The sequence below is a fragment of the Olivibacter domesticus genome (assembly GCF_900109575.1).
GTDB lineage: Bacteria > Bacteroidota > Bacteroidia > Sphingobacteriales > Sphingobacteriaceae > Olivibacter > Olivibacter domesticus.
On record NZ_FOAF01000002.1, the window covers coordinates 807,400 to 922,742 of the forward strand.

The 115,343-nt window shown below is 40.9% G+C and carries 93 protein-coding genes (2 of these 93 only partly in view); 39 read left to right on the forward strand and 54 right to left on the reverse strand.

The features are described from left to right. Both BMY50_RS13850 and BMY50_RS13855 read left to right on the forward strand, forming a co-directional pair. A protein-coding gene (locus BMY50_RS13850; RefSeq protein ID WP_162276593.1) for a heparinase II/III domain-containing protein crosses the window boundary here: on the forward strand, nt 1-1,712 show its 3' portion. 259 nt of this gene lie to the left of the window's left edge; only the last 1,712 of its 1,971 coding nucleotides appear in the window; the start codon falls outside the window, past its left edge; it ends in the stop codon at nt 1,710-1,712. A gap of 29 nt (nt 1,713-1,741) precedes the next feature. After that, a complete protein-coding gene (locus BMY50_RS13855) occupies nt 1,742-2,929 on the forward strand; it encodes a glycoside hydrolase family 88 protein (RefSeq protein WP_093325404.1) in 1,188 nt (395 codons plus the stop codon). Nucleotides 2,930-3,051: 122 nt separating this feature from the next. Here the strand turns inward: BMY50_RS13855 and BMY50_RS13860 are convergent, their stop codons facing one another. The 8 genes from BMY50_RS13860 to BMY50_RS13895 all read right to left on the reverse strand — a co-directional run bounded on the left by BMY50_RS13860 (nt 3,052) and on the right by BMY50_RS13895 (nt 14,338). After that, a complete protein-coding gene (locus BMY50_RS13860; RefSeq protein ID WP_202907842.1) occupies nt 3,052-4,101 on the reverse strand; it encodes a succinylglutamate desuccinylase/aspartoacylase family protein in 1,050 nt (349 codons plus the stop codon). Between the two features lie 100 nt (nt 4,102-4,201). Then, the gene (locus BMY50_RS13865; protein WP_202907843.1) at nt 4,202-4,660 is read right to left on the reverse strand and encodes a DoxX family protein; all 459 of its coding nucleotides are present in this window, start codon (nt 4,658-4,660) and stop codon (nt 4,202-4,204) included. An 87-nt stretch (nt 4,661-4,747) separates the two neighbouring features. Continuing rightward, the gene (locus BMY50_RS13870) at nt 4,748-5,329 is read right to left on the reverse strand and encodes a Crp/Fnr family transcriptional regulator (protein WP_093325410.1); all 582 of its coding nucleotides are present in this window, start codon (nt 5,327-5,329) and stop codon (nt 4,748-4,750) included. A gap of 57 nt (nt 5,330-5,386) precedes the next feature. Beyond that, nucleotides 5,387-7,057, reverse strand: a complete 1,671-nt coding sequence (locus BMY50_RS13875; RefSeq protein ID WP_093325413.1) for a DUF4091 domain-containing protein — start codon at nt 7,055-7,057, stop codon at nt 5,387-5,389. A 55-nt stretch (nt 7,058-7,112) separates the two neighbouring features. Next, nucleotides 7,113-8,888, reverse strand: a complete 1,776-nt coding sequence (locus tag BMY50_RS13880) for a RagB/SusD family nutrient uptake outer membrane protein (RefSeq protein ID WP_093325416.1) — start codon at nt 8,886-8,888, stop codon at nt 7,113-7,115. Between the two features lie 18 nt (nt 8,889-8,906). Then, a complete protein-coding gene (locus BMY50_RS13885; protein ID WP_093325418.1) occupies nt 8,907-12,413 on the reverse strand; it encodes a TonB-dependent receptor in 3,507 nt (1,168 codons plus the stop codon). Nucleotides 12,414-12,521: 108 nt separating this feature from the next. Beyond that, nucleotides 12,522-13,640 carry a FecR family protein gene (locus BMY50_RS13890; RefSeq protein ID WP_093325421.1) on the reverse strand — a complete coding sequence of 373 codons (1,119 nt, stop codon included), beginning with the start codon at nt 13,638-13,640 and terminating at the stop codon, nt 12,522-12,524. 89 nt (nt 13,641-13,729) lie between these two features. Further along, nucleotides 13,730-14,338: an RNA polymerase sigma factor gene (locus BMY50_RS13895; RefSeq protein WP_093325423.1), complete on the reverse strand. Its 609-nt coding sequence runs from the start codon at nt 14,336-14,338 to the stop codon at nt 13,730-13,732. A 435-nt stretch (nt 14,339-14,773) separates the two neighbouring features. On the opposite strand from BMY50_RS13895, the gene BMY50_RS13900 reads away from it, so the two are divergent. After that, a complete protein-coding gene (locus BMY50_RS13900; RefSeq protein WP_093325426.1) occupies nt 14,774-15,226 on the forward strand; it encodes a ferritin-like domain-containing protein in 453 nt (150 codons plus the stop codon). Between the two features lie 58 nt (nt 15,227-15,284). Here the strand turns inward: BMY50_RS13900 and BMY50_RS13905 are convergent, their stop codons facing one another. From BMY50_RS13905 to BMY50_RS13920, 4 genes are all read right to left on the reverse strand, one after another. Next, nucleotides 15,285-15,677, reverse strand: coding sequence for a barstar family protein (locus BMY50_RS13905; protein ID WP_238383766.1), 393 nt, complete (start codon nt 15,675-15,677; stop codon nt 15,285-15,287). A 79-nt stretch (nt 15,678-15,756) separates the two neighbouring features. Continuing rightward, on the reverse strand, nt 15,757-17,751 hold the full coding sequence (locus BMY50_RS13910) for a tetratricopeptide repeat-containing sensor histidine kinase (protein WP_093325429.1): 1,995 nt from the start codon (nt 17,749-17,751) through the stop codon (nt 15,757-15,759). Nucleotides 17,752-18,069: 318 nt separating this feature from the next. Next, nucleotides 18,070-18,294: a hypothetical protein gene (locus BMY50_RS13915; protein WP_093325431.1), complete on the reverse strand. Its 225-nt coding sequence runs from the start codon at nt 18,292-18,294 to the stop codon at nt 18,070-18,072. Between the two features lie 25 nt (nt 18,295-18,319). Further along, nucleotides 18,320-19,348 carry a hypothetical protein gene (locus BMY50_RS13920; RefSeq protein WP_093325434.1) on the reverse strand — a complete coding sequence of 343 codons (1,029 nt, stop codon included), beginning with the start codon at nt 19,346-19,348 and terminating at the stop codon, nt 18,320-18,322. A 272-nt stretch (nt 19,349-19,620) separates the two neighbouring features. Between BMY50_RS13920 and BMY50_RS13925 the strand changes: the two genes are divergently transcribed. The 5 genes from BMY50_RS13925 to BMY50_RS13945 all read left to right on the forward strand — a co-directional run bounded on the left by BMY50_RS13925 (nt 19,621) and on the right by BMY50_RS13945 (nt 25,288). Then, a complete protein-coding gene (locus BMY50_RS13925; RefSeq protein WP_093325436.1) occupies nt 19,621-20,703 on the forward strand; it encodes a sensor histidine kinase in 1,083 nt (360 codons plus the stop codon). Next, a complete protein-coding gene (locus tag BMY50_RS13930; RefSeq protein WP_093325440.1) occupies nt 20,700-21,428 on the forward strand; it encodes a LytR/AlgR family response regulator transcription factor in 729 nt (242 codons plus the stop codon). Before BMY50_RS13925 ends, BMY50_RS13930 begins: the two co-directional genes overlap by 4 nt. A 134-nt stretch (nt 21,429-21,562) precedes the next feature. Beyond that, nucleotides 21,563-21,811, forward strand: a complete 249-nt coding sequence (locus tag BMY50_RS13935; RefSeq protein ID WP_093325443.1) for a hypothetical protein — start codon at nt 21,563-21,565, stop codon at nt 21,809-21,811. Nucleotides 21,812-22,101: 290 nt separating this feature from the next. Next, complete coding sequence (locus BMY50_RS13940) at nt 22,102-22,290, forward strand: hypothetical protein (RefSeq protein WP_093325447.1); 189 nt, start codon at nt 22,102-22,104, stop codon at nt 22,288-22,290. 214 nt (nt 22,291-22,504) lie between these two features. Then, nucleotides 22,505-25,288, forward strand: a complete 2,784-nt coding sequence (locus tag BMY50_RS13945; RefSeq protein ID WP_139202260.1) for a DUF5695 domain-containing protein — start codon at nt 22,505-22,507, stop codon at nt 25,286-25,288. A gap of 161 nt (nt 25,289-25,449) precedes the next feature. On the opposite strand, the gene BMY50_RS13950 is transcribed toward BMY50_RS13945, so the two are convergent. Beyond that, the gene (locus BMY50_RS13950) at nt 25,450-25,872 is read right to left on the reverse strand and encodes a DUF3995 domain-containing protein (RefSeq protein ID WP_093325455.1); all 423 of its coding nucleotides are present in this window, start codon (nt 25,870-25,872) and stop codon (nt 25,450-25,452) included. Between the two features lie 661 nt (nt 25,873-26,533). Between BMY50_RS13950 and BMY50_RS13960 the strand changes: the two genes are divergently transcribed. Together BMY50_RS13960 and BMY50_RS13965 are read left to right on the forward strand one after the other, a co-directional pair. Next, nucleotides 26,534-27,409 carry an alpha/beta fold hydrolase gene (locus BMY50_RS13960; protein WP_093325462.1) on the forward strand — a complete coding sequence of 292 codons (876 nt, stop codon included), beginning with the start codon at nt 26,534-26,536 and terminating at the stop codon, nt 27,407-27,409. Between the two features lie 146 nt (nt 27,410-27,555). After that, the gene (locus BMY50_RS13965; protein WP_093325466.1) at nt 27,556-28,077 is read left to right on the forward strand and encodes a GNAT family N-acetyltransferase; all 522 of its coding nucleotides are present in this window, start codon (nt 27,556-27,558) and stop codon (nt 28,075-28,077) included. Nucleotides 28,078-28,212: 135 nt separating this feature from the next. Here the strand turns inward: BMY50_RS13965 and BMY50_RS13970 are convergent, their stop codons facing one another. Next, nucleotides 28,213-28,644 carry a DUF1801 domain-containing protein gene (locus BMY50_RS13970; protein WP_093325469.1) on the reverse strand — a complete coding sequence of 144 codons (432 nt, stop codon included), beginning with the start codon at nt 28,642-28,644 and terminating at the stop codon, nt 28,213-28,215. 371 nt (nt 28,645-29,015) lie between these two features. Beyond that, nucleotides 29,016-29,462: a DinB family protein gene (locus tag BMY50_RS13975; protein WP_093325474.1), complete on the reverse strand. Its 447-nt coding sequence runs from the start codon at nt 29,460-29,462 to the stop codon at nt 29,016-29,018. A 411-nt stretch (nt 29,463-29,873) separates the two neighbouring features. On the opposite strand from BMY50_RS13975, the gene BMY50_RS13980 reads away from it, so the two are divergent. Beyond that, nucleotides 29,874-30,209, forward strand: a complete 336-nt coding sequence (locus BMY50_RS13980; protein ID WP_139202261.1) for a hypothetical protein — start codon at nt 29,874-29,876, stop codon at nt 30,207-30,209. 197 nt (nt 30,210-30,406) lie between these two features. Here the strand turns inward: BMY50_RS13980 and BMY50_RS13985 are convergent, their stop codons facing one another. Both BMY50_RS13985 and BMY50_RS13990 read right to left on the reverse strand, forming a co-directional pair. Continuing rightward, the gene (locus tag BMY50_RS13985; protein ID WP_238383767.1) at nt 30,407-33,463 is read right to left on the reverse strand and encodes a beta-L-arabinofuranosidase domain-containing protein; all 3,057 of its coding nucleotides are present in this window, start codon (nt 33,461-33,463) and stop codon (nt 30,407-30,409) included. Nucleotides 33,464-33,854: 391 nt separating this feature from the next. Continuing rightward, on the reverse strand, nt 33,855-34,847 hold the full coding sequence (locus BMY50_RS13990) for a right-handed parallel beta-helix repeat-containing protein (RefSeq protein WP_093325483.1): 993 nt from the start codon (nt 34,845-34,847) through the stop codon (nt 33,855-33,857). A 320-nt stretch (nt 34,848-35,167) separates the two neighbouring features. On the opposite strand from BMY50_RS13990, the gene BMY50_RS13995 reads away from it, so the two are divergent. Continuing rightward, a complete protein-coding gene (locus tag BMY50_RS13995; protein WP_093325486.1) occupies nt 35,168-36,115 on the forward strand; it encodes a terpene synthase family protein in 948 nt (315 codons plus the stop codon). A 349-nt stretch (nt 36,116-36,464) separates the two neighbouring features. Then, nucleotides 36,465-38,849: an ABC transporter permease gene (locus BMY50_RS14000; protein WP_093325490.1), complete on the forward strand. Its 2,385-nt coding sequence runs from the start codon at nt 36,465-36,467 to the stop codon at nt 38,847-38,849. 38 nt (nt 38,850-38,887) lie between these two features. Here the strand turns inward: BMY50_RS14000 and BMY50_RS14005 are convergent, their stop codons facing one another. Beyond that, on the reverse strand, nt 38,888-39,394 hold the full coding sequence (locus BMY50_RS14005) for a transposase (protein WP_093325493.1): 507 nt from the start codon (nt 39,392-39,394) through the stop codon (nt 38,888-38,890). Nucleotides 39,395-39,396: 2 nt separating this feature from the next. Further along, nucleotides 39,397-39,867, reverse strand: coding sequence for a MarR family winged helix-turn-helix transcriptional regulator (locus tag BMY50_RS14010; RefSeq protein ID WP_093325496.1), 471 nt, complete (start codon nt 39,865-39,867; stop codon nt 39,397-39,399). A gap of 202 nt (nt 39,868-40,069) precedes the next feature. Between BMY50_RS14010 and BMY50_RS14015 the strand changes: the two genes are divergently transcribed. The 7 genes from BMY50_RS14015 to BMY50_RS14045 all read left to right on the forward strand — a co-directional run bounded on the left by BMY50_RS14015 (nt 40,070) and on the right by BMY50_RS14045 (nt 51,740). Next, complete coding sequence (locus tag BMY50_RS14015; RefSeq protein WP_093325499.1) at nt 40,070-40,642, forward strand: RNA polymerase sigma factor; 573 nt, start codon at nt 40,070-40,072, stop codon at nt 40,640-40,642. Between the two features lie 147 nt (nt 40,643-40,789). Then, nucleotides 40,790-42,004, forward strand: coding sequence for a FecR family protein (locus BMY50_RS14020; RefSeq protein WP_093325502.1), 1,215 nt, complete (start codon nt 40,790-40,792; stop codon nt 42,002-42,004). 278 nt (nt 42,005-42,282) lie between these two features. Then, the gene (locus BMY50_RS14025) at nt 42,283-45,813 is read left to right on the forward strand and encodes a SusC/RagA family TonB-linked outer membrane protein (protein ID WP_202907844.1); all 3,531 of its coding nucleotides are present in this window, start codon (nt 42,283-42,285) and stop codon (nt 45,811-45,813) included. 11 nt (nt 45,814-45,824) lie between these two features. Beyond that, on the forward strand, nt 45,825-47,756 hold the full coding sequence (locus BMY50_RS14030; RefSeq protein ID WP_093325504.1) for a RagB/SusD family nutrient uptake outer membrane protein: 1,932 nt from the start codon (nt 45,825-45,827) through the stop codon (nt 47,754-47,756). Between the two features lie 64 nt (nt 47,757-47,820). Then, nucleotides 47,821-49,308: a sulfatase family protein gene (locus tag BMY50_RS14035; protein WP_093325507.1), complete on the forward strand. Its 1,488-nt coding sequence runs from the start codon at nt 47,821-47,823 to the stop codon at nt 49,306-49,308. Nucleotides 49,309-49,401: 93 nt separating this feature from the next. Further along, nucleotides 49,402-50,511: a glycoside hydrolase family 88/105 protein gene (locus tag BMY50_RS14040; RefSeq protein ID WP_093325510.1), complete on the forward strand. Its 1,110-nt coding sequence runs from the start codon at nt 49,402-49,404 to the stop codon at nt 50,509-50,511. Between the two features lie 113 nt (nt 50,512-50,624). Next, nucleotides 50,625-51,740, forward strand: coding sequence for a glycoside hydrolase family 88/105 protein (locus tag BMY50_RS14045; protein WP_093325513.1), 1,116 nt, complete (start codon nt 50,625-50,627; stop codon nt 51,738-51,740). A 139-nt stretch (nt 51,741-51,879) separates the two neighbouring features. On the opposite strand, the gene BMY50_RS14050 is transcribed toward BMY50_RS14045, so the two are convergent. From BMY50_RS14050 to BMY50_RS14060, 3 genes are all read right to left on the reverse strand, one after another. Next, nucleotides 51,880-52,692, reverse strand: coding sequence for a helix-turn-helix domain-containing protein (locus BMY50_RS14050; protein WP_093325515.1), 813 nt, complete (start codon nt 52,690-52,692; stop codon nt 51,880-51,882). Between the two features lie 37 nt (nt 52,693-52,729). After that, on the reverse strand, nt 52,730-53,701 hold the full coding sequence (locus BMY50_RS14055; RefSeq protein WP_093325517.1) for an aldo/keto reductase: 972 nt from the start codon (nt 53,699-53,701) through the stop codon (nt 52,730-52,732). Between the two features lie 177 nt (nt 53,702-53,878). Then, a complete protein-coding gene (locus tag BMY50_RS14060; protein WP_093325519.1) occupies nt 53,879-54,187 on the reverse strand; it encodes a hypothetical protein in 309 nt (102 codons plus the stop codon). A gap of 96 nt (nt 54,188-54,283) precedes the next feature. Here BMY50_RS14060 and BMY50_RS14065 point away from each other — a divergent pair, with 96 nt between their 5' ends. Then, nucleotides 54,284-54,754, forward strand: a complete 471-nt coding sequence (locus BMY50_RS14065) for a hypothetical protein (protein ID WP_093325521.1) — start codon at nt 54,284-54,286, stop codon at nt 54,752-54,754. 22 nt (nt 54,755-54,776) lie between these two features. Here BMY50_RS14065 and BMY50_RS14070 read toward each other — a convergent pair whose 3' ends face one another. Next, nucleotides 54,777-55,742: a family 43 glycosylhydrolase gene (locus BMY50_RS14070; RefSeq protein WP_093325523.1), complete on the reverse strand. Its 966-nt coding sequence runs from the start codon at nt 55,740-55,742 to the stop codon at nt 54,777-54,779. A gap of 597 nt (nt 55,743-56,339) precedes the next feature. Between BMY50_RS14070 and BMY50_RS14075 the strand changes: the two genes are divergently transcribed. Continuing rightward, nucleotides 56,340-56,789, forward strand: coding sequence for an SRPBCC family protein (locus tag BMY50_RS14075; protein ID WP_093325525.1), 450 nt, complete (start codon nt 56,340-56,342; stop codon nt 56,787-56,789). Between the two features lie 60 nt (nt 56,790-56,849). On the opposite strand, the gene BMY50_RS14080 is transcribed toward BMY50_RS14075, so the two are convergent. From BMY50_RS14080 to BMY50_RS14100, 4 genes are all read right to left on the reverse strand, one after another. Next, entirely contained in the window at nt 56,850-57,302 is a 453-nt protein-coding gene (locus BMY50_RS14080; RefSeq protein WP_162276595.1) for a GNAT family N-acetyltransferase, read from the reverse strand. A 128-nt stretch (nt 57,303-57,430) separates the two neighbouring features. After that, nucleotides 57,431-58,051, reverse strand: a complete 621-nt coding sequence (locus BMY50_RS14085) for an FMN-dependent NADH-azoreductase (protein ID WP_093325529.1) — start codon at nt 58,049-58,051, stop codon at nt 57,431-57,433. 21 nt (nt 58,052-58,072) lie between these two features. Next, nucleotides 58,073-58,513 (reverse strand): carboxymuconolactone decarboxylase family protein, encoded by a 441-nt coding sequence (locus tag BMY50_RS14090; RefSeq protein WP_093325532.1) that lies wholly within the window; start codon nt 58,511-58,513, stop codon nt 58,073-58,075. 274 nt (nt 58,514-58,787) lie between these two features. Next, the gene (locus tag BMY50_RS14100) at nt 58,788-59,264 is read right to left on the reverse strand and encodes a DoxX family protein (protein ID WP_093325535.1); all 477 of its coding nucleotides are present in this window, start codon (nt 59,262-59,264) and stop codon (nt 58,788-58,790) included. 213 nt (nt 59,265-59,477) lie between these two features. On the opposite strand from BMY50_RS14100, the gene BMY50_RS14105 reads away from it, so the two are divergent. The 7 genes from BMY50_RS14105 to BMY50_RS14135 all read left to right on the forward strand — a co-directional run bounded on the left by BMY50_RS14105 (nt 59,478) and on the right by BMY50_RS14135 (nt 65,837). Then, entirely contained in the window at nt 59,478-60,953 is a 1,476-nt protein-coding gene (locus BMY50_RS14105; protein WP_093325537.1) for an aminotransferase-like domain-containing protein, read from the forward strand. A gap of 105 nt (nt 60,954-61,058) precedes the next feature. Then, on the forward strand, nt 61,059-61,907 hold the full coding sequence (locus BMY50_RS14110; protein WP_093325539.1) for an SDR family NAD(P)-dependent oxidoreductase: 849 nt from the start codon (nt 61,059-61,061) through the stop codon (nt 61,905-61,907). Between the two features lie 80 nt (nt 61,908-61,987). Further along, the gene (locus tag BMY50_RS14115) at nt 61,988-62,917 is read left to right on the forward strand and encodes a helix-turn-helix domain-containing protein (RefSeq protein WP_093325541.1); all 930 of its coding nucleotides are present in this window, start codon (nt 61,988-61,990) and stop codon (nt 62,915-62,917) included. Nucleotides 62,918-63,052: 135 nt separating this feature from the next. After that, complete coding sequence (locus tag BMY50_RS14120) at nt 63,053-63,697, forward strand: class I SAM-dependent methyltransferase (protein WP_093325543.1); 645 nt, start codon at nt 63,053-63,055, stop codon at nt 63,695-63,697. A gap of 92 nt (nt 63,698-63,789) precedes the next feature. Then, entirely contained in the window at nt 63,790-64,359 is a 570-nt protein-coding gene (locus tag BMY50_RS14125; protein ID WP_093325545.1) for a Crp/Fnr family transcriptional regulator, read from the forward strand. 228 nt (nt 64,360-64,587) lie between these two features. Next, the gene (locus tag BMY50_RS14130; RefSeq protein ID WP_093325547.1) at nt 64,588-64,944 is read left to right on the forward strand and encodes a DUF1801 domain-containing protein; all 357 of its coding nucleotides are present in this window, start codon (nt 64,588-64,590) and stop codon (nt 64,942-64,944) included. A 170-nt stretch (nt 64,945-65,114) separates the two neighbouring features. Then, nucleotides 65,115-65,837 carry a hypothetical protein gene (locus BMY50_RS14135; RefSeq protein WP_093325549.1) on the forward strand — a complete coding sequence of 241 codons (723 nt, stop codon included), beginning with the start codon at nt 65,115-65,117 and terminating at the stop codon, nt 65,835-65,837. A 107-nt stretch (nt 65,838-65,944) separates the two neighbouring features. Here BMY50_RS14135 and BMY50_RS14140 read toward each other — a convergent pair whose 3' ends face one another. Further along, the gene (locus tag BMY50_RS14140) at nt 65,945-66,697 is read right to left on the reverse strand and encodes a hypothetical protein (RefSeq protein WP_093325550.1); all 753 of its coding nucleotides are present in this window, start codon (nt 66,695-66,697) and stop codon (nt 65,945-65,947) included. Nucleotides 66,698-66,859: 162 nt separating this feature from the next. Here BMY50_RS14140 and BMY50_RS14145 point away from each other — a divergent pair, with 162 nt between their 5' ends. The 6 genes from BMY50_RS14145 to BMY50_RS14170 all read left to right on the forward strand — a co-directional run bounded on the left by BMY50_RS14145 (nt 66,860) and on the right by BMY50_RS14170 (nt 77,165). Beyond that, nucleotides 66,860-67,624 (forward strand): NUDIX hydrolase, encoded by a 765-nt coding sequence (locus tag BMY50_RS14145; protein WP_093325552.1) that lies wholly within the window; start codon nt 66,860-66,862, stop codon nt 67,622-67,624. A gap of 173 nt (nt 67,625-67,797) precedes the next feature. Continuing rightward, nucleotides 67,798-68,820, forward strand: a complete 1,023-nt coding sequence (locus BMY50_RS14150) for a helix-turn-helix transcriptional regulator (RefSeq protein WP_093325554.1) — start codon at nt 67,798-67,800, stop codon at nt 68,818-68,820. A 312-nt stretch (nt 68,821-69,132) separates the two neighbouring features. Next, a complete protein-coding gene (locus BMY50_RS14155; protein ID WP_093325556.1) occupies nt 69,133-70,431 on the forward strand; it encodes a nucleoside hydrolase-like domain-containing protein in 1,299 nt (432 codons plus the stop codon). A 150-nt stretch (nt 70,432-70,581) separates the two neighbouring features. After that, nucleotides 70,582-72,855 carry a catalase/peroxidase HPI gene (gene katG, locus BMY50_RS14160; protein WP_093325558.1) on the forward strand — a complete coding sequence of 758 codons (2,274 nt, stop codon included), beginning with the start codon at nt 70,582-70,584 and terminating at the stop codon, nt 72,853-72,855. Nucleotides 72,856-72,919: 64 nt separating this feature from the next. Continuing rightward, nucleotides 72,920-73,282: a bleomycin resistance protein gene (locus BMY50_RS14165; protein WP_093325559.1), complete on the forward strand. Its 363-nt coding sequence runs from the start codon at nt 72,920-72,922 to the stop codon at nt 73,280-73,282. A gap of 199 nt (nt 73,283-73,481) precedes the next feature. Continuing rightward, the gene (locus BMY50_RS14170) at nt 73,482-77,165 is read left to right on the forward strand and encodes an ABC transporter permease (protein ID WP_139202262.1); all 3,684 of its coding nucleotides are present in this window, start codon (nt 73,482-73,484) and stop codon (nt 77,163-77,165) included. Between the two features lie 195 nt (nt 77,166-77,360). On the opposite strand, the gene BMY50_RS14175 is transcribed toward BMY50_RS14170, so the two are convergent. The 14 genes from BMY50_RS14175 to BMY50_RS14240 all read right to left on the reverse strand — a co-directional run bounded on the left by BMY50_RS14175 (nt 77,361) and on the right by BMY50_RS14240 (nt 92,030). Next, the gene (locus BMY50_RS14175) at nt 77,361-77,732 is read right to left on the reverse strand and encodes a DoxX family membrane protein (RefSeq protein ID WP_093325563.1); all 372 of its coding nucleotides are present in this window, start codon (nt 77,730-77,732) and stop codon (nt 77,361-77,363) included. 230 nt (nt 77,733-77,962) lie between these two features. Then, nucleotides 77,963-78,421, reverse strand: a complete 459-nt coding sequence (locus tag BMY50_RS14180; RefSeq protein WP_093325565.1) for a MaoC family dehydratase — start codon at nt 78,419-78,421, stop codon at nt 77,963-77,965. Between the two features lie 280 nt (nt 78,422-78,701). Beyond that, nucleotides 78,702-80,057, reverse strand: a complete 1,356-nt coding sequence (gene creD, locus BMY50_RS14185) for a cell envelope integrity protein CreD (RefSeq protein WP_093325566.1) — start codon at nt 80,055-80,057, stop codon at nt 78,702-78,704. Nucleotides 80,058-80,108: 51 nt separating this feature from the next. Further along, a complete protein-coding gene (locus BMY50_RS14190) occupies nt 80,109-80,399 on the reverse strand; it encodes a winged helix-turn-helix domain-containing protein (protein ID WP_238383768.1) in 291 nt (96 codons plus the stop codon). Beyond that, nucleotides 80,399-81,025 carry a hypothetical protein gene (locus tag BMY50_RS14195; RefSeq protein ID WP_093325568.1) on the reverse strand — a complete coding sequence of 209 codons (627 nt, stop codon included), beginning with the start codon at nt 81,023-81,025 and terminating at the stop codon, nt 80,399-80,401. The genes BMY50_RS14190 and BMY50_RS14195 overlap by 1 nt, the downstream gene beginning before the upstream one ends. Before the next feature lie 133 nt (nt 81,026-81,158). Next, complete coding sequence (locus BMY50_RS14200; RefSeq protein WP_093325570.1) at nt 81,159-82,436, reverse strand: Gfo/Idh/MocA family protein; 1,278 nt, start codon at nt 82,434-82,436, stop codon at nt 81,159-81,161. Between the two features lie 209 nt (nt 82,437-82,645). Next, nucleotides 82,646-84,643: a M1 family aminopeptidase gene (locus BMY50_RS14205; protein WP_093325573.1), complete on the reverse strand. Its 1,998-nt coding sequence runs from the start codon at nt 84,641-84,643 to the stop codon at nt 82,646-82,648. Nucleotides 84,644-84,692: 49 nt separating this feature from the next. Beyond that, nucleotides 84,693-85,490 carry a helix-turn-helix domain-containing protein gene (locus tag BMY50_RS14210; RefSeq protein ID WP_093325576.1) on the reverse strand — a complete coding sequence of 266 codons (798 nt, stop codon included), beginning with the start codon at nt 85,488-85,490 and terminating at the stop codon, nt 84,693-84,695. A gap of 172 nt (nt 85,491-85,662) precedes the next feature. Next, nucleotides 85,663-87,012 carry an FAD-binding protein gene (locus BMY50_RS14215; protein WP_093325578.1) on the reverse strand — a complete coding sequence of 450 codons (1,350 nt, stop codon included), beginning with the start codon at nt 87,010-87,012 and terminating at the stop codon, nt 85,663-85,665. 86 nt (nt 87,013-87,098) lie between these two features. Then, the gene (locus BMY50_RS14220; protein ID WP_093325580.1) at nt 87,099-87,866 is read right to left on the reverse strand and encodes an SDR family NAD(P)-dependent oxidoreductase; all 768 of its coding nucleotides are present in this window, start codon (nt 87,864-87,866) and stop codon (nt 87,099-87,101) included. A gap of 30 nt (nt 87,867-87,896) precedes the next feature. After that, the gene (locus BMY50_RS14225) at nt 87,897-89,609 is read right to left on the reverse strand and encodes an IlvD/Edd family dehydratase (protein WP_093325582.1); all 1,713 of its coding nucleotides are present in this window, start codon (nt 89,607-89,609) and stop codon (nt 87,897-87,899) included. Between the two features lie 319 nt (nt 89,610-89,928). Further along, nucleotides 89,929-90,684 carry an SDR family oxidoreductase gene (locus BMY50_RS14230; RefSeq protein WP_093325585.1) on the reverse strand — a complete coding sequence of 252 codons (756 nt, stop codon included), beginning with the start codon at nt 90,682-90,684 and terminating at the stop codon, nt 89,929-89,931. 56 nt (nt 90,685-90,740) lie between these two features. After that, a complete protein-coding gene (locus BMY50_RS14235) occupies nt 90,741-91,133 on the reverse strand; it encodes a helix-turn-helix domain-containing protein (RefSeq protein ID WP_093325588.1) in 393 nt (130 codons plus the stop codon). Between the two features lie 3 nt (nt 91,134-91,136). Next, the gene (locus BMY50_RS14240) at nt 91,137-92,030 is read right to left on the reverse strand and encodes a dienelactone hydrolase family protein (protein WP_093325591.1); all 894 of its coding nucleotides are present in this window, start codon (nt 92,028-92,030) and stop codon (nt 91,137-91,139) included. 401 nt (nt 92,031-92,431) lie between these two features. Between BMY50_RS14240 and BMY50_RS14245 the strand changes: the two genes are divergently transcribed. Then, the gene (locus BMY50_RS14245; protein WP_093325593.1) at nt 92,432-94,345 is read left to right on the forward strand and encodes an acyltransferase family protein; all 1,914 of its coding nucleotides are present in this window, start codon (nt 92,432-92,434) and stop codon (nt 94,343-94,345) included. A gap of 37 nt (nt 94,346-94,382) precedes the next feature. On the opposite strand, the gene BMY50_RS14250 is transcribed toward BMY50_RS14245, so the two are convergent. Further along, nucleotides 94,383-94,736: a hypothetical protein gene (locus BMY50_RS14250; RefSeq protein ID WP_139202263.1), complete on the reverse strand. Its 354-nt coding sequence runs from the start codon at nt 94,734-94,736 to the stop codon at nt 94,383-94,385. Between the two features lies 1 nt (nt 94,737). Further along, nucleotides 94,738-95,298, reverse strand: a complete 561-nt coding sequence (locus BMY50_RS14255; RefSeq protein WP_093325597.1) for an RNA polymerase sigma factor — start codon at nt 95,296-95,298, stop codon at nt 94,738-94,740. 152 nt (nt 95,299-95,450) lie between these two features. On the opposite strand from BMY50_RS14255, the gene BMY50_RS14260 reads away from it, so the two are divergent. From BMY50_RS14260 to BMY50_RS14270, 3 genes are all read left to right on the forward strand, one after another. Beyond that, nucleotides 95,451-95,795 (forward strand): hypothetical protein, encoded by a 345-nt coding sequence (locus BMY50_RS14260; protein WP_202907845.1) that lies wholly within the window; start codon nt 95,451-95,453, stop codon nt 95,793-95,795. A gap of 104 nt (nt 95,796-95,899) precedes the next feature. Continuing rightward, nucleotides 95,900-98,293, forward strand: a complete 2,394-nt coding sequence (locus tag BMY50_RS14265) for an outer membrane beta-barrel family protein (protein ID WP_093325600.1) — start codon at nt 95,900-95,902, stop codon at nt 98,291-98,293. An 81-nt stretch (nt 98,294-98,374) separates the two neighbouring features. After that, the gene (locus tag BMY50_RS14270) at nt 98,375-99,877 is read left to right on the forward strand and encodes a glycoside hydrolase family 43 protein (protein ID WP_093325604.1); all 1,503 of its coding nucleotides are present in this window, start codon (nt 98,375-98,377) and stop codon (nt 99,875-99,877) included. Between the two features lie 47 nt (nt 99,878-99,924). Here the strand turns inward: BMY50_RS14270 and BMY50_RS14275 are convergent, their stop codons facing one another. From BMY50_RS14275 to BMY50_RS14320, 10 genes are all read right to left on the reverse strand, one after another. Then, on the reverse strand, nt 99,925-100,449 hold the full coding sequence (locus BMY50_RS14275) for a molybdopterin-dependent oxidoreductase (protein WP_202907846.1): 525 nt from the start codon (nt 100,447-100,449) through the stop codon (nt 99,925-99,927). An 8-nt stretch (nt 100,450-100,457) separates the two neighbouring features. Further along, nucleotides 100,458-101,564 carry a cytochrome-c peroxidase gene (locus BMY50_RS14280; protein ID WP_093325608.1) on the reverse strand — a complete coding sequence of 369 codons (1,107 nt, stop codon included), beginning with the start codon at nt 101,562-101,564 and terminating at the stop codon, nt 100,458-100,460. A gap of 26 nt (nt 101,565-101,590) precedes the next feature. Continuing rightward, complete coding sequence (locus BMY50_RS14285; RefSeq protein ID WP_202907847.1) at nt 101,591-103,615, reverse strand: TonB-dependent receptor plug domain-containing protein; 2,025 nt, start codon at nt 103,613-103,615, stop codon at nt 101,591-101,593. A gap of 40 nt (nt 103,616-103,655) precedes the next feature. After that, nucleotides 103,656-104,000, reverse strand: a complete 345-nt coding sequence (locus BMY50_RS14290) for a winged helix-turn-helix domain-containing protein (RefSeq protein WP_093325612.1) — start codon at nt 103,998-104,000, stop codon at nt 103,656-103,658. Nucleotides 104,001-104,184: 184 nt separating this feature from the next. After that, nucleotides 104,185-105,561 carry a rhamnogalacturonidase gene (locus BMY50_RS14295; RefSeq protein ID WP_093325893.1) on the reverse strand — a complete coding sequence of 459 codons (1,377 nt, stop codon included), beginning with the start codon at nt 105,559-105,561 and terminating at the stop codon, nt 104,185-104,187. Between the two features lie 125 nt (nt 105,562-105,686). Further along, entirely contained in the window at nt 105,687-107,552 is a 1,866-nt protein-coding gene (locus tag BMY50_RS14300) for a RagB/SusD family nutrient uptake outer membrane protein (RefSeq protein WP_162276596.1), read from the reverse strand. Between the two features lie 4 nt (nt 107,553-107,556). Continuing rightward, the gene (locus BMY50_RS14305) at nt 107,557-110,895 is read right to left on the reverse strand and encodes a TonB-dependent receptor (RefSeq protein WP_093325618.1); all 3,339 of its coding nucleotides are present in this window, start codon (nt 110,893-110,895) and stop codon (nt 107,557-107,559) included. A gap of 151 nt (nt 110,896-111,046) precedes the next feature. Beyond that, on the reverse strand, nt 111,047-112,096 hold the full coding sequence (locus BMY50_RS14310; protein WP_093325622.1) for a FecR family protein: 1,050 nt from the start codon (nt 112,094-112,096) through the stop codon (nt 111,047-111,049). A gap of 60 nt (nt 112,097-112,156) precedes the next feature. After that, on the reverse strand, nt 112,157-112,720 hold the full coding sequence (locus BMY50_RS14315) for an RNA polymerase sigma-70 factor (protein WP_093325624.1): 564 nt from the start codon (nt 112,718-112,720) through the stop codon (nt 112,157-112,159). Nucleotides 112,721-112,941: 221 nt separating this feature from the next. Further along, nucleotides 112,942-115,343: the 3' portion of an outer membrane beta-barrel family protein gene (locus BMY50_RS14320; RefSeq protein WP_093325627.1), read on the reverse strand. The gene runs 211 nt beyond the window's last position; the window shows 2,402 of its 2,613 coding nt (coding positions 212-2,613); its start codon lies off the right edge, out of view; its stop codon occupies nt 112,942-112,944.

Sequence of the window (115,343 nt, forward strand, 5' to 3'; positions counted from 1 at the left end):
CAACCGACTACCTGGCCATCAACCGTACCGGCAATCGTGAGCAAATGCAAAAGCCCGACAATGCTCGCAAGGAGGCACTCAAAAACCTTTTACTGGCAGAATTGATGGAAGGTAAAGGGCGTTTTATTGATCAGATCATCAATGGTGTATGGGCCATTTGCGAACAGAGCAACTGGGTTTTATCTGCTCACCTTGCACTTCAAAAGCAATATACAGATCTCCCAGACATCGATAACATGGTAATCGATTTAGGCTCTGGAGAAACCGGTGCCCTCTTGGCGTGGACGCACTACTTCCTGAAAGACCGTCTTGACGAAGCCAGTCCACTCATCGCCAAACGCATCGCTACCGAAATTCGGCGAAATATCTTGGATCCCTACTATAAGCGAAACGACTTGTGGTGGATGGGATTAGGCGGTGAAAGCTCCAACAATCGAAGAGGTTTGGTAAACAATTGGAACCCTTGGATTAACTTCAATGTATTACAGTGTATCCTGCTGATGGAAAGCGACCAGGAAAAAAGAACAACATACACCTATAAAACCATGCATTCGGTAGATCAATTTATCAACTCCTATAATGATGATGGCGCCTGTGATGAAGGCCGCTCCTACTGGTCGCACGCCGGAGGGAAGTTCTTTGAATACCTAGAGCTTCTTCATCAGGCTACTGGTGGAGATGTCAATATCTACTCCCATCCCCTTGTTAAAAACATCGGAACCTATATCTACCAAGTCTATATTGACGACCCCTACTTTGTCAATTTTGCCGATGCCAGTGCAAAAGGTGGCGTAAATGCCGGCCTGGTATACCGTTATGGGGTAGCCATAAACGATGCAACGATGCAGGGCTTCGGCGCTTTTTACGAGCAAAAGAAAGCTAAGGATAAAGCATCGCTTAGCGGTAGTATATACGCCATCTTACAAGATCTACAATGGACACCTCGTATCCTACAGGCCCCAACCATCGAACCGCTCGTGGGCGATTACTGGTTCCCACAGACACAAGTAGCAGGCGGTCGTGAAAAACCATCTTCCAAAGAAGGATTCTATTTTGCAGCAAAAGGGGGGCATAACGATGAATTTCACAACCACAATGATGTAGGCAGCTTTATCTTGTACTACAACGGATTACCACTTTTAGTAGACGCCGGTGTAGGCACCTACACGAAGCAGACCTTCAGCAAAGACCGCTATAAAATCTGGACGATGCAGTCGGCCTTTCATAACCTCCCTGTAATTAACGGCTATGAACAACCTGCGGGCCTCAGCTATGAAGCCGCTAACACCCAATTTACGGCTAAAGGGGATCTTCATTTTACAACCGATATAGCAAAAGCCTATCCCACAGACGCAGCCATCAATACGTGGCGTCGGAGTTATACCCTGCAGCGAAAAAAGCACCGCTTCATCATGAGCGATGAATTTAGCTTAAGCAATTTCAAGAAAGAAAATCAGCTTCATTTGTTGGCAGCCCATAAACCCGAAATCGTAAAACCAGGTGTGATCAAGCTATCTTTGGGTGAAACCAGCGTCGAAATGCATTACCCGGCAGATCTCTTCGGTGAACCCCAAATAGTACCTGTCACCATTGAAGATCCGCGTTTACTCAATAGCTGGCCCCATGGACTTTATCAACTCATCTTTACCGCTACCAAAAAAGACCTTCAAGGAAAATACACGTTAGAGGTTGTAAAGAGCAATGAAAAATAATACACAAACCATTAAGAAAAAATAAACAGATGAAATTAATCCACGCTATCTTATTCTTATTACTCATCGTAGGCTGCCAGCAGGAGCAGCCTGCAAGCGATCCGGATGATGGGTTACATTTTGCAGTAAAGCAAACCCAGCATATGTTAGATACCTTAGGCGTTTTGCAAAAAGATCGCCTGCCAAAATCGGTCGACAAGAGCGGCCGCATGACCCAGTCGGACATTTACGATTGGACCAGCGGCTTCTTTCCCGGAAGCTTATGGTACCTGTATGAGTTCAGTAAAAACGATACATTAAAGCAGCAGGCCATCCATTGGACCGAGCTCCTAAAACCCATCCAGTTTTTTTCCGGGCATCACGATGTGGGCTTTATGATCAATTGCAGCTATGGCAATGCCTTCCGCATTACAGGCGATACCGCCTATCGATCTGTTATGGTACAAACAGCCAAATCACTTATGAAACGTTATAACCCAAAGGTGGGGGCCATCCTTTCGTGGGATGCTGATAAAGGCTGGCAGAAAGAGAAGGGCTGGAAATACCCCGTTATTATCGATAATATGATGAATCTCGAGTTGTTGTTTAAAGCCTCTCAGTATACAGGTGACTCCACTTTTTATAAGGCTGCCGTTTCGCATGCCGATAAAACCATGCAACATCATTTCCGGCCAGATTATAGTTCCTATCATGTGGTAGACTATGACCCAGAAAGCGGAGCCGCACTTCACCACCAAACCGCACAAGGCGATGCAGATTCTTCAGCTTGGGCGCGTGGCCAAGCTTGGGGTTTATATGCGTATACTTTTTGCTACCGCGAAACAGGGTTGAAACGCTACTTAGAACAAGCAGAACATATTGCCAATTTTATCCTGCAGCATCCCCGTTTGCCGGCCGATAAAGTTCCTTATTGGGATTTCGATGCACCGGGCATTCCAGATACCTACCGAGACGCATCTGCAGCGGCAATCATTGCCTCGGCGCTGATCGATCTGGCCAAAGAAACTAAAGGAGACGCATCAGCCACTTACCGGCAGACTGCCGAAACGATTGTTAAAAACCTGAGCAATTCACCTTATCGGGCAGCTTTAGGCACCAATCAAGGGTTTATTTTAAAACACAGCGTGGGTAGCCTTCCACATCAAAACGAAATCGATGTTCCGCTGGCTTATGCCGATTACTACTATATAGAGGCTTTGATGAAACTAAGGAAATAAATTTAAAGGGCTGCAACTTATGTAGCCCTTGCCTTATAAAATAAACGCTGTAATATTCAAATGGAATTGAGGACGGATTAGTGCTATTATCTATTTTGTGATGTTAAGAAGCTATTTCATAGCTATCCACCATTATATCCGATACAAAATAATGTTTCATCTTTATTTACAGGAGGTGTCCCGACTTTATATAAGATGATGCCACTTGTAGGAGCTACTATTTCAGTCAGCTTATTCCCAAATTCATCGGTAATATAACCCAGTATCTGGCCGTTCTTCACTTTGCCACCACTTTTGAATTCACTATAAAAAATGCCTTTTTGGGGAACCTTTACATACGTTTGGTTATTCAAGTAGACAGGTGTTTTATGGGACGAAACTGGCTTAATTTTTCCTTCATACATATTGAGCTGTATTAACATATTATAAACGGCCTTTTTAATGACGGCTACATTTTCAGGTTGGACAGTTCCTAATTTACCTGCTTCAATGCTAAGTGCCGTGATGCCCTTTTGAGTGGCTTGTTTAAAAGCATATTTCGCCGGCTCGGTAGCGCCTATAGTATAGGGATAAGAAACCACGTAATCAAATCCGGATTTTTCAGAAAGCTCCTTGGCCTGTGCTGTTTTTTCAGGAATATCTTTTCGATCGTAATAACATACAAAAGGTAAAAGATCTTCACTTGCATCTCCACCATGAATATCCAAAAAAAAATCGGTTTGATCAATAATTTCGTTGGAGATACAATGTGCCAGCTGCTCCGTTATGGTACCTGAAGCAGCACCAGGGAATGCATTATTCAGGTTTTTCCCATCCAAGGGGTTGACAAAAAGTGTTCTATTATAAAACGCCTCCACATTGGCAATAGGCACCACGATTAATGTACCTTTTAACTGATTGATATCAATCTCTTTTAATAGCTCCTGTAAAGCAACAATGGGAGGATACTCATATCCATGAATACCTGCAATCATACTGAAAACGGGCCCTTCTTTTCGTCCTTTGAGGACAGTAACAGGAAGATACGATTGCTGGCTACCATCCGTTAAACGAAAAATGGTGTCTTTTCTTCCAGGGCCTTCTGATACCACCAATCTTGCCCTTACCTGAGCATAACTGTTCAATGCAAAGAACATCAAAAAGAGCACTATTATTTGTCGAATAATCTTCATCTGGAACTATTTATTACCACCCATACCGGCCTAAACCGGCAGTAAATATAGCCACGCGCTAACAAAATCGCAACTAAATTGCAACAGATCCAATTTCAAGTTATTCAAAATACAATCTATCAACGGAGAACTTACCTCCCCCTTCTATAAAGATGGCCATGCATAATCCAAGCACCAATAGATGATATTCAAATCCTTCCATTCCTGCCGGTAATCTGCCAAACCAATTCATAAAAAAACCATTTGGCCGGTGAATAAACACAATCATGCCAATAAATAGGCCAAATATTCCCACCGCAGCAATGCGAGTACCGGCACCTGTAAGGAGCAAGAACATGCCTCCACATTCTATTACAATGGCTGTGATAGCAGTAAAGGAGGATAATCCAGCAATTTGAGTCATAAAATGCATTTCACCCGATAGCCCGGGCCCGTTGCACCATCCAAATAATTTTTGAACCGCATGCGGAAAAAGCACGCCTCCCAATGTTAATCGCAGCACCAAGCCTGTCCAGCTATCGTTTGTGGCCACCATTTGATTGATAATTTCTCTGTACATAATTAAATTATTTTATGGCACAAAGTTAGGACACCAGTTTCCTTGCAAACTGTGACATTTATCAAAAAAGCTTGTCGTTCAGATTCACTATTTAGCTTTTTTAAATAGTTGGCTTCTCAGTCGACTTAAGGTTTCGCGTGTAACACCAAGGTAGGAAGCAATATATTGTTGCGAAATCCGCTGTTCAATATGACCATACATTTCCCGAAACAGACGATACCTTTCCTCTGCTGGCTTTTGAAGGAATAATATTTTATTTTGCCATATAGCAAAAGTATGCTGCAATACCAGATGAAAATAATGCTCTAATTTTGGACTCAAGGAAAATAGTTTTTCTAAATGCTCTTTCTTTATCTGAAGAACGCTGGTGTCTTCTAGTGCTTCTATGTTATAAATGGAGGGCGTTTCATTCCATAAACTAGCTTTATCACTTATCCACCAATCTTCAAAACCAAAATGAATAATCAACTCTTTGCCATTTTTATCGACTTCGTATTGACGAACACCTCCTTGGATAACAAAATAGTCGTATTTACAAATATCTCCTTCTTTTAATAGATATTGATTTTTACTCAACTTTTTCAAGATGAGTGTGTTAAAAAGCAATTCTTGTTCAGAAAGATCAAGTGTTACATACCGAGCAATATGATCCAGAAGGCGTTCGTTCATTGTACAAATATAAACGAGAACCCTTAAAATGGAATACTCCGTTACAATGTGGCCTAATTATTCTTCTAGAGCTATTAACATTTCCTTTCTCGCTGTCCTAAAATGCCTAATACTCGTATCATACCAATCAAATCTAAACACCATACTGTCGATGATCTTTTTGGCCAGTACCGGATTTTTTGCTTCAAGCATCTGCAAAAGCGTATAATCGTTAATACCATCCCGCATGGTTTCTAACCGGGTTGAACTATATAACTTTTGGTAACCTGGATATACAATCCAGGAATCTCCCGTAGGCAGAATATTTCCCCCTTCACTATTGATCCCTGTCGTCTCTACAAAAGGGGCATCATTCCAGTAATTTAGCCCCCAGTGTAAGTAACCCTCAATTTGGTATTTGTAGTTTATCCAATGGATAAGCCTCGTTTTGATGAGTGGGAGATCTATAAATCGATTCGCATAATTGCCCCGAGGCGACAAGCACGTATAGAACCAGGCTTCATCGCCCGCTTTTTTACGATCTTGGTAAAAGGCAAAATCTTTATTTAGAAAATCCAGTTGTGGCACCCATAAATCAATTGTTTCCGCAAGGTCTTTGCTGTGACAAGCTTCCATGATTTTGATGGACGGCACAATAGATTTAACATAACTTGCAATGTCTATATAAGACTGCTTGTTTTCGCCAATCGGTTCGTCGGCAATGTGCTGATAGTAATCTGTCAACCATCCCTTTTGCTCCAAATGCGCTAATAAGGCTTTAAAAAAATGTGCATAAAACGCTTTGGCTCGGGCATCTTGGATTGGTAAAGACAGGAAAGTTGTAGAATCTGCACCAGGTTCAGGTACGCGTACGATAAAAGGGCTGGTCCAATCGCCGGCACGCTGGCCAATATGGCCACCTTCAATTCTGCCCAGCACACCAGCGTTCTTAAAAATTTCAACCGTCTGGTCGAACCTTGAAAAATCAATCTCAAATTGATCACCCTCTTTCTTATACGTTGCTAAATCCAATGGTGAGATAAGGGCAACGTTCTGCCCATAGCTCGCCATTTTGTCGGCCAATACTTTTATTAATTTCCAATACAACTCTCCGTATGGCTTCACTTTTTCTCCCTTGTTCAGCAACGTTAAACGCTTCGGGTCTAGGCTATACCAATTCGTTACCCATAAGCGCTGTTTTTCTAATTCAACGTTATGAACATGAATAAGAAACGATTTTTGTACCATCTCTTCACCTTCGTGCACGCTTATTTTTACTTCATAGCTTCCAGCTTTTGTTTCTTTGGGGATGGGAATCGTTAAGAAACAAGCTTGCGCTACGCCCGCTTCCAGCTTAATAGGTTGCTTGTCCAATATAGGATCCGGATAAAATCCGGTATTTGATACCAGCCGATCAACAGCAGGATCGGTATAAGATCTTTCTGCACGTACATAACCAACGGGACCATACGAAATTGCCGCATTCGGTAGTTCCGGCACTTCTATGGTCAATTTCACTTCATGCTTGTTTTGCTGACTGCGCAATACAAGCTGGACGCTGGCAACCTCTCCCCTTGCCACATCAATTTCCTTAAAGTTTTCACTGGGGAAAATGGTTTCAGGAAAAACTTTCTCTAGCGGATCTACCAAGATCGCAGATACCTGCGCCCAGGCAGCACATGGAAGAAGCCCGCTCAAGAATAACAAAGTTGCGGCTATGCCTCCTTTAATCGTTTCGTTTAATTTCATAATTAATTAGTATCAAGATGTTAGTATCAAGTATCAAGACATAGTAGTGAAATCATTACCAGCCCGGATTCTGTTTTATTTTTGGGTTCAAACTAATCTGATCAAGCGGAATAGGCGATAAATAGTCTCTTCCAAGATTGAATTGATAGCCAGCTCCTAATGCACCTACGTTTTGATAGTACTCGATGTAATCTTCTGCATCCACAGGAAAACTCTTAATAGCATCCGCTATGTTTTGCGGTACACCTGCCACTTCCCACTGTGCTCTTTTTGCCCCTTTAGGTTTCCAGCCTTTGATTTTCTCGTCTATAGCCGCCCATCTAAACAAATCGTCCGACCGATAGCCCTCACAAGCGAGCTCCACTCGTCTTTCCCGGCGAATTTCATTGAGCAGTGGATTGATACCGGTAAATTCTTGGTTAGGATCGTTTGCAATACTTCCCACGATCAGACCGGGCATCCCTACCCTTTTTCTCAGCAAATTAATGCTCCTATCGGCATCCGACTGGCTAAACTCGCCTAACTCTGCCTTCGCTTCCGCATAAATAAGAGGTGCTTCGGCAAATCGGAAGATGATTTGCCCTGTAGTACCAAGGTCTTGCTGTTGATTATAATCGGGGTTATGCCCTTTATAAATCTGGTATCCCGTGAGTGATTTATTTTCATTGGCAACGTCAAAAGTAGGATATTCAAAGAGTACAGGCTCCTGTCCCCCCGGACGATTGTTCGTTATAACATGCGTTCCGTCTGGTATATAAATCGTCTGTCGTAAGCGCGGATCACGGTTGGTGGCCATCGCCACCAAGGTAGCATCTCCCTGATAAAGATCACTCGATCCGATTGGCTTACCATCTATACATAAATAAGCATCTATCAGATCCTTTGTTGCGCCGCGTCCGGCACCACCAATGGTATAACGGTGCCAGCGATGTCCTAGGCTAAGACCAAGATCGAAGGCTCTCCAGAGCATCACCTCATTATTGGAAGCATAGTTCACTTGATTAAACAGGCTCCAATAACCATTAGCATCCGAAAATTCCGATAAGGTATAGCCCCCACTATTATCCAAAAGCGAAGCACTAACGGTTGCTGCTTTTTCCAGGAATGTACGTCCGTCAGATCCTTCCACACCGAAAACAGTTCCTGCATGGTATTTCTCCCAAGTACCCTCAAAGAGGGCTATCCTTGCCTGAAAAAGCATCGCAATTTCTTTATTGACGCGAGAGACTTCGGCAGAGCCCTTTGTTGGCAAATACGTTATGGCCTTATCTAGATCGCTCATAATCGAATCAACCACCACATTGCGCGGCAAACGTTCGTTGAACACTTCTTCAGATACGGTATTCAACGGTATATTGATCCATGGCAGATCGCCGAATTGCTTGAGTTTTCCAAAGTAAAAGTATGCCCTAAAAAATAGCGCTTCTCCTACATACGACTGTATCACGTCAAAAGGTTCCGTCACTTTCGTATAGTTCGCTAACAGATAATTTACATTTCGTAATGCACTCCAATCAGCATAATCACCGTAGCCACCACCATTACCCGGAACAACTCGCTCGCCATTCAAAGCTGAATTATAAGTCGTAGCAATCATATTGTCACTGCCATCCGCATCTAAACCATAAATACCCGTAGAACCCCAGCCGTTGTAGTTTGGAAGCATATTATTGTAAAAATTATTGGCATAGAGTTTTAGGTCGTTAGCCGTTTTCCAATAATCGGCATCACTAATATTGGTTCCGGGAGTCTGTTCGAGTATATCTTTTTGACAGCTACTTAAACAGCCGTAGCAAAAAAGAACCAAAATTGTTGCATGTAGTAATTTCATATTGTTAGAATAAGCTGTTTAAAAGGATAAATTCACACCAGCGGAATAGGTACGCTGCAAAGGATATATTTTAGCGTCGCTAATAGATAATTCGGGATCCATTGTTTTGATCAGATCAGTAATGGTAAAGACATTATCTACGCTGATATAAAACCGTATCTTGCTGAATCCTATTTTATCCAATAAAGACTTCGGTAGGGAGTAGCCCAATTGTACATTTTTCAATCGCATGTATGCCGCATTCTGTAGATAACGCGTTTGGGTTTGGGTATTTTTTCCATTTTCACCAGTTAGATAAAACTTCGGGAAATAACCGTTCGGATTTTCCGGGCTCCAACGGTCGTTATGCACATCAAAAACAGAGCTTTGCCATTCATCTCCTGTTATGCCCCAGAAATAATTGGAACCAATCCAGGCATCTCGTTTAGCAATACCTTGAATAAAAAATGTGAAATCAACGCTCTTCCAGTTTACATCACCCGTAAAACCATAAGCAAAGCGCGGTGTATTATTGCCGATAACACTTCTATCACCGGGATTGGAAATAGTATTATCTCCGAAATCAATCATGCCGTCTCCATTTACATCCACATAACGAACATCACCGACTTTCCATGTTTGGCCAGAAATACGTTGTTGAGAAGGTGCTCCATCGATTTCACCTTGATTCTGAAAGAGGCCGTAAGTGGTATATCCCCATATATCACCCATTTGCTGCCCTACATACCACGTAGAATTCAAGCCAGTTGGATTAGGATATCTTGTTACCTTACCTTGGTAATCGCTTAGCACAGCTCTTACACCATAAGCGACTTCCCCTATTTTATCGCGCCATTGTAAACTTAATTCGAAACCCCTTGTTTCCATGCCAGCATTATTTGCACTTGGAGGTGTAGCCCCTAATACACCGGGCAAAGCCTCTGCCGGGCCAGCGAAATCATTGGCCTTTCTGATGTACCAGTCGAAAGAAGCACTTAAGCGTTCCCGTAAAAAGCTCATATCTGCACCAATATTTAATGTTGTAGTTGTAACCCATGTTAAATCAGGATTTATTAATCCAGGTGGCGACACAGCCGCTTGCTGATTTCCACCAAACAACCAATTTGTTGTAGGTGGGCTCACTGTGCCTAGGTTAGGATAAAAAGGATACCAATTAGGATTGTTGGGATCAGTGTCAATAAAGGCCTGATCGCCGAGTGAGCCATAAGATCCTCTCAATTTAAAACTATTAACGGTGGTTTTAATGGATTCAAAAAACACCTCTTTATCCAGGTTCCATCCCAATGACACCCCCGGGTAAAACTTCCAGCGAACAGGTCCTAAAAAGCGCGAGGTACCATCATATCTACCGTTAAATTCAAAGAGGTATTTCTGTTGGTAATTATAATTAACCCTTCCAAAAAAACCATCAGACGCGAGCTTACGGGTGAAATCGCTTAATGAAGGAGCAGGACCATACGTACCAGACAAGGCCGGTATATTATCCGAGTAGAGTTGGTTGTTGCTAGCAGCATATCGTTGATAATCGGTATAATCCCGGACAAAACCTCCCATTATACTAAAAAAATGATCGTCCAGCTGTTTTTCGTATTTAGTAAAAGCGTTAATGATATGATGTTGAATACGGTAATTGGATCTACTGAAACCATTGGGGTACGTACCCCCTATTTGATATTGCGTACCATCAGGACGTCCAGAATAAAGTGTTTTCGTATGTGAATTTTCATCTTGGAATGTACCATCGAAGGTATAGTTGGCCGTCGCAGTCCACCCCGGTGCTAGGTTGAATATAAACTCGCCCGTTAGCAAAGCTTTATCCAAGGTCGATTTTGTCCGTCCACCGAGCTCGTGAAGCAACACATCACTGGCATCTGAATAATTTCCATCTGGGTTAAGGAGTGGAACAGTGGGCCATTTACGGGCAATCTGATGCATATAATTACCTCCCGTTTTGCCAGAATACGTATTGGGCGAGTTACTGAGTTCTTTTGAAAAGCTTCCGCGATAGCTGAAATCCAACCATTTTGCAACAGCAGTTGTAAGATTGGTGCGCACATTAAATCGTTGATACTTGTCATTTCCGTAATTGTACATACCCGCACGATCATTATACCCTAAACCAACATAGTAGTTGGTATTTTCAGAACCACCAGAAACCCCTACATTGTGCTGCTGGCTAAAAGCTAGATCTTTAAAATAGACGTCAAACCAATCGTTATTGGCATTTCCCTTATCCCAAGTATAATATTCATTGGTACCTGCTTGTGGATTAACGATGGTTTCGGAATTCAGGGAACCATTTTGATAGGCGATGATCCTATCCATCGTCTCTTGATTAAAAATTTCACTCCTGCCCCCATTTACAGCTGCCTCATTATAAAGATTGGCGAACGCTAACGAATTCAGCATCTTTGGCAAGTTAATGGGCGCTGCCAATCCCAATGTATTGTTATACGTAATTGCTGGTTTGCTCCCCTTTTTTCCCTGTTTTGTGGTGATAAGGATAACGCCATATGGCGCACTAGACCCATAAATAGCTGAAGAAGCAGCATCCTTTAACACGGATATGTTCTCAATATCATCCGGATTAAGCGCATTGATATCTCCACCCTGCACACCATCAATTACCACAAGTGGCCCACCGGTAGTTCCTAATCCGGTGTACCCACGTACATTGATACTCTGTGTAGCATTTGGCGCACCGCCACCACTTCCCGTAACAATGTTCAATCCCGGCATCTGCCCTTGCAAAGCCTGACTGACGCGAGAAATCGGTCTATTCTGTAATACTTCTCCACTAATTTGTGAAACAGCACCTGTTACGAGCGCCTTATTCTGCGTACCATAGCCTACCACCACTACTTCGTCTAGGTTGGCCAAATCTTGCTGTAGCACTACATCAAGGTCGCTGCCAACTGCTGTTATCTCCCGTCGCAAATAACCAATATAACTGAACACGAGCACCGCACCGCTTTTGCTTAAACTTAGGCGATACCGGCCCTCCACATCGGTCATCGTTCCGTTCTTCATGTCCTTCTCCTGTACATTTACACCCGCCAACGGCAATCCCGCTTCGTCCTTCACTAAACCGGTCACTGCCAATTGCTGTACGCTGATTTGTGGCACGTTTGGTGTTTTGGCCAGGTGTTTTCGTATTACAATCGATTGGTCTTCCACACTGTATTCAAGCGTCTGGTCTGTAAAAATTGCTGCTAAGCTTTCCTCCAATGACGCTTTCTGTAAATTAACGGAAACGGGTTTAGCATTTTCCAGTAAACTGCTATTATAAAAAAGACGGTATCCGCTCTGTTTACTGATACTCTTTAAAACGGAAGCTAAGGATGCATTTTTAACAGAAAGATTAATTTCCTGTGAGAACACCTTACCAGAGACCTGCAGTAGTGAAATCAGCAAAATAAATAAAGTTAACTTAGTGATTTTTAATAATTTATATCGAAAATAAAATCGATTGAGATTGCCACTTTTCAGGCAATACCCTCCTTTGCATTGAATGGTTAAATTCATACATTTGTGAAATTAAGTTAGTCGATTAGTTTATTTAATTTAAGCAATTGACATGTTATTACTTTAAACCGGATGCGGGGCATCGCGTCCGGTTTTTTTGTCTTTTTTCTACATAGGCATCTTATTTTTTATGTAAATCTTCTTGTTGTTAATCTCAAATTTTAGCTCGCCAGTCCTTTCCATCATTTCCAAGACCTTTAATAAACTGACGTTTCTAGGTATATATCCATTATATGAATAATTCTTCACCCCATTAAATTCTACTTCAACATTATACCATCTACCTAATTGATTCATAATTTCTCGTATCGACGTTTCATTGAAAACAAAATCACCATTTTTCCAAGCTAGCGTTTCTTCCATATCTGCCTCGGCAATAGCGATATCTGGCTTTGTCCCATTAATGATCGACTGTTGCCCTGGCTCGAGCAATTTCGATTGTTTTGTTTTGGAATTCATTACTTTAACACGACCTGTTACAAGTGTTGACACCTCATTTATTTCTTCCGTATATGCTTTTACATTAAAGCTAGTTCCCAATACCACGATATTTTGTTCTCGTGTGTGAACAATAAATGGGCTGTCGCCCTTTCGTTTATCAACAGGCTGTTTAACTTCAAAGTAAGCTTCGCCAACGAGCTCTACCTCTCGCTGCTTTTCATTAAATTGAACAGGAAATTTAAGTCTTGTATCAGCATTAAGCCATACCATTGTACCGTCAGCTAGTGCAAGCTGATATTTTCCGCCTTTCGGTATAGATATTTCGTGATATAGTTCAGCAGTTTCCCGTTCAGGATTAATGTAGTAACTAATTTTACCATCCTTATCATTTAAGATCTGGATGCCTCCACTTTCAGAAATCCGATTTACAGTAGCATCCAGCTTAACCCTTCGTCCATCCGCTAGCGTTAATATCGCCTGGTTACTTGCTGCGTGAATATCGCCTGCGATCGTTGCCGGTGCTGCATAATGCCCCTGTCTTTGATAGTAAAATACGATATACCCTAAAATACAAAATAGAATAAAAGCAGCGGCGTATGTATATGTCAATCGGAATGTTCTCTTTTTACCTTGACCGCTATAAAGCTGCTGGTCCATTGATTCAGCCAAATGAGCATCGATTTCTCCAGATCGAAGGAGCTGAGCAAAGACTTCCAACTCTTCATCAGTAGCCAAGCCATCCCGGTACCTACGAATCAGGTTCCTATAAAAAGTGTCTTTGTCCATTTGTTCTATGCTATTTGTCCAGCACTTCTAATTAAGACACTTGAGTAAGAATTTAGGGTACCTAAGCGAAACAACTTTTTTTAAAAAAATTAAAAGTTAAGATAAATAGTATAAAATATCCAGAAACAGACACACCAATGCACTTCCAGCGGACCCTCTACTAATGCCTTTAACGTCTTCATCGTTTGTACCATATGTTTTTTTATGGCATTTCTGCTCACACCCATTTCTTTAGCCACTTCATCATACGTTTTCTGTTCCTCTCGACATAATTTGAATACTCTGCGAGCGGTTGGTGTCAAACTATTTAATGTTTCTTGCAAATAACGTTGGTATTCTTTCATTTGCAGATCGTCTTCAGTAGTCTTTTCATTTACAGGATAATGACTGAAGACCTCTTCTATTACCGCACGTGAATTGGCCACCTTTCTGAGGTTATTTAAGGTATGATTGCGGGCAATAGTAAAAAGATAGGCCTTAAAGCACCTTACTTCCAGCATGTTTGTTCGATCATTCCAAATTTTAATAAAGATTTCCTGGCAAAGGTCTTGCGCCAAATCGGGAGATTTAACATAATCTAATACAAATGAATAGATCTGTTTAAAATATTTACTATATAGGCTGTAAAATGCTTTTTCATTACCAATTGCCAATTTCTTGATTAAGATAGATTCATCCGGATTAAAATAGGCCTTCATCGTTCAAAAATTTTACCCAAATAAATACATAAACTGCCCCATATAACAACAGACAATGACTGTTTCAAAATACACAGCTTAAAACAGGTATGATTAGTTAGCTCTTTTACAATGCTAGAGAAAAAAAAACAGTATAACAAACCAGTTACAAACGCAACCGTTTGCGTAATTTAACGAGTAATTTTTCTTATTCTTTTGCTGTATCAAATTGCACTGCCATTTCAATTTCCCTCCCCGCAAGGAATAATCAATAACACGAATAATTTCTTACTACTTGATACTCATGTCTTGGTACTAATAACAACAACGAGTAGCTACCATGTAACGTTTATATATACATCAACTCCTTTAGTACAATTGAGTCAAACCAAATTGACATCATGTTGTTATTAAATTAATAGAAAAAAATTAAAACTAATAATTAAATACACATCTATGTTAACATCAGAAAATTCGATTTCAACTTTAAATGATCTGATTGAAATCAATAATGACCGCATAGCCGGTTTCGAAAAAGCAATAGCAGACATTAATGAAGAAAATGTTGATCTGAAAACGCTCTTTCAGGAATATACAGGCCAAAGCCGGAAATTCAGCCAAGAACTTACAGCAATTGTAAGTAAGCATGCGGCCGAAGCAGAAACAGGCACCAGCGTAGCCAGCAATTTGCATCGTGCTTGGATCGATGTAAAAGCATTGTTCGGAGGGCGCGACCGTAAAAGCATATTAGAAGAAGCAGAGCGCGGTGAGGATGCCATTAAGGAAGCATACCGTAATGCGTTGAAATCCGGCTCCATAACAGGCGAAGCCTTACAATTGGTCACAAAACAGTCAGAAGAAATAAGAAGCGCTCATGATAAAATCAAAGCGCTGCGAGATGCAAACTAGTACAATGCTCAAAGAAAAGCTGCCTTTTGTGCAGCTTCTCTTACTCCACGCTGAAACATTACACAACCAGCTCGATATTCGGATGTTCGGCAATAATAGCCATTAAGATATCAAAGTACGTTTCGCCCCGACCATCTTCCAAAGTCGTTAATTTCTCCCGAAAGTATTCTCTGTTAAAAGTTGAGCCAGCTTTCAGCTTCTCCTCGTAATAAGCTTTAGTTATTTCATAGCCCAATACTTCTTTACTTTTATCCATATTATTCCAGATCAATTGTACTTTCTCGTCGCTTTTTATTGCTCCGAACCCACCATATAGAAGATCATTAAAAGCATCTAAGCTATTGCCTATCTGCCATTGTTCTTCTGCCATAAATACCCGATTGATTTCGGCATAGAAGGACGCTATGTTGTGAATGTTATTACCGTTGATAGTGATTTGTTTCATCATCATGGGCAATTTAGTCTTTTTTAAACCATGTCAAGCAATGGTTCGACACTTTCCATCGCTATTCCATTACTGCAAGATCATTTCAATAGTCACATAATTCGATGTGTACAGTGGTTCCTTCACCTTTCGCGGTGATCAATTCCATCGTACCTTTGTAGTAAGAAACCCTGCTCTTAATATTCATCAATCCCATACCTTCCTTTTCTTGCAGTATCGTCTGGTCGAAGCCTATCCCATTATCTTCCACCGTGATCAAAAAGGTTTTATGCTGTTGGATACATTGAAGCACAATTCTCGTTGCGCGCCCATGTCGAACCGCATTAGCGATCAATTCCTGCACAATGCGATAAATAGTGACCTGTACCTGTTGTGAGTTATTTTTCTGCAGCTCAAAAGGTTGAAAATAAACCTGAACGCTATTGTCTGTATAAAACACACTGAGATCATTTAGAGCAGCCTCAAACCCGAATTTCAACAGTGCTTCCGGCATCATGTTACGCGCAATTCGTCTTAGCTCACTTACCGAGCCATCCAGCTGCTCTACCACTTGATGAAATTCCTGTTCTTCCGGAATTTCCACCAGTTTAGCAGCCCATCCCGAAAGATGAATTTTTACGCTTGCAAGCATTCCCCCCAATCCGTCGTGCAAATCACGCGCCATGCGTCTTCGCTCCCCCTCTTCTCCTTCAAGTACTGCCTTCGTAACTGCCAGCTCACGCTGTTGTTCCAGTTCTTTAAGCTGCTGCTTATGATGGAGAGCTTCCTGTATTCCTGAACGTTTTTGTTCTCGGTAATATACAACCGAAAACGCAGCTATCAAAAGCAACATAAGACAGCCCAGCCCTAATACCCAGTTAAATAGCCTGTTATTTTTGGCTTCCAATTGCGCTGCTGATTTCTGTGATTTCAACGAAGCAATTTCCAGTTTCGACTCAGCAGTCCTGAATTTAGTTTCCCATTGAAATATTTTCTCCTTGAGTTTCGCTTTATTCAGACTATCGCTGATATCGCTATAAACTTGGTTCCACCGGTAAGCCTCCTTAAAATCACCCAATTTTACATACTGTTTTGCCAGATCTTGATAGTACATCATCCTTGTCGTAGCAAAGGGCGTAGTAGGCTGTTGCGCAATTGCCAGCAGTACCTCCTTTGCTTCGCGGTGCCTTCCCTGCAGGGCAAATATTTCTGCCTGCCTATTACGAAAGCGCTCCACGTCATACGGGCCAGCGATACGTTGGGCCAGCACCAACCCGCTGTCAATGCAACGGAGCGCTTCATTATACTGCTTTCGTTTGCTGTAATAATCCGTCTCATTGAGCAAATATTCCATATAATATACCGATTCGGGGAAATCGTGCAGCAAGACCTTTACACGATCTTGATAATGCTTAGCCTCATTAAGTTTATTACGTGCGAGGTAGTTGCTCGATACCAACGAAAGGATATAAGCCTGCTGTGCATTATCTATCGATACCGTATCTAACATGGCGATCGCCTGATCGAAATAAGTGGCCGCTTTATCATATTCCAGCTCGTTGTCCAAAAGCATGCCTACGGAAGCGTACAGATCAGGAAGCTGCTCGTACCGCTCCGCCTTGCGCGTATATACGATCACTTTATCCCGTAGAGCATTGAGCACGGCTTCCGTATCATCCTTCATCTGTTGCAGTACGCAATAGTTATGCCATGCAGCTGCTAGTAGCGCATAAGCACTTTTAAAACGCAGGCCTTCGGCTACAGCAATAGAATCCACCCTTAAATAGGCCTGCTCACTTCTATCGGGCCGTGTTTTAAAATAGAGTTGCCCAATATAATGTTGATAAAGCGCCCTGGCATAGGGAGAGTTACCTGCAAGCTTTTTCCCATTAGCTAAGTATACTTTCGCCTTAGAAGTATCCTCCTTTCCCCAATACTCACTTAAGAGGTAGGCTGCACGGGCTTTCAAGCTATCCGAAGGATCTGTACGCATCGCATGCTCTAAGCTGTCGGCATGTCGTTTTCTATCCAAAGGAATGAATTGCGCTGTCACCTCTTGCAAGCAAGAAAAAAAAGTCAGCAAAAGCCATAGGTGTTTCATATACTCTAATTATTCGTCAATGCTATTTCACTATTGGCATTTATGAACCGCATAGCGGTTTTTATCCATCGGTCAGATGGAGCTTACCATGTTTAATCCGCCAGCTGGCGGACCATCTGTGTAGTGAAAATGAAATTTTCAACATAGACTGTTCATATTACAATAATACGAAAACAACGTAATGGTTCAACGTATTAACTGTCGTGTCAATAGCGCAAAAAAACTTGGAGCTAACCATAACAACTTGCAACGAGAATTTCTCGTATATCTTGGCAGTCGAAATTAGAAAGGGAAAGAAGTTCTTTAGCAACAGGGGTCTTACAACTCTAAATCAAAGGGGAGTTCAACGCAGCGATGGCCATGTTTTTTGAGAAGTGCTATTATATCTTCCACTTTAAAGGCAGCTCCCTCAATCCGCATAATTCTATCTTCATCCTCGAGATCAAAATTAATTCTCATACACGGATAGTCTCGCAAGAGGCCATCAACAATATTTGATACCTCCCGAGCATATGCTACATCTGTTCTGAAAACTTTTATCATGATTACAACAGCAATTAATTGTACTCTATTTTTTCTTCGCTAAAAATGAGGATGGATTGAACGATACACCTACGTTCACGTAAAATGTAGGGTCTGGACTTATTTGGAACACAGGATCCCCGAACGAATCTTCTTTTCTGAATAGCCTACCGGATGTGGTCAGTTTCATTCCAGTCTTTGCTGTAAGAATGAAATGTTTTGCCACAATATGCTCGTACATCAATCCCGAATGGATATCCAACTGCCGGTATTCAAATCTTTGTGCGGTGCCGTCTATATCATACACATAAAAGGAAGTACCATTTAGCTCCGTTCCCAATGATATCCTTCCGTTGGTAAGCACATATTTCCGGAGATACGCACTTTTTGGCAGTACAATATCTGCAATTAAGCCGTTGTTGAATTTATGTTCGTAGGAGAACGTTGGTATAAAAGGAGTTTGGGCACTCGGATCGATATTAGCAACCACTCCCACCATCAATTTAGTGCGTTCATTAGCCTTCAGCACCATTGTTCCTGTTAATAAGCCCTTCACCCTTTCAAAATGCTGGTCGCTGCCATCCACCAGCAAGCTAGAGGTATAGATCATCCGTTTATTGAACAGCTTGGAGAAATAAGTAAAGTTAACTGCCGAAAAGAGGTAATGATAATCCTCGTTTACGGTCTTGACACCTGCCGACGCCGGCAGTGTCAAATCGGTTTCCAGTGATACATATCTATAACCAGCTGCGGCACCGAGGAGCCAGTTTTTCCTTTTTAAGAAGTTAAAGTTGGCACTAATATTTGCCTGCGCAAACTTATTCACTTTACTTTCAGGGATTGAGTTAGGCCCTTTGTCTGACGTAAATTTATAGGGAGCATTATGGGCGAATTCAATGTTCAAAGGGCGAACAATGGCGAATTTGTCGGCCGCATAAGCCACTGCCTTTTTTGAAATGTTAACGGAATCTTTTTTTTCTTTCGGTATACCGTCTTTGCTTTGTGAAAAAGAAGGTACTGCGCAGATAGTCAGCATACCGAACACAAGGAGGCTTGCTTTTTTCGTATTATTCATCTAGTTTATTGATTTAATCTTTAAAGTATGTATCCATCCATATGTGCTGTGTAACGATGTATTGCCGTTGTTTTTTTATTAATTTGATAGCCATTCGAACTAGTAAACGGAACAAAGAAAGGAATAACGTTCTAGCCATTTTTTCTTTTTATACCAAACCTGTTACATTTTATACTAAAATCATTAGAAACAGCATTTAGTATAACAGAAAAGGGTTTTGGTATAATTTCCCGTGCAGGTCGGATATATTCCTTTTATCTTTGTTGAAATCCATGAAATACGACCACTGTCTAGAAAAGGAAACAAAGATTATACAGCTGATTGTTGCTAATCGGTACCGGTATTTACGCCATGCCATACTTTTACTTGGCACGGTTGTGACCATTGCATTCTCGACTGCAGTCACAGATTACTCCGGCGCATACAGCTATTTCAGACTGCTATGTATATCCACTGCCCTAATAACGATGTCTTACGTCAATATGAATGTCTTGGTACCCATCTTTTTCTTCAGGGGCCGGTACATCGTTTATTTGGCACTCTTGATTTTATTAGTGCTAATCGGGAAGATACTGATGTCCAGCGCGTTGGATTCGACATTCATTGCAGCGCAACTGGGAACATATATGCATGAAAGAAATGATTATAAAATGGGATCCTATGAGGGCACCATCATATTGGTGTCTGTCATCCTGATAACCACAACGATCAAATTGTTTCAGCGGTGGATGAGAGATAAAGAAAGAATTACCGAACTGCGAAACCTCACTTTAAGCATGGAGCTCAGCGAATTGCGAAACCAGATCAATCCTCATTTTCTCTTTAATATGCTTAATGGGATCAAAGCGCTAGTACGTGGCAATCCAGAGAAAGCCACTACGGTCATCATGAAACTATCCGAATTCCTTCGCTACCAGCTTTATGAGAACAACGAAGAGAAGACTTTACTGATGTCGGAGATCAATTTTTTATCCAACTTTCTTGACCTGGAAAAACTCAGAAGAGATAACCTTTCGGTTGACATCATCAATAGCACAGATCCTCCGATGTTAAATCACATCTTTTTGCCTCCTAACCTATTTACCACTTTTGTAGAAAACGCCGTAAAGCATAGCGTAAATATCAGCGGAGCAGCGTCCTATGTTAAGATCAACCTTGAAGTTAAAAATAATGAAGTTCATTTCCACTGCGTGAATTCGATAGATCCCCTCTATATACCCATCGATGAAAAACACAGCGGATTGGGATTAGCGAATATCAAAAGACGGCTTGACCTCTTATATGGCAACAAACACGTTCTTAAGATCACTCCCACAGAAAACGAATATGATGTTAAATTAACCATACCTATATGAATTGTATTATTGTAGACGACGAACCATTGGCAAGGGAAGAAATGCAGGCACTGATCAAAGAAGTGTCGGAAATAGAAATATTGGGAAAGTTTCCCAATGCCCCTGCTGCGTTAAGCTTCTTAAAAGTAAATGAAATAGACCTTATTTTTCTTGATATTGAAATGCCGATGGTAACTGGGCTGGAATTTGCTGCACAATTACCCAAACAGGCCCTTACTATTTTTACAACAGCCTACCCACAGTATGCCTTAAAAAGTTACGAGCTGGATGCAATTGATTACCTGCTCAAACCTATCGAAAAAAACCGACTTCAAAAGGCAATAAAAAAAGCAGAAGTATACAAACAGCTGCTTTCGGATAATACGGAGAAGAACACCATAGAAACCAATACGGCTGACTTTTTGCTAATTAAATCTGACCGCAAGTTCCATCGCATAAACTTCAGCGATATCAAATTTATTGAGGGCCTGAAAGATTATGTAGTGATATATGTGGGTAACCAGAAACTCATTACCGCCATGAACTTGAAGACCATTCACCAAAAGATCCCCCAGCATCTTTTTCTACGGGTTAGCAAATCCTATGTAGTAAATATAGGTTATATTGATTCATTTGATCACCGAAGCATCTATTTAGGTGAATTTGAGGTTCCATTGGGCGATGTTTATAAAAAGGATTTTTTTACGATCTATGCCGGTGGCGCGCTCGATCCTGAAAATGAATAATACCTGCTAAGCTAGAAGATATAATTATTGACCAATTTATTGATGATAAGCTATCGTGTGTGAATTTTGTTTTTAAAAATCAAATTAAATGGTTAAACTTGTATTAAGTTAATAACAATATTTTGTTAAATAACATGAAGAAAATAACTGACATACAGATACCTATTTTTGTTATTCATGAACTGATAATCCGCCTGCAGGAGATCGACTCTTTAGTAGGTGATTACAAGCATCATTATTTCTCATCAAACGAGGCCATAGTAGAGACCACTCATTTGCAGTTAAGATTTCCTATGTATTTGCTTCGTAAACAGTTCCAAGACCCTGAATTGATCGATCAAAACGAACTACGGCAACAATTACCATTTTATTTAGGCGCCTAATAATATTCAACTATATTCCTTTCTAGCTTCCCTTCCAAAATTGACGTCGATATGTCCAATTTCACCAACTCGATTGTCATCTTTGTAAACACTAAAAAAATGGAAGATTTAAATAATAACAACATCATCATGTGGCTCATTTGCCAACAGATATCAATGGCTTCCTATAGTATTACACAGCAAAAAAAGAACGCTGATTTCTGCCAAAGACGCTAGTATCTCGCTCGACCGGGTAGGTATAGATCAATAGGAGCCATGCACTTTAAGAAGCACCGATTGCCTGGTGGGGAATGGATAAGTACCTACAAGATTTTTCTTATCGCATTCCTATCGATTGGGAAATATTTATAAGTGCAGTCGGTATAACTTTTGTAATTGCAGCATGTACTGTAGGCTACCGTTCTATTAGGGTTGCAACTGTAAAACCCGATAAAAAGCTTACGAATGGAGTGATCGATTATATAGGATTACCAGATTGATGAGCTAGTTCATCATCGTATCAGTTGATTATTTTGTCATTTTAACTTAACCCAATCAAAAAATAGAGAAGACGTGCAGAAAAAATCAAAACCGAACAATAAATGATATTCATTGGTTAATTTCTGCACAGACTATGCCCTGAGGTATGTCTTATCTTTGGGAATGATCTGATCCCTTCAGATTTTCATGTATTATGATGAAGATATTCTTTCCATGAGCAATAATATACATAAAGGATTTTTTTGCCTGCTTTTTTTGTACGGCACCCTCTTCTACATACCCAATTCAAGCATGGCTCAGGAGCAGCATGCCGAATTTAATGGAGAGCAATTATTGGCCAGGTTTTCGTCCGCAGGCATGACACAGCTGAGCGATCCGCAGGATCCTTATCAATCCAATATCATAGGTAGAGGACGGGTATGGGGGCGGGTGAAGGCACTTTATCAAATGCATCCGGATGGTGATTGGATAGAACATTATGACTGGGTGGACAGCATGCGGGTGGAATCGCCCAATCAAATTGTGTATACCGATTACAAGGCAGGTATGCCCATTCAAGTGGAACGGATTTTTACCAAAAGTGGCAAAGGGCTGGATTTAGACATCAAGGTTCAGACAAAGATGCACTATCCCCTTACACTGGGCGACTTATCTATATTGCTCCCATGGTCGAAACCCAGCGGAGAGGATCCGAAACAAATTTTTGAGCAAGGATTTTTAAAGCATCAGTTCTTAACGGGCAATGGATCCTATATTTATTTCACCCGTGCAAATGGAAAGGGCCCCTACCTACTATTTTCAGCTAAACCAGGCACCCGTCTGGAATATTTTGAAAGCGAAGGTGGCCAATATCGGGTGTTTGTCCATTCGGCCGTTGCGGCCGCTAAGGTAAAGGAAGGTAGCTGGCGATTGGAAAATACCTCTGCCCATCTGAACGGAGTACAGCAGGAAGGCCACAGCCGCGAATATGGCTTTCATATGGAGTGGGTAAACAGTTACGAAGAACTCCGCAACATATTAGTAGAACAAGGACTGATCGATATCCGCGTAAGCCCAGGTATGACCTTGCCCACCGGATGGAACGGTCGCTTTGCCCTGCGTACCAAAGCGGTCATCGATTCCATCGTTCCCGAGTTTAAGGAACACACGCAGCTGCGTTCACGCTCTACAGCCATTCCTCAACAACATCTCTATGAAGTGAACTTTGCGCGGCTAGGCGAAAATAAACTTACGATCTATTATAACCATGGTGAGCAGCAGATCATGGAATTTTTTGTAACCGAAGCGCTGAAAACCTTGATCGAAAAAAGGACTGCTTTTATCACACAGCAGCAACAACATCGCGATCCTTCAAAATGGTATAATGGTCTGTATTCCATCTGGGACATGAAAAACAAAGTACTCCGTGGCCCTGATAATACAGACGGATTTGATTTCTGGTGGGGTTATGTACTCGCCAGTGACGACCCAGCTTTGTGCAAAGCACCCTTTGTCGCTGCGAAAAATGTTTATGATCCGGTAGACCAAGAAATTGCTTCGCTGGAATATTACGTCGAACATTTCCTGTGGGGAGGATTGCAGCGCACAGATAAAGAAACCTATCCTTATGGCATACATGGCGTACCGAACTGGCATGAGGCACGCGATAGCGCTCTTCGTCTTCGCTCTAGGGATTACAATCTCGATAAAGTAAAAGTATGGCGGGCCTATGATTATCCCCATATTTTCATGCTGTATTACCATCTTTTCCAAATTGCGGAATACTATCCAGACAAAGTAAAGTATTTAGATGCTGCGGCCTATCTAGAAAGAGCTTATCAAACCGCCAGAGCCTATTTTACATATCCTTATGAAATCAATTCCTGGTACGACACCTATAAATGGGGTTGTTATAATGAGCTGGTGCTGGTTCCGCTGATGGCCGATCTTGAGCGATATGGAAGAACAGCAGCAGCCCAATGGCTCCGGAACGAATGGGAGAAAAAAGTGAAGTACTTTGTTTACGATGACCCATACCCCTACCGTTCCGAATATAGTATAGATCGTACCGCTTTCGAATCAAGCTATGCCTTTGCAAAATATGGTGTAGTTACGCAGATGAAGCCCGATCAAAAACTCTGGTATGATCGCAATCTGCATAAATGGTATTCCCATCCCGAAGTATCTCCAAAAGATAGCCGTAAATTTATGGACGAACAATTATGGGCTGGGCTTGCCGTAAGGGGCTGGCTTACCCCCTCTTACTATGCCCTAGGATCGGACGACTCTGAAGGCGGGGGATTGAGCTATATGGCACGAATGGGCGGTTGGAGCATTCTGGACTATGGCATTCATTTCGCTGAAAAACCCTGGGATTGGCTACAATTGGGCTACGCATCTTATTTAAGCTCCTATGCCCTGATCAATTCAGGCACACCCGAAAGCAACTACGGCTATTGGTATCCAGGCAAGGAAAATGATGGTGCTACAGGATGGGCCTTCAACACGAAGAAGTATGGCCGCATCTGGCTCAAAGATCGCAGCGTACCGAGAGGTCCCTGGAACTACGATGGTGAAATCGATCTCGGAAATGGAGCCATCATGCGGATGGCCGCAACCTTGATTGCCAACGATCCATTGTTCGGCTGGATAGGCTATGGAGGAAACCTGGAAGAGCATAAGCAACAGCTGCATATCGTTCCCCAGGATGGCTTAAATATTCGCTTTGGCATTTTCACCGGGCAGCAGAGACTGATGGTAGAATTGAGTAGGGACCGCTTCGCCGAAGCGCCCATTATCACAGATAAAAATGTTAAGCAGATAAAATTACAGGTCGATAATATCAGCGGAACGCTTCATACCTTCGACCTGAAGCTGACTGGCACCGCTGGCTCTTCCTATCAAGTAAACGTGAACGGTAAAAAGTTAACTTCCCTTAAACTCGACGAAGGGAGAGAAAGCATTGTACCCATTCAACTTTCAGAAAAAGGAGCATCCATTGAATTGCTAAAAAACTAAATGTCGAGATATCGCAAAATGGACCTTTCGACTACGTTCAAGACAACGACCCATAACTGAAACAATAAACTTGTTAATCTCACAATTTTATATGAAATTTATATCCTGTTCCAGTGCCTACTGTCACGATACATGAAAAAGAACCATTTACCTTAAAATCGTCACATCATTACAATTACTAAGCACAGCAGGCTCAAAAGTAAACATAGCGGGGAATAAAGTGAAGTATCCCTTTTACCGAATTCCGTATCGTTAATTCTTTTGAAAAAGCCGATATATTTAAAGTCTCCTATAGCCCGTAATCCAAAGATGAAGGCCGTCCCCCAGAGGCCCCAAGTAACGATTGTTTGAGATACAAAAAGCCTGAGCATACCTATACCCATGAATGTATTGGCCGTACACAACAAAAGAAATAATCCTACCAATAGGCAGTCCACTGGCCCCGGCTGAATCCGTTTAACCCCTTTTCTATCCGTAGGAATCGCTGAGTCCTTTCCCCAATCGCCCCCGAATGCCCAATAAAAATGTATAAAAGCAATGGTTACAAGTACCACACCGATAATAAATCCCGCTATCAGTTTCATAAGTTATAATCCAAGGCACACAACCGTATCATTCGCTTTTCGCCGATACGATTGGGCGTCATTTTCATTAATTTGTTTCTAAAATATATTCCCAAGTTATTATTCAGTTGTGAAATCTTACCGATCGCCCAGCTATCATTCGTTACCATATGGGCCTTTTTCATTCGTAGAGAAAGGTATTTATCCAGCGCTTCGGAAGCGACCAAATTAAGTATATTTCAGGGAATGCAAAAGAACGACTAGCTGTAAGTACCATATTGATATGCCCTGATGGTATTATTGCCCGGGCTTCTGACCAGGACCTAAATTGTAACCGACTCCAAAAGGCTGCCGCTTGCTGGTTTGTCAACTGACCCTGGCTGTTTCGGCTGATCGCGATCTGTAAAAAACAAACGCGCCGAAGCAAAAAAAGGTCTTCAACCGGGGAGATTGAAGACCTTTACTAACCAATTATAAACCTCAATTATGATGATACAAAGATAGTGTACAATCAACACTTTGACATCAACACTTTGACAAATATTTTTTATCGATTTGATATTTGCATGACAAAAACGACTCAATAAGATTGTCGTAAATGCACCCTATTATTGCCCGTTCCAGCCCCCACCACCTACAGAAATGAAAGTTACCTTTGTTTAATAAAAATTAGACATAAACAATGAAAACAATAGCAAAACCTATCTTAGCGATATTGATCGTATTGACACAGACACTGCATATGGATCTATATGCCCAGACCAAAACCGGTTATGCGCCGGTAAACGGTTTAAAGATGTACTACGAAGTACACGGCGAGGGTACACCGCTGGTACTGATCCACGGTTCTTTCATGACTATTCCCGACAATTGGGAGCAAGTTATCCCGCTTTTTAAAAATAGGAAGATTATCGTAGCCGAGATGCAAGGCCATGGGCGCACAGCCGACATTCCCCGTCAATTCAGCTATGAGGCCATGGCCGATGACATTAGCGCATTATTGAAACACTTGCAGATCGACAGTGCCGACGTACTCGGATACAGCATGGGAGGCGGTGTTGCCTTTCAAATGGGTATCCGCCATCCGCAGCAGGTAAAAAAACTAGTGATCCTATCCGGTGCCTACAAAAACGATGGCTGGTGGCCAGAAGTAGAAAAATCGTTCGCTACCATTGACGCATCGATGTTTAAAGGATCACCCATTGAAGAAGCATATAATAAGCTGTCTCCGCATCCCGAAAAATTCGATGCCTTTATACAAAAGACCATGAGTCCGGATTTAAAGCCATACGACTGGACGGAAGACGTACGCAAAATGAATGTCCCCATTTTCTTGGTGATAGGCGACTCCGATGGTATCCGTTATGAACATGCCAACGACCTAATGCGTATGAAAGGCGGTGCTAAAATGGGCGATTTCGGAGAAATGTCTAGCTCCAGAATGGCCGTATTACCAGGCACAACCCATATCGGCATGATGATGCGAACAAACTGGTGGATACCGATGACGGAAGACTTTCTCGATGGCAAACAAGTGCCCAATCCCTTTGCCGAATAGCTATAAACTTCAGGAAACTTCCTCTTTTAGGGAGTCTTTGCCCTCAAGATAGCAATAAGCTTATTAAGCTCATTGCTATCTATTGGCTATCTTTGCAAAACATTAGTGGCCATTTTAAAAGCCTTATACGTCTTAAAAGAATGACAATGAATCAGGTAATAATTAGCAAAGCATCCTTTAATGAACTAGAAACCATCCAGCAACTTGGCAGAGAAACTTTTTCTGAGACGTTTGCGCAAAGCAATACGGCAGCAGATATGAAAAGGTATCTAGAAGAAAACTTCAATGAGCACAAAGTGAGAACAGAACTAAGTAATCCAGATTCCATTTTTTTTATTGCTTGGGAAGATGAAAAGGCTGTCGGTTATCTAAAAGTAAATTCCGGAAACGCACAGACAGAAATACAGGATCATACTGCGCTGGAAATCGAACGTATTTATGTAAGAAGTAGCCATCATGGCAAAAAGGTTGGACAGCTTCTTTATGAAAAAGCACTGGAAATAGCCGAAGATCAAAATAAATCTTACGTTTGGTTGGGTGTATGGGAAGAAAATCCACGAGCTATAAGATTTTATGAAAAGAACGGGTTTGTTACTTTTGACAAGCATATTTTCAAAATGGGCAATGATGAACAAACGGATATTATGATGAAAAAAAACTTAGGATAAAAGACACATCGGCTTTCAAGCTATCAAAGCAGCAACAGCGAATCCTGTAAATAGCCTTCGGAATGAGTAAGAGGTTTCTCCTGAACTAATACTGAATAGCGTTCGGAAATAATTGATTTCTGATCTTATAAAAAGTTAATCACCATCAAAATCGGATGATTTTCGTGGATAGTTGCGGGAAGATATTTTTTTGAAAGTGCTATCTAATTTAATTGCTTCTTTTAAAAGTTTTTTTATTGGCTTTTCATCAATTTCGGCTGCTGTCTCGTAAATTTTATAAAAAATCTGCTTGTTAGTTCCATGCGACAAAAAGCGATCCTGGTCATTTAATTTGTACCCGTACCAAAAACCTAAAAGAACTCCTTTTTTAACACCCCCTCTCGGAACAGTAGAGGGCCAGATAATACATATACCTTTGTTGCCATAAAAAAATGGAACATTATAGGATATTTTCTCTTTACAATATTCAGGAAGTGTTTCAATTATGATCTGTCGCAGAACATCTACGATTATTTTTTCTTCTTCGGGAAGAACAACAAATAAATCTACAAGATTTCTAATTTTCATCTGTATATAATTATTGATATATTGTTTATTTATGGCGGTATCAATGAGATCGCTTCGCTAAGTTTGCTTTTTAAAGGTGATGAGGTTATCATGATTTATTTTTCACTTTTTGTATGTTTTTCAGCTGCGTTCAAGAAAGCGCTACGCTTAGTTCATTCCACTATTTGATAGGCAAATCATAATGGTTTCATATTGTTTAAATTATTGATTTTGTGATCCATTTTTCAGAGGTATCAATAAGGTCCCTACGTATTTTCTTCAATTGTCAGTAAAATTTGAAAGTTAAATTTGCACTGCCATACACATAAGGGCTTGTCTCTAGCCTTTATTTATCATCACCGGGTTGAAGACTACTATCTTGCGTGTATTGCTTATCCGTCAATTAATCTTCTATGATAATTTATTTGTCCTAAATGATAAGTCAAATGAGTCGCCAAATGAACTAACATGTATTCGGTAGATATTTTTTTATCAGATACCAGAATAGGATATTCGCTTGCCAATTCACTTTCATCTAATTTGTCAAGAGATGTCTTAATCACCAGAATCGTCTCATCAATCTTAGAGAGCAATTCTTTTTGAGGAACATTTTTCAATGAAAACTCTAAATCTCTGTTTCTTATATAACCAGTTTTGCCAATTTCCCTTCCAATGTAAGTATTAAGGTTACCAATTAAATGTAAACAAAGGTTTCCAGCTGAATTAGAAATATTCTTCTCAATTTTCCAAATATTATCTTCTTTCTTGTATAATTCGATTTCACTTCGTAGCTTAAGTAAGTCTCTCGTAAATAATGATTTTAAAGTTTCAATTAACATTTGCTTAGCTTTTAAATTATTCTTTTATTACAATAACCGCTCGGTCATAAATTGATATTTTGCTCTCTTGTATTTAAGCGAGCTGCATCAGTTATTAACGCAAATTTAGGATTGTTAAAAATAGCAAACAACAGCACTTATTTATGAAAAATTTGTCTTCTATTTGGATTCTTTTATTTTAGCTAGGTCATCGTAGACATAATGTCCACAATATGCATTGTCCATTGCAAATTCAATAGGGCTATATAAATCCGTTTGTTGTGTTGGCTACGTTCTTGATAATCTCGGGTATCTTCGCGCTATTATTTAAGAAAGGGGTTATTTATCGATCAAAGTTTACTATTTATTAAGTTTTTGTTAAATATCTTCATTGTGTTGTATAAAATTGCTTTTACTGATATTTTAGTATTTATGAAGAGCAAATTTCCTGTATTGCTTATTGTCTTATCGGTGGTTCTTTTTACCAGCTGTGCGGCACTGTTCGCAAAGTATAACCGTTATATGACGGAATGGCAAGGCCACAAGGAAGACGAAGTATATCTTGTTTATGGACCGCCGATGAGAGCGCAAGATCTTGAAGATGGTCGCAAGATTATTGCCTACGATTTTGCCTCCAGCGGAGGCGATGCTACCAACTTCTGTGAAGTAAAGTTCATTTTAGAAGGTGGCATTGTCTCGACCGCCAATTATAGAGGCAATTTCGGAGCTGTAGAACGTTTTGTACGGGGACCGGGAAATGCTAATTGATGATTTGCCGATGCTCTATAAACTCATTTGGCACCATCCACTTTTGAGTACACAACAACGATTTATAACCCTAGATAGGGGCTTCACCAACATCTCAGCCTTTTGCAGAAAAAACCTATAACGAATAAGTCTGAATGATATCAGCTGTGCTTCGCACACCTTTTTAAGGTCACAAAATGTGACCTCCGCTTCCAGACCTACTTTAACCTAACATCCAAGTAAACAGAATGACGTCCATATGTTTCATAAAATGGTTTAAAAACTACATCATCAATAGTGAATTCCAGCTGTTCCGGATCGCCTTTAACGGACCTGCTTATATCTTTGGCATCCAAGGTTATTTTACGCCATTCTTTTCTAGCTGCTGGCTCTTGCGCTGCAAGCAATATGGGGCCATAAAACAAACTGGCGATATTTTGCTGATCCATAACCGGATCCAAGTGAAATTGGAAGGGCATTTGTAAATCGATCACGTCACCATCTTTCCAGTTACGGCTTATTTTCAGGTAACTGCCTGGTTTTGCCTGAAAATTTTGCGCTTTACCGTTGATCTTTACAAAAAATCCTTTAGTAGCCCAACTTGGCACACGGACATGGACATCAAATTCCCCGTCACCTTTTATCCTCAAACTTGTATGGTCTTCATGCGGAAAACTTGTTGTCTGCTCTACTGTTATGTTACGTTCTGTCCATTTTAATGTAGAAGGTATGTATAGATTGACGTAAAGTGCATCGTTATGCTCGCTTTTAAAGTAAATTGCATTTTGCAGTTTGGTACTACTTTCTATAGCCGTTCCATTGCAACAGGTAAAGCCCGTCATATGCGGATTACCAAATTGCTTGATGGACCCCGGTCTGAGAGGTACATGATAGGTATTGGCAGGGCTGTCTTTGGCCACAGAAGCGAGAATATGGTTATATAGGCCTCGCTCATAATAATCCATTAACTCTGGCCGCTGGTCGAAGAGAAACAGATCAGTGGTCAATTTCAGCATATTGTACGTGGCGCATGTTTCATTCTGTCCACCAGCAGAGAAACCGTTTTCATACAAGGTTGCCGGCTGACTGATAAAACATTCGGCATTGGCGGGATTGCGTGCCCCCGCAACACCTCCGATGCTGTACATATAGTCGTTCACGGCCTTGTACCAGAAGTTATCGGCTATGTTGTAATACGCAGGATCATTGGATACACGGTACATTTCGATGCTTCCTACAATTTGAGGTATATGTTGATTGGCGTGTAGACCACGGAACATATCTACATTTTTGGCCAAACCATGTGAATGTGCAGCATCACCGTAGAACATGTTGATATTATCAAATAACTGCGCTGTTTTGAGGTAATTCGGCTCATTCGTGATACGGTACAGTCGCGCCATAACCTCATTCATTCCTCCAAACTCACCAGCAATGTACGTATTCCACATCTTTATAAGTGTTTCCGTTGGCACCTGGCTCAAGCGGGCATATACCCAATTACTCATACCGGTGGCTATTTCAAGCGCTTTTTTATTACCGCTCACTTCATATACATCTATCAGGCCGGCCAAGATTTTATGCAAGGTATAATATGGTGCCCAAACCTGATTTTTCTGTCCGCCATATTTAGCGCCGTGCTCTAACATGATAAACTGGTCAGGAGGGTAGGCACTGATGAATCCTTGCCCCCAGTTCCAGTAATCGGTGCGAATACCTGCATCACTAAGATCTGAGTCATAATCTATTTTTCCGGAACCATGCGGTACAGCTGTTGGATCAGACACATAGGTACCACCTGCTTCTTTCGGCTTGCCGGATAATTGAGATAAATCGTAGAGGGTATTAACCATATACGCCATTTTTGCAGCGAAATTGGCTTGAAGCACCTTATCATATCCTGTGCCGGCGTAAGCCTGTGCAATTGCTGTAAGGTAATGCCCCGTAGCATGTCCCCTTAGCTTGGTATCCTGACTATCCCATACGCCTAAAGGTTGTGCTCCTTCGGGCTGTTTCTGGCCAAAAGCATGACGGAACATATAGAGGAAGGAGTTGGGATCGGTTTTAGCTAATGTAGTGATAAATTTATCCCGGTTTTCGAGAAACTTAGTCTCGTGGTCGTGAGCGTCCGTATTCAGTGAAACTTGATCCAAATGAAATACCTCTAGCTTTGAACTTGGCGTGATTGATTCGCTAGACCCTTTTACCGTGATAATCGCTTTAGGCTGTAGATCTGTTCCCGGAATCCGTCCGGTAATGGTATAGCGCCCGGCTTGAAGAACAGCGCTATTATCTGTAGGAGAAGGCCAAAGAACGCGTACTTTTGGGCCGTTTATCCCAGCCTGGTAGGTGCCCTGCACATAACTTGGTAAGCGGGGTAAAGTTCCTATTGCTGTTTCCACTTCCACGTCAGATACATTTACTAAATAGGCATTATAAAGCTGCGACTCGCTTCGAGAAAACTGCTGAAGATTATCCTCAGGCTTCCCCACATTTACTGCACCTTCCTGGCCACCTCTTAGGGCATTGTAATAAATACCGGCAACCTGTCTTCTCGTCAGGGGAACGCGATAAATACGAAAATCGTGTATCAAGGCATTCAAAGTGGGGTTTCCCGGCAGTAATGATTTGCCAATATACAGCTGTCTTTTCGTGCCTTGCTGGCCGAACACCGCTGTTAGCTCTGATAGAACATCTGCAGCTTCGCCCACGGCCTTACTATCGACATAGGTAACCATTGATTTTGAAGGAACATCGATCACAATGGCAAGGTGAACCCATTTATTTAGTGGTATAGCCGTTGAAGTCGCGCCCTTCTTGTTATCTTCTTTTGCCGTTATCAACGCTTGGTAACCTTCTTGCTTTTTTGTCCCAACAGGAGCCGCAAAAAAGTGCTTGGTGATATCCTGTCCAAAATCAAAAAAATATTGGCCACGTTGATCCGATCGTAAGTATATCCATCCTGATATACTGAGCGACTCTAAATCTGTTAAGGCTTCTCCCGGGATCGTAACAAAATCATTGCTCCCCCCAGAGAGCGACAAAACCTTTTTAAAGCGCTCGTCATTAACAAATTTGACTTCTGTACCTTGAAATTTGCCGTGCAAATTATTTCGAGACCAGTCCTTGGTATCCCCTTCAAACACATAACGTGCAATCATTCCGGTTTCACCAATGCCATCCAGTATCTGATCTCCATTTTGTGCCTGAACGGTGTGAGCACTCTCGGCCAAAACAACTACAAACAGGATAACACGCAAGATTACTTTGTACATTTTCGTTAGCATAAATTGTTCATGTCTACCTCCAGATCAAACCTGAAAATCAACATATTAAAATAGATAATTTATTGTTTGATAATTTTTCATAAAACTATAGAGATTCTCTTTGTTTCTTTAAGTATATTTTAGCAAATAATCACAGGATATTATCAGGTAAATTATAAAAAAAACGAAGACGTGCATCGATTAAGATTCTCTAGCTTCAATAAATCACAAAAGGACGGGAATGCATCGCTTTAAACTTGAGATAATTTGGCGATTACCAAAATACCAGTTCTGCAAAATTTGAGGTCTTGCATAATGATGTTGAAAGATAGAAGCAGTAGGAAGTTTTGGTGAATTTGAATAAACAATTCACCAAAATAAAAATCAAAAAGTATCTGAATTAGAGTTCACTGCAAATGGATCCGCCCGAATTGCCGGTCATAGTATTTCCCCATTGTCCGAAATTGGTTACCAGTTGTGGATGACGCATACTGATAGCGCAGCCTTGGTTGTTCGTAATGTTGTTGTTATATACCTGGCAACCATCATTCGGCTGATTCAGGTTATTCTGAAACCGTACTGCATGTCCGTTAGTCTCGTCGATTGTACAGTTGAAAATATTAGCTCCGTTGACTCCGTCAATGCCAATGCCTCCAACACCCCGATTACTGACATTGTTTTTATGAACCCAAACATTCTCTACGAAACAATTATGGGATCCACCGTCAATGGTAATACCTTCTCCCCCATTCTCGTAGGTTTGACAATTTTTAATGCGGTTATCAGAACTGCCCCACTGGGAAATACCCACGACGTAGTTATAATAAGCTTTTACACCTTCTATCCAAATTCTATTCGCATTGTGAATCAAAATGCCTGAATGCCCGCTGTTACGGAAATGGCTATTATAAATTTTTGTATCGTCTCCGAAAACACGAATATTAGGTTCTGGCAACATGCCACCGTCAATATAAATCCAGTCAATAAGAGTATTGACAATCCCGGCATCTACATCCAGCACCGAAACACCCTGTCCGGGAGTCGCCGCAGCCTTACGCATATAATTTGTAGGATCGGTTCCATTATGTTCTCCTCGGATGGTTAACCCGCTTTTGTTGATATGCGCCGTACCGTTGAAATAATGATTTCCGGCGCGAATAATAATGATATCGCCAGAAGCAGACTGATTAATCAGCGTCTGTAAAGCACCTGTTTCATCTGGACCGTTCTGGGCGGCCAGATACCGCGTAGCTGCTTCTTGGCCTAATGCCAGTTCCTGGGAAGATGTTCCGTTAGCGACAACGTTGGGGCGGTCCTTTAGCATATCTGATTTGCTGCATGAGGCAAATACAATGATCAATAATGCCACTTCCAATAAGTAGGATTTCATCATAACAATTGGTTTTTAAGAGGTTACTAAATAAATTAACTCAAATCTACAGGTGTAATACTAAATATATTTCTTTTTTTTCTTCAAAATCTCATCAAATCATCTCATTTTCAGCGATTTTAGGAGGGTAAGAAATAAGAGTATATACACAAGTGCGAAACATGCACATGAGAAGGAAAGAAATTAATCTGAATGAAATGAACAGGTTGTATTAGTACGGCAGTGCCTAACTTTATTCAAGTGACAATTGAAGTATTCTTTGGAGAAGTAAAAACTCTAAAATCATGAAACAATAAGAGTTAGATAATTTCATATAAATCAAAATGAAAATACCATTATTACAATCCAGTCTTCCTACCTTGGTTCATCCACAAATGAACGAAATAGTAAACGATACAAAGAAATATTTTAAAACGGATGTTTTCAACATATCAGACGAAAACACACAATTATACGGAGATTATATATCAACTGGAGCCTTATATTCTTCCTATACATATCCATTGGGAGATACAGAAAAAGTTAAAGCGATTAGTCGGTATTATTGTTATTGGGCCTTAATGGATGATCGTTTTTTTGACAACTCCATCGATCTTGACAATATTACCCAGACAAATAGGGCTTTTCAGGCAGCACTGAATGAGGAAGCGGGTCTTGACAAACTGTTTTTCCCGATTGTCGAATTTTGTTCAAGAACTGATTGGACAAGTGAAGCGAAAGATATATTCAAAAGAGAAATGAATAGATATTTAAAGAGTGTTCAGAACCTACGCACAATAGAAATTCAAAAGCGTGAAGTTTCTCTCGAAGAATATCTCCAGTACAGGGCTTTTGATGTTGCAATGTCAGTTATATTTTCTCTGCTATGGCATACACAAAGCGGTATGCCCTTGTCTCCTTACCACAACGCTGAGTTTGAAAAAGTCTTCGAATATTCAGGGGTTAGTATAGGGCTACTACTAGATTTGTACACCTTAAAGGCAAGAAAAAAGGAAATAAGGGATTACACACATGCTATCCGGATTATCCAACGAATTGAAAATTGCGACGAGGAAGAAGCAATTAACGAGGGAATTCGCTTATTCTATGAATACGAATCTAAACTGGAAGAAGAGTTTAACCGCTTAGAGACAAAATATCCTATTGCAATACATTATTTTAGGTATATCCAATCTGGTTCCATCAGGTACTGTAATGAAAGTAGAACAATCCGATACTTGCAAAAGAATGATATTGATAAAAATCCAGTTAAGGGCCGAACAGTACTCTAAATTAGATATCATTCTTACCTTGTTCTCCTACCAATCGTTCATCTTTTTGCCCTGCCTCGTATCATTGACACATGCTTGTTCCGAGTAGCCTGCAAATCAGCAGATTGAGATTCATAAACCCTGATTTTGCCATAAAACATGTCTGAATCCGAACAGTAAGTGTTCGGATTCAGACACATTTATCAGTGTCAAATGCTCCTTATTCTATTTAAGCGCATCTTTTTTACATTGGCCGATTAATTGATAGGCTATCTAAAGTTATGAATCGATAGCATACACCTTGCAACTATTTGATCCAGAAATAATTGCAAATAGTGTACCTTTATAGGAGAAGATCAAATAAAAGGTCATGATAAAAAACTATCTCAAGACGCTATTACGCGATTTTTTAAAGAGCAAGGCTTACTCACTGATAAACATCGTTGGCTTGTCGATAGGTATGGCAGCCGTAATACTGATCATGCTCTGGGTGCAAAACGAACTGAGCATGGAACGTTTCCATGAGAAAGCGGACCGCATTTATGTAATGTACAACCGAGATATAAACCCCGAAGGTAACCGTTGGGCATGGGGTAATACGCCGAAAATACTCGCCCCCACTTTGAAAACGGATTATCCGGAGGTGGAAGACGCTGTACGGTTCAACAATATAAATTTCCTTGTAACCGTAGGCGAAAAAAAGCTGAATGTGCGAGGAGCATTTACAGATAGTAGCTTTTTCAACGTATTCACTTTTCCACTTATACAGGGTGATACAAAAAAGGCCTTGACCGATGCCCATAGTATTGTGCTAACTGAAAAGTTTGCCAAAACATTATTCGGGAGCGATGAAGCGATGGGCAAGATTATTAAAATAGATAGCAGTCATAACGCTACGGTAACAGGTGTTATGAAAGATTTGCCCAATAATACGTTGCTTAAATTCGATTACCTCTTACCTTGGAACTACCTGGATCAGATGGGTGAAAACGACACCTATTGGGGCAATAACTCCGTAACAACTTACGCGCTGTTAAAACCAGACGCGAGCCAACAGGTATTTGACGAAAAAGTAAGAACTATCACCATCGACCATACCAAAGGTTCTGAAGACGCTGCCACAACTGAGGTGTTTACGCAACCGTTGAGCCGTTATTATCTATATGGAAAATCAGAAAATGCCAAGCTGGTAGCAGGTAACATGGTTACGGTACGGCTATTTACCATTCTTGCAATATTTATCCTATTGATTGCCTGTATCAATTTCATGAATATGAGTACAGCGCGTAGTGAGCGGCGTGCGAAAGAGGTAGGCATCCGAAAGGTTGCCGGTGTACGCAAAGAGATGCTGGTTTTGCAATTCTTACTGGAAAGCACCTTACTCAGTATTCTTTCGTTTTTATTTGCTATACTCATTGTACAGCTGAGCCTCAGCGCCTTCAACCAATTGGTAGATAAAGCATTATTTGTTCCATACGGTGACCCGCTGTTTTGGATTTTTGCACTCGCCTTTATATTGCTTACCGGTATCACCGCTGGGAGCTATCCTGCTTTTTATCTGTCGTCGTTCAATCCCGTGAGTGTTTTGAAAGGAACTTTCAAGAAAACAAATGCGTTAGTAACTCCAAGGAAGGTGCTCGTTACTATACAGTTTACCATTGCTATTGTTCTTATTATCGCGACAATCATTGTGTATCATCAGGTTCAGTATGGACTAAAGCGTGAAACGGGTTATAAAAAAGATAATTTAGTATTCATTTTTTCGGAAGGAGATATCGGCAAACACTATATGTCTATTAAAGATGAACTGCTGCACAGACAGGTGGCAACCTCCGTTACCTTATCAGCCAATCCCATCACACAACGTTGGAGCGACAGTTGGGGATTTTACTGGGATGGTAGCACGAAAACGGATGAAAAGATTGACTTTTTGCGCTTGGGTTCAGATGCAAACTTCACCAAGACCTTCGACATCAACATCAGTGAGGGACGGGATATCGATGTGTACCAATATCCTACCGACAGTATGGCCATACTCTTGAATGAAACCGCCGTGAAAGCTATGCGGTTAAAAAACCCGATCGGAACACAGATACGTCAACGAGGGGGAGATTTGGTTTTTCATGTAGTTGGTGTAGTCAAGGACTTTATCATTGAATCTCCTTTCCAGCAAAATATGAGTCCGTTGATGGTATTCGGTCCAAAAGGGTATTCACAAATGATTGTTCACATCAAACTGAATCCCGCCAATACAACGACGGATAATTTAGCGGGAATGGAAAAGATATTAAAAACCTATAATCCACAATACCCATTCCGTTATATTTTTGTTGATGAAGATTACGCACAGAAATTTCAAAATGCGGAGCGGGCAGGTAAACTTGCTGGTTTATTTGCCTTCTTGACGGTCTTAATTTCCTGTTTAGGTTTATTTGGATTGGCAGCCTATATGGCAGAAAGTCGCACAAAGGAAATTGGGGTCCGGAAAGTTTTAGGAGCGTCGGTGTGGAACGTGACACAGCTCTTATCGGTTGACTTCCTGAAGCTTGTGATGCTATCTTTTGTCATCGCCTCTCCTATTGCCTGGTATGCGATGAATGAGTGGCTAGAAAGCTATTCGTATCGCATCGGCATAGAATGGTGGGTATTTGCTTTAACCGGTATATTGGCAGTAACAATTGCGTTGCTGACAGTGAGTTCTCAGGCTATCAAAGCGGCAGTTGCTAACCCGATAAAATCCCTGCGGGAGGAATAGGTTATGTGCCGCCTTTTTTCGATTATCTGAATAGACACTTATCGAGCTTTCAAATTAATAATAGACATACACAACGGTATTAAACCAAATGAAATCAAGACAAAGATGCCTACCCGAACATAGTTAAGCGTTCGCCAAAGGTGTGCTCTACTCAGCAAGTCGATTTTTGGAGTAGCACCATTAGCAATATCCTGGAACGCGATAATGTTAGGTGCAAAATACAGAAGTGTCCAGGCTCTGACGGCTAAATGCACGAAAAACAGCAGCAACAGCCAATTTTTAATAGGAGCTATTTTCCAACAAAAAATGAGTGCCAATACAAATGTAATCTCGTGAATAGAATGCATAATTATCCAAAAAATCTTTAAGTCGAGTCCATACTTCCCTCCTAGCAATTGAAGAGATTCAGGAGGTGCGGCCGTCCATTTAGGAACGATCACCGCTGTTTCAAAAATCTGCGCGCCGTTCATTAAGAAGTAAGCGAGCGTTGTGATGAAAAGCCATATTTCTGCTCTTACTAGGTAGTTTGCACTTACATGTTCCATAATTATTTATTTTTTAATTCTTCAATCGTTTCATTCATGATGCTGATAGCAGAGAGAAAATATCTTTCCAGCACCTTGATTTCTTGTTCAGAAAAGGATGCCACTAATTCAGTAGTTTTTTTATTTAGCTTGTCAAAAACAGGTGTTAAAAGCTTTAAGGCATTTTCTTTATTCGGTATAATGATCACTTTCCTCCTATCGTCTTTATCAAACTGTCTTTTGACTAACTTTTTTTTCTCTAGCCTGTCCACTAAGCCCGTAATCGCCCCTGTTGTAAGCCCTGTTAATCTGGAGAGCCCTCCTGCGGTCATTTCTCCTTTTTCTATTATTAAACCCAAATACTTGTGGTCGGCACCTGACAACCCTACCTCTCGGGCGATGGCTTCGTGCATTAATATTGAAGTATCTGAGTATTGCCTGCTTATAGACCTGAAAGCTTGAACTTGCTGGTTATCTTTTTCACTAACTGCCATAAGTATCTTAGTAAATAAATATCTTAGTAACAAAGATAAATAAAAACAAGCAAATAGAAACGTGGATTTGCAAAAAAGAGATAAATTGATTTTAGATTTTTTTAAATCGATTTAGGAGCCATGTGAACCTGCGTCAGTCAAATTTTTCGGTTTCATTTTTTTTTTCGACATTTGATAGCTACACACCGGAATCAATTTACCTATGCCCTTTTTTGATGTGGATATCAATGCGTTTAATGCTGGCGAACGAAAAACGTTCGATGGTGTTTATCGTTATTATTCACGGCCATTGCAGCATTTCGCGTTCTCATACATGCATAATCGGGTATTAGCGGAGGAGATCGTAAGCGATAGCATGCTTAAGCTATGGAACAACCGCCAGCGCATTCGCACGGCACAACAAATCAAGGCCTTCCTTTACATCGCCACACGCAATGCCTGCATTGATAGCCTTCGCAGCATCCGTTCCCTCCCAGCAACGGTTTTACCAGAGGAAGCAAACGATCTTAAAGGCCAGGACCCAGATGTGTATAACCGAATTGTTTATGTCGAGTTATTGCAACAGATAGAAGATGCAGTAGAGGGACTACCCCTTAGTCAGCAAGCCGTCTTCCGTAAAAGCTTTCTTGAGGGCAAAACTACCGACGAAATCGCTAGCGAAACAGGTATGACAGAATCTTCGATATTCACCCAAAAGTCCAAAGCACTAAGTACTCTTCGCAAATTATTGAAGGGAAATATTTTATTGCTCGTGTTGCTTGCCAAGCTAGGTTAACTATTGGCCTTGGATTCTTACCAAATAAGCACTCCCGTACACTGATAATAAACTGATTAGTAAAAAAAATAAAATTCTTGGTAAGGTTTGCTATCCGCATCCGTATCTATTCATGTTTAGCCCCCTAACCAGGCTAAGGCACAAAAAATGGAACGGATCAGTCAATTACTTTACAAGTACCTACAAGGTTCCCTGAACGAAGCTGAGCGTGCTGAGCTGATGGCTTGGGCTGCTGCAGACGCTGCTAATTGGGAGCTCTTGAACCGCGTGATTGACGAAGAAAGTCTTGAGGCCGATATTCAGCGTTGGTACGCGATCCCAAGGCGGTCTGTAGCCGACGATTCGCGGTTGAATGCCGTTATCGCCCAACACGAAATTGACACTAAGCGTCAACGCCTCCGTCAACAGATCAGACGTATCCTTCCTTACGCAGCGGCCGTACTCATCATTGCCTTTGCCGGCATATGGTACACGCATGAGCGAGGTCAAAGTGAGATGCACGAAATTGCTACTGAAAAAATTCTAAATGGTGGTAACAAGGCGCTTCTTATACTGGCAGATGGCCGAAAAATTGATTTAAGCACGGAGCGATCGGGAATCATTGTCGGAGATGGTCAGATCACCTATGAAGATGGGTCGTCTCTTGCAGTACTACCAGGCATAGGAGAAAGTGTGCAAACGATTTCTCAATTGGAACTCTCCACGCCTAGAGGCGGAACATATCAGATGACCTTGCCGGACGGTTCCAAAGCTTGGCTTAATGCCGCTTCCACAATTAAATATCCAAGTAGTTTTAGCGGCAAAGAGCGTATCGTAGAAATCGCCGGTGAGGTATATTTTGATATCCGCGAAGACAGCAAACGACCTTTCAAGGTGCTTAGTAGAGGTCAAGAGGTCGAAGTTTTAGGTACGGAGTTCAATATCTCCGCCTATCTTGATGAAAATGAAACAAAAACTACCTTGGTGAACGGCAAAATCCGTTTATCATTGGCGGCCAAGCCGGGAGAAGCCTCGCTCGCTCCCAATAAATCACTAATATTGGTACCCGGTGAGCAAGGTGCTTTGCGTAACGGCCATATTGCAAAATCCAACGTGGATGTTTCTCAATATACTGCTTGGAAAGATGGATTTTTCGATTTCAACAGATTACCTACACCTGCTGCCATCGCGCAATTGGCCCGATGGTATGACCTCGATGTGGTTTATGATGGGAAATTGCCCGAAGCCAATCTTTTTGCTTACATCGATCGTAATAAACCCTTAAGCGCTATTTTAAAAGCGCTCGAAAAAAGCAAATTGAAATTCAAGGTAGTCCAAGCCGGAGAAAGAAAACAACTGATTGTTTTGGGAGAACAACTATAAAATTAACCAGTTCATTCGCTATAAAACCAATAATTAAACAAAAGAAGGAGTACAAATGATGAAAACATAACTTAAGACCAATTTATCGGATATATCCATTAAAAAAAGCGGATGATGGTAACGACATCACCCGCTGATTTTGTCTGGATTTGATAACGGCGTGTTACTACCAAGCTGCCGAAAACCAATTTTTAAAAGCCAAACATGACAAATATATGATTTTTACACCACGTGTAAGGGGGTTTTATTACCCCTATATGTACCGATTATTACTAATTATGAAATTAGCTATTCTCTTAACAGTTGCCTTTACCCTACAGGTTATGGCTGAAAGCAAGGCGCAAACTGTTACGCTGAATGTCCGGAATAAAACACTTCGTGAGATAATGCAAGAAGTTCAGAAGCAACACGGCTATTCCTTTTTGTTTCGGGGAGATGATATAGCGGATAAACGTATTACCGCTCAATTAAAACAGGTCGATTTTGCTGACGCGATGCGTGTTATATTAAATGAGCACGGACTTGAGTGGTCTTTGGATGACGGAATTATTACGATTACGAGCAAGCCCCCAGCCCCAACAACTCTAAAAAACCGACCTCAGCAACGTATCATTTCCGGGCGAGTGACAGGTGAGAACGGGGTACCATTGGCAGGAACAACTGTTAGTATTAAAGGAACCACAACCGGTGCTAAAACTAACGAAAACGGGGTTTTTGAGATCAGGACTTCCGCAGCTAATGGCGTTTTTGTTTTCAGTCTCATGGGTTATGCACCTGAAGAGGTGCCTTTTAATACCAACACTACCATAAATGTTGTCTTGAAGGAAACATTGAGTGATCTGGATGAAGTAGTGGTAGTGGGTTATGGTACTGCCAGAAAGAGTGACCTAACAGGTGCCATTACACAGCTTAGACCTGATGATATTGCCGACGAAAATCCTAGAACAGTGCAGGATATTTTAAGGGGCACACCGGGTTTAACAATTGGATTGGATGCATCGGCAAAAAACGGTGGTAGTATCAATATACGCGGCCAGCGTTCGCTCAGAGCCGGAAACTCTCCTTTACTGATTCTCGACGGGATGATCTTCTACGGTGAGCTATCCGAAATTAATCCGGATGATATTGAACAAATAGATGTACTGAAAGACGCTTCGGCGGCGGCAGTTTATGGTGCACAGTCTGCTAACGGTGTACTAATCATCACTACTAAAAAAGGTAAGCAAGGTAAACCCAAAATAAACTTTACCTCCAACCTGGGGCTTTCAACGATGGGCGCCAACCGACCGGTTTGGGGCCCCGATGGTTATTTAAAATACCGGGAGGATTGGTACACGGCTGGTACATACGACATCAATCCGGCTACAGGTAATTATGAGCCGTATATGTCAAGCAGTACAGATGCCTTACCGGCCAAAGGTAAGCCGGGTTACTATGAAAAACTGACGCCCGAGATGTTGTCTAAATATGGAATAAGCGAAGCCGACTGGCAGGCTTACTCTGTTAATGGAGAGGATGCTTCTAATGAAGAAATATATGCGACACGTATCGGTCTTGACCATAACGTATTAAAAAATTACCTTGCAGGGAGAAGCTTTGACTGGTATGATCATAGTTTCCGTAATGGTTTTAATCAGGACCATAATATCAGCATTTCTGGTGCCAGCGACAAGATTAATTATTATATGTCTGGTGGCTACCTGTCTAATCAGGGGGTGATAGTAGGCGATAATTACCGGGCTGTAAGATCTAATCTTAAAGTGGATGGTAAAGTGACAGACTGGCTAAACATTGGTGCAAATGTAAACTTTCAGGATCGTACAGACGGAAATATTGCCACAGATTGGGGTAGAGCTATCTCGCTAAATAGCCCGTTTGGGTCTTACAAGGACGAAAACGGCAATCTCGAAGTACATCCTCAGGGCTCTGGCCTTACGGGTCTTATAAGAGGTTATAATTACGATTTTAACCGGCAGTTTCAGGATCTGGAAAGTGGCTATACCGTTTTAAATTCTATTTTTACCGCCAAAGTAAAACTACCTTTTAATATCACTTATTCTTTTAATGCGTCGCCCAGGTATCAGTTCTTCTACAAGCGCTATTTTGCATCATCCACACATCCCGATTGGAATCCGCTTTCAAATGACGCTGGGGTTGATCGTGAAAACAGTAAACGCTTTGATTGGTCTATTAATAATACGATTAATTGGGAGCAAACTTTTGCAGAAAAACACCGGGTAAATGTAACGCTGGTGCAGGAGGCGGAAGAGCGGCAGTTCTGGCGGGATGTTATCAATGCCCGAAATATTACCCCCACCGATGCTTTAGGTCTTCATGAAACAAGCGGGGGAGACCGTTTGCGGAGTGAATTTGATAGCGAAGACAGTCGCCAAACGGCAGATGGTATGCTAGCCCGCCTTTTCTATTCGTATGACGATAAATATATGTTTACCGGCTCTGTACGGCGGGATGGCTACTCGGCTTTCGGTACCTCCAATCCACGGGCTACCTTTCTGTCTGCCGGATTGGCCTGGACCTTTACCAAAGAAAATTTCTTTAACTGGAATGCCATGAACAATGGCAAGCTGCGTGTATCTTATGGGCAAAACGGAAACCGATCACTCGATAATCCATACGTCGCATTAGCAAACCTTGCCAATGGAGCAGGTACACAAGGCTATATAAACACAAGTGGCGACTATATACAGTTCCAATACCTACGGATAGACCGAATGGCTAATAAGAATTTGCAATGGGAGAAAACGGCCTCGTTAAATATGGGATTAGATCTAGGTTTTCTCGACAATCGTATCACAACGACCTTGGATTATTTTCAAATGTCTACAACAGACTTGATTATGAATCAATCTCTACCGGATTTTTCGGGGTTTACCAGTATTACTACTAATCTGGGTGAAGTGCAGAATAATGGATTTGAAATAGCCATAAACACAGAGAATATTAGACAAAAGAACTTTAGCTGGAGCACTTCCTTTGGCTTTTCAAAATATAAAAACTCCATCAAGCATTTGTATTATCAATACCAAGATATATTGGATGCAAACGGCAATGTGGTGGCCAGTAAAGAGGTTGATGACATTGGAAATGGATGGTTTATAGGTCAGCCTATCAGCTCTATTTGGAATTATAAGGTAACTGGAATCTGGCAGGTGGATGAACTGGAGGAAGCCGCTCGCTATGGACAACGGCCAGGCGATCCTAAGGTAGCCAATAATTATACTGCGGATGATATCCAGAATGCAGACGGAAGCATGAGACCCGTCTATAACGATAACGACAAGGAGTTTCTCGGGCAAACGCAGGCACCTATCATGTGGTCGCTACGGAATAATTTTACCTACAAAAATTTCAATTTTTCTTTTAACATTTATTCGTATTGGGGGCATAAAAGTCTGAACGGGGCCTATTTGAACCAGGATAACGGAACGTCAACGATTACCCAGGGTCTGGCAAATACTTACGAAAAGCCCTATTGGACACCCGAGAACCCAAGCGATTTTTGGGCGCGATTAGAATCAAAAGGACCAGCAGGTCTTAACGCGCCCAAAAGAATATTTGACCGGTCTTTTATTAGGCTGGACAATATAAGTTTGGGCTACACACTGCCTACCAAATTAACCTCACGCTACGACATCGAAAATATACGGGTTTTTGGCTCGGTACGGAATGCAGCTGTATGGTATAAAGATAAGAACTGGCGATATTGGGATGTGGAAAACGTTAATGACGACGGGATCGGTAGCTTGGCACCGAGAATATTCACCTTTGGGGTAAATCTAACTTTTTAAACAAAACAATTATGAAAACGAATAAGTTTTATATATCGGTTTTATCTGTTATTGGTATCGTGTCAGCTACTTTATTTTCTAGCTGTACGAAGGATTATTTGAAGCCAGATCCCCTGTCCTTTTATGAGCCTGGGCTTACCTTCTCAACGCGTTCTGGTTTAGACGCAACCGTAGCATTAGCGGACAGGCATTTGCGTACGTATTGGAGTCATTTGGAAACGAGGGATGTTTCGTTGCCCATTAGTACGGAGTATATGCTGTCAGATCTAGCTGTTTCCGGTAAAACGGATGATGGTAATGTTTTTGCCGATGTGGCTACGCGCCTTACGCCAACAGACGGAATGCATGACAACCCCATAAACACGATTTCCTTCTTTTGGAATCAGACCTATATGGGTATTAAGTATGCCAATACGATTACGAGTTTTATTGATAACGTACCGGATTTGGATGAACAGACCAAACAGGAATATATAGGGCGGGCTTATTTCCACCGTTCTTTTCGATATTTGGCACTTTGCTTTCAGTATGGTGACGTGCCGCTGGTAACGAAAATACTAACAGTACCTAAACAGAACTATAAAACTACCAGCCGCGCTGCTATTCTGGAAATGATTACCGCAGATATGGAGAAAGCAGTAGAATGGGTGCCGGATCAATCGAACATGGAATACATCGGTATGGTCAATAAGGCTGCTTGTCGTCAGCTTTTGATTAAGTGCTACTTAGCTACCGGGCAGTGGGATAAGGCGATAGAACAGGCCAATATACTGATTGATCAATCGGGATATGCATTGATGACGGAGAACTTTGGCACATTTGACAACCCCTCTCCGAATACATGGCCTGTCACCCGTAATGTGATATGGGATTTACATCGGCCTGTAAATAAAGCGATCGTAGCAAATACAGAAGCCCTTCTGGTAATGCCTAACCGCGAAGGTACGGATGCAGCCATTCGTTATAAATCAATGCGCAACTGGGGTCCTATGTGGAACCAGGCCGCATTGAAATCACCCAGCGGAAAGGTTCTATTAGCCGCCGCCAAAACGGATCCCAAATACAGGACAGAATATGACATTAACGGCTCAGTAGGAAGAGGAATTGGTCTGATAAGACCTACCCATTTTGCCCAATATGGCCTTTGGTCTGTCAACGGGATGGAAGACACTACGGATTTGCGACATAGCAGTAAAGTGGGAAACTGGGCCCGAATGGAAATGCTTAAGTACAATGATCCTGCGGATTCTTACTACGGACAAAACTTGAGATTGTATGAGGGTAACCGGCTGCTATGTACGGACACCATCCGCAGCTGGTTTAACTGGCCGCATTATAAGATTTATATCGATGATCCTGTCTTTCGGGCAACGCCTACTTCCAATAGAAATGATGGTGGAGCGGCCGATTGGTATTGCTATCGTTTGGCAGAAACCTATTTGCTAAGAGCAGAAGCGCAATTCTATAAAGGAAATGTTGGGATGGCAGCAGAAGATGTCAATACGGTTAGAAAAAGAGCCCGATGCAGCCAACTTTACACTACCGTGAGCATTGGCGATATTGTAAATGAACGCGCTCGTGAGCTATATATGGAAGAATGGAGACACATGGAATTGAGCCGTATTTCGTATAGTTTGGCATTGAGCAATAGGGCGGATGAATGGGGTAATACCTATCAGGTAAATAACTTATCAGACAACAACTATTGGTATCAACGTATTCAGCATTATAACGATTACTATAATAAAAACAAGGTAACGGTACGGAATAGAAGTTATACCATAGCACCGCATAACATCTACTGGCCTATTCCGCAGGATGCCATAAATTCTAACCTTTATAGCAGATTACACCAGAACCCCGGCTATAGCGGTTATGATGCTGGTGTTGAGATGTGGGCCAATTGGCAGGAGGCAGTAGCGGATGAAGATATTACGGATTAACAATCGCGTTTGTCAATTCATGAGGCAACAAGATTTTAAATAAAAAAAATAAAGACCAAAAAATATGATGTGCAAGAGATTATTTTTATCCGTGCTGGCAGTATTTTCTTTTCAATTGTTGTTTGCCCAGCCAAATGCCGCCAAACAGCCCAATATCGTCCTGATTATTGCCGACGATATCGGCTGGGGCGACATTGGTTGCTATGGAAACAAGGATGTAAAAACCCCTAACATTGATGCGCTGGGATCTTCCGGCCAGATATTTAAGAACATGTATCTTACTACCAGTAGTTGCAGCCCCAGCAGGAGTAGTATCATAACCGGCCGGTACCCCCACAATACGGGTGCGCCCGAGCTACATGATCCGCTCCCGGCAAAGCAAATCATGTTTCCAGAAATACTCAGAAAGGCCGGATATTATACCGTGCTTTCAGGTAAAAACCATATGGGGCCTGCTATAAAAAAAGCATTTGATATGATTTCGCTAGGCAAGGGACCCGGAGCAGAAGAAGACTGGGTATCTATCCTTCAAAACCGGCCTGAAAACAAACCCTTTTTCATGTGGTTCGCCTCACATGATGCGCACCGCGACTGGCAATTTGATGAGCAGGGAACTGTACATGATCCCGAAAAGCTAAGCGTGCCGCCTATGTTATATGACGGTCCGAAAACACGCAAAGACCTGGCAGCCTATTACCATGAAGTGTCCCGTCTTGATCATTATGTTGGAAAGGTGGTGGAGGAACTTAAACGTCAAGGTGTCTTGGAAAACACTTATATCATTTTTATGAGTGATAACGGGAGCCCTTTTCCACGAAACAAAGTGCGATTATACGACAGTGGTATTAAATGCCCCTTTATCGTGGCCGGTCCGGAGATAGGTTCCGCCCCCATAGAGGCCTTGTTTAGTGCTATTGACATCGCTCCCACTCTGCTGGACATAGCGGGCACCAACACAACAGATAAGCGGTTGCAGGGGAAAAGCTTCTTCGGGGTATTGCAAGGCCATGAGTATGCTACGCGCGATTTCGTTTTTGCCGAACATAACTGGCATGTATTTCAGGGCTACGAACGGATGGTTCGTTATAAAGATTGGGTATACATCCGGAATGGCTTCCCTGAAAGACAGAATCTTGCCGGTGAATCAAGTAAGCAATTCCCTGCCGGCAAAGAACTTTGGAATGCTCATGAGCAAGGTTTGACCAATGCCGCTCAGGAAGATGTTTTTCTGAAACCGCGAAAGGCAGAAGAACTCTATAGGGTATCCGAAGATCCCTTTCAGTTTAGCAATGTGGTCGACGTCAGCAGTAATCAGCAGATGTTAGCCTATCTGCGCAAAACGCTTGATGCATGGATAGCAGAGACCGGGGATTCGAAGCCCGAACATCCTACGCCTGATCGTGACGACGTGGACGGGAAAAAACTCCCAGGAGCGTGGAAGAAAGGAGAGAAACCCGGCGAGTGCAACAGCGCTGATAGCATAAACCGTTCCGGCCCTATCTTTGAGAAAGACCTTAAGATAAAAACACCAACGAATCCTTATAAAGGATGAAACCATGCTTTATAAACTTCCGTTACGAAACATCGCTCATGGCGTAATACAAGTAAATAAGTTCAAAATTTCTTATCATTAAAAAATCATTAAATGAAGTATTTTAAAAAATCATTTTTGTTATTACTTACAGTATGTTTGTTTCAAATCTTATCTGCGCAAAAATTATTAACCGGCTTTCCAAATGGGTCAACACCAAAAGAAGTTGGTAAACGATTAGCCTATCATTTTATAGATGGCAGACATGAGCTGTATGCAGGCAGATGGATCCACTATGCAGAGGTATGTACCTGGAATGGCGCGTTGGACTATGCTTTGAAAACCAACGACCAGGAACTTATCAAACTCCTGCAGGACAAATTTGAACCATTTTTTACGACAGAAAAGGCATTGCTGCCTCCTATGAACCATGTGGATTACAATATGTTTGGCAGTCTCGCACTCAAGCTTTATCAAATCACAAAAGATGAACGCTATAAAACGTTGGGCTTGGCCTATGCCGATACACAGTGGGACGCACCAGCAAATGCGAAAACAGAAGAAAAAGCTTGGGCAGGCAAGGGGTATTCCTGGCAAACACGTCTGTGGATCGACGATATGTACATGATTACGGTGGTACAAAGCGAAGCGTATAAAGTAACGGGCGATCGCAAATACCTAGACCGCGCAGCAAAGGAAATGGTACTTTACTTAAATGAGCTACAACGCCCTAATGGTCTTTTCTACCATGCTCCTGATGTTCCTTATTATTGGGCAAGAGGTGCTGGATGGATGGCCGTAGGAATGCCCAACTTGCTGCGTTTATTGCCCGCAGATCATCCAGATAGGCCACGTATTATGGAAGGCTATTTGACGATGATGAAGAGTTTAAAAAGTCATCAGGGCGAAAGAGGTATGTGGAACCAGCTCATTGATGAACCAGATTTCTGGCCAGAAACGTCTGGAACGGGCATGTTTACTTATGCCTTTATTGTTGGTGTGAAAGAAGGATGGTTGGATGTGGCAACCTATTCTCCTGCAGCCCGCAAGGCATGGCTGGCGATGGTTCCCTACATTGACCAACGCAACAACGTAACTGAGGTTTGCATCGGTACCGGTAAAAAGAACGACAAGCAGTATTATCACGACCGTCCGCGAAATGCAGGAGACCTTCACGGGCAAGCACCCTATCTCTGGTGTGCAGCCGAACTTTTGGGAGAATAATTCTTTATTTTGTATGTTATCAATTTAGCTATGCATTTAAAAAGAAAGACCATCAAAAAGACTGTATTAAGGTGTATACTATTAACCGGATTGTAAGAATAAAAAATATTATCATGAATAAAAAACTGTTTCTATTGCTATTAACAGTATGTGCTTTTCAATTTTCGTTTGCCCAAAAAAATCTCCTCACCGATTTCCCAAAAGGATATACGCCGGAAGAAGTTGGAAAACGCTTAGCGTACCGCTTTTTAGAGGGAAAGCATATGTTACATGGTGGGAAATGGATTAGCTATCCTGAAACGTTTAACTGGAATGGAGCGCTTCAGTTTGCTGCAAAAACAAACGACAAAGAGCTTGTCAAACTTTTACAAGACAGGTTTGAACCACTGTTTTCAACAGAGAAGGCGCTGTTACCTATCAAGAATCATGTCGACCTGAACATGTTTGGAAGTTTACCTTTAACGCTTTATCAAATAACAAAGGAGAAACGATACTATGAGTTGGGCATGCCTTACGCAGACACGCAGTGGGAAGTGCCCGAGCAAGCGAAGCCAGCGCAAAAGGACTGGTCAAAAAAAGGTTATTCCTGGCAAACGCGCTTATGGATAGACGATATGTATATGATTACCATCGTGCAAACGCAGGCCTTTAAGGTTACCAGAGAGTTGAAATACCTTGATCGGGCAGCAAAAGAAATGGTGCTTTACTTAGATGAGCTACAACGTCCAAACGGTCTTTTCTATCATGCACCGGACGTCCCTTTTTATTGGGGACGTGGCAATGGATGGATGGCCGCGGGCATGACGGAGCTGCTACGCTGTTTGCCTAAGGATCATCAGGATCGTCCCCGTATTATGCAAGGCTACCAAACAATGATGAAAAGTTTGAAAAATTATCAAATGCCAGGTGGTATGTGGAACCAATTAATTGATGAAAAGGATTACTGGGCAGAAACATCCGGATCAGCCATGTTTACTTATGCCTTCATTACAGGTGTCAAACATGGATGGTTGGATGCTAAAGAATATGCGCCTGCAGCTCGAAAAGCATGGATGGCTTTAGTATCTTATATTAATGATAAAGGTGATGTAACAGAGGTTTGTGTCGGAACGAATAAAAAGAACGATAAACAGTATTATTATGACCGCCCTCGTCATGTAGGCGATTACCATGGGCAAGCACCCTATCTTTGGTGTACTTCTGCCCTTTTGGAAAAAGATACAAAATAATACGGGGGTGTCTAAAAGTCGTCATTTTGTATATCATTAATCCTCGAAATGTGTTTGTAAAAAACTGAACACTCGACATAACGGTGGCGAACCTTTAGACCCTCCTCTGTTTTTTAATCTCCACTGCGCTCGAAAATTTCTAAAGCACCCACTCAGTGGGTGCCTTACCGAATTTTTTCTTAAAAGCATGCGAGAAATGAGAAAGGCTTTCAAAACCCAAGTCGAGGTAGATCGCAGAGGGTTTCTTGTTTTTCTTTTCTATGAGATGTCGGGCTTCTGCCAACCTTCTTTCTTGTAGCCAATGACGAGGTGCCATTCCGAATATTTTTTGGAAATCACGCTTGAATCCCGCAAGGCTTCTGCCCGTGAGTCGCGAAAATTTTTCTATGGGAATGTTGTAATGAAAATTAGCGCGCATGAATTTTTCTAAATCCATCTTATAAGGTTCGGAAAAGTCGAAGAGAAATTCCTTAAGTTGAGGCATCGTATTCATGAGTAGATACACCGCCTCTTTTACTTTTAGCATGCCCAACGTATGGGTTATTTTTTCATCCGGATGGCGAACATAGGGAATAATGGACTGAAAAAAAGCATGCAAAAAATCATTTTCGGGAATGAGAATATTGGCAGGACCAGTGTATTTTTGCCCTATCTCTATTTGCTCCTCGAGGGCTATCTGCCTGAGCAAATCTTCTTTCAGGATTATAACAATGGTTTGATAATCCTCCCCTTCCAACGGAACCTTGGTAATCTCTCCCAATTGATTCTTTTGTATCAATAACATCTCGCTTCCGCCCATCGATATTTTTTGGCTTGCAGTTTCTAGCGTAAAATGACCCGCAACCTGCAATACCAAGGTATTGTGTTCCAAAAATGCAACCTTCTCCTTTCTAATAGCCGAGAGATAGGAGTAAAAGATGACACCTGGGATAATTTCAGCTGGATTCGTCATGATGTAAAGATATAAAATAGATAGGGCTAATATTGCCCTATCTTTGCAAGTAAGTACCACCCAGTATCGCACCCGGAGAGAAATGCGCGTTAAGGACATTCAACTCGTCAGGAGTAAGTTCGATTTGCATAGCCTGTATGTTTTCTGGCAACCGTGATCTTCGGCTCATGCTAACCAACGGCATGATATGATCGCCCTGCGCATTCACCCAGGCGATGGCCAGTTGTGTCGGCTTATACCCTTTTTCTGTTGCCATTTGCGTTAACAGTTCAACTTTTTCTAAATTCTTGATCAGATTTTCTCCTTGAAAACGCGAAAAGTGATGGTGGTAATCATTAACTGGAAGGGGTGCTTTCATCTCACCGGTAAGTAAGCCTTCGGCTGTATTGGCAAATGCCACGACACCTATACCCAGCTCTTTAGCTGTAGGAAGTAGATCACTTTCTATTTGACGATCGGCCAATGAATAGCCTATTTCCAATGCCGTTACAGGATGAACGCTATTGGCTTTCCGCAATTGATCGGCCGTTATTTCTGAAACGCCTAGATAGCGCACCTTTCCTTCTTTAATCAAGTCTGCGATCGTTCCAATCACATCTTCTATCGGAACACTATTATCAAGTCTGCACGGTTGATAAAGATCGATGACATCTATCCCCAAACGTACCAAAGAATAATTGATAAAGTTTTTAATAGCTACGGGACGCAAGTCTAATCCAATCCATTGTCCACCATAAAAGATGGCGCCAAACTTGACGCTTATAAAAGCATCATCCCGTCTGCCTTTAATAGCCTTACCTACAAGCAACTCGTTGTGACCGCTTCCGTAAAAGTCTCCTGTGTTCAGGAAATTAATACCGTTGTCCAAAGCTTTCTGAATGGTAGTAATACTTTCACTTTCATCATTCGACGGACCTCCCCAAACGGGCGACATACGCATGCAACCTAATCCGAGTTTAGAAACGAGCGGTCCATTTTTGCCTAAGGCTATCTTTTTTATTGTTGTCATTGGTTTTTATTTTATGATTAACAATACAAAGATCAACGTTTATATACTATAGTAGCTTTCCCTTACGGCCCAATTTACTTGTCTGGATGGCTCATCTTACCTTCAAATCGAGAAAGCCAATGGCATCCATAAGGTAAATGCAAAAGAAAATTTAATTAAGGGCCTGATATTCTGGTTTTATCGAGGCGTCGTACCGAAATAAAAAGTAGCAGGACACTGAAACTGATTGATCTGCTGCTGTACGGTTTCGAATAGCAGACTATCGGCATGTTCTACCCAATAGTCTGTTTGGCGTATAAAATTAACGATATTAATAATTCGGGGAGCCTCGTTGCTAGGACGGTTATTTGTTTGGGCTAACCGACGTTGCCCATAATGAAAGGAAGCCGGACAGTGATGCTCGTAATGTTTTAAATTTCGCGACAGAAACGTACTTTTACTTAGCAAATGACCGCTATCTCTATGGAATAATACCTTAAATTGCATCTCAAGAATAAAATATTCATGATAGCTGTTTTAATGGGTATATCGATCATTTCGTTCTTAGTTTTGTTAGCTTTATCGAACAAATTCAAACAGTGTATGTCTCTTTTTACAAAAAGAATTAAACATAAAGGAAACAATTATTTAGTGGCCATACATCCTATTATGATTGCACTGGTTTTTTCCGTTTTATTCATAGGCTGCAGAGACGGGAAGTCAACCCTGTCTTATAAGGCAATAGACAAGAAAGATACCGCTGTACTTAGCTTAAATATTCATGATAAATATTTTTTTGGCGACTGTAAAATCAGTTACGGTGGGTCTGTAATAAATTCCGGCAAAATTAAGGGCGATGTAAAAGGTGATACTTTAATCGGCTCGTTTCGTTACAAACTGCCCAGTAGTGCTTACTATAACACAGTGCCTATTGCCCTACTTAAAAAAGGAAACAGCCTAATTATGGGAAACGGTGTAATTTCATCTTATATGAATTTTCCAATTTATATGAAAGAAGTTCCGATAGATTATAATAATCCGAAGTTTATTTTCACACCTGTTGATCACCTTTAGGTGAGACCATTCCTATTCCGGCCTAGTAAGTAGGTAAAGTCTCTTTCCAAAATAATCGCTTGTTAGCAAGATACCAAGATTCGCCATTGTTATTATTTCCCTGATAGAACAAATAATATTGGCCATTTTTATCTTTAAAAATATCAGGATGTCCAGATTCACTATGGTTCCATTCACCCACTTTTCCATTAGGCAAGAAAGGCGTTTTTGCAGTACGCTCCCAATGTATACCATCTAGGCTTTTTGCCAGGCCAATCTGCTGTGGTGCATTATTATAACTGCCGGCATAAAACATATATAAGGTGCCATTTTTTTCGATGATGGAAGCGGCTTCGATACATTTTCCTTCCCAAGGCAATTCAGGTTTCAGGATAGGTTGGTCTGACACCTGTTTCCAGCTCTCCCGGCTAAAGTCACTTTCCCTAGGTGCTTCAGCTACTCCCTGCATCTGTATTTCTCCGGATGGGTCGCGCGTAGCGAAATATAAATAATACCGATCTTTATAGAAGGCTACTTCTGCATCGATGGCTCTGCCATTGTTCCAGCTTCCCGAAGGGTGAAATATAGGATTGGTATGATCTCTCGTAAAGTGGATGCCATCTGTTGAGTAGGCATGACAGATAGCATCTTTAGGTCCGTTCCCATAAGTTTGATAGAATAAATGTAACGTATCTCCTCGAACAATGGCCCCAGGCGCGCACAATCCATTTTTTTCATATGCCGCCACTTTATTTAGCTCACCAATTTTATCCCATTGCTGTAAATTCTTACTTTGTGCAATACCAATTTTCCAACCCTCGTCGGTTTTTCCCGGTATAGAGTAGTACATTAAATACTTACCATTAAAATAGACAACTTTGGGATCTTTGGCGATAGGTCTTCCAGATGAAGTATCTGTAAAATACATGTTTGGTTTTTCCTGGGCACTAACATACCCTATTAAAGCCCCTAAAAAAGCAGTTAATATCAATAATTTTTTCTTCAGCATCTTTGCAGTTCGTTATGTTAATTTTAGTATTTACTTATTGCAGCTTTTTTACAATCAAATTAGAGACAATCCTGATTTAGATTTCTGCTAATTCTTTTACCCGCGCAAGATTTTTTTTCATCCTACCGTTTGAATATTTACGAATAGGTCAATACAATTTATAAAAGCAGATTTTCAAATTAAACTCATTAATTACGAAAAAAACTAGAGGTGCGTATCAATTTTTCTATATTTTGTTTCATTCTGTCATTAGGAATAAAGTTTTCTGTCGAACCAATCATGCTCGCCCAAATAAAACCTTTGATCAGATTCATAGATAACAATGGTATTTTCGGCTGGGCCCTTCTCTTCCAAATATGCCATCTTTGTTTACTGATATATATATAGCTAATATTTCAAACAAAAATAACATGCCGATTTAATTAGTCTCAATTTGCCTCTAAACTGTCGCATGCTCCCCTCTCCACAACCAGATTTTATTATCACCTTTGATAAAGCAAAGTTGATATAAAGAACTTCAACGCAGTGGAGCAGCGACCACATATAAACGGGCGAGCCGAAAAGCCAAACGAGTAGGAAAAATAAAAATTGATTTTTATGTCAGACAATAAAGTTTCTTTACACCGAGTTATTAAAGCTTCTCCTGAAAAGGTTTACCGTGCCTTCACCGAAGCACTAGCAATCGCTTCATGGTTGCCACCTTATGGCTTTCTGTGTACTGTTCACGATATGGACGTTCATGTAGGCGGTACATTTAAAATGTCGTTTCAGAATTTCACAACGGGAAATAGTCATTCATTTGGTGGAGAGTACCTAGAAATCAAAGCCAATGAGTTCCTAAAATATACAGATAAATTTGACGATCCTAATTTGCCAGGGGTAATGACGACCTCCATCTGGTTTCAAAAAACGTCTGTAGGTACTGAGTTAAAAGTGTTACAAGAGGGAATTCCCTCTGTGATCCCAGTAGAAATGTGTTATCTAGGTTGGCAGGAATCATTGGAAAAGTTGATTAAACTTGTAGAGCCTGAAATACCGGACGCATAATTGTCTTGCACCGGGCTGGATAAGGAAGTGAGCAGGAGATGACATCTCCCGCTCACTTCCTTATCCATTTGACTTGCTTGTAAGGAATGAACCCTTGGCAAAGTGATTACAGGCAAGCACATATCCTTTGTTCAGGTAAAGTCTGTGGGCATCATGTAGCATATAACCGCTGTCGAGATGAACAAATTGAATATTGGCCGCAGCTGCCTGATCATCAACATGATCAAGCAGGGCACCAGCATAACCTTTACCTCTAGATGCAGGGTCAGTATATAAATCATCCACATAAATTGTCCAGCTTGTCATGAGCAAATGCATGGTTCTATAACCGATAAATGCAACCGCCCTGGTATTGCTTTGATTTGGTATATAAACCAGCTTGTACGCTTGGTTGGCGATCATATCCATAATCCGGTCAATATAAGTTGTTTCATCTAGATTGGTTCTGAAAGCAAAAAGCACCTCCTTACAGAATGCTACCTGCTCTTTTGTTGTTGCTGTTATCAAATTCATTAGATTGCTATTAATGTTAAAAAGAATCATCAGGCACATGTTTGTCACTTCATGCCTGTTCCTGGCATTTATGCCGACTTAAGTCTGTTCACAGGAAAAAGTTTCTGTCTAAAGCAGGACTTTCTATGTTAATTATTAATCAACTGCCTAACTTTTTCCGCGATAGCAATTGATGGCTCCTCTCCGAGACCTGCACCATTGAGTGCAACATGTTCTATATCTTCTATTCCCATGATACGGAAAACCGTTTTCAAATAGTTAGTTTGAAAATCCATGTGCTCATAAAATTCGCCGGGTTCATACCCATAATTACCGCGGACCATCAATAGATAAACCTTTTTATTTTTCAGCAGTCCCGTATATGGATTTTCAGGATTGTCTTTGCTGATCAGAACAGTTTCATTTGCCCGCAGCACTTGATCTATATACGCTTTCAATGCGCTGGGCACAGACCAATTGTACATGGGCGTACCTAGCACAATGACGTCTGCATCTTTCAGTTCTGCAACCAGTTTGCTACTTATTTTAAGCGCCTCGATGTCTTCAGCAGTGCGTAGTTCGGCTGGCTTAAAGGCACCTGCGATCCATTTCTCTGTGACATGGGGGATATTATCCTGTCCGACCTCCCTATAAATAACACTGTCGTTCGGTTTCTTCTCCTTCCAACTTTCAACAAACACATTGGTCATATATCTGCTTAATGACCGCTCTTTGCGAGCACTCGCGTTGATAACTAATACTTTACTCATTTTCTGTTTCAATTTTTAAGTTTAGAATGGGTGCATTTGTAAAGAAACACCTACACGGTTTAACGCGTTGATATTTATTACCGCCATTATCAATTTAGCTGTCATTTCTTCTCCGAAAAGGGCAACTGCCTCTTCGTAAGTTCTGTCACTCAGACCATGATCAGCGATTAAGGTAACTTCTTCCGTGAGTGCCAGAATAACCTGATCTTCTTTGCTGAACCAATTCTTGGCCTCGCGCCAAGCGCTTAGCACATACAGTCTTTTGGGATCCTCACCGTATTTCAGCGCGTCTTTGCTGTGCATATGCAAACAATAGGCGCAACCATTGATCTGCGAAGCTCTGATTTTAACTAGCTCCTGTTGTAATTTATCGATTCCACAGTTTGCCACAAACTGCGATAGCTGTATTAAAATTTGATAGGAATCTGGAATAAGTTCCTTAAGATTTAATCTGTTTGCCATGTTATTATAGTTAAAAATTTATTATAAATTAAATATTGATACTCAATGGATTTTCTTGAAGATGTTTTTTTCATCCGTTTAAATTTGTTTATTCACCACTTGTTCGTCTTCAACGGCGTTCATGCTGCCTTCGGCGGTTTTAGTGGCGATGAAGCTATCAGATTTTTCATTAGTGTATGTTTTAAACGGCATTCAAGATGGCTGAAGCCGTTTATTCATACCCCTGTGTGGTTTTGAATAAATCATGATGGTTTCATTAAATGAATTTGTTCCATCAAAAGATGCTCTTCGAATGGTATGTCTTTTCATTTGTTCGGGCTGCTAAATAAGCATCTATACTCCAAGGAAAACTGGGCTGCACAGCCAGCATCAAACTTGAAAAACTAACTACAAATACCGAGTAACTAAATGGTGCTCGATAATGAAGAAAAAACAACATGCTCAGGGCGAAGACCAATGTCAGGCCAAAACTTCCGAAGGCAACATATTTGATTTTATAACCAGCCAAAAGTAATATACCGAACATAACTTCTAAGACCGTGGCCACAAAACCAAAAAAAGAGGCCATACTTAAGTTGACATATGGTATTAATGTATGTGTGTAAGCCGCAAAATTAGCCCAATTTCCCCATGCCACATTTGCCTCATTGGGTGCGCCGAAGGCCCCTGTACGATCCAGCACCGGTAATAAAAAACCGATCCCTATAGCACATCGCAGCAGTAGCTGCGCAATTGGATAAATCGTTTTCATAAATATTGTATTGATTGGTACAAAGGTATTCCTCATAAAAACCTATATGACGTACCAGAAAAAAATATACAGATAGTCCAGTTTATTCTGAGATTCATGTGACAATAGTAATATGTATCACCTAAATCATTTCATATGGTGGTTTCCAGATTTTGATTTAATGTACACCGAGACTATCTTCGCTTTTACCGTTCTTTATGCTATTTTTATATTATGCTCCCTTATAAGAATCTACTCATCATCGACAAAAACAGTCCTATAGCTGTTTTCAGGCAAATTGCCACGCAGTTTATTGGGCTGATACAAGGAGGAAAACTCCTACCGGGCACTGAATTGCCTAGTACAAGAGCACTTGCATTTGATCTGGATCTGCATCGAAAAACGGTGATGGCAGCCTACAATACACTGGTTTCTGAGGACTGGATAGACAGTCTCCCTCGCAAAGGCTTTATCGTTTCCCTCCGATTACCGGAAGTCAGGCCGAAATCTTATCATACCAATCGATTAGCGTCATACGAAGCCGATCCGGGATTTTTATACAAAGAGTTAGAAAATTTCAATCTTCCACCTTCTTTCGCAAAAAAACCTGATATTGTGGTAGATGACGGTTTCCCTGATATTGGACTGTTACCGGCAGAAGCCATACTTCGGGAATACAGAAGAGTGTTGGATTATCCCTATTTGAAAAGAATAAATTCGGGTTGGGAACCGAAAGGATCGCCGGACTTTAGGGAGGCTTTATGCACCTTTCTGAATCAGACAAGAGGAATCGATATCAAGTCAGGGAATCTGCTTACCACAAGAGGGGCGCAGATGGCAATCTACCTAGCGGCTTCACTCATTATTCAACCAGGAGATAAGGTGATTGTTAGCGAACCTGGTTATTTCTTTGCAAACTTAACCTTTGAACGTCTTGGTGCAGAATTAATCCGCATTCCTGTCGACAATTGTGGCATGCGTACAGATATAGTGGAAGAGGTTCTTCTAAAGCATCCTGCCAGATTGTTATACGTTATCCCGCATCATCACCATCCCACGACCGTAACAATGAGCATAGAAAGGCGGAATCATTTACTCCGGTTAATCCGTACCTATAAGCTGGCAGTCATCGAAGACGATTACGATTATGATTTCCAATTTCAATATGATCCCTATTTACCATTAGCAAGTGGTGATCATGAAGGCAATATTATTTATATCGGATCATTAACCAAAGTGCTGGGGACACCCTTTCGGCTGGGCTACATGATTGCCGCTGAAAAATTCGTGCAGGAAGCCGCAAAATGGAGAACACTCATCGACTTAAGAGGTGATGTTTTCATGGAACATGTAGTCTCTGGCCTGATCAAGAATGGAGAGTTGATGAGGTTAATACAAAGAGCAAATAAATTATACCGACAGCGATGCCATTTTCTAGCAGATTTAATAAATACGCAGTTAGGCGAAGTGATAGAATTTACACGCCCAAATGGCGGAATGGCATTGTGGCTACAATTTCAAAAAGATTTCCCATTGGAAAAACTCATTAAAAAAAACTCCGCTTTGGGATTGGAGATCACGGGAAGCATCTATTTTCAAGGGAAGGGCACACAATATAACGCTTTCCGATTTGGGTTTGCCTCACTCCATGAAAAGGAATTGGATAAAGCGGTACAAATCTTACGAACATCGATCTATGGCCTAAAATAAGGAAAGCAAAATTTTTCTCATTTCGAATACAAAATCCCTCGCTTAGCATACAAGATAGTGATAGCAGCAGTTGATCTTTGTGTTATTAATTTTAAAAAATAAGATATGACACATCGAAATGAAACTAATAAGGTTTGGTTTATTACTGGCGCTTCCCGAGGTTTTGGTCGCGTTTGGACGGAAGCTGCTCTTAAACGCGGCGATAAAGTGGCCGCTACAGCGCGTGACTTGGCAAGTATTGCCGATCTAAAGGAAAAATTTGGCGAAAACGTCCTAACATTGAAGCTCGATGTAACCAATCCGGATCAGGTGAAAGCTACGGTAGAACAGGCCCATACTTACTTTGGAAGACTCGATATTGTTCTTAATAATGCGGGGTATTCATTGGTTGGCACGATAGAAGAAGCGAGTACCGATGATGTCCGAGCACTTTATGAAACGAATATTTTAGGCCCGGTATCTGTTATTCAGGCGGCGCTGCCACTGCTCCGTAAACAAGGTTACGGCCACATATTGGGTACTTCAAGCAACCTTGGCCATGTAACGCTGCCTGTAATAGGTTATTATTGTTCTTCAAAATGGGCATTCGAGGCGATCCATGAAAGCTTGGCTGCAGAGATCAAGCAATTTGGTATCAATGTAACGATCATTGAACCCGGCGCCTATGCCACCGAGTTTGGCAGCCAACAGTCTTTAAAGTTTGCCGCTGGCCTCGATATTTACGAAAATTTTAAAACTACGTTTTTCGATAATAGCTTAAAAACAATAGAACGGGGCGATCCGAACGCGACCCCCGAGGCGCTCTTCAAAGTTGTGGATGCGGAAGAACCGCCGTTGAGGTTCTTTTTAGGCAGCCATTGCTTACCTTGGACACAGAATGCCTACAAGGATCGTTTGGCGATTTGGGAAGCCTGGAAAGACGTTTCCAACTCAGCTCAGGGCCAATTAAAGTAAACATCCGGAAACTGTTCATTGAAGTCAACGATAACCGATATTTTAAATGATGTTGGTTATCGTTATATTTAGCTTTTAAAATGAAAAGGAACGAAACTAATCCCCATAAATTTCAGTCTATATCGGATGCATACCAGGCTTTCGGCTTGCCCAAGCCGCGGCATCCGCTAATCAGTTTGATAAACGGTGCAGATATCCAGATCAATCCGAATGTACTATCTGGCTCCCATGTCCTGAATTTTTATAAGATATCTTACAAACCAAGGCTTAGCGGAAAATTGAAATACGGCCAACATTATTATGATTTTGACGGCGGCGGTATGCTGTTTGCAGCTCCCAATCAGGTTATTGGTAGCAATAGCGAAGAAGACGGCGATGCTGCTGCATGTTCGCTCTATACACTGCTCATTCATCCGGATTTTTTTCTGAGTTATCCCTTAGCCAAAAAGATGAAACACTATGGCTTCTTTTCTTATTCAACTAACGAGGCACTGCACCTGGCAGACGATGAGAAAGAAACAATTATTTCCATTTTTCGGATGATCGAAAAGGAGCTGAACAGCCGGATCGATGATTTTAGTCAGGACGTCATTATTTCTCAGATTGAGCTGCTGCTAAATTTTGCTAATCGCTTTTACAAGCGTCAATTTATCACCCGTAAGGCAGTGAACAATGATCTGTTGGAAAAGCTCGAAGAACTATTGGATGACTATTTCAATAACGAAGCGTCATTAAGACAGGGTGTGCCTACCGTAGCATACCTTGCCGAGCATCTAAACCTTTCCTCAAGTTATTTGAGCGACATGCTACGTTCGCTGACAGGGCAAAATGCGCAACAGCATATCCATGGTAAACTTATTGAAAAAGCGAAGGAGATACTGTCGACCACCAGCTTATCAATAAGTGAAGTAGCTTATGCTTTAGGATTTGAATACTCACAATCCTTCAGCAAGCTTTTTAAAAATAAGACCAACCTTTCTCCGCTGGAGTTCAGGAAACTATTTAACTAACTACTCTAAAAAAACTATTTTTTCATCACATGCGGAATAGTTATTGGATATAATTTACTGCTTACAAAACATTGTTTCTTTAAACATTGAGGTATTTCTTTGTATATTACGTAATTTAATAATCTAAAGGAAGAGATGGTGACAAATAAAAATGAAAAACCTGAATTTTGGGAATCTAGCTTTATCGAAAAGCAGGAAATGTGGGGCTTTGAGCCGTCAAAATCTGCCGTATTGACGAAGGAGTTTTTTGTCCAAAAATCAGTAAAAAACATCCTGATACCAGGAATTGGTTATGGGCGGAATGCGCAGATTTTCAAAGAAAACGGAATAGCTGTAACAGGAATTGAGATTTCAAAAACGGCTATTGAAATGGCGAGGAAACATTACGGCAGTGATATGAACATCTACCATGGTTCTGTAACCGATATGCCCTTCGATGAATATCAGTATGATGGGATATTTTGCTATGCGTTAATTCATTTATTGGATGCCGACGAAAGGAAGAAACTCATTAGCGACTGCTATAATCAGCTTTCAGAAAATGGATATATGGTCTTTACAGTCATTTCAAAAGAAGCTCACACGTATGGACAAGGCAAATTTGTTAGCAAGGATCGTTACGAAATATTTGATGGCGTTAAAATGTTTTTTTATGATAGCGCGTCAATCCATGCAGCATTTGACCAAGTGGGGTTATTTGAAATAACAGAAATCAATGAGCATCAGCCATTCCATATAATTAAATGTAAAAAAAGCAGTAGATCGGAATCTACGGTTTAACAAATGTTCTACTGAAAAGGTTGCTATGTGTTATCTATTAAAATAGTAAATAGAGCGATATCTTTGAGTGAGACACCTATTTCAAGTGCAAAATGGAAGAATTCTTTCTTAAAGTAAATAATTATAATCAGCTGACGCCAGCTGCAGCATCGGCATGGATGCAAATTTTGAAACGAAAAGAATATAAAAAAGGAAGTTTCTTAATCAGAGCCGGTGAAACTGCAAAAAATATTGCTTTTGTTTCGCGAGGTCTATTCTCTCAATATGCTTTAACTGAAAATGGAAATGTTTACATAAAACGTTTTTTTTCGGAAGGCTATTTCGCAGCATCTACAACATCTCTTTTAAGCAAAAGTCCCAGTGCGACTACCATTGAAGCGCTGGAAAACTCAATTGTTTGGGAATATAATTTTGAGGCGTTTAAAGCGCTTACTCAGAAGTATCAAGATATAGCTGGGTTTTACATTAATTATATGGAGCTGCATTGGATAATTGAAAAGGAGCCCGAAGAGATTGGTTTCAGACAAAATACAGCAAAAGACCGGTATGAAGATTTTATTAAAAAATATCCCCAACTAAGTAAGCGAATAAAAAAACATCACATCGCTTCGTATCTTGGCGTTACGCCAACGCAGGTGAGTCGTATCTTCTCGAATAAATAACATTACTACTTTTCCCCAACAAGTTGAGCGGTGATGAAACTATTTCCGTTTTCTCAACAAATGTAAATGTTTTTCACCGAAGAAGGTTTCATATTTGTACTATCATCAGCTAATGAAAGGGTTATTATAAATACGATTTATGAACTGATTATTCAACCAGATAAAACAAACGTTCACTGCATTTCAATTCAGCGAGGTTATATTCTTAATCACAAAAAATAGGAACAAATGAAAAAGACAAAAATTGATGAGTTTATGAGCAAACTCGCGCATCCGTTAAAGGCAGAAATGGAAGCTGTAATAACAATTATACGGGAAGCTAGCCAAATGCTGGAAGAAGATGTGAAATGGGGTGGACCAAGTTTTGACTATAAAGAACCGATGGCAACCTTTAATCCAAGAGTAAAAGATTTCGTAGCAGTGATTTTTCACAAAGGTGAGTTACTGAACAACAAAACAGGAGTACTTGAGCCAGGACCTAAAGGGAAGGCCTATGCAAAATTTCAGTCTATGAATGACGTAAAAAAACATAAAGATAATCTCCAAGCAGTTGTTAAAGATTGGATTCGATTAATGGATAAGTAGTTGTAATGGCCGAAATCAAACCTATTAGTATGAATAAATAGAAGAGGCCCCTTCTAACTACCCATTAATAAGCATCAGGAACTTTCAGAAAGCCAGGAGATCAATTATAGCTGTGCGTTAAATAATGTTAAACAACCGGTTATAAACTTGTTTATAATTAATTTCGACTAATGAGTGATTATAAACTTTTTTTCATGTGTTTAGTTCTTTCTTTACCTGCAAATGCCTTATATGGGCAAGAGAAAAAGCTAAGTGGTACGGTTGTATTGAACGACATACAAACTATTCAGCGGGTAAAAGTGACTGATGTAAGTATACATAATTTGGCAAGAAACATTTCAACGAAGCCTGACAATCTCGGTAATTTCCATATAAACGCGCAATTGGGTGATTCCTTGGAGGTATATCTCCCAGGATTACCAAAAAAATATGCACTGGTAAAAAGTTATGAGCATACGACAATTTATTTGGACAGTACTATTCTTTTGGACGAGGTCAGTATAAATGCAACTATCGAAAATAAGAGTACTCTGGAAGAAACCGCCGTGGAGTATAGTAAACGAAATAGTATATATTTTGGGGGAAAGCCACCGATCGCGTTGTTATCCCCTTTTAGTGGCAGCCCAATAACTTTTTTCCGCGAACTGTTGGGTAAAGACGGCAAAAAGGTAAGAAGATTTAACAATTATATTCGTCAACAGATCGAATTCAATGAAATTGATGCAAAGTTTAACATACAAACTATAAAACGGGTGGTACCCATCGAAGAAAACGAAATCGAGACCTTTAAAGCAAAATACGAGCCTAATATAGAAGAGGTTAATAAATGGTCAAATTATGAACTATATGAATACATTAAGCAGTCTTATCAGGATTTTAAGAAAGACGACTGAGCTTGCATTTAAAAAGGAATATAGATGTTTATATAGGACTTTATAATTATACATTAGGTTATCACGTTCTGATGATAAAAATCCAGAAGAATGGCATAAGTCTGTCCTTAAACCAGTCCCAAAAGTTGTTTAAAAAATGCCTCCGGGACTTTTCGCAATTCTCTATAGTCGAGAAAGGCTATATTATAAGCATTAAGCCGTTTTTCAGCATCATGGTATTGCGGTTGGATTTTTTGCAGCGCAGAGATATCATCTTGAAACACCGTTATCATCGACTCTTCATCATCCGTCCAATTTTGCAGTTCAATGGCACGCAGCAGATTTACTCCCGACACCGGACCAATCTCCAAACCGAGCTGTATCGCCAGCTTTTGAGCCAACAAAATGGCGTCTGCTTCATAGGTTTTCAGTGCGACACCATTGTTTGAACAAAGGACCCTCCCCCCTATTTCCCGGCCGGAAGAGCCGAATATACGTTCCATGGTATACCACCCCGTCTCTTTCGAAAATGGGTCAGATTCCCGCAGCAGTCCGAAGATTTTTTTTGTTCCCCTTCCTACAAGTTGTAGATAGCTTCCGATCGTGAAGGCAGATCCTAGTTGAGAGACTTCAGAAATGAATATATCAGGAGACAGCCCTTCACCATGGAGCTGCTTAATAAGCGTAACTGCAGAAAAATAAAAATACAGCTCCTCCATCTCGGGAACATCTGCTACTGCTGGTTTATTACTGGAGATAATTCTTGAATAAAGTGTTTTTCTGACACCATACAACTGATAATCGATGGCATACATCGTGTCGCTTCGTACACTATCTAGGAGCTGATGTTTTGCTTCAATAGAAATATTATTAAAATTCATTTCTCTTTTGGTTATAAGGTCGATTTTTTGGATCGGTGGTCATTTTCATCTCTCTAATACTATTCTTCTCAACTTTTCACACAAGACACTGATCTGTCTGTTCATTGTGTTCAGTTTTGGAAAACATTTCGTTTCCAACACTTTTTTTTCTTTTTTTACCATATGGAACCCGCCAAACCCAACTCAACCATCGATGATCTCTTTAACCACCCCGAAAGGTTCCTTCCTTCGGTATCGGTTAAGTGCGCTATCTTTAGCTTTCAGGCCGGCGAACTCCTGGTTTTACTATTGAAGCCGAGTAACACGAGCAGATGGGCACTCCCTGGCGGTCTTATATATAATGACGAGGATATTGATGATGCCGTTAAAAGAGTCTTATATGACAGCACACTACTGAATGATCTTTTTTTCAAGCCTTTCGATGCCTTTGGCAAGGTCAACAGACAGGGAAATCAATCATTGCAAGCTCATCATGAAGACAGCGTAGCAGACTTGATGACGAAACGTTATATCACCATAGGTTACTATGCGCTGGTTGAATTCCAAAAGGTTATATCGATGAATAATGACATTTCTCTCGAATACTCCTGGTATCGCTTGAACGAGATTCCTGATCTGATCTGCGACCATAATCAGATAATTGAAAAAGCACTACAAACGTTGCATTACCATATCCACTACCAGCCGATATGCTATAACCTGTTACCTGTCAAATTTCCGTTAAGAGACCTACAAGTCATCTACGAAACAATCCTCGGAAGGCACTTTGACCGTGCCAACTTCCAGCGCACGATGTTAGCAACTAATACCTTAGAAAGACAGGATAAACACTATTCGGGCAAATCACATCGGGCACCCTTCCTTTATTCTTTCCGGAAAAACGAATATTTTACCTCACTTAAAGAAGCAATGAATCGCGTTCGGTAATGTCATTCATATCCAGCTATTTTTTTTATTTTATAAATATTCAAATAACCTACCTTTCAATAGTAGTATCGTTTTCACGTCCTGCAAACCCATACAAAAGTACCTAGTGTCAATATGACAAAATAGCTATATTTGCTAAAAAAATAGTCGTTTCTGTATACGGCCCTATTCCTATGAAATTTCAATTTGCTACTGGGGAACCAGCGTTTATTAAAGTATTTATTGCGGCGCTGGACAGTAACTCTGCTGAATGTCGGATGACAATTCCTGAAAGGTATGGGGAAGGGTATATGCTAATGCAGCAGCTTGAACCAGGGTTGGATTTACTGTTATTCAATATGAGGCTCACGAACGACATGCTTGTAAAATGTTTGCCTCCAGCCAGTGGGAAAAAAAAAGTGATCATCCGCTACAGTTTGTCAGGGCCACCAGATCGAAATCCCTTTAATAGATTCTCAGCAACCGGAGATATTGTACCATCCCTTCATATCATACCAGGGAATATTTCCTGCGAAAATTTCTATCCTTCTGGGTATAATATCATTATCCTAATCATTGAGATAAGAATAACCTTTCTAAACAAGGTACTCAAGCGACATAAGACCATAGAACTCATAGAAAATATTCTATCAGGCAGACAACCATTCACTTTTGAGAGTTTGGAGGATAATGATTTGCGGTTAATTCAGCAACTGTTTGATAAACGGTCGAGCGGGCCCCTTGATAAAGTATTTTATCTTTCTAAAGTCTATGAACTAATTCATACTGTTTTCTCAGGTATGTTCGACAGAGAAAGTGAGATTTTAAGTCGGGTAAAAACAATAGACAGGGAAAAAATTGATCTAGTGAGGCAAATCATTCTTACCAATCTTTCCACTCCCCCTCGTCTTAAGGAACTTGCAAACAGGGTTCACCTCAGCGAAGCTAAAATGAGACGTTTATTTAAATTGGTACATGGAAAAAGTCTTTACCGTTATTATGAGCAAGAACGGATGAAAGAGGCTGCCAAACTGATTCGCACGGGTGAATACACGATAACAGAAGTTGGATACAGGATGGGGTTCTCCAATTTGAGTCACTTCTCCCGATTGTTCGCAAAACACATCGGTGCAAAGCCTAAAAAGTATGAACATATCATGGCCAAGCAACATTCCAGCGACGGGCAATCTCAATCAATTAACTGGTATGGTAATTAGAGTGGTAATGCAGCATTTTCATGTACTGATGATCATTTCTGTCACTTTTACATCAGCAGAAATTCCTCGTTCGTATTGAACTGGGACACTTATTGCCTATACACTAAAGCTAAATAAATCATCCATATCTGAAAAGAAATTGCCTTCATCTTTAGAATTTTTCTTTTTGTGCTCCATAAGTGACTACATAATCGGTATCGATTGCGCTTTTTTTTAAGGAACTACCGTTGGAAATGATCCTTCACCTTATTATAATTGTCGTAATACAAGTCTACCGTAAGGTTAACCATTAAAAATAAGCTACCTGAAATTATGAAAAAGTCCTTATTAATCTACTTCATACTAATTGTGCCGTATACACTCACAGCGCAGCAGCCAACACCCATCAAACCTCGCATCCTAATAAGCACAGACATTGGAGGTACTGATCCGGATGACAACCAATCAATGGCCCATTTTCTTATGTATAGCCACCTGTTCGAAAATGAGGGTCTTGTATCTTCGCCCTCTTATGGACATGGTACAAAGCAGCATATACTGGATATGATCGATTTGTATGAAAAAGATTTGCCACAACTCAAACAGCATCAGCAAGGATACCCTTCACCCGATGCATTACGAGCTATATGTAAACAGGGCAGACATGGTGCCGCACCATTCGTAGGATATACCAGCTCAACGGAAGGTTCGGACTGGATCATCCGATGTGCTAAAAAGAAAGCTAAACAACCTCTATGGGTATTGGTATGGGGTGGTCTGGACGATCTAGCGCAGGCATTGCATGATGCTCCGGAGATTCAAAACAAGATAAAGGTCTATTGGATCGGTGGCCCGAATAAGAAATGGAGTGCCAATAGCTATGCTTATATTGTCAAAAACTTTCCCAATCTTTGGTTTATTGAATCCAATGGATCTTATAATGGATTCTTTTCAGATAATAAGGCACCCGACAGCTTGAAAAACGCTAATTATTATAATTGTTACATTCAGGAGGCTGGCTATCTGGGTAAAGATTTTAAAAATTACTATAAAGGCGTTATTAAAATGGGCGACACCCCTTCATTACTCTATATGATGGATGGTGATCCGAACGATCCGCTTAAGGAGAGCTGGGGAGGAAGTTTTGAAAAGTTTGATCGCAGTCCACGAATCATCTATAACCGTAATACTACGCTGACGGACACGGTAACGGTGTATTCGGTAGTAGAACTCCATTTCAAAGGACCTGAAATCAATATCCACCCAGACTCGGCCTGTTTCACTATGACTGTTCAAGCGGGTATTGGAGAGCAAAAGTGGGACGGCTTTTATTTGGGTAAGAGCAACTATGCGATAAAATACTGTCCAAAACAGACGGAAACATTATCGTATACGATTACGTCAGAGATCCCCGGTTTCGAAGAACAGCACGGGCAGTTAGTAGTAGATAATGTCTGGCCTGGAAAATCGAGACCCTACGACTATCAGTTGGGAGAAAATTGGTTTACCGACAAGCAGGATACTGAACTTTTTGACGATACACAACAGGGAGGTAAAACAGTGCTAAAATGGCGAAACGATGTGCTGTTAGATTGGGGAAAACGATGGCGATGGTTACAAGCTGAAAATTGATCTTCGAAATCTCCATGCGGAACATAGAAATGTATTAATCCTTATTTGATTTTGGTAAATAAAAGGTAAATTGTTTATCTTGGTACTCACGACTTGTTATGCTTGTGATTAAACCCTTAGAAATTACGTTGAACCTTAACAATTTTTAAAATGGAGTCAAAAGATATCAGCAAATGTCCATTCCATGGCGCAGCATTAAAGCAGCCTGTTGGAGGTGGTGGCACTAGAAATCGAGACTGGTGGCCCAATCAATTAAAACTAAACATTCTACGTCAGCATTCTTCCCAATCTAATCCGATGGATACTGATTTTAACTATGCCGAAGCGTTTAAAAGCCTGGACTTAGAAGCTGTAAAACAAGATCTTCATGCGCTTATGACGGACTCGCAAGACTGGTGGCCGGCAGATTTTGGTCATTACGGTCCCTTGTTTATCCGTATGGCATGGCATAGTGCAGGTACCTATCGTGTGGGTGATGGCCGTGGTGGTGCCGGAGCAGGGCAGCAGCGCTTTGCACCACTTAATAGTTGGCCCGACAATGTAAGTCTAGATAAAGCACGCAGGCTGCTTTGGCCAATTAAGCAGAAATATGGACGTAAAATTTCCTGGGCTGACCTGTTGATCCTTACAGGTAACATAGCATTAGAATCAATGGGTTTTAAAACATTTGGATTTGCCGGAGGGCGTGAAGATACGTGGGAATCTGAAGAAGATGTATACTGGGGTGCTGAAACGACCTGGCTGGGTGGCGACGTTCGTTATGCACATGGCTCGGAGGGCGTGAAAGAAGGTCACGGTGTACTGGTGTCTGACGATGATGCGGATGGTGATGTCCACTCCCGCGATCTGGAAAAGCCCCTTGCTGCCGTACAAATGGGGCTCATCTACGTGAACCCAGAAGGCCCAGATGGTAACCCAGACCCTATTGCTGCCGCAAAAGACATCCGTGATACATTCGGCCGTATGGCGATGAATGATGAAGAAACAGTTGCTTTGATTGCAGGGGGACACAGCTTCGGTAAAACACATGGTGCAGCCCCTGCAACTAATGTAGGAAAAGAGCCTGAGTCTGCAGGAATGGAACTGCAGGGCTTGGGCTGGAGCAATAGTTATGGTACAGGGAAAGGACCAGATACCATTACCAGTGGCCTTGAAGTGATCTGGACAAAAACGCCCACCAAGTGGAGCAATAACTTTTTTGAAAACCTTTTTGGCTTCGAATGGGAATTAACTAAAAGCCCTGCCGGTGCACATCAATGGGTAGCAAAAAATGCCGGTGATATTATTCCGGATGCATTTGATGCGTCAAAAAAACATGCGCCAACGATGCTCACCACTGATCTTTCTTTGCGACTTGACCCTGGTTTTGAAAAAATATCCAGGCACTTTCTTGAAAATCCCGATGCATTTGCCGATGCGTTTGCCCGTGCATGGTTTAAACTTACACATCGTGATATGGGCCCTCGCGATCGTTATCTAGGGCCCGATGTACCGAAGGAAGAGCTGATTTGGCAAGATCCTATCCCGGCTGTTGACCATCAATTGGTAGATGCGCATGATATTGTGATGCTGAAAGCAAAAATCCTCAACGCGGGTTTGGACATATCAGCGTTGATATCCACAGCATGGGGTTCTGCTGCTACTTTCCGCGGATCGGATAAACGTGGTGGGGCGAATGGGGCCCGGATTCGTCTGGCGCCACAAAAAGATTGGCGAGTGAACAACCCTATTCAACTTACCAAAGTATTGAATGTGTTAGAAAGCATTCAACGGGAATTTAATACAGCGCCCTCTGGCGGTAAAAAAGTTTCGCTAGCTGATTTAATTGTGCTGGCGGGCTGTGCAGCACTGGAAAAAGCAGCTAAAGATGCGGGCCATAATATTGCCGTTCCCTTTACACCTGGGCGCATGGATGCTTCGCAGGAGCAAACAGATATAGAATCCGTTGGCTTTCTAGAACCTGCTGCCGATGGCTTTCGCAATTATCGCAAACAGCGCTCTTCTGTATCCACCGAATCACTACTGGTTGACAAAGCGCAGTTACTTGGGCTCTCGGCACCAGAACTTACTGCATTGATTGGTGGTATGCGCGTATTGAATACAAACTTTGATGGTTCTGCTCATGGTGTTTTCACCAGCACTCCCGGGGCATTAACGAATGATTTTTTTATAAACTTGCTTAATATGGACACAGCATGGAAAGCTGTTTCTGAAGATAAAGAGCTTTACCAAGGCTATGATAGAGCAACTGGACAACCTAAATGGACTGCTACCCGTGCCGACTTGGTATTTGGTTCGAATGCGGAACTTAGAGCGATTGCTGAGGTATACGCGAGTGTAGATGGAAAAGATAAATTTATAAAAGACTTTGTAGCTGCCTGGACTAAAGTAATGAACGCAGACAGGTTTGACCTGGTGCAGTAACCACCAATTTTAACTATAGTTATTCGAAAGGCGTTGGGAAACCAACGCCTTAAAACATAACATCATGCTGACAACTATAAACCCTAAATTACCCATGCGTGACAAGGCTGTTACGATGGATTATTATATAGGTAAGCTGGGATTTCAAGCATACGGAAGTGCAGATTATGATGGCTACCTGATGGTACAGAAGGACGATATCCAGATTCACTTTTTTGAATTTAAAGAACTTGATCCTAAAGAAAACTACGGACAAGTGTACATTCGCACAACTGAGATTGAAACACTTTACCAATGGCTATTAGACAATAAAATAGCCATACACCCCAATGGCCTCCTCGAATTAAAACCGTGGGGACAGCGCGAGTTTTCCCTGCTCGATCCAGATAATAACCTGCTTACGTTTGGGCAGGGTTCTATAATTTGAAACTTTTCCATGCTCCGGTGCTCCAAAGAGGCCATGTTACGCAAATAACTTTACTGCTATTTGTGCTCTTTTTGATCTGCAATTCAAAACCGTACAGTCCTATGTTCGTTATCGTTACATTAATTAGCATAAATAAAATGCATTTGACTCTATATTAGCATGTTAATTGTTTGGAACAGAGATTGAAGTAGAGAAAAACTTGAACGCATATATATTTCATATCACCCCCTACGACCTGATCTTCCTAGGAGTCATATTCATCGGTCTTTCTTTTGCGCTGCAGTTGGGGTTTGCCAAAAGAATTAACCGGGCTGCAAACCGCTTTTTGAGTTTAGCCCTGGTTACGATGGTGTTGTGTCTGCTTTGGGTGTTAGGCAAGAACATCGGTCTTGCGTCCTATTTTTCTCATTGGAGCTGGCTGCCGCTGCAATTCTCGCTGGCATTGGGTCCGCTGATCTTTTTTTATGTCCGCAAAATAACCCAGCCGAACAGTCCATTTCGCTTTAAAGATCTTCTGCATTTCGGACCGTTATTGCTCGAACAAGGCGTTTTGGTACTGGAAATACGGGAGAGTATCCGGACCGGCGGCGCCACCTATCATACGCTGACCTTTCACCAGCTGAATCCTATATTACAATTGCTGGCGTTTATTTCGGTCTGCACCTACCTGTATATCTCTCATCGGCTGGTAGAATGCTTTTACCGAGGCCTAAAATTCAACAGGGGCGATCGACATCGGTACGCATTGCGGTGGCTGCATCATTTACTTTTAGGTTTCAGTTTGTTATGGCTGTTGTGGATACCCCTCACCGCTGTCGACTATTTTTATTATCATTACCAGTTAGGCATCCAAGCTTATTATTTTCTGTACCTTCTTTTAGTGGCAATGGCCATCTGGATGGCAGTCATAGCCCTCTTAAAACCGGAAACTGGCGTACAAACAGATGCACCTTCCTTTTTAAAAGCACCGCTGCCAGCTGAGTTGAAGCACAAAGGCCTTTGGCTGAAAAAAGTTATTAAAACCAATTGCTATTACAAAGATCCCGAGCTCAGTTTAAGTTCGCTGGCCGAAAAGCTTGAGTTGACTACCCACGAATTATCCCGGATCATCAACACCGTGCTCAAAAAGAGCTTCAATGATTTCATCAATCAATATCGCGTTGCGGATGTCGTTCAGAAAATGCAGGACCCCGCTTATGACCACCTCACCCTGCTGGGCATCGCGTATGAATCAGGATTCAATTCTAAAACTACTTTTAACCGCACCTTTAAACAAATGACCGGAAAAAGCCCGGTAACCTATAAAAACGATCTTAAAAAAAAGGGCCCATCTTATAATTTGGAACGCCATAGCCAGTTTGCAGCAGTAATTTCGAACCATGAAACCACCACAAAGTGGTCTCGGGAGAAATCAAACCGCAATCTTATGTTCAAGAATTATTTTAAAATAGCCCGACGCAATCTACTACGCAATAAAAGCTATGCTGCCATGAATGTTGCTGGCTTGGCAGTTGGTATTGCCGTTTGTATGATGATCTTTATCATTATACAATTCCAGACTAGCTTCGATGATTTTCACGCAAAGAAAGATCGTATCTATCGTGTATTAAGCGAATATCATCACGCAGATGCAACAGACATTTCTTATGGAAAAGGCATTCCTTTTCCAATGCCCCCCGGTTTGAAAACAGCTTTTCCTCAATTAGAACAAGTAGCCCCAGTCTATGCAAGCCATGACGATCAGTTACAAATACTTGATGCTAATGGAAGCCCGGTAAAGAATTTTAAAGAGCAGAACGGTGTATTTTATACCGGGCCATCATTCTTTAAGATATTTAATTTTCCACTGCTCGCAGGGTCGTATGCTTCATTAAAAGACCCTAACAATGTATTGCTCACAAAAGAGATTGCAGCGAAATATTTCGGCGACTGGAAAACAGCCATCGGGAAAACCCTAAAAATAACAGGATCCTACCGCATCGGTGCAGGCTTGTTTCAGTCCCCACCAGTCGCCCTGAAAGTTTCAGGCATTCTCGCGAACATACCGGCCAATACAGATTTTCAGCTGAAACTCGTAATCGCCTTCGGAACCGATTTTACAGGAGACAAAAAATACGGATTACAAATCCCAAATTGGAACGCAACAGCACCAGAGTTTGGCTGCTACGTTTTGTTGCCGCCCAATATTTCTGCTGATTATTTTAATCAACAGCTAAGCGCATACTCGCGAAAAGCGCTGCCCCCAGACAATAAAGATAGCCATATTATACAATCGTTAAGTGCCGTGCATTATGACACACAAACAGGTAATTACAGTAACAAAACCATCAGCCGAGAGCTGATCAATGTATTGTGGCTAATTGCGGCCTTCATTCTGTTAATTGCCTGCGTTAACTTTATCAACCTTTCCACTGCACAGGCCGTTAATCGTGCAAAGGAAGTTGGCGTAAGAAAAGTTTTGGGAAGCAGCAAACCACAATTGCAAATCCAATTCATTGTTGAAACCTTCTTGATCGTTGCCTGTGCTGTCGTGCTTGCAACCGTTATTAGCATTCTCGCCTTATCATCCATCAATCAACTTTTAGAACTTTCCCTTTCATTCAATATATTCAAGAATCCTGCAATTGTTCTATTTCTGTTGATAGTAACAATTCTCGTAACCGCACTTGCCGGTTTTTATCCTTCGCTCATTTTATCAGGTTTCAATCCTATTCATGCGCTTAAGAGTAAACTCACCATCAATACCACAAAGGGGATTTCACTAAGGAGAGCCCTTGTCGTGTTTCAATTCATCATTGCACAGGCGCTAATCATCGGCACACTCGTCATCGTCAAGCAAATGAACTATTTTATGAGTCGACCCCTAGGCTTCGATAAAGAAGCCCTAGTCACGGTTCCCTTCCGCCCGGACAGTGCAGTGCAGCGGGATTATTTAAGGCAGCAGTTATTGTCGGTAAATGGCGTGCAGGCAGCAAGCTTCAGCTCTAGCGCACCAGTTGAAAACGATAATGATCTATGGACCGCATTAAAATATGACCATGCCATAAAAGAAGCAGACTTTCAAGCGATTGCCAAATTCGCCGACAACGAATATGTACCGACTTATAAATTACAACTGGTAGCCGGAAGAAATTTGCAAGCCTCCAATATGACAAGAGAATTTTTGGTGAATGAATCGCTGGTAAAAAGTTTGGGATTAAAAAATCCGGAAGATATATTGGGCAAAGAGATAAGCATGTTTGATGATCTAATAAAATGTCCTGTTGTGGGTGTATTGAAAGATTTTAATGATCGGTCTTTTCATCATACGCTTGCACCATTGCTTATTACCACAAATGGCACCATGTATCGCCAGGCTGGAATAAAACTTGCGACTACAAATATTTCTTCCACCATGTCAGCTATTAAAAAAACATGGGAGCAAACATTTCCCGATTATGTTTACGAGTACAAGTTTCTTGATGATAAAATTGAAAGTTTTTACAAACAGGAAAATCAGTTAGCCGTTTTGTATAAAATTTTTTCGGCCATCGCGATATTCCTGAGCTGTTTGGGGTTATATGGTTTAGCCTCTTTCATGGCTGTACAGCGAATCAAAGAAGTGGGTATTCGTAAAGTATTGGGCGCTAGCACAGGCAATATCGTTTATTTGTTTTCAAAAGAATTTATCATACTCATTGCCATTTCTTTTGCGATTGCCACACCCATTACATGGTATTATATGCACACATGGTTGCAGGATTACGCCTATCGCATCAGCATCAGTTGGTGGTTGTTTGTTGCTGGAGGGCTTGTTGCCATAATTATTGCACTTGCAACAATTAGTTTCCAGGCAATAAAAGCAGCATTGGCAAACCCAGTGAAGAGCCTCCGGAGTGAATAACTTTGCCGGAACATTAATATTAAATTTGAGACTTAGTTAAAACGTAATAGATCTTTTTCGGGTTAAAATATAGGATGGATTATCTCAAAACGGGTATCATAGGAAATTAACAAAGGTTAGTCCGGATAACGTATCCGGACTAAAATAATGACAGATTTAAAATCTTCGAAGTTAATAAAAACAAAAAAAATTTAATTAACTTATGAGTACACGATATTTTTTCCAGTTATCAAAAATCACCCAAAGGTTGATTAGAAACATTACACCCGCAATACTTAAACCAGACGGCATATAGATAGCATTATGTAAAATCACACCTACCATGATGGGTAAAATGACGATGGCTCCTAGTGCCCTGGTTTTGGGTAGAATAAATAACAGACCGCCTATAATTTCAATGGCAGCTACGAGGGGCATCATCCATTTAATCTGCATCATAGCTTCTGCCACTTTTAATATTTCGCCTTCCAGTGGAGGGACCGGCATGTAGTGAAGAAATTTATCTAAACCAGCATTGATAAACATTAAGCCAAATAATACACAGAGGATTGTTTTTACAATTTTCATATTTTATTAATTTATAATTGTTAATGGTTCTTGTTTAATTAGTAAGTCGCAAAGTTAAATTTCACGAATCACAACCCTTTAGGTTTTATGCCTTTAGGCTTTAACAAAAGTAGTAAATTAATCACTGTAAAAAGACAGGTATTACGGCAAAGGAAGGGGGGCACTCCGACAAAAAATCCATCATCTTTCAGATTGTTTTTAAGGCGGAAGTGCGGTATTTATTTAGCGCATTATATAAAATGATATAAGAATACTACATCACCCGTGTAAGCTGGTTTTGGTTGATCTTTAATAATCAGCGTCGCTTCAATCACCACTTTGGTAACTCCTCTCAAATTTGCGATTGAATTAAGCTTAGCTTTCAGTTGAACTTCACTATCGACCAGCACTGCTTGACCAAATTTAAAACGCTCTATACCATAGTTGATCTCCATTTTAATGTTGCGAATATCTGCAATCTGCTTCCACAAATAAGGGATTAATGATAAGGTCAGGTATCCATGCGCAATAGTTGCTTTAAATGGCCCTTCACTTTTGGCTCTTTCGCTGTCTACATGTATCCATTGATGGTCTAGTGTAGCATCAGCGAATTTATTAATTTGTTCTTGATCTATTTTATGCCAATTGGAAACTCCTAACTCTTTACCTACGTGCAATTTATATTCTTCGAAATTGTTGATTATTAACATATATTCTATTTTTTGGTTAAAAATGTTTTAACGCCTCCCTCAGCGATAAAAATGTATATTCCACACGACCATAAAAGTCCCTTACCGAAATTAGGTACCGCCTTGCGGGTATAAAAGTATTCAAAAAATATTCAAAAGAGAATTCATGCGAAATTTCCGCCCACAAATCGGACTTTAAAATTTTTAAATGGTAAAGGGAGCTATAACTAGGTACAGTTCCCGATGAGTCGTATCTTTTGTGCGTAAAATATACAGCTAGATGATCTGGAATTCTCAGCGACTATGTTTTAATACGTTTTTCCCAATGCACTTTGGAAGAAGTGTACATCAGCAAGGCTATCGTAATAAATAGTCCAACGCTACCTACCAAAAGTGCGAGCTCCTGTAGCTGAATAATAACATATATAAAGAGATAAAAAACAGCTAATATTCCGGCCAGCAGCGCAGCGGTTCCTTTATTTTTAAGAATGGAAAAAATGAAGATACCCACCAATATGATAGTTGCAGCGGAAGCAATAAGGTAAGCCCAATTGAAGCCTACTTGCTCACTAAACGACAGCAATAGGCTGTAATAGACCACCATGGCACCACCAATTAACACATATTGTATAATGTTGACATGTCGCTTGGTTATCAATTCGGTAAATAACAATGAAACAAAGGTAAGCATGACGATGAGCATCGCATATTTTGCAGAGCGCATGGTTTTCTGATACTGATCCACCGACAAAAGAAAGCTACTTCCACAGTAGTAAGCAGAAGCGCTGTTTCTGATCTTTGTGCCATCCGCGCCAAGCCATTGCTGCGGATATGGCCGGTTGAAATGAGGAACGTTCCAGACCGCCTGAAATGTGGAATCATCAATTGCACGCTTTTCAGGGAGATAAGCTCCAGCAAAACTTGGATTGGCCCATTTCCCTGCGATAGCGATGTGGGTATTTTTACCCAAAGGCATAAAGTATAGGCCTTCACTACCTCGTAAATTTAGTGCAAAGCTGAATGTTTTCCTAGTGCTTTGATTCTCGCTTAGATCGATATTAGTACTTAAACTGTTTTCGAAAACATTGAGTCCCGAAAAATCAGATTCCATTTCCTGGGTGACGCCAGACAAGTTTAAGGTAGGAATTTTTTGCAGTCCCTTAACATCACTAACACCAACGATAAGCTGTGCTTTCTCCCACTGCAAAAAGTGAGGATCAACTCCTACTTTCTTAAGGTCGAGCGCCGCAAAGGCACCTTTTACGTTAATAGTAGCATGATATACAACAGCGTCAAATATTCCACGATGTAATACTTTAGGCTCGGTATTGGCCTCTACATGCAACTCATCGGGTAATAAAAACACCTGCTGGATAACTTCCTTTGTGCTAACGTTGCCCTTTGAATCCCGATCTTCCATCCACGTTTTATAAGGAATTACCAGAACCGGCCCTCCGATATACTGATTTCCTGCCCAACTGTTGGCAACTTCTTTTTTCACCTCCTCCTGCCTACCCTGCCGCTCGTGAATCAGATCAGTTACCAATGAGGACGGGATGAGCAATAATAAGCTTAAAAACGCTACCGTGATCAGTTTAGCACCAATAGAATACCTGACCCAGTCAATTAAACTACTTTTTTCTTGTTGATTTTCCATATTGATATTTAAAAAGTACTTTGCATTTCAAAGTACAGGTATAAAAAAAAATTACTTTTGTTGTTTTATCAATTTTTCAAGCGACTTAAGATGTCTTTTAAAAGCTTCTATTCCATCCTCAGTCGCTACGTAACGGGTATTCGGCTTACGCCCTACAAAACTTTTGTTTACAGCTATATAAGCTTCTTTCTCCAATGCTTTAAGATGGGAAGCTAAGTTACCGTCTGTTACTTCCAATAGCTCTTTTAGTGAGCTGAAATCATAACTTTCATTGGCTGCCAGTACACTCATGATCTGCAAGCGAATCCGGCTTTCAAAGGCTTTGTCGAACTGTTCTAACACTATTTTGAGCTATCGTATTTATAGTACATAATCAAACCGTAAATGATATGAAGCACGCCGAAGCCGGCTGACCAGAAGAAGAGTCCGTAACCGGGCATCAGAGCCGCTAAAAGTCCTAAAAGGATTTCAGAAAAACCCAACCACTTAATATCCTTAAAAGTGTAATGGCTACCGGAAACCAAGGCTAATCCATAAAAAATCAGACAGGCCGGGGCAATAATTCCAAAATATCCCCGATATAAAAGGATAAGTATTAATAGACCACCGGTTATCAACGGAATACCGCCATGCACTAATAAGCCTTTGCTTGCAGCGTTCCAAATTTGCTGTTTTTTTTGCCTTGCTTTCCTTGTACTTAATATTACTGCTGTACCTATCGAGCACAACAATACCACCAGCGCTACCAGGCTAAGTTTAGTGATTACAAACTGATCATTCACATAATGCTCACGATACCCCAAGCCAGCCCCCGTCTGATAGACAATGCGATACCCGAAAAAAGCACCGATTAATGCATAAATGCCAGCCATTACTCCTGATAAGCCACTTAACGATATAAACTTGGCAGAACGCTCCATTAAACTTCGAATGGAACTTAATTCTGCTAATGCTTCATTTTCTTTCATAAAAAGTACTTTGAATTACAAAGTTATAAAATATTCTGAAAATCCAAACGATTTATTTACGATAGAAAATCATTAAAGCCGAACCACTTCTCCCCCTACATCAGATAGCGTAGGGGGATTTAAATGAAAGCAATTAAAAATCGTTAAAATCCCAGTTTCCACGATATGGCCTTGTCAGCATCGCATTGGCGTAAGGATCGTTAAACAATTCTTTTTTGGGATTCCATTGTAATGGCCGCTGTAATTCATAAGCGATATTTACCGCATTACAAACCGTTGCAGTACGATGCCCGATTTCGACATCCACAATTGGATGTTTTCTACTTTTAATCGCATCAATCCAATCCTGATAATGATTTTCGCTGTGGTATACTTTTTTATCGTTCGCTTTAAGGGTGGTTTTAACCAGCGACTCAGGCTTTGAACGAAGGAATTCTCTTGCTACTTCAATCGTACCTTCGGTGCCTATAAACTGTATTGCGTTGTTATCTATCCATCTTTTATGATTCACTTGAATACCATTAGCATACTTAAAGTATAGACCTTCTTGTGCAAGCGGTTGTTGTGGAGGCACAAACTCAACCGGGCCGGAATCATCCATATCTAGGGCCCACTGAACAATATCAAACATATGCGCTCCCCAATCTGTCACATAGCCTCCACCAAAGCCCTGATAATTTCGCCAACCCGCCCAGCTATTATCACCTAATGGAGGGGAAAGTGTAGGATGATACCCTCTATATAAAGAAGGGCCAATCCAGCTGTTCCAATCTAGGTAATCAGGTGTTGGTAAGGTTGGCAAATCACATGCCCTGACAGGCCCACCTATCGAAACGTTGATCTCTTTAATTTCTCCGATATAGCCATTCCTTATTAGATTGGCAGCATCTCTAAAAAACTGTTGCGATCGCTGCATACTGCCCGTTTGAAAAACTCGCTTATACTTACGCGTGGCATTAACCATCGCTCTACCTTCCGCTATCGTTAATGATAGCGGCTTTTCACAATAAATATCCTTCCCGGCTTTTGCGGCATCTACCACCATTTGCGCATGCCAATGATCAGGAGATGCGATCACGACGGCATCTATGTCCTTTCTTTCCAACAATTCCCGATACTGTTCATAAGGCGTCACTTCAGTTGCCGCCTTCTTTTTGTTTTCAGCGATTGCAGCATGAACGAAATGTTCTAGCTTTCGTTTATCTACATCACTTGCTGCCAACACCATTGTTTCAGGGCACTTGGCGATAGCGCCCAATAAACCGCTATTCTGCTTCCCTGTACCGATATAACCCAAATTGATCTTATCGCTGGGGGCTAAAAAGCCTTGTCCTCCTAGTACATGCCTTGGTAATATGGTAATACCAACGGCTCCTATCAGTGTGTTTTTAATAAAATCTTTTCTTTTCATTTTGGTTTACTTAAAAATTGTCTAGCTTGTTTTTTGTATTTGACTCTGTAGATGTACAAGATAGCAAATCATAGATAATCAGACAAAAACTTTGTGCAGACGGTGGGTTTTATTGCAGCTGCATTTTATCTGTTGGGTCTATAGCCGCATATCGGGCGAGCGTAATAAACCCGCGCGCTCGTATTATTCCAGGAAGCGAAAACAGCTAGTTAAAAAGACAAGCGATCTGTCATCGTCTGAATATGATCAACCCCATTATTCTGTTTATCAGCTTTTAAAGCGTTTTGAACCGCCCAATTGAATAACTCCTGATCCTTTTTCTGTGCCGCAATCTGTGCTATTCTGTAATAGGTATATGCAAGGTAATCGGTGTTCCTAACCGCACATTTAATAGCTTTCATATAGTAATCAAGTGCTTCAGCAGATTTCTTCTGATTACCTTTCATCCGCCCCAAAATATATAAAAGAGAGAATTCAACGCCATACCTGTCTGTTTTCGATAAGGTATCGATATATGTGCGTGCTAATTTTTCAGCGGCATCATATTTCTGTTCTATACGAAGTTTTTCCACGGTTGATATTTTACTCATTGCTATTGCCGCGGGTTTCATCTCCTCATCCCAATGGATCACTTTAAAATATGGATCGGTCTTGACCGAAATCACTTTTCGCTGTACTGGAATTTTTATACTGCTGAATGCTTTGCTAATCTCCACTTCTTTTATGGTACTTTCTCCATTTTCATAGGTGATTAGCAGCTCTAGTGGGAACTTATAGTTGTTGCTTATTTGTGTGATGGTCAGCAATACGTCGTTTTGTCTTTGCTCCCATTCAGTTTTCCATTCTGGAACGCCTGTTTGCTCAAACCATTGATTGAAAAACCAATCTAGCTTACCGCCATGAGCCTGACTGATCTCCGATGTAAAGTTTTCCCAGCTGAGGCCAGATTTTTGATACCTAGCCGTGATCTGATGAAGTGCCTTGTTGAACTTTTGCTTGCCTATTGTTTCTGACAGTAATTCCAACACCAAAAAACCTTTGCTATCAGCAATGATGTGATCATTACTACCAGTTAAATACGTTAAGGGTTCGTCATTTCCAGCAGCCGCATTTTTCAAATAACCAAAACCGCACTGATCACGAATATAACCAGGATAACCCTTTTTACGATAATCGATAGCGCGTCCAGCGTCAAAATGATGGACAACCTGAAGCGATCCATATTGCGCCATTCCTTCCGAAAGCATAGCCTCTCCTTTTTTTCCCTTTGCCATAACCAGATTTCCCCACCATTGATGAGCGAGCTCATGCCCAAACAAGGCATAATTAAATCTTCCGATTGCACTGCTAGGCATCAGGATTCCACCAAGTAAGCTCGCACCACCAATACCTGTCTGTTCAGAAACATGTTCTGGGAATTCTATGATGCTGAAACTGGGAATTTTTAACGGCCCGAACTGTGTGCTAAGGAAAGAGAGTACCTGCTCTGATTTTATAGATACTTCTTCGTTATAAGGCGTATCGGCTAAGGTGTAGGCATAAAAAGGAACGATTCCTTGATAATGATGCATAATATAATTCCCAATATATAAAGAGAAGATGTCTGGCTGTGTATAAGTAAACTTCATCGTTTTACTTCCAGTATTAATCGTCGTTTTTGAAGTACTAGCAGCCATTACTGCAGTTAAATCAGAAGCAATAGTGACACTGATAGTTCCTGTACCTCTTGTATATTTTTTACTACCATCTTCAGATAGGGAATTCAGTTGGGGATACCATGCTGAACCATATCCCCCTGCCATACAAAAGGTGCTGTCTATGAAATATTGAAAGCTGCGGACGGCTCCACGCTCATATTGATAATCAAATTCCAGTGGGCTTTCGGGGGCTAAGCTTCTGGAGAATTTGAGATGATAAACAACATCACCAGACGTATTATGGGAAGTATCTGTTTTGCTTATCTTAACATCAGTGTTCAGTAACCTGATCACGGGGGCTGTACTTCCTTTACTGATAACAATATCTACCGAATCTGCGGAATAAGGAGCTGTTAGAAAAGACAACGTACCCTTAACTGCAAAAAGGTGTTTTGCTAAATCCACGTTTACCTTCATTTGATACTGAAGATTTTTTTGCGCGTATCCTATATTGCTAAATACTAAAAAGCAACATAAGAGGATATTTCTATTGCTGGTTTTGTACCTCATACTTTTTGTACAAAGGAAGGAATATGGCTAATAGAAAAATTGTATCAGATTAACTTTTTAAAATAGATCGGAACTTATGGGGAGAGGTTGGATAATAGAGACGGAAAGATTTGATGAAATGTGCCGTATCAGAGAACCCGACTGAATAGGCAATTTCAGAAATAGAAAGCTTTGTACAGAACAGCAGCTCTATCGATTTTTTCACCCGCAACCTTAACTTGTATTCTCCAAGAGTAAGGCCTTCACGCACTCGAAATGCCCTTGCCAGATAAATGGGATGCACAAAGACCCGCTCAGAAATAGCGTTTAGTGTATGTTGGGTTTCCAGTTCCGTTTCAAGGATCTTCTTAACCTTTGGAATCCATAATAACCGTGAAGGAATGGTGTAATGCTGGTTTTCTGCCAACCAATTGAAAATGTATTCTTCAGATAATTCAACATTAAGATCTTTGCTAAGAAAGTAAAGCAGCTTATAAAGATATGTAAAAGCTCCTGCTTTGTAAGTAGTTGCTCTTTCAGGTAATACCTGTTTGATCCCATAAGCATTCAATGAATCATTCTTAAACTCAACGTTCATACAACTGCCCCCAGTTTCGGGGAAGATATTAGCATGCGTGTACCCGGAAGGACGGAGAATCACTTCTCCAGGATTCAGGATGCCGTCACTACGTTTATTAATTTCTTGATACCTCCCCTTAATCAACAGGCTGAGGTAAGCATTTTCATGATAATGTTCGTGGATCTGCTCAAAAGATGCATAATGCGTAATATTCAATTTGAACAATGGATGTTCATTGTATTTTTTCTCTATGCCGAAATAGTTTCCAGAAGACAGTAAAATGGCCATATTTAAAATATCGGATTAAATATATGGATTTTTGTACCAGCTATAGGAGTTACTTTAATCATTGCCAGACTAGCGGTAAGTTATAAATCAGTCGTTGCAACACGTAAACCTATAAAGTCTCCACAATCGGAATAAGCAAGAAGTAAGGTTAACCATTCTTTTACCTATCGTTTTAACCATATAAATTCTTATTTATAAACTCATTACGAAATTTCCCATTTGGATCATACTTTAAAAGAAGTTTTTTGAAATCTGGCAGTTTCTCAATGCGCGATTGTAGTACAGTTGGCGACATCATAAAAACTTTTGCCCAGTGCGGCCGGGGTTTGAATTTCGTTAAGGCTTCCTCAATTAATGGAATGATAGCATTTACCTCTTCGATCTCCTGTTTCCAGGTAAAATGAAAAGCAACACAATCTTTTTTATAACATGGACTCATCCAAAGATCATCACCTTTTACCGTTCTAATCTCGGTAATAAACAAGTGTGGTGTGATTTTCTCATGAAGCTTTTCAATAACCATCATTGCCTCATAAGCATGTTCGATTCCAACAAAATACTCAGACTGAAGTTCCTTTCCCGTGCTAGGCTTAAACCCCATCTTAAAATGCGGCATCCGTTCATACCAGGGTCCGGGAATCCCCATTTGATCTGTTACCGTTTCAGCCGATTGTGCTATTACCGGATGCACATTTTCGGTTGCCGCTTTAGCCCCATAGAAATCTGGTAGAATCGTTGCTTTTACCTTATTTTCCGCACGTTCTTTCAACCATACCTCACTAACATTTTTGTCGGCCCAATTTGTAAAGAGACTGACGCTATATCCGCTGGATAAGATTGCGAGCATATTCTTTTCCAATGCATGCATGGGCAGGTTCATGTAAATTACCTGTGTCATCTCAAAGGTCGGTAGCAAGTCAAGTGTCAGTTTAGTAACAACACCTAAACTTCCGAGGCCAACCACAGCGCCGTAGAATTCATCGGGATTATCTTTTCTTGTCAGTTGAATCTGTTCTCCATCAGCATTGATAAATTCAATGCCCGAAACGGCAGTAGCCAAATTACCAACAGCTACACCCGAACCATGTGTGGCCGTTGCAACCGCTCCCGCAATAGTGATATGTGGCAAAGAAGCTAAGTTTTGAAGCGCATATCCATGCTGATGTAGATACGGTGCAAGTTCTCCATATCGGATACCTCCTTCAACAGTTACTGTATGATTGGATTCATCAAGAGATATTACCTTGTTTAAGTGCTCCAATGAAATTTGATTATCATCACTATCGGCTATTCTGTTAAAAGAATGCTTCGAGCCTAATACCCGAAGCTTCTTACATTTTTTTACGATGTCTTTAACTTCGTCAATATTTTCAGGGTAATAGACATTGTCTGTACTATATTCAATGTTTCCTGCCCAATTCTTCAATCGTGTTTCTTGTGGAGACAAACACCCTGAAATAGGAGCAACGGCCGCGCCAGCGATCAAAACTGATGACATCTTTAAAAAAACTCTTTTTTCCATCTCTTTATTTTTTGTTTTTTAATAACAATGAAACGATCATGAACCTAAAGTGATTTTTATCCATCGTGGTAAATTGTGTAGATTTTTCACCCTTTAGGAGGGGGACTTATTGCCGTCCATCCGCCGTCAATGATCAGACTTTGCCCAGTAATATGTTTCGCTTTATCAGACACCAGAAACAGCGCCGCATTTGCAATATCAATTGTATAAGCAGGTCTACCCATTGGTGTTATTTCAGACCATTGTGCTCGATAATTTGGGTCATCTGTTGTGCGCTCCGTGAGTGTAGCGCCCGGTACAATTGTATTAACATTTATATGGAATGGGGAGAGTTCCAGCACCAAGCTTTTTGCAAGCATTTCCAGTGCTGCTTTCGACATACCGTAAGCCGCTAAATCTTTATGCGCTTGATGTCCGGTTACAGAAGAAGTAAATAAGATTGAACCGCCAGATTTTTGTTTTTTCATTTGATTGGCCGCCGCCTGCGCAAGAAAAAATGTGCCTGCAAGATTCACCTTCAATACACTCATTAACGAAGATGCAGGATAAGTAAAAAAATCACCAAATAGTGTAATTCCTGCATTTGCTATCACAATATCAACACTACCACATTGATTTACTGCGGTTGTAATCATATTTTGAATCAGACTAAGATTGCTGGAATCACCTGGATATGCATAACAATCGCCCTCCTCTTTTCGGATACGCAAAGCAGCTTCCTTTGCCAATTCTTCATCAATATCATTTAAAAAAACGGTGGCACCTTCCGCCGCCAATTGTTTACAAATTTCAAAACCTATTCCCTGTCCGGCCCCCGTAACGATGGCTGTTTTATCTGTAAATTCTTGTCTCATATAAACATTTAAACTTGATTAGCACTGTCGTTAATGTGAATCACGGGAAACCTCACTTCCAGAACCACCCTTTAGAAAGTCAAAATCAGCGCCAAGATGAGCCTGCTCTACATGCTCAACAAACAGGCGTACATATCCCCTTGAAAAAGGATTTGGAATGGCGGCTAAAGCCGTCCGACGCCTTGCTATTTCTTCCTTTTCTACCAAAAGATTAAGTTGACGTTTTGCCACATCTAATTGGATCAGATCACCATCCTGTACTATCGCAATCACCCCATTATCAGCTGTTTCAGGAGAAACATGCAAAATGACCGTACCAAAACCCGTTCCGCTCATTCTACCGTCAGAAATTCTCACCATATCTGTTATGCCTTTTTCAAGTAGTTTTTTCGGCAGGCCCATGTTACCAACCTCCGGCATACCGGGATAACCCTTTGGTCCGACATTTTTTAAGACCAGCACGCTATTTTCATCCACTGGAAGTTCCGGATCGTCAATACGTAATTTATAATCTTCGATATTTTCGAAGACGATTGCTCTACCCGTGTGTTGCATCAGATAGGGGTCGGCAGCAGATGGTTTAATAATCGCCCCAAACTCACAGAGGTTTCCTTTTAAAACAGCGATACCAGAATGCTTTTTAAAGGGATTTTCAACAGAAGAAACGACAGATTTATTTAAGGTTTTTGCATAAATTAAATTCTCTTCAATTGTTTTACCATTCGATGTAATACAATCTACATGAAGGATTTTTTTTATCTCTTTCATGACAGCGGGCAACCCACCGGCATAATAAAGGTCTTCCATAAAATATTCACCTGAAGGTTGCAGATTCGCTATTAATGGTATGTTATCAGAAAGATGATCGAAGTCCTCCATACATAAAGGAATCCCAACCCTACCTGCAATTGCCAGAAGATGGATAACAAAATTGGTTGAACCTCCTATGGCAGCATTTACTTTAATGGCGTTTTCAAAAGCTTGTCTGGTAAGTATCGTTGAAGGCTTCAGGTCTTCCTTTACCATTTCTACAATGCGTCTACCCGTTAGCTGTGCAAGCACTTTCCTATTGGAATCTGCCGCTGGTATTGCCGCATTTCCCGGCAGGGAAAGTCCTAGTGCCTCCACCATACAGGCCATAGAAGAAGCCGTTCCCATGACGGCGCAATGGCCACGGCTACGGCACATCCCCGCCTCTGCCAAGTTCAATTCTTCTTCCGTCATTATTCCCGAACGGACGCTTTCTGAAAATCGCCATATATCGCTCGTGCCGATATTTCTCCCCTCATACTTGCCTGTTAACATCGCACCACCGGAAACAACGATAGATGGTATATCTACGCTGCAAGCCCCCATCACCAGCGCTGGAGTAGTTTTATCACATCCACACATCAGTACCACCCCGTCTAAAGGATTGGCGCGGATGGATTCTTCAACATCCATACTTACTAAATTCCGATAAAGCATGGCGGTAGGCTTAATAAGTGTTTCTCCCAAAGACATTACCGGAAATTCAAGCGGTAAACCACCGCTTTCGATTATACCCCTTTTTACTGATTCTGCTAATTCTCTAAAGTGCGCATTACACGGAGTAAGCTCCGACCATGTATTGCAAATACCGATAACAGGCTTACCTAGAAATTCATCATTGGGAATGCCTTGGTTTTTCATCCAGGCTCGGTAGATAAATCCATCTTTACCCTTTTTCCCAAACCATTCCTGGCTCCGAAGTTTTTTTTTCATCCGTAATAATTATTTGTTAAGGCTTCACTTGCCATTGAATCATCATTTTAGGTATTGGAAAACGCTTCCTATGGTATCAGAGAAGAAAGCAGCCTGCTCTCCTTTCATAAGACCGTATCCAAAAATAGAGAATACTTTCTTTTATCCACAATTCTTTATGCAAATCAATCATTTATGCCATGCGCTAAGGTTAAAAAAGTGCAATCGCTGAAGACTAAAAGTATAGTGAGAAGTCCTATAACAAAAAAGCGGATAGATTGCCTTAATATCAAGACAACCCATCCACCTATTCAGTTTAATGCGTAATTAGTTTAGAAAACTATCGGGTAGTGTAGCCCCCGTTTGCAAAAATAGTTTGTCCGGTAATCCACCATCCATCGGTTACCAAAAACTCTATTAAAGGAGCAATATCCTCAATCTTAGTCAGTCCACCGAGATCAGACGCTGATTTATGATAAGCAACAGCATCCTCACTTTCTTGTCCGTAGAAGAACGGCGTATCCATTGGCCCCGGTGCAACAGCGGTAACGGAGATGCCGCGCTTTCCAAATTCTTTGGACGCTGCCCTTGTAAAATCTTCTACCGGAGCCTTAGCACCTGCATAAGTAGAATAATAACCAGTAAATGCTGCCAATAATGAGGTTACAATGGTACATATTTTGCCATTCTCATTCAACTGTTTTCCCGCTTCCTGAATGAAGAAATAGGCAACCTTAGCATTGATATCGAACATACCGTCATATTCTTGCTCAGTAGTTTCCGCAAATGGTTTCTTCAATACACGGCCAACTGTATTGATCGCTATATCGATCCCCCCGTACCGATTCTTCGTTTCATCAAAAAGTTTTTTGATATTTTCAATATTTGTCAGGTCTGCCTGATATAGGAACGCTTCGCCGCCGGCGCTTTGAATCTCCGCCAAGGTCTTCTCAGCTTCCGCTTTTGTACTGCTGCTATTATAGTGGATCGCCACTTTAGCCCCTTTTTTTGCAATATCTCTACTTAAAAGACCACCGAGGTTTTTTGCCCCGCCAGCAATCAATACTACTTTTCCATTTAAATCGTTTCTCGCCATAATTTTAACATTTTAATATAGATGTACTACAAAGTTCATCAATAATTTTTCAGGGTCTATGGTGAACTTTTCGCTTTCTTTAAATTAATTTTCGTATCGGTCCTATATTTCCCTCTAAACGCTCCCGGCGTTTCGCCGGTATACTTCTTAAAAAATTTTGAAAAATTAGAAGGATCGTAGGTCAACCTTAAAGCGATCTTAGCTACCGGCCAATCCGATTCTATCAATAACTGTTTCGCTTTCTCCAAAATTTTCTGATCGTAAAAGTGGCAAGGATGATTACCCAAGCTTATTCTAACGATTGTTATGAGCTTTTTATGCGATAAATTTAACAAAGCGGCTATTTGATTAAGTTCCAGCATCGTTCCCTCTGTTCCGTTCACTAGATTATCTAAATGTTTATCCAACAGACTAAAATAGCTGTTCACTACCTCTTCATTTTCGTTCATATATTACATTGGTTTGAGCTTCTGTGCAAAAAAATCAACAGTTCGCTGCCAGGCCAATTGTGCCGCCTCTTTATCATATCGTGGCGTCGTATCGTTATGAAAACCATGGTTTGCATTTGCATACATAAAAGAAGTGTATTCTTTACGATTTTCCTTCAACGCTTTTTCGTAGGCTGGCCATCCTTCGTTTACATGGGTATCGAGTTCCGCATAATGCAATAAAAGAGGCGCTTTTATTTGCAGCACATCTTCTATAGGCGGTTGGCCACCGTAAAAAGGAACTGCTGCCGCTAAGTCGGGAACCTGAACGGCCATCATATTAGCAATCCAGCCGCCAAAGCAGAAACCAACTACACCTACTTTGCCATTACAGAACTCATTTGTTTTCAGGTATTCAAATCCTGCTATAAAATCTTCGAGCATTTCATTTCTATCCCGTTTACTCTGTAGCGTACGGCCATCATCATCATTACCCGGATAACCACCTAAGGGACTTAAAGCATCGGGCGCCAGGCTAACAAATCCTGCCAGTGCTGCTCTTCTTGCTACATCTTCTATGTGTGGATTGAGGCCCCTATTCTCGTGCACAACTACAATACCTCCGAGTTTCTTCTGGTTTCCTTTAGGCATGCATAAAAGAGCTTTGATGGTTCCACCGCCTTTTGGTGAGGGATAGCTGATATAGCTTGAAGTGATTCGGGGATCGTCTGCTTTTATCTGAATAGCATCTTGATAATCGGGGACTAAAAAACTCATCAGCGAGGTTACTGTAACGCCACCAACTGCATAGATTGAAAGTCTTTGCATAAAATCGCGCCGCGTTATACGGCTATGCGCATAATCATCATATAGGTCGAAAACTTCCTGCTTTATGTCTTCTTTTTTTAAGCTTTCCATATTCTTTTTGTTTTTATAAATTTAATAATCTTATTTTCATATACACCTACTACCTCCATAAAGTTACGTTAACTATTCTCTGAGATTTGTTCAGATGTGTAATTTTCTCGGGAAACAAGAAGAGTTAGCCCGCCGAACGGAACTGGATTTTTTCATTTTTTTAATTAAATTAGGGTAATATCCTACACGCACAAAAAAAATGTAAACAACTGTTTTAAAGATGATTACATTAAAACATAATAAAAATATATTTATTTATATTTAGCTAGACTGACATAATAAGTGATCATTATAGTAAGTAACTACTCTATTATTTCTAGCAAAAAACCATCAAAATCTGTCTTTAATGAAGTACTTCGTAATCAAAATCATACACTTAATACACAATTAAATATTTAAATATGAAATTTAGATACGACATAAATGCGCTAAGAGCCATAGCTGTTATAGGCGTAATACTTTACCATTTTAAAGTTCCTTATTTTGATGGTGGCTTTTCGGGCGTTGATATATTCTATGTCATTTCTGGTTATCTCATGACAAAAATTGTTATCGAAGCCATTCTAAAAAACACCTTTACCTTCCGAGATTTTTATAGCAAGCGAATTAGACGCATCGTTCCTGCGCTAATATTCATGGTACTGACACTGTTAATTGTCGATTTTTTCATTCTTCTACCTTCCGATTACCAATACGTTGCAAAAAATTCAACAGCAAGTTTACTATTCGTTTCAAATATTTTATACTGGCAAAGCAGTGGTTACTTCGATCCATCTTCTGAACTAAACCCTTTATTACATACCTGGTCATTATCAGTGGAGTGGCAGTTTTACTTAATACTACCTATAATATTGGTTCTTTTAAATAAAGTATTTAAGTTTAATAAACATCATTACTTGCTTTTCTTTATCATCAGTTCTGTAATCATCTTTATTATCACACGCTATTTCACCCGAATCAATCCGCAGGCTTCCTTTTATCTATTACCTACCAGATCTTGGGAAATGATTGCAGGAGGAATCGCTTACTTAGCAGAAGACCACTTAAAGCGATATAAAAAAGGAATTGCTTTTATAGGATATACGGTTCTTGCTGCATGCTTAATTTTTTTAAATTCCAATTTAAACTGGCCGGATATATACACACTGATACCCGTCTTTGGAACATTTTTAGTCATTCTGGCCAATCAGAATCAATTTTCTTTTCTAAAGCTATATGCCTTTCAATATCTTGGAAAAATGTCCTATTCTTTATATCTATGGCATTGGCCCGTTTTTGTCACTGCAAACTACCTTGGTATACAATCAAGCTTTACGTTTACCGTATTGCTGTTAATCATTTCCTTTATTTTAGCCTATGTGTCTTACACCTATATTGAATCCATTCGTTTTCAATCTAGCAAATACGTAGTAGCGACTGTTGTAGTTGCTTGCACTTCTACACTAGTTCTTTCATCCTACAGCCTAAATGAAGGTATTTTCAAACCTCGAACCGTTCAAATTTCAACGTATACTGCAAATCATCGTGATGAGCGCAAAAAACAATTCAATACCGGTTGCTGTTTCATATCCTCCTATTTTGCAGGAAAGGGTATTGATAAAGAGCGTTGTTTGGAACTTGAACCCAACAAGAAGAATTTTCTTCTTATAGGAGACAGCCATGCCGCACACCTCTCACAGTCATTAAGAGAGCTTTTTGAGCGGAAAGGAATTCATTTAAATCAAGCTTCCGCCACCGGGTGCTTACCGCTGATCAATGCGGACGGTAATAATGACTGTGTAGATATTATAAATTATATATATAAAGACTATATTAAAAACAATGCAGATCTGATCGATGGCATTATTATCAGTGGAAACTGGATAGGTGAAGTCGAAAACAAAGAACAACTGATAAAAGACTTAAGGAATACCATTAATTACCTTCAAGAGCTGAACCTTAAGGCAGTGATAGTCGGTCAGAACGAAACGTATACCATGCCCTTTGAATCTATTGCAGCCTTGGAATATGAACACAATAAAATCTTGCGAACCAATTATATCGACGACGATTCGTATATCTTAAATGATCTACTCAAACAGGAATTTAAAGACCTATACATAGACATCTATAATTCAAAATCAGTCAAACACCTTTCAGGGGAGGATGTAATCCCTTACATGTCGGATGAGAATCATTTCACAAAATACGGGGCAGATTTAACTGCAAGTAAAATTATATCTCAAAAACCAATGAAAAAAGTTTTAGCGCAGCATTATCGAGGAAACCGCATGAATACTCAAGGATTTAATAAAGGTAGCAGAAGCACCTTATAAGTTCTCAGCTTATGATTAAGTTATTCAACAGATACGATCAAGTCGTCTCAAAATGCCTATGTACAACTTTTTGATCTATATATTGAATAAGACAAACAACCACCAAAATAAATAGCACAACATATTTCATATCAATTAAAGTGGAAATTAATGGATTCATTAAATTCGGCCGATACAAGAACAAAGCAATTCCTGCCAATGCACCTATACCGATAGCTAATAACAATGCCTTAACGTATATTCCAAACAAGTTGGTTTGGATAAAAACCTTTCGGGTAACAATAGCGGCAAAACCATAAGGTAGACTGATTTCCGGTTCTTTCTTCAATGCCTCAACAAGTACCGCCTCTATTTCCTGATCTGTCATTTCATTTCTATCGGGCTTTCTCATATTATTCATTTTTCAAGTATGCTATCAATTTTTCTTTCAATAATTTTCTCGCTCTGACGAGGTAGCTTTTCACAGTGCCCTCTGGCATTCCGGTAATTTCTTGTATCTCCAGGTAACTGAATTCCTCTAGATGATACAAGGTTAGCACTGTCCGATACGACAAAGGTAACTGGGCTATCAAGTATTGTACATATGCCGAAACATCTTTTTTTATCAATAACTTTGCAGGAGTATCTTCACTAAAATGATAATTATCCAATTCCAAACCATCGGATGTTATCTTATTTATGTTTTCTGCTTTATACTTCTGCAAATGACTAAGTGAGGTAAGATAGGCAATCCGAGCGATCCAAGTACTCAACTTAGATTGAAAGTTAAACGTTCCCAACCCTTTGTAGACCTTAATAAATACCTCTTGACAAACATCCATTACCTCCTCATCCCTTTTGATCAGCTTACAGGTTACGTGAAGCACCAGCCTTTCATATTGTTTCACCAATACTTCGAAAGCGCTGGCATTCCCTTTTAATATTTTAGTAACTAACTCCTCTTCAGGTAACATGGCACATTAGACAATAGTAAAGCATGGAATGTTGCAGTGCTATGAAATTATACCTTAGTTTTAAAAAAAGAATGTTGATTGCAACATTTTGAAACCTCCCCTTGTCTACTAGGCAACTGATTTAATTTAAAAAAAATATAATATTTAAAGATATGGCACATATAGAAAGTATATTAATCTCCATCGCCTTTTTTGTAACTACATTAATGTTGGTTGTTGCGATCCTCAATTTTATTCTCAAAAACAGGTTGATCCAAACAGGGCAGACAGACCCTGAAGTCTTAAAAATGCTAAGCATTTCATTTGACCAAAAGACAGCGACACTCAAATGGGGTACCATTTTGCTACTGGGGGGTATCGGCCTGGTGACCATCCATTATCTTCCTGATGCGAGGGACCTCGAATCGCCGCTACCTTATGGGATAGAGACGATATTCCTTGCTGTGGGGTTTCTCCTGTATTACCTGATGGTAAAAAAGAGTAGCGCAAAAGGTTAATCCTACTTCTTTAAACTAATCTATTTCACAAAAAATTAAAGCTTTCAAGGCTAATGGGAGTGCTATGCCCTGCCGTTTCCTGAATATTAAAACCGCTCCAAAAAATGATTCTTAAACAATACCTGGTCGTGCTGCTTACCGCTTGCAGCATATTGGTTCTAACCCAACGGGTAAAAGCACAATCAACAACTTCCTATTTTTCAGTAAAAGGAAAAATTGTAGATTCCCTTAGCAAGAGAACAACCGGATGGGCAACCATCCTTATTAAAAATCAGATAGATAAGATCATCCGCAGCAACATCAGTGACAGCACTGGCGTTTTTATTTTCAACCACCTACCAAAAGGAGATTATAAGCTAGAGGTAATCAGCCTAGGTTATGGCAATAAAATGATTCCACTAACGCTGCAAGATACACTTATGCGCGATATAGATATCGGGACGTTAAACCTCAACAAAGATGCTAAACAGTTGAAGGAGGTAGCAGTAACCGGATCAAAACCATTGGTTAAACAAGAAATAGACCGATTGGTTTATGATGTGCAGGCAGATCCGGATAGCAAGGGAAGTAATGTGCTGGAAATAATGCGCAAAGTACCTTTTGTGTCGCTCGATGCAGAACAAAACATTCTGTTAAAGAATAATACAAGTTTCAAAATTTTTATCAATGATAAACCTTCGGGGATGTTGGAACATAATGCCAAAGAAGTACTCCGGAGTATGCCTGCCTCCACTATTGAAAAAATACAGGTAATCACCAACCCACCGGCAAAATATGATGCAGAAGGTTTCGCGGGAATCATCAATATCATTACAAGTAAACAATCCGCAAATGGTTATAAAGCAACATTGAACTTGAATGAAAATTTTCCCGCAGGTGGCCCAGGTATAGGCGGTTCATTCAGCTTCAAAGCAAGTAAGCTGATCGTCTCAATTTTTGGTGGAGGTTCCCTTTCAAAAATACCTGCAACGGCTAACGCCTTATTCAGGAATACCACAGACGAAATTCCAACAACACTCCGTCAGCAAGGCAGTCAAAAATCGGATGGCCGAACAGGCTATTTAGGAACAGACCTGAGCTATGAAATCAATAACGTCCAGTTATTATCAGCACAGGTTAATGTAAGTGGCAGAAAAAACAATGAATTTGCCTTTCAACGATCAACGCTTAGCAATACCACTGCGCTGCTACAAGCTTATCAGCTTCAAAACGATTACAACAATCCCAGTAACAATATGGACCTCACACTAAATTATCAGATTGGATCTAGAATTAAAAAAGGAAGAGCTTTTACTTTTTCCTATCGATATGCAAACTATGAAGATGAAAGCAATAATACACTGAAATTCACCAATCAAATCAATTATCCGTATACAGGTTTCTTTCAGGAAAATCTGGCAAATGCTAATGAACATACTTTCCAGACCGATTATATTGATAAATTTAATAAGTGGGGATTGGAGTCAGGAGCGAAAGCCATCATTCGGGATAATGTCAGCCATTATACCTACAGCGCTACCAATAACATAAACAATGATTTTTCACTTTCCCAAGATGTGTTGTCGGCATACACTTCGTTAGCCTATGCCAATAAAAATTGGGGGTTAAAAGGAGGACTTCGAGCCGAACGAACATTTGTTGGCGGTGATGTTTCGCAGGACTACCTGCATATTGTACCTTCAATAGCATTTGGGCTAACGTTAAAAGGAGACAATAATCTGAACGTAGGTTTTTCGCAAAGGCTCAAAAGACCCGGCATAAACAGGTTAAACCCTTTCACTGACCGTAGCAACCCGAATCTCGCATTCAGTGGAAACCCCGAGCTGCGTCCTTCCACAATTAATAATTTAATCCTGGGATATAACCATAATGGGAAGCTTAGCGTAAACATCGGACTGGGCTATTCATTTTTCAGTAACCTCGATTTCAGAATCTACCAGTATGATCCAGCCACCGCTATTACAAAAAGCACCTACACCAACATCGGCAAGGGCAATGCCCTTGTCACCGATGTATACTTGGATTATAAAATAACTAAAGACCTAAACATTAACTTCAATGGCAACTTAACATACTTAAAAGTAAAATCGATGGGTGATATCGTTCCCACAACAGAGGGGCTTTATCATAACTTTACTGTGAGCAGTGGTTATCGCCCATTGCCCACTTGGAGATTGGCGGCAAACCTGAACATAATCGGTAAGATGCCAGCATCCAAATCCTTTCAGTCCATTACCCAACGACAGCTTAATACAAGTTTCAGTAGCAGTCATGCACTTATAAAAGAAAAGCTTGATATTACCTTGACATTGAATAATCCCTTTCAAAAATTCAGAACGATTGATACAGGTACCACAGGATTAGATTTTTACGAGCGAAGCAATAACCAATATTATTTAAGATCCTGTAAATTCAGTTTGAACTATTACTTTGGTAGATTGAAGGATGATGTCAGAAAGACTAAGAGAAGTATTAAAAACGATGATCTCAGTAATTGACGAATAATTCCCAAAAAACCCTTAGCTTTTCAACAAGAGAAAGTATCTTTACGTCCACAAAATAAACTTAACAATAATAAGATGACCATAAAGCACCTACTAGTATATACTTTCTTCTGCTTCCAAATATGGGGAACCCTCATTGCCCAAACACTTCCAGCGAATATCCCGGGTGACTTTGCCGATCCGTCCATTATCCGTAGCGGTGATACTTATTACGCCATTGGTACATCAAGTGAATGGGGACCCCATTTTCCCATTTTTAAATCCACGAATCTAAACGATTGGCAGCAAACAGGCTTTTTATTCGAAGAAGCACCAGGGTGGACAAAGTCATCTTTTTGGGCACCCGAATATTACTACCACAATAATACCTATTACGTGTATTATACCGCCAGAAGAAAAAGCGATGGTGTTTCCTGCATTGGCGTTGCAACCTCCAAATTTCCCAACCATGGATTTAAAGATCATGGCATTTTGATTGAATATGGAAAAGAAGCCATTGACGCCTTCGTCTTTAACGATAACGGACAATTGTATATTACCTGGAAGGCCTACGGATTAGATAAAAGACCGATAGAAATCTTGGGCAGTAAACTTTCAGATGATGGTCTTTCGCTCACTGGAGAACCGTTTAGCTTGCTAAAAGATACACAAGGGGTAGGTATAGAAGGACAAAGTATTTTGAAAAAGGGTCAATACTATTATCTCTTCTATTCAGCAGGAGCATGCTGTGGTATAGCATGTGACTATAATGTTCGGGTAGCACGTGCAAGTGCAATAACCGGACCTTATAAAGACGGTGATAGCAACCCAATACTTACTGATCGCGATGGTTGGAAATGCCCTGGTCATGGTACTTTCGTGCTAGATAAACAGGGGAAAACATTTTATATATACCATGCTTATAATAAAGCGAACAATATATTCACCGGTAGGGAAGCATTACTTGCCGGGTTAACATGGAAGGATGATGGTTGGCCAAAATTTGATAAGCAGATAGCGACGAAAACACCCATTCAACACCTTAACGCCGACTTTTCAAAAGAAAACCCATCCATTTTCTGGCAATGGGATTTTCGGAATATGCAGCCCACATTTAATCAGACCAAAGGAAAACTAACGTTATCAGGAAAATTTGAAAAGCAAAACCAGGCAGGCATTGCACTTACACTGAGGCCCTACACGTCAAATTACGAAATGAGCACGGCCGTGTTGAACACGAATGGCGCCAGCAAAGGATTAATACTTTATGGAGATGTGTCGGCTTCCGTCGGAATTACCGCTCGACAGGATACAGTAGAATTCTGGGTCATAAAAGACGGAAAAAAAACGGTGCTCAATGCACAACAAATGCAAGATGCAAAGCTTCCCGTTTACTTGAAAATGAAAGTACTTCCAGATTTTACCTGTAGCGTATATTGGAAACAATCGGCCACGTGGAATGAGCTTACAACCAATAGTAAGCCGTATTCCATAAACTTCCTCCCCCAATGGGACCGCAGTCCACGACCGGGCTTGAACTTTTATGGTAGTGAAAACACAACTGCTAGCTTTGGCTTCTTCGATATGAAATATTTATAGATCGTACTTTGCGAGCCACTTTACCTTTACTCATGAATCGAAGTCATCTAGTCTTTCGCAGATCCTATGATAAGTGCAGTAACCTCAAAGCTGCTTCGTGCCGGAACTTTTTCTCCCGGCACGACCAAACGGAAAGGACCCCGACCATCTGAAATCGACTTGCCATCCACCCTATCCGCTAGTATCACCACCTTATCAGTGAACGACTCATCCAATTCTGCTAATGAAAACAATACCTGATAACCATCTCCACATTTTACAAGCAAATATTTACTTAGGTTTTCTCCCCTCAGCTGGCCATGCAAGGTCACGCCTGCGGAGTCTAATATGTTGGTAATCGGCACCCCTTCATAAACGTGAGATACCCCGCCCCGATCGTTGAGCGTAGCCTTTACCCGTTTCATTTTAAGTAGATCCGTTGTATCTAAAGTAAGATGCCGCTGTACCTCGCCCTTGACGATTACAGAAGGTTCTACCTGCGCAACAGCGATGCTTATTGTCAAAAAAAGCGGTATTATCAAAAAGATATTTCTTATTATCCGCTGATTAAAATTGTCATAAATATGGATCATCGTATTAATTATTTAAAAGGGTCTGAAAAAGCCGGGTTATTAACAAAACTGCTGTCTGTCAAAAGGTGCAAAAAATTGACGATATCTTCTTTCTCCTGTCGTGTAAATTGAAAGCCTATTTTATTCGAATTTTCCATAGCTTCCCGCAAAAAAGGACTCAGTGTAGCACTTTCCCTGATATGGTCGCTATAATGGTCAATCACTTCCTCGAGGGTTTTAAATCTTCCATCGTGCATATAGGGAGCTGTCAAAGCAATATTCCGAAGCGTAACCACCCTGAATCTTCCATTGTCGGCGGCCAATCCCGTAAAAATTGCTCTTCCCAAATCTTGAGAGCTGCTATCTAAACCATTATTGTGAAAAAGCTCCGAAAACGTTTTTGGCCCTCCATGGCAATGCCCGCAGGTTCTTCGCCTCATTAAGGGTTCTTGTTCCTTATCATTACCAAAAAACAAATCGATCCCCCGTAATTCAGACGCTGCAGGCTGATACTTTCCCTGTAAATATTGATCATACTTTGAATCTGCGGATATCAAGGTCCGCTCAAATTGCGCCAATGCATACGTGATATATGCTCCAGTAATTTTATCCGTACCAAATGCCTCCTTAAACCTTGGGGGATATTTCGTAAGAGACTGAAGTTTCCGTGCTGAGACATCTAGCTGTTGCCCCATTTCATGCGGATCTGTAAGAGGCACCAAAGACTGATTCTCCAACCCCTTTGATCGCCCGTCCCAAAAAAAATTATCCACCCATAGTAAATTAACCAACGCCATTGCGTTGCGGCTTGTCAGTTTACCATTCGTTCCCTCACTGAATCTTTTTCCATCTGTAAATGCACGGTCTTGCTGATGGCAGCTACCACAAGAAATATTACCATTTGCGGAAAGCGCTTTCTCATAAAACAACATTTTTCCCAACGCTATTCCCTGCTTCGTTAGCGGATTTTTTGGATTCTCATAGGTTCTGTTTCCAAAATAAGCGGGATAATTAAGCTTTACAGGCTCATTCGGTGGTTCGACATTATGAAAGGCACTCTGCATGAGCAACAAAAAGATAATGAGCGTGGCAAACACGTACACCTTACCTCCTTGTATTTTTTTAGTCTTGCTCATTTAACTTCAGCAATAGGATATTTTTATCAATACCTGAACACAATATTTGCAAAATAATTTCTTCCAGCTTCCGGATATCCTTCCGTCAACGCATAATTTTTATCTGTGAGATTATTGATCCCAGCTTCTAGACTTACCTTCTGCCACACAGGTACCGAAGCGCCTAGGTTGAACAAAGTAAAGCCTCCCGTTTTTGCTCCATAGCTTGTACTATATCGTTCACTATTATATTCTACATTTCCCTGCAAAGACAAATTGCGTGTGAAACTATATTGTGCATAGCCAAAAATCTTATGCGTAGGAACGTTAATAAAATATATTTCGGGGTTCGTTTTATTTTCCATTTTAATATAAGTGTAGTTAGCGCCGATACGCCATGCATTCAGGTCATAGTTAGCGCCTAACTCAACACCCTTATAACGAGAAGCGCCGGCATTCTGCAATTGATTAAGCCATGTTTCCGTTTCAGGATCGTACTGCACATTGTTAATATTGAGTATGGTATTATGGATATCACTATAGAACACAGCCGCATTTACCTGAACAGCATCCAAGAAACTTCCATTATACGCTATTTCATAGTTAACAGTATATTCTGCATTAAGATCAGGATTCGGTATAGCCGTGCCCATACGGTATGAATAGCGATCTTTGGTGGTTGCCAACCTTGTTTTTCTGGCTATCGACAAATTGAGTGCTTGTTTGTTGCTCAACTGATAAATCAATCCCCCCTGCACGTTATAGGCATTATTTGCATTAGAAGGATAATCTATTATTTCATCGGTACGGCTTAAGTAGTTCTGCGCTTCTATGCTCGCACGATGATTATAGCTAAAACCCGTAAGCAACTGAAGTGCGGTAGTCACATGAAAAGTGTTTTCCAATCCAAGTGTTAGTGTATGGTCTGACATGGTGCGCTGAGGTTCTCCTTCATTATGTTCGCGGTGTACATCTCGTTTGTACTGTACGGTTGCTTTTATAAGCTCCCTATCCGCCCATAAACTTTTTCCATACTCCGTTATACCACCCAAGGTATAGTCATTATAAAGACTTTTAAATGCATAAGGTCTGGTGATGCTGGTATAGCTACCGTCATCATAAGAGTTTAGTTGATTCTTAAATATGTCATAATAGAACCTTGTTTTTATATATTGCGTGCTATCGATCACATTATTGGAAATAAAATATAAACTCTGCTTATCCCAATAGGGCCACTGCCAGTAGCGAGGCTGGCGGAGTAAATTATTCATAGGATCGCTGCCTGCATAAACCGGCGAACCCTTTTCGCCTCGCTGATAGCTATAACTTAATGCATACTCTGATTGATTATTAGGAGTATAGCCCACTTTTATGGCATATTTATCATCTCTACTATATGAATTTCCACGTGCGCCTCCGTCTTCCGTAGCAAGGGGCACAAAGCTGGACGACAGTGGAAAAAAATTCTTCTTTAGGCGTGAGAGGCTTCCCTGTAAATAAAACTTTCCTAAATTACTCCCAATGTTCAAATTACTACGATAGCCACCAGACAACCAACCGGCAGCCGCATCCAGCTCGAAGTTTCTTACCGGTTTTCTTGTAATCAAATTGATGGCCCCACCCATAGCGTTAGGCCCATATAGAACGGATGTGTAGCCTTTTGAAATACTGATCTCTGCTAAATCAAAGGTCGTGAAACGACCTAGGTCAGCATAACCATCGTATGGCACATATACCGGCACACCATCTATCAGTAACGGTACCTGCCGAAGATCAAAACCACGTAGGTAAATCATGGCCTCATTACGGGGTCCAACATTTGACAACGTTATTCCAGGCAATACATTCAATGCACGTGACACATCCGTTTTTGCAAAGGTTTCGATGTCAGTTTTACTAAGTGTTGATTCCATTGCTCTTTCTCGTTCAGCAGTTACCACCACTTCGCCTAACTTGAAGACATTGTTATTGGTAGTGTCTCTTTTGAAGGGACTAGAAAGATCTTGTCCGTAGGACAATTGAATTAATAGAAAACTGAGGATAATCAGTATGTTTAGTCTCACTATGCACATGCGTTATATATTTAAAAAAATAACGATAGATAAAAAAATATTAAATGTCTATAAAACCTTCTTCTCTTTCCAGAAATCCCTGCAGTCTTTCTTGCAAGTGCTGATAATTTCTAATCATCTCCTTTGCCTTGTCTGAAATATGGGAGCCCCCACCATGCTCTCCCCCCGTATTACTCAGCACGAATTGATGCCCTGTCACATCATTTAAGCGACTTACTATTTCCCAAGCTTTTTTGTAAGACATGTTCATTTTCTTCGCTGCCTGACTAATGGAGCCCGTCTCTTCAATGAGTTCAAGCAACGTGCACGGACCAGGGCCGAAACATTTGATGCCGTTTATTTCTATCCAAAGTTTACTCTTTAGCTTCACCGTGGATTTTTTCATAAAATGTTAAATTAGGTTTGTCCAAATTCAATGTTAGCACAGCATCTACATTTGCAATAAAAATAAACAAAATTTAGAGGCATTTTTGCTGTTTCCCACATTTATTTTTGTCTGTAAATAATTTTCCGCTCATTTTTATTCAGACAATGCTCTTGAACCGCAAGCGATGCTTTTTAGATATACCCTATTTAATTACTTTGTCATTAACTTTCACATTTATCAAAGAAAAGTCTTCAATAAGGTCTTTATTGTAATCTGCCTTATCGGCTTTTATATCCAGGTTTTCAAAGATAAATTTTGACAGCCGATCATGCTCACTGGTATTGATATCAAAAAACACCCCACATTTCAAGTTAATATTTCGCAAGGTGACGTTTTCTGAGTACGATAGGGGCACATCTTTCCTACCCGCTAAATCAAAAAACTGTTTCCATGGTTTCACGTAGATTAAACTATAGGCGTTGCCACTTATATTTTCGACCGTCACAAACTCATATTTTTGCGGTGTATCTGGCCTCATTTTTAACCATAAAACTCTTTTAGCATCGTTAATTAGACAATTCCGCATGATGATGTTTTTATTATGTATAGCCTCGCTCCCACATGTCAACGCAGAATGGCAAAAACCAAATTCACAATCTTCTATAATAATATTGGTATTGCTGCCATTCCCGGCAACGGTATCCGCCCAAGGGCCCTTCCCCCCTTTCAGCGCAATCGCATCATCATTTACAGACAAATAACAACCTTTAATCAACACGTTGTTACATACGTCAAGATCAATAGCATCAGTACTCGGGGCCTTTATAGGTTCATGAGGAGACGTGAAGCGTACATTAAGGATTTTCACATTGTTGCACTGATAGTAATGGCTTGTCCAAAAACCAGCATTCTGAAGCCGTACATCTTGTATCTGGACATTATCACAATTCCAGATAAACACAAGCCTTGGCCTTGACACCTCTAAATTTGTACAATTGGGATCTTCCTCCCTTCTTTGCCAGAAGGCTTTCCAGTAGCTTAAACCATTTCCATCAACAATGCCATTGCCCGATATAGTGAATCCATCTACACCATATGCATTTACTAATGCAGCAAAATACGGTAAGCTTTGCCCCTCCATTCTGGAAGGCATCTTCGGGTAATCTGCAATATTAGCAGACCCCTTTAAAACAGCATTTTCAGCAACATATAAATGCGTTTTGGGCTTAAAAAACAAGGCCCCGCTCATAAATGTTCCTTCAGGTATAATGATTACGCCGCCGCCATTTGCGGCGGCGTAATCTATTGTCTTTTGGATAGCCTTGGTCTGCACCACTGTACTATCTTGCATTGCTCCGAAATCGGTGATCGTATAGGATTTACCAAGCAATTTCAATTCAACCTTCGCCGTATCAGAGAACCATTTCGGAATAGCCGTTCCATCAGGAAAAAGATCATGTTGATTTTTCTGTGAAAGTGCCTGTAAAGAAAAGGCTACCAGAAATACCATCAACAGTAAGGCATTTTTTAGTTGGCTACATCTTTCATCTACTTGGTTCTGTCGACTGGCGATCTTCATTTGCTTGCGTTTATAAATTTGTAAAAGGTCTATATATGCTATTTTTCTTTTTGACCCCGCTAAGAAAGCAAATGTTAACGCAACCTGCAAATAAATGGTAGAACTTAAAGCTACTATAGACACATTTAATATCCATTGTTGCCAAATTCTGTTGCATTAGAAATGGCGTCCAAGAACGATTGCGGAATAGGCCTTACCGTATGTTTAGCCTCATCAAAGTATGTCGCAGCAATCGGGTTGGTCTGTTCCAGGTAGCTTTTTGTCAATCGCCCCGTCCGCTTCAGATCCAACCACCTCACGTGCTCGCCCGTAAGTTCCCTCGCCCTTTCCATCAAGATAAAATCGATGTTCATATCAGCCGACGAAACAAGCATTTCACTTTCCCTGCTACTCAATGCAGCTCGTCGTCTAAGCGTATTAACGTAGCCTGCAGCCTTCGCTTGATCATTATTGTAAAGAATAGCTGCCTCAGCCGCCACCAGATAAATTTCCCCCAAGCGAATAATAGGAACGTCGCCCAACCAATATTGATTACTTTGCGAGTAAAGAGAAGCGGAGAATTTTTTCATCGCAGGAAACATATTGATAAGATTAGGCTCATTAGGATATTGTGCCGGATCTTTGTAGCGGTTTGTTGATGGTTCAAATATATCACTCGGATCTACTACCAACATAGGCGCTTTACTTTTCACCTCCTTGCTGATCACCCAATTAGGCGTAAACACCGCCAAGCCTTCTTCATTGTTCATGTTAATCTGCTCCTCAAGCGTTTGTTGATAGTAATTAACGGCCTGTGCAGCCTGCGCTTCTGTACCCTTGATCAGATGATCCACTACCGATGCATCTTTTTGATAGGCAGTAGCCATCGCTTGCGTAATCATCTTATCTGTAGCCGCATAGAACTTATAGGTAAAGGTTTCGGCAAACCTGGTATCCGCGGGGTTTTCTACCGGCTCGAATACATTAGTAAGCAAATATTTGCTCGGTTTTAATAGCAGGCTATTCGCTCTTCCATACAAAATACTTCTAGATCCAGTACCCCATTCAGCCCCTCTCGTAGCCAGATCCGGCAAATAATATTGCCTTGTACGCCCTCTGTTCCACCAGTCGGGATTTAACCCCCCAATATGATCAACAGCTTGTGTAAAAAGAAACTCCGTATTGTTTTTGTTATTTTCACCCAGCCAGACCTTCGCGAAACCAGATCTACTATCATCACTTAAGTATAATGAAGCATTGTAGTTTGCCGCATTATTAATAAGTTCTTCGGCCGTTTCCAAGGCCAACCTAGCATATTCCTCGCTATCCCCCAAACGCGTTCTTTGTAAATACACGTCGGCCAGTAAGCCATAAGCCGCTTTTTTTGTGACCTGCCCACGTAGGTCTTGTTTAACAGGAAGATGATCGCAAGCATATTTTAAGTCGGCGATAATTAAGTCGTAAAATTCCTCTTCCGAGCTTCGTTGAGGCGCACCATTCATATCGTCGACAGGTATAGAAGTCGTTCTCAGCACCACTCCACCAAACTGCTCAACCAAGATAAAATTACTGAAAGCCCTTAAAAAATAAGCTTCGGCAACTTTGCTGTCCAACTCCTCTTGCGAGCTGTACCCTTTCACCTCCTTCGCATAATGCATCACCATATTACAAAGGTTGATAGTTGAATAGGCGGTACCCCATATCACCTTTACATTTCCATCGTCAGGGTTTAGCTGACTAGCATATTGTGCAAAGCCAACCCCATTATTGTTAACATTTTGCCAGGAGTCTGTGCCCGCCTCCGTTGGGGCGATGTAATCTACCTTTCCATGTAAGAAATAGAGGTCCTGATAGCAGCTATTAATGAGCCCTTCGAAGCCCGCCCTTTCACCATACGATTTCTCCAGCGAAACGGTAGTGAGATTTTCTTCGTCCAAGGTGCACGATTGCAAGGATGCAATCGAAAAAAACACTGCACATATATATAGATTTACCTTTGATGTCTTCTTCATAATATTATAATGATAGGTTAATACCAAAAACGATTTGTTTATATAAAGGGAAAGAATCTGCTCCTCCATTCTCCGGATCCACATTTTTCAGCAGGTGGCTACGGGTAAAAATAAAGGGATTATAAGCCGTTCCATATATCCGTAAATTACCGACACCTAGTTTCCTGCCAATTTTTTCGGGTAGCGTATAACCCAGTGTGATATTCTTAATTTTCAGATAAGATCCATCTACTAGTTGAAGGGCCGACTCAAACTGCGTATTAAAGCTACCTCCAGGTCTTGGAAAATCATTGGTAGCATTTTCGGGCATCCAGTAACTATATGTTGAGGGCTGTGCCTCCCGGTTCCAGTAGCCCAGCACCTGTGCACGCATCATATGGCCATAACGGCCGCTCACAAAAACAGTCAGATCAATATTTTTATACCGCAATGTATTCTGGACACCAAAGAAGAAATCAGGCACAACACTTCCTACAATCATACGATCTTTAGTAGAATAAGGATGTACACCGTTATCGGAAACCCCATCTACAAATTGTTCAACAGTTTGGAGTTTCAGGTCGCCCGGTGCAGCACCATATTGAGCCGCCTCTGCCTCCTCTCCCAGTTGCCAAATACCAATTTTCTTATAATCATAAAATACCCCTTCTGCGGCGGGTGTTTCCCCGATGAACAAGCCTTCAGATATCAGGTCTTCAACGGATAAGTTACCCAAATCAATATTTGTTAATTTCTCGCTCGCTGAAGTAAATGTCAGCGCAGTAGTCCATTGAAAATTATTCTTTACAATATTTCTAGCGTTTACAGTGAATTCAAATCCTTTATTTTTAGACGTTGCAATGTTAGATGTTTTTTTATAAGGCGTTTTAGCATCGTAGCCACCAAAACTTGTTGGTATACGGCGGTCCCACAATATGCCCGTTGTTTTTGTATGGTAATATTCCGTACTAATGTCTAATCGGTTGTCCAATATTGAGATATCCAAACCAATATTCGCGTTAGCAGATCGCTCCCAGGTTAACGCTGCATTTGCTATATTTTCTGTGGGTGTGTATACGGGAAGCGGCGTGGTGCCCCCTAAAGATAGATTACCTGTTCTGGTTGCCGTTCGCGTCAAGCTCACGTAGGGATCAATATTTGCCTGACCCGAAACACCATACCCGCCCCTCAGTTTCAAACTGTTCAACCAAGTTTTTGTGTTGCTCATAAATGCTTCGTCACTTATGCGCCAAGCGAGCGAAGCAGAAGGGAAGGACGACCATTTGTTTCCCTCTGCCAATTGAGACACGCCATCCCAACGATTGGTAAGCTGCAATAAATATTTACCTTTAAAACTATAGTTTAACCGACCAGCAAAGGATAATCTTTTTGTTTGTCGGTAGGTATTGCTCCGGGCTGTCAGATTTTGCAGTGCACCCATATTATAAAAAAGAAACTCATCATAATCCAAGCCATTGCCCGCTAGTGAGTTTTCTTCAAACCTATTATCTGCCCAAGAAGATATACCCGTTACCGTAAATTCATGATCATCAACTAGGTTAAAATGATAGTTTATAATATTTTCCCAGATATAGTTGTAGTTAAAATTGGTGGTATAAGCTGCTTCGCTCGCTGTTCTCCCTTCCGAAAGTAAATTGTAGGAATTTCTGTTCTGGAAGTTGCCCAATCTACCGTTAGAAAGCTGCGCCCCAAAGTTCGAACGCAGGCTCAAGTTCTCTATCGGACTGAACTCTACATAGGGGTTAAACTGTAAATTAAAGCTTCTACTCTGATCGGCAAAAGCGCCCGGATAATTATTGGCCAGAATACTCACATTGTTTGCATCACCTTCCAGCGGGAATAAGTTTACCACCCCCTGTTCATCATAGGGTGTACCCAAAGGATAGATACTATAAGCTTTATTTACGCGGCTATTTGTTGAATTACTTTTACGATAATTCAAGATCGATTGAAACCCCGCTTTAAATACCTTGCTAAACTTAAGGTCTACCCCACCCCGTGCATTATAAATGTCTGTATTATCGTTTTCATAAATACCTTTTTCTCCAATATATCCCATAGACAGATAAGCCTGTGTTTTTTCAGAGCCACCCCTTATCGCAAAATGATGATTTTGTTGGATACCATTCCGCATGGTTTCATCTACCCAATCCACCCACTTCCCCTGATCAATAGCGGCTATGGCAGCTGTATTTAGCCCCAGATCAGTCAGATCAGTAGCCTCATAACCATTATCTAAAAAAAAGCGGTCGCGTTTGTAATCGAGCCATGCATCGCCCGTTAAGGGCTTCGGAAAAGAAGCAAAACCATTTATACCATAATAAGAATTGAAATCCAGCTGTACCCTTCCTTCTTTCGCCTTCTTCGTCGTGATGATAATCACCCCGTTAGCGCCGGCAGATCCATAGATAGCTGTGGACGAAGCATCTTTTAACACATCAATAGACTCGATATCGTTCGGATTGAGGTTATTGATACTAGAAGGGATACCATCCACAATATAAAGCGGATCTTGGCTGGCCGTTAGTGATCTGTTTCCTCTTAAAAGCACCGCAGGCGAAGTTCCTGCCTTACCCGAACCTCTTTGTATATCTAGGCCCGAAACCCTTCCCTGTAAAGCTTCCATCGGGCTGCTCACGGGGCTCAGTGTTATATCTTCCGCCTTCACCGAGGAAACAGCACCCGTTAGGTCCCGTTTTTTAACCGTACCATAGCCCACTACCACCACCTCGTCGAGCGAAGAGGTTGATTCTTCTAAGGTCACTTCAACATAGGTTTTACCTTCAGCGCTCATTTCTTTCTCAGCAAATCCCGTATAACTCACAGTGAGCGTTTCATTTCCTCTGCTAAGCTTTAAACGAAAAGCACCGTCAACATCGGTAACCGTCCCCGCATTACCACCTTTTACTTTTATCGTTACCCCAACCAAGGGCGCTCCCTTTTCGTCGGTAACTTTCCCCGTAATTGTTCTTTCCTGTGTGCGTTGGTTTGCCGTAATGACAACCATATCATCAATCACCTCAAAAGACAGCGGCTGGTCTTTTAGTACTTGTCTCATCAAGAGGTTGATGTCAGCATTTTCCACCTGTACATTCACTTTTTTTAACAGGTTGACCTGATCCTGTCTGTAAAAGATACTGTACTTGCTTTGCTTTTCTATCTTCTGGAAGACGTCCCTTACCGCGACATTACCTTCCGTAAGCGTGAACTTATTCTGCGAGTACACAGAAGCATGTACTTGCACCAGGCCCGCAAACAACAAAGTAGTAATAAGTTTCATAGCCATGAGCGCTTTATGCCAATAAGAATTGGCAAATAGAGGTTTTCTATTTAAAAAAATCATAATTTTGGTTTACTAGTTAATACTGATGCTTCCCCAAGCGTGTAGGGTATTAGCTATACGTAAGGCCGGGATGTTGCAAGCTTCCCGGCACTTTTATTTCGATGATAAATTGATTTATTTAGCTATTTCATTTGTTTTTCGATTAGGTTTGTTAATAGGGTTCTTTTTTAATAAAAATGTCTTTTTCGGTGATTTGATAGGTTATTGGTGTCGTCTTTTTTATAATGGCCAGTATTTCATCTATTCCCTTCGGATTTTTAAACATTCCTGTATAGTGGTAAGCCGCCAGTTCTTCATTATCCAGGTGAATTTTCACATTGAACTTTCTGCCCAGTATTCTGCAAATATCATCAAAACTGGTATCGTCAAAAGCGACAATATTATTCATCCATCCATTATATACCTTTTGTTTATCGGTCGTTACATCCATCAGTTGCACCGGACTTAGTCTTTCAACCAATTTCCCTTTTTTCGGTGCCCTGTCCACCACAGCATCCCCCACATGTTTAATTCGCAGCACTTGGTTAGCCGCAACAAACACTTTCTTATTTCCATCTTCGTTTCCGGGTAGCCTCCCCTCTACAGAAATCTTTCCCTCCAATACCACAGATTCGAAAACCTTATCTTCCGCATAAGCCTTTACCGTAAACACCGTTCCGATATCACGTACGGTAAAACCACCAGCTTTAACAATAAAAGGGATATCATTTTTACTTTCTACGATATCAAAACGTGCCTCGCCATTCAGTACTACGCTCCGTTCTGCACGACCAAACTCCTTGTTATAAGCAAGCCTGCTGCCTGCATTAATAAAAACGAGTGTACCATCTGGGAGTTTAATTTCTTTTGTCTGCCCCTTAGCTACCACCACCTCATGCCACTGCGATTTGTTTCTAAGTAGGAAAAAAGTTAAGCCTACACTAATAATTAACAGTGTGCTTGCCGCATAAAGAAGCAGCTGGCGATTTCTTCTACAGCTACCAACTGCATTATTTTCTGTCATAAAGCGCCTATATGCTTTTTCTGTATCAATACATTTGTGATAAGTTGCAAGCCCTCTATGCCATTTTTCATAAAGCTGGATATATGCTAATTCATGTTCCTCACTGGCCGCAATCCATTCTTTGGCCATGGCAATTTCTTTTGCCGAGGCTTTGCCCGCGATATAACGAATTAATATATTCCTGCTCTTTTCTTCCATGCTTTAATCACCTATAAACAACTAGCAGAAGCGAAACCCCCAAACGGACAGAAAAAAAAATTAAAAAAATAAAATCAGCAGTGTAAGTAGATGTTGAAGTCCTAAACGGAGCTTCTGAAGAGCAATAGACATTTGCCTTTCGACCGTTTTTTTGGAGATATTGAGTATATCTGCAATCTCTTTATTTTGCTTATGTTCAAACCGACTTAGTTTAAAAACCTGGCGGCACCGTTGCGGCAAATGATTAATGGCCTCCTGTATATGCGATTCAAACTCTTTAGCAATCAATTTGTCTTCTTCGAAAGAAGACCTTTCCGTTAATAGATTTTTTTTAATAAGATATTGTACATATTCATTTTCTATTTTTTGATGCTTAATATAGTTTAGACAACGGTTTTGTACCATTTTATACAACAGGCCGGAAAAGCACGAATCAAGGGAATATTTATCTCGGTTTTCCCATAGCGCTGCAAAAGTTTCCGACACCAACTCCTCCGCAGTTGCCATATCATTAAGAAATCTGTTGGCAAAGAAAATCAATCTAGGATAATGAAACTTAAAAAGTTCTTCAAAACGAACTTCATCATCATCTTTTCGTCTATGAATAACGTTTCCCTTGTTCATTTAACTGTAATAATCCTTGTGAGGTAGGTTAAATTGGTTCCGGTACCCGCAATGCGCTGCCAAGGTTTCACGTTCGGCTAAAAGCGGTTAAACAAATACCATTCACAAAGTTAGTACGCTAAAACAAGCTGTTTGTATATGATCCTTCCAAAAAGTTATGACATTTTATCATTTTTGACGCTCCTTGTACCTTTTTCCCGCAAAAAGGTACCCAAACCGATTTAACTTCCAAAACGTTGCAGTCGATAGTTGAACGTGAAGATGAAATAACGTGCCAAACGGTTCGTTCGTCTGTCGACTATTTCGTTATCAAAAACGTCCCGCGAAATTCCCGTATTCTCATTAAATAGGTCAAAGCCCTCAAGCCGTAAGCTTCCTTTATTCCCTTTGAAGAATCGATATTCTACATACACGTTCAATACGGTCGGGTTTGCATTTACAGCATTGAAGCCCTTGTTAAGTGTTTTCGAAAAGTCATACCCCAGTGTCCAATCTTTAAAGAAATAATTCCTTCCCCTAATACCTATGAAAACTTGGTCGGTCCGGCGATCGCTAAATGTTGAAGAAGAATAATGCGTGCTGTTGATGGTGTAATTAGCATTAAGCTCTGTATCGATGATATCATCAAGGTCTATTCTAAACTTAATACCCTGTCTTAATTCTGTATTTTTACCGATGTTCTTTTCGTTATTTGTAAAAGCAATATTATTACTGTAATTCACGCCCCCGTAATAACTGAGGGTATAGTTACGGTTTTCAAAAGGTTTAGAAATCGAATAGTTACCCCTGGCCGTATAGAATCCGTCAGTATTCATATAAGTTGTAATTTCCTTCAAGCTGTCGGGAATAATCTCCTTGATGGTTACGATCTTGTCCTTTGTCTGGCTATAATTAAGTTTAGTGAATATAACAAATCCTGTTTTCCAATCGGCTTGCCGATAATCCAGACCGATATCATTCCTATATTCGGGTTTAAGGTCCGGATTACCTATTACGATGTTCTGTAGATCTGCGTTGTCGGTAATAGGTTGTAATTGGTTGAATGAAGGCTGACTGGTACTGGCATTGTACTTTGCTGTCAATTTGTGCTTGTTGGAAAAGTTGTAAACAAACCGAGCATTAGGAATCAGGTTAAAAGATTCCTTCGATGTACTATTATTCCGGGTCAGATCAGTACCCTCTAATACCGAAGGTTGTGCTGTTAAACCGACATTATAGTTAAAGCGTTCATAATCGGATCGCCAGGTAAGCCCCACCCGATTGGTGATAAAACTATATTTGAAAGAATTGCTTAATTCAGCATTAGGTATCCATGTGCTGCCTTCCGGGTCTACATCATTTACATCCTTCGTATTATCGGTCGTCCTTCGATCCCACCGGTAACTGGCTTCCAATATAGTATGTTCCATAACGGGCTCCATATAAGAAGCCTTTAAACCCACGTTGGTGGCTTTATGATCATTAAGACGAAATTGATGTTGACGTTCGAAGCTATCCCCCATCGGGTCTGTCAAATAGTATTCATTAAGCACTTCCTGTTCTTCATTTTCATTAGCGTAGTTGATTTCTCCTCCCACACTCAGATGCCGGTTCGCTTTCTTAAACTTATGATTAAAAAACCATTCGACACCATAGGAACTTGCATGCGCATTTTGACGCTCCTCGTTATTCCGGGTTGAAGAGGTTTCAAGCAAGGTAGCAGCCGTTAGCCCATTATTACTGCCGTTAGATCGATCAAAGCTGATACGCGGCTCTATTTTGAGGTAGTTAGACGTATCCATGCGGTATTCAACATTCCAATCCAAAACGTGCCCGCTCTGGCTATTACTATTGGTATTACTTTCATCCTCTGTGCGGGTATAATCCTGATAGAATTGCTGACTCAGGTTCCGTTCTACCCTACTGTTAACATCCTTCGTAAAGCGATAGCTTCCGTAAGAGGTCAGCTTTTTGCTCCAGTTGTCCCTATAATTTATTTTGAATGATTTAGCATCCGTTAAACCGGCCGATCTAGCGGAAGTATTATTGATCATCCCATCAACCGAAATCTGTTGATCCTCCTTAAATCTGTTGGCCCTCACCCTACCAGCATAACGATCATAAGAGCCCAAACCTCCACCGATTTTTGCAAAATAACCGTTCTTTTTATCAGGCTTGGTATTGATGTTAATAATCTTTTGAGATTCCCCATTTTTCACACCCGTCACGTTGGCCTGTTCACCATAATCATCAATCAGCTGGATATTCTTAACGATATCTGCCGGTAAATTCTGTAAGGCAGCGGCAGCATCGTCACCAAAAAAGTCCTTTCCATTTAGGCGCACCTTCATCACTGCTTCCCCCTGCGCGGAGATGTTTCCATCGGCATCCATATCAATCCCCGGCAACTTACGCACCATCTCTTCTACCGCATCCCCTTCCCTAACCTTGTATGCCAGCGCATCAAATTCAACGGTATCTTCCTTCACGGTGACCGGATTTATTCCCGTAATTTCCACCTCGTCCAAAAAGTTAAATGCCTCTGCCATCAGAATCGGAGGAAGCGTAAATCCTGGTATGCCGGGGTCTATTACATAATCCTTCGTAAAGGGATTAAATCCGAGAGCAGATACATATAATTTAA

Excerpts from the sequence above, each read along its gene's own strand:
- BMY50_RS13855 (WP_093325404.1), top strand. The coding sequence starts at position 1,742 with ATGAAATTAATCCACGCTATCTTATTCTTATTACTCATCGTAGGCTGC.
- BMY50_RS13860 (WP_202907842.1), bottom strand. The coding sequence starts at position 4,101 with ATGAAGATTATTCGACAAATAATAGTGCTCTTTTTGATGTTCTTTGCA.
- BMY50_RS13865 (WP_202907843.1), bottom strand. The coding sequence starts at position 4,660 with ATGTACAGAGAAATTATCAATCAAATGGTGGCCACAAACGATAGCTGG.
- BMY50_RS13870 (WP_093325410.1), bottom strand. The coding sequence starts at position 5,329 with ATGAACGAACGCCTTCTGGATCATATTGCTCGGTATGTAACACTTGAT.
- BMY50_RS13875 (WP_093325413.1), bottom strand. The coding sequence starts at position 7,057 with ATGAAATTAAACGAAACGATTAAAGGAGGCATAGCCGCAACTTTGTTA.
- BMY50_RS13880 (WP_093325416.1), bottom strand. The coding sequence starts at position 8,888 with ATGAAATTACTACATGCAACAATTTTGGTTCTTTTTTGCTACGGCTGT.
- BMY50_RS13885 (WP_093325418.1), bottom strand. The coding sequence starts at position 12,413 with ATGAATTTAACCATTCAATGCAAAGGAGGGTATTGCCTGAAAAGTGGC.
- BMY50_RS13890 (WP_093325421.1), bottom strand. The coding sequence starts at position 13,640 with ATGGACAAAGACACTTTTTATAGGAACCTGATTCGTAGGTACCGGGAT.
- BMY50_RS13895 (WP_093325423.1), bottom strand. The coding sequence starts at position 14,338 with ATGAAGGCCTATTTTAATCCGGATGAATCTATCTTAATCAAGAAATTG.
- BMY50_RS13900 (WP_093325426.1), top strand. The coding sequence starts at position 14,774 with ATGTTAACATCAGAAAATTCGATTTCAACTTTAAATGATCTGATTGAA.
- BMY50_RS13905 (WP_238383766.1), bottom strand. The coding sequence starts at position 15,677 with ATGATGATGAAACAAATCACTATCAACGGTAATAACATTCACAACATA.
- BMY50_RS13910 (WP_093325429.1), bottom strand. The coding sequence starts at position 17,751 with ATGAAACACCTATGGCTTTTGCTGACTTTTTTTTCTTGCTTGCAAGAG.
- BMY50_RS13915 (WP_093325431.1), bottom strand. The coding sequence starts at position 18,294 with ATGATAAAAGTTTTCAGAACAGATGTAGCATATGCTCGGGAGGTATCA.
- BMY50_RS13920 (WP_093325434.1), bottom strand. The coding sequence starts at position 19,348 with ATGAATAATACGAAAAAAGCAAGCCTCCTTGTGTTCGGTATGCTGACT.
- BMY50_RS13925 (WP_093325436.1), top strand. The coding sequence starts at position 19,621 with ATGAAATACGACCACTGTCTAGAAAAGGAAACAAAGATTATACAGCTG.
- BMY50_RS13930 (WP_093325440.1), top strand. The coding sequence starts at position 20,700 with ATGAATTGTATTATTGTAGACGACGAACCATTGGCAAGGGAAGAAATG.
- BMY50_RS13935 (WP_093325443.1), top strand. The coding sequence starts at position 21,563 with ATGAAGAAAATAACTGACATACAGATACCTATTTTTGTTATTCATGAA.
- BMY50_RS13940 (WP_093325447.1), top strand. The coding sequence starts at position 22,102 with ATGGATAAGTACCTACAAGATTTTTCTTATCGCATTCCTATCGATTGG.
- BMY50_RS13945 (WP_139202260.1), top strand. The coding sequence starts at position 22,505 with ATGAGCAATAATATACATAAAGGATTTTTTTGCCTGCTTTTTTTGTAC.
- BMY50_RS13950 (WP_093325455.1), bottom strand. The coding sequence starts at position 25,872 with ATGAAACTGATAGCGGGATTTATTATCGGTGTGGTACTTGTAACCATT.
- BMY50_RS13960 (WP_093325462.1), top strand. The coding sequence starts at position 26,534 with ATGAAAACAATAGCAAAACCTATCTTAGCGATATTGATCGTATTGACA.
- BMY50_RS13965 (WP_093325466.1), top strand. The coding sequence starts at position 27,556 with ATGAATCAGGTAATAATTAGCAAAGCATCCTTTAATGAACTAGAAACC.
- BMY50_RS13970 (WP_093325469.1), bottom strand. The coding sequence starts at position 28,644 with ATGAAAATTAGAAATCTTGTAGATTTATTTGTTGTTCTTCCCGAAGAA.
- BMY50_RS13975 (WP_093325474.1), bottom strand. The coding sequence starts at position 29,462 with ATGTTAATTGAAACTTTAAAATCATTATTTACGAGAGACTTACTTAAG.
- BMY50_RS13980 (WP_139202261.1), top strand. The coding sequence starts at position 29,874 with ATGAAGAGCAAATTTCCTGTATTGCTTATTGTCTTATCGGTGGTTCTT.
- BMY50_RS13985 (WP_238383767.1), bottom strand. The coding sequence starts at position 33,463 with ATGTACAAAGTAATCTTGCGTGTTATCCTGTTTGTAGTTGTTTTGGCC.
- BMY50_RS13990 (WP_093325483.1), bottom strand. The coding sequence starts at position 34,847 with ATGATGAAATCCTACTTATTGGAAGTGGCATTATTGATCATTGTATTT.
- BMY50_RS13995 (WP_093325486.1), top strand. The coding sequence starts at position 35,168 with ATGAAAATACCATTATTACAATCCAGTCTTCCTACCTTGGTTCATCCA.
- BMY50_RS14000 (WP_093325490.1), top strand. The coding sequence starts at position 36,465 with ATGATAAAAAACTATCTCAAGACGCTATTACGCGATTTTTTAAAGAGC.
- BMY50_RS14005 (WP_093325493.1), bottom strand. The coding sequence starts at position 39,394 with ATGGAACATGTAAGTGCAAACTACCTAGTAAGAGCAGAAATATGGCTT.
- BMY50_RS14010 (WP_093325496.1), bottom strand. The coding sequence starts at position 39,867 with ATGGCAGTTAGTGAAAAAGATAACCAGCAAGTTCAAGCTTTCAGGTCT.
- BMY50_RS14015 (WP_093325499.1), top strand. The coding sequence starts at position 40,070 with ATGCCCTTTTTTGATGTGGATATCAATGCGTTTAATGCTGGCGAACGA.
- BMY50_RS14020 (WP_093325502.1), top strand. The coding sequence starts at position 40,790 with ATGGAACGGATCAGTCAATTACTTTACAAGTACCTACAAGGTTCCCTG.
- BMY50_RS14025 (WP_202907844.1), top strand. The coding sequence starts at position 42,283 with ATGAAATTAGCTATTCTCTTAACAGTTGCCTTTACCCTACAGGTTATG.
- BMY50_RS14030 (WP_093325504.1), top strand. The coding sequence starts at position 45,825 with ATGAAAACGAATAAGTTTTATATATCGGTTTTATCTGTTATTGGTATC.
- BMY50_RS14035 (WP_093325507.1), top strand. The coding sequence starts at position 47,821 with ATGATGTGCAAGAGATTATTTTTATCCGTGCTGGCAGTATTTTCTTTT.
- BMY50_RS14040 (WP_093325510.1), top strand. The coding sequence starts at position 49,402 with ATGAAGTATTTTAAAAAATCATTTTTGTTATTACTTACAGTATGTTTG.
- BMY50_RS14045 (WP_093325513.1), top strand. The coding sequence starts at position 50,625 with ATGAATAAAAAACTGTTTCTATTGCTATTAACAGTATGTGCTTTTCAA.
- BMY50_RS14050 (WP_093325515.1), bottom strand. The coding sequence starts at position 52,692 with ATGACGAATCCAGCTGAAATTATCCCAGGTGTCATCTTTTACTCCTAT.
- BMY50_RS14055 (WP_093325517.1), bottom strand. The coding sequence starts at position 53,701 with ATGACAACAATAAAAAAGATAGCCTTAGGCAAAAATGGACCGCTCGTT.
- BMY50_RS14060 (WP_093325519.1), bottom strand. The coding sequence starts at position 54,187 with ATGCAATTTAAGGTATTATTCCATAGAGATAGCGGTCATTTGCTAAGT.
- BMY50_RS14065 (WP_093325521.1), top strand. The coding sequence starts at position 54,284 with ATGTCTCTTTTTACAAAAAGAATTAAACATAAAGGAAACAATTATTTA.
- BMY50_RS14070 (WP_093325523.1), bottom strand. The coding sequence starts at position 55,742 with ATGCTGAAGAAAAAATTATTGATATTAACTGCTTTTTTAGGGGCTTTA.
- BMY50_RS14075 (WP_093325525.1), top strand. The coding sequence starts at position 56,340 with ATGTCAGACAATAAAGTTTCTTTACACCGAGTTATTAAAGCTTCTCCT.
- BMY50_RS14080 (WP_162276595.1), bottom strand. The coding sequence starts at position 57,302 with ATGAATTTGATAACAGCAACAACAAAAGAGCAGGTAGCATTCTGTAAG.
- BMY50_RS14085 (WP_093325529.1), bottom strand. The coding sequence starts at position 58,051 with ATGAGTAAAGTATTAGTTATCAACGCGAGTGCTCGCAAAGAGCGGTCA.
- BMY50_RS14090 (WP_093325532.1), bottom strand. The coding sequence starts at position 58,513 with ATGGCAAACAGATTAAATCTTAAGGAACTTATTCCAGATTCCTATCAA.
- BMY50_RS14100 (WP_093325535.1), bottom strand. The coding sequence starts at position 59,264 with ATGAAAACGATTTATCCAATTGCGCAGCTACTGCTGCGATGTGCTATA.
- BMY50_RS14105 (WP_093325537.1), top strand. The coding sequence starts at position 59,478 with ATGCTCCCTTATAAGAATCTACTCATCATCGACAAAAACAGTCCTATA.
- BMY50_RS14110 (WP_093325539.1), top strand. The coding sequence starts at position 61,059 with ATGACACATCGAAATGAAACTAATAAGGTTTGGTTTATTACTGGCGCT.
- BMY50_RS14115 (WP_093325541.1), top strand. The coding sequence starts at position 61,988 with ATGAAAAGGAACGAAACTAATCCCCATAAATTTCAGTCTATATCGGAT.
- BMY50_RS14120 (WP_093325543.1), top strand. The coding sequence starts at position 63,053 with ATGGTGACAAATAAAAATGAAAAACCTGAATTTTGGGAATCTAGCTTT.
- BMY50_RS14125 (WP_093325545.1), top strand. The coding sequence starts at position 63,790 with ATGGAAGAATTCTTTCTTAAAGTAAATAATTATAATCAGCTGACGCCA.
- BMY50_RS14130 (WP_093325547.1), top strand. The coding sequence starts at position 64,588 with ATGAAAAAGACAAAAATTGATGAGTTTATGAGCAAACTCGCGCATCCG.
- BMY50_RS14135 (WP_093325549.1), top strand. The coding sequence starts at position 65,115 with ATGAGTGATTATAAACTTTTTTTCATGTGTTTAGTTCTTTCTTTACCT.
- BMY50_RS14140 (WP_093325550.1), bottom strand. The coding sequence starts at position 66,697 with ATGAATTTTAATAATATTTCTATTGAAGCAAAACATCAGCTCCTAGAT.
- BMY50_RS14145 (WP_093325552.1), top strand. The coding sequence starts at position 66,860 with ATGGAACCCGCCAAACCCAACTCAACCATCGATGATCTCTTTAACCAC.
- BMY50_RS14150 (WP_093325554.1), top strand. The coding sequence starts at position 67,798 with ATGAAATTTCAATTTGCTACTGGGGAACCAGCGTTTATTAAAGTATTT.
- BMY50_RS14155 (WP_093325556.1), top strand. The coding sequence starts at position 69,133 with ATGAAAAAGTCCTTATTAATCTACTTCATACTAATTGTGCCGTATACA.
- katG (WP_093325558.1), top strand. The coding sequence starts at position 70,582 with ATGGAGTCAAAAGATATCAGCAAATGTCCATTCCATGGCGCAGCATTA.
- BMY50_RS14165 (WP_093325559.1), top strand. The coding sequence starts at position 72,920 with ATGCTGACAACTATAAACCCTAAATTACCCATGCGTGACAAGGCTGTT.
- BMY50_RS14175 (WP_093325563.1), bottom strand. The coding sequence starts at position 77,732 with ATGAAAATTGTAAAAACAATCCTCTGTGTATTATTTGGCTTAATGTTT.
- BMY50_RS14180 (WP_093325565.1), bottom strand. The coding sequence starts at position 78,421 with ATGTTAATAATCAACAATTTCGAAGAATATAAATTGCACGTAGGTAAA.
- creD (WP_093325566.1), bottom strand. The coding sequence starts at position 80,057 with ATGGAAAATCAACAAGAAAAAAGTAGTTTAATTGACTGGGTCAGGTAT.
- BMY50_RS14195 (WP_093325568.1), bottom strand. The coding sequence starts at position 81,025 with ATGAAAGAAAATGAAGCATTAGCAGAATTAAGTTCCATTCGAAGTTTA.
- BMY50_RS14200 (WP_093325570.1), bottom strand. The coding sequence starts at position 82,436 with ATGAAAAGAAAAGATTTTATTAAAAACACACTGATAGGAGCCGTTGGT.
- BMY50_RS14205 (WP_093325573.1), bottom strand. The coding sequence starts at position 84,643 with ATGAGGTACAAAACCAGCAATAGAAATATCCTCTTATGTTGCTTTTTA.
- BMY50_RS14210 (WP_093325576.1), bottom strand. The coding sequence starts at position 85,490 with ATGGCCATTTTACTGTCTTCTGGAAACTATTTCGGCATAGAGAAAAAA.
- BMY50_RS14215 (WP_093325578.1), bottom strand. The coding sequence starts at position 87,012 with ATGGAAAAAAGAGTTTTTTTAAAGATGTCATCAGTTTTGATCGCTGGC.
- BMY50_RS14220 (WP_093325580.1), bottom strand. The coding sequence starts at position 87,866 with ATGAGACAAGAATTTACAGATAAAACAGCCATCGTTACGGGGGCCGGA.
- BMY50_RS14225 (WP_093325582.1), bottom strand. The coding sequence starts at position 89,609 with ATGAAAAAAAAACTTCGGAGCCAGGAATGGTTTGGGAAAAAGGGTAAA.
- BMY50_RS14230 (WP_093325585.1), bottom strand. The coding sequence starts at position 90,684 with ATGGCGAGAAACGATTTAAATGGAAAAGTAGTATTGATTGCTGGCGGG.
- BMY50_RS14235 (WP_093325588.1), bottom strand. The coding sequence starts at position 91,133 with ATGAACGAAAATGAAGAGGTAGTGAACAGCTATTTTAGTCTGTTGGAT.
- BMY50_RS14240 (WP_093325591.1), bottom strand. The coding sequence starts at position 92,030 with ATGGAAAGCTTAAAAAAAGAAGACATAAAGCAGGAAGTTTTCGACCTA.
- BMY50_RS14245 (WP_093325593.1), top strand. The coding sequence starts at position 92,432 with ATGAAATTTAGATACGACATAAATGCGCTAAGAGCCATAGCTGTTATA.
- BMY50_RS14250 (WP_139202263.1), bottom strand. The coding sequence starts at position 94,736 with ATGAGAAAGCCCGATAGAAATGAAATGACAGATCAGGAAATAGAGGCG.
- BMY50_RS14255 (WP_093325597.1), bottom strand. The coding sequence starts at position 95,298 with ATGTTACCTGAAGAGGAGTTAGTTACTAAAATATTAAAAGGGAATGCC.
- BMY50_RS14260 (WP_202907845.1), top strand. The coding sequence starts at position 95,451 with ATGGCACATATAGAAAGTATATTAATCTCCATCGCCTTTTTTGTAACT.
- BMY50_RS14265 (WP_093325600.1), top strand. The coding sequence starts at position 95,900 with ATGATTCTTAAACAATACCTGGTCGTGCTGCTTACCGCTTGCAGCATA.
- BMY50_RS14270 (WP_093325604.1), top strand. The coding sequence starts at position 98,375 with ATGACCATAAAGCACCTACTAGTATATACTTTCTTCTGCTTCCAAATA.
- BMY50_RS14275 (WP_202907846.1), bottom strand. The coding sequence starts at position 100,449 with ATGATCCATATTTATGACAATTTTAATCAGCGGATAATAAGAAATATC.
- BMY50_RS14280 (WP_093325608.1), bottom strand. The coding sequence starts at position 101,564 with ATGAGCAAGACTAAAAAAATACAAGGAGGTAAGGTGTACGTGTTTGCC.
- BMY50_RS14285 (WP_202907847.1), bottom strand. The coding sequence starts at position 103,615 with ATGTGCATAGTGAGACTAAACATACTGATTATCCTCAGTTTTCTATTA.
- BMY50_RS14290 (WP_093325612.1), bottom strand. The coding sequence starts at position 104,000 with ATGAAAAAATCCACGGTGAAGCTAAAGAGTAAACTTTGGATAGAAATA.
- BMY50_RS14295 (WP_093325893.1), bottom strand. The coding sequence starts at position 105,561 with ATGAAGATCGCCAGTCGACAGAACCAAGTAGATGAAAGATGTAGCCAA.
- BMY50_RS14300 (WP_162276596.1), bottom strand. The coding sequence starts at position 107,552 with ATGAAGAAGACATCAAAGGTAAATCTATATATATGTGCAGTGTTTTTT.
- BMY50_RS14305 (WP_093325618.1), bottom strand. The coding sequence starts at position 110,895 with ATGATTTTTTTAAATAGAAAACCTCTATTTGCCAATTCTTATTGGCAT.
- BMY50_RS14310 (WP_093325622.1), bottom strand. The coding sequence starts at position 112,096 with ATGGAAGAAAAGAGCAGGAATATATTAATTCGTTATATCGCGGGCAAA.
- BMY50_RS14315 (WP_093325624.1), bottom strand. The coding sequence starts at position 112,720 with ATGAACAAGGGAAACGTTATTCATAGACGAAAAGATGATGATGAAGTT.